The sequence below is a fragment of the Chryseobacterium sp. GP-SGM7 genome (genome assembly GCF_049166575.1).
In the GTDB taxonomy this organism is placed as follows: domain Bacteria; phylum Bacteroidota; class Bacteroidia; order Flavobacteriales; family Weeksellaceae; genus Chryseobacterium.
The window spans coordinates 1-115,343 of the sequence record NZ_JBMHFF010000001.1 but is presented as its reverse complement, the minus strand read 5'-3'; the positions used below and the strand labels follow the sequence as shown (position 1 = coordinate 115,343).

Below are 115,343 nucleotides of genomic sequence, written 5' to 3'. Positions count from 1 at the left end.
AACGTTGGGAAGACTCTAATAGAACAGGTTTTACATTCATCGGAAGAGATCAGAAGACGAAAAAAAATTGATCTGAAAGTCGTTGCTGTTGCTAATTCAAGAAAAATTGCTTTTAATAAAAAAGGTTTTGATAGTAATTGGAATGATGAAGTTTTGACAGCTGAAAGTCCTTCTGATGTTCAGGAATTAATTAATTTTTCAAAAGAAAATCAACTGGAAAATCTTATCGTTGTTGATAATACGGCAAGCAAAGATTTCGTTCATAATTATCATGCTTTGGCAGAAAACGGTTTCGACTTGGTTTCTTCAAACAAGATTTTCAACACACTTCCTATCGAAGAATATCGTAAACTAAGATATACGTTGAACAAAAATAACAGACGCTATCTGTACGAAACCAATGTTGGTGCAGGTTTGCCGTTAATTGATACCATAAAATTATTGCATCTTTCAGGAGAAAATATCACAAGAATTAAAGGAGTTTTTTCCGGAACTTTGAGTTATGTTTTCAATAATTTTTCTTTGAGAGACGATAAATTTTCCACAATCATCAACGAAGCTTTGGAAAAAGGATATACAGAACCTGATCCAAGAGAAGATTTATCAGGAAATGATGTAGCTAGAAAACTATTGATTTTAGCTAGAGAATTAGATTTAATTAATGAATTTAATGATATCAACATTCAAAATCTTGTTCCGGAAAATTTGTTGGATATTTCAAAACCAGAATTTCTTTCAAGGTTAAACGAATTGGATGATGAATATCAAAAAATCAAAGAAAATCAGGAAAAAGATCATGTGTTGAGATACGTTGGAGATCTTCACGGCGATTTGCAGAAAGATAAAGGTGAATTGGATGTGAAATTAATTTCTGTTCCTGCAAGTTCAGCTTTAGGGCAACTGAAAGGATCAGATTCAATCTTTGAAATTTACACTGAGAGTTATGGTGAAAATCCAATTGTCATCATGGGAGCCGGAGCCGGAGCTCAGGTTACAGCAAGAGGAGTTTTCGGAGATATTTTAAGACTCAGCGAAACAAAATAAAAAGAATCAAGAGACAATACTCAAGAGAAAAAAATATCAGAACCCGACAGGGTTCAACAACAATAGCCGTAGGTGGAAACCTATTGAAAAAATCGAAAAAACGTACAACGAATCCGTAAGATTCAATATAAATAACCATAGATGAACTATGGAAAAAAATAAAATGGAACACGAAAATTTTGAAACTCTTGCTATCAGAACTCAAACCGAAAGAACTCAGTTTGATGAGCATTCTACACCATTATATCTGACGTCGAGCTTCGTATTTGAAGATGCGGAAGATATGCGTGCGAGTTTTGCCGAAGAAAAAACAAAGAATTTATACAGTAGATTTTCAAACCCAAATGTAACGGAATTTACAGATAAAATTGCCAAAATGGAAGGTGCAGAAACGGGTTATGCTTTTGCAACAGGAATGGCTGCGATTTATTCAACATTTGCAACGCTGTTAAATGCAGGTGATCATATTGTAAGCTGCCAATCGGTTTTCGGTTCTACACATACCTTGTTCACAAAATATTTCCCGAAATGGAATATCGAAACAACGTATTTTAAAGCTGATGATTCTGAAAACGTTGAAAAATATATTCAGCCTAATACGAAAATTTTATATCTCGAAACACCAACTAATCCCGCAATTGAGGTTTTAGATTTAGAATTTTTCGGACAAATTGCAAGAAAACATAACCTGATTTTCATTGTGGATAATTGTTTTGCAACGCCATATTTGCAACAGCCGATAAAATACGGAGCGGACATTGTGGTGCATTCCGCAACAAAATTAATTGACGGTCAGGGTCGTGTTTTGGGTGGAGTAGCGGTCGGTAGAGAAGATTTGATTCGTGAGATTTATCTTTTCGCAAGAAATACAGGTCCTGCCATGTCGCCTTTCAACGCCTGGGTTTTGTCTAAAAGCTTGGAAACATTAGCGATTCGTGTTGAAAAACATTGTGAAAACGCTTTAAAAGTCGCAGAGTTTTTAGAAAATCATCCGAATGTGGAATTAACAAAATATCCATTCTTGCCATCTCATCCAAGTTACGAAGTGGCGAAAAAGCAGATGAAATTAGGTGGAAACATCGTAGCATTCGAGATCAAAGGCGGAATTGAAGGCGGAAGAAATTTTTTAGATAAAATTAAAATGTGTTCGCTGTCTGCAAATCTTGGTGATACAAGAACGATTGTGACACATCCGGCTTCTACAACACATTCAAAATTATCGGATGAAGAAAGAAATGAAGTAGGAATTACAGCAGGTTTGGTGCGTTGTTCGGTAGGTTTGGAAAATGTAAATGATATTATTGCAGATTTGAAGCAGGCATTGGATTAATTCAATAGCAACGGGCTTTAGTCCGTTTAAAAAATAACGAAATACTAAATGGGCTTTAGCCAAAATATATAATGAAAAATTCAGAACAACTATACAAAGCATTATCCGAAAGAATTTTAATTCTCGACGGAGCTATGGGAACGATGCTTCAGCGGTACAAATTCGAAGAGGAAGATTATCGTGGCGAACGTTTCAAAGATTGGGAACATCCGGTGAAAGGTAACAACGATTTACTTTCACTAACTCAGCCTAATGCAATCGAAGAAGTTCACAGAAAATATCTTGAAGCAGGAGCAGACATTCTTGAAACCAATACGTTTTCAGGAACAACAATTGCGATGGCAGATTATCACATGGAAGATCTAGTTTATGAATTAAACTACGAGTCTGCGAAAATTGCAAGAAAGGTTTGTGATGAATTTACAAATAAAAATCCAGACAAGCCAAGATTTGTTGCCGGTTCTATCGGTCCCACAAACAGAACGGCAAGTTTAAGCCCTGATGTAAATGATCCCGGTTACAGAGCCATTACTTTTGAAGAATTGAGAGTTGCTTACAAACAACAGTGCGAAGCTTTATTGGATGGAGGCTCCGATATTCTTTTGGTGGAAACTATTTTCGATACGTTAAATGCAAAAGCAGCCCTTTTCGCAATCGATGAAATTCAGGATGAAAGAGAAATTAAGATCCCGATTATGGTTTCCGGAACCATTACCGATGCTTCGGGGCGAACGTTGAGCGGACAAACTGCAGAAGCATTTTTAATTTCAGTTTCTCATTTGAATTTATTGAGTGTTGGTTTCAACTGTGCTTTGGGAGCAAACCAATTGACGCCTTATCTGGAAACATTGGCTCACAATTCAGAGTTCCATGTTTCGGCTTATCCGAATGCGGGGCTTCCGAATGCTTTCGGAAAATATGATGAGACGCCGGAAGATATGGCAGGACAGATTAAAGAATATGTAGAAAAGGGATTGATCAATATTATTGGTGGTTGTTGCGGAACGACTCCTGAACATATCAAAGCCATTGCAGATTTAGTAGAAAAATATGAACCAAGGAAAGTTGTTGCGAATATTTAATTTTTTGGGCAGCTTAATCCGCCTTCCGCTCCCAATCTTTTGTTCGTCGTTCCTCCTCGCAAAAGGATTTCCGCTCAAGTCGGGCTGCGAGAGTTCAACGTGAAAGCAAAAATGAAAGCCAAAAGGGTAATTAATAAGCTCATGATAAAGCTATAGGAAACGATGTTATCATCGAAAATTGTTACATAAAAAACATGAAATATTTAAGATTATCTGGTTTAGAACCGTTAATTATAACTCCAGAATCCAATTTCATCAACGTTGGAGAAAGAACCAATGTTGCAGGTTCTAAAAAGTTTTTACGATTAATAAAAGAAGAAAAGTTTTCAGAAGCTTTAGATATTGCGCGTCATCAGGTTGAGGGAGGTGCACAAATTCTTGATGTGAATTTTGATGATGGGTTGATCGATGGAAAAGCCTCAATGGTAAAATTCCTGAATTTAGTAGGCTCTGAACCAGATATTTCCCGAATTCCGATTATGATCGATTCTTCCAAATGGGAGATTTTAGAAGCAGGATTACAGGTTGTTCAAGGGAAATCAGTGGTAAATTCTATTAGCTTAAAAGGTGGTGAAGAAGAATTTATCAAACAGGCAAAAGCAATTAAAAGATACGGAGCTGCGGTTATTGTGATGGCTTTTGATGAGATCGGACAAGCCGATACGTACGATCGCAGACTTGAAATTACAGAACGTTCTTATAATATCTTGGTCAATAAAGTGAAATTTGCGGCTGAAGATATTATTTTCGACTTAAATATTTTTCCTGTAGCAACGGGAATGGATGAACATAGAAGAAATGCAATCGACTTCATTGAAGCTACAAGATGGGTCCGTCAGAATCTTCCGTATGTGTCGGTAAGTGGAGGCGTTTCAAATGTTTCGTTCTCGTTCCGTGGAAATGATACGGTAAGAGAAGCGATGCACTCCGTTTTCCTGTATCACGCAATTCAGGCGGGAATGAATATGGGAATCGTAAATCCTGCATTGTTGGAGGTTTATGATGAAATTAATAAAGAACTTCTTGAGCTTGTTGAAGATGTAATTCTCGATAAAAGAGAAGATGCCACGGAACGACTTTTAGATTATTCTGAAAAGCATAAATCTGTTAAAAAAGAGAAAGTTGAAGAATTAGAATGGCGTACAAAACCTTTACAGGAAAGAATTACGCATTCTTTGGTAAAAGGAATCGACCGTTTCATTGAAGAAGATGTGGAAGAAGCGAGGCAACAGGCGGAAAAGCCACTTCATGTTATTGAAATTAATTTAATGACAGGAATGGGAGTAGTTGGAGATCTTTTCGGAAGCGGGAAAATGTTCCTGCCACAGGTTGTAAAATCAGCAAGAGTAATGAAAAAAGCAGTGGCATATTTGCAGCCATTCATCGAAGCTGAAAAAGATCAGACTCAAAAAGCTAACGGTAAAATTTTAATGGCAACAGTGAAAGGTGATGTACACGATATAGGAAAAAATATTGTGAGCGTTGTTTTGGGTTGTAATAATTACGAAATTGTTGATTTGGGAGTGATGGTTCCTGCCGAAAAAATTATTCAGGCTGCAGTTGAACATCAGGTCGATGTAATTGGTTTAAGTGGATTAATTACACCAAGTTTGGATGAAATGGTTTACATCGCTTCAGAATTAGAAAGACAAAATCTAAATTTTCCTTTATTAATCGGTGGTGCAACGACTTCAAAAGCTCATACGGCTGTTAAGATTGATTTAAAATATAAAAATGCCGTTGTTCACGTAAATGATGCTTCAAGAGCCGTAAATGTGGTCAGTTCATTGTTGGGAGATCGAAATAAAGAATATGTTTCAGATTTAAAAAGTGACTATTCAGATTTCAGAGAAAAATTCCTGAACAGGCAGGTTGATAAAGATTATGTTTCAATTGAAGAAGCAAGAGAAAACCGTTTTAAAATAGATTGGGAAAAAGAAGAAATCTTTACACCGAATAATTTAGGTATTCAGATTTTTGAAAACCAGGATTTGAGAGAATTATTGCCTTTCATCGATTGGTCGCCTTTTTTCAGAAGTTGGGATTTACACGGAAAATACCCACAGATTTTAGAAGATGAGGTTGTCGGAGTTCAGGCTAAAGAATTATTCAAAGATGCACAGGTGATTTTAAAAAGAATTTTGGATGAAAAATTGCTTACTGCAAAAGCTATTTTCGGAATTTTTAAAGCCAATTCTAATGAAACGGATGATATTTTAATCTTTGACGAAACCGGCGAACAAAAAGTGAAATTCTTAACATTAAGACAACAGGCTCAACGTTCAAAAGGAAAAGATTATCTGGCATTAAGTGATTTTATTGCTCCTCAAAGTTCAGGAAAGACCGATTACATGGGAGCTTTCTGTGTAACGACAGGTTTCGGAACCGATGAATTGGCGGAACAATACGAAAAAGCAAACGACGATTACAATGCGATTATGGTGAAAGCTTTAGCAGACCGTTTTGCAGAAGCTTACGCTGAATTTTTACATAAAAAAGTCCGTACAGAATATTGGGGTTATGCCAATCAGGAAAATTTAAGCAATGAAGAATTAATTGCCGAAAAATACAAGGGAATTCGTCCTGCTCCAGGTTATCCGGCTTGTCCGGATCACTTGGAAAAACATGCAATTTGGGAGTTATTAAAAGTGGAAGAAAATATCGGAGTTTATCTTACCGAAAGCTTAGCCATGTTCCCGACTGCAGCAGTTTCAGGATATTATTTCGGAAGCCCGCACGCAAAATATTTTGGGTTGGGGAAAATTGCAGAAGATCAATTGAAAGATTATTCAAAAAGAAAAGGCATTTCCCTACAGGAAGCAAGAAAATGGTTAAATCCTAATTTGGCAGACGGAATTTAATTCAAACTAAACAGACTATAAAATTAAAAATGAAAATCACCGACCATATAAAAAACGCAAATGGAAAAACTTTATTTTCCCTCGAAGTAGTTCCGCCACAAAAAGGAATCGGAATTGAAGATTTATATATGAATATTGACCCATTGATGGAATTTAAGCCTCCATTTATTGATGTGACGACCTCAAGAGAAGAATATATTTACATAGACAAAGGAAACGGTTTAATGGAACGCCGAATTACAAGAATGCGTCCCGGAACGTTGGGAATTTGTGCGGCAATTCAACATAAATATAATGTAGATACTGTTCCGCACCTGCTTTGTGGAGGCTTTACCAAAGAAGAAACCGAATATCTTTTGGTTGACTGTATGTATCTCGGAATTGATAATATTATGGCGTTGAGAGGCGATGCAATGAAAGGGCATCAGTATTTTGAGCCAACTCAGGGAGGTCATGCAAGTGCGATGGATTTGGTACATCAAATCAATGATTTAGGAAGAGGGAAATATCTTCACAATCAGGATGAAATCTGCGATGAACACAACAAATTCTGCATTGGAGTTGCAGGTTATCCTGAAAAACACATGGAAGCACCTTCGATGAATTATGATTTAAAATGGTTAAAGCAAAAAGTAGATGCGGGTGCAGATTACATTGTAACGCAAATGTTCTTTGATAATAAAAAATTTATCGAATTCGTTCAGAAAGCCCGTGAAATGGGGATCGATGTTCCAATCATTCCGGGAATTAAGCCAATTGCAACAAAGAAGCATTTGAAAATTTTACCACAGATTTTCAAAATTGATCTACCGGAAGATTTAATTAATGAAGTGGAAAAAGCAAAGAATAATGAAGCCGTAAAACAGATTGGAATCGAATGGGCAATCAATCAATGCCGGGAGTTGCTCGATTTTGACGTTCCTGTTCTGCATTTTTACTCAATGGGTAAAAGTGATAATATCAAAAAAGTAGCTGGGGAGCTGTTTTAAAAAAATGGTGGATCTAATGTTCCACCATTTTTATACCGTAGGATGCCTCTCAAATTTTTTATTTCGGTCAAATAAATATCTGTAAGTTGCCAGTTTTCTTGTTATTTCAGTTTCCAGGTGTTTTGCAAGACCGAGCATTTTAGGGTTGAAATCCCCGATCCACTGCATTTCGAAATCTATAAATTCAGTTTGTACCTGAAAATGCTTTGCAGCTTCTACGATGAGGTAACCTTCAACGCCTTTATTCTGCCATTCTGGTACTACTCCGAAAATAAGACCTACAAATTTGGTATTTGTTTTTGTCGCTTTATAATATAAAAATTTAAGCTTATCTATAAAACTAAATTTTCCGTTTAGATATTTAAACCATTGATTCAAATCGGGAATGTTGATCCACATGGCAATTGGTTTATTGTTTTCGTACGCAAACCATGCAATATGCTCATTCATGACAGGTTTCATACTGTTGAACATTTTTTTTACTTCTGCAAGATTCATCTGCTTGCCACCACCATGGCTTTCCCAGGTTTTATTATAGAGTTCAAAAAAATCTTTTGCAAAATCGTTTATTTGCTTTTTTTTGACGGCTTTTGCAGTAATGTTTTCATTTTTAGAATGTTTGGCGTGCATAATATTGAAAATTCTGGAAGTTGGGGCATGGGCTTTTCTGCTGAAACACAGCATATCGTAATACACCTGAAATCCGTAGTTTTCGAAAAGATCTTTGTAATAAGGGAAATTATAATTCATACCATATAATGGTTCGGTAAAACCATCAATCAGGATTCCCCAAAATTTATCTCGTTCTCCAAAATTGATGCTCCCGTCCATTGCTTCCATTCCGATATTTGAGAGCCAGTTTTTACAGATATCAAAGATAAAATTGGCTGTTTCCTGATCATTGATGCAGTCGAAAAAACCAATTCCGCCAGTCGGTTGATCCTGAAGATATTGCTGATGATGAAAAACCGCAACTTTCCCGACGGTTTCATTTTTTTCGTTTAAAAATAAAAAACGCGTGCAAACTCCGTTCTCAAAAAACTTATTTTTCTGAGGATCAAAAATAAATTCAATATCTTTATCTAAAGGTCTTATATAAGATTTATCGTTTTTGTAAAGTCTTGCCGGGAATTCTAAAAATTCTTTTTTTTCGGCTTCACTATGCACTTCTTTTGCGGTAATATTCATTTTTAGACTAATAGGTGTGAAAGGTAATTCAAATTTGTGCCAAATTAAAATATGGAATTAATTTTATCCGTATTTTTGCTGCAAAATAAATAAAAATGGTTGATTTTACCGATAATGATGATGATATTTTCACAGGAAGAGAACATACGCCGATTCGTGAAGACGCTTTTGAAAAATCGCCACAGGAAAAAATAGAAAAAATTACGGTACTTTTCGCTGAAATTATGGAAACTTTAGGTTTAGATATGACCGATGATTCCTTAAAAGACTCTCCCAAAAGAGTTGCGAAAATGTATGTAAATGAAATTTTTGGAGGGCTTCTTCCCGAAAACAAACCAGGAATTTCTACTTTTTCAAATAAATATAAATACCGCCAAATGTTGGTAGAGAAAGATATCACGGTTTATTCATTCTGCGAGCATCATTTTTTACCGATTATTGGGAGAGCTCATGTAGCCTATATTTCAAGTGGTGAAGTTATTGGTCTCTCAAAAATCAATAGAATTGTTGATTATTATGCAAAAAGACCACAGGTTCAGGAAAGATTAACGATGCAAATTGTTGATGCATTGAAAGACGCGCTCGGAACACAAAATGTTGCCTGTATTATCGATGCAAAGCATCTTTGCGTAAATTGCAGAGGAATAAAAGATACGGCAAGTTCTACCATTACTGCTGAATTAAGCGGGATTTTCAGAACAAACCCGATTACAAGACAGGAATTCTTGCACTATGTAGGAAGTCATGCAAAACTGGATTATTAAAATTAAAATAATGATAAAATTTAAAAAAGTTTCCAATCAGATTTTTGTAGCAACCATCATTTGTTGTTGTATTTGCTGTAGTTAAAAGATATGCCCTTTAACTATAAAACTTTAGGCTAAATTTTAAAAATCATTAAATCTTTTAATTAAAAATAAATGCAACTAAAAATATACAATTCGCTTACCGCGGAAAAAGAAATATTCAACCCGATTTTAGACGGAAATGTAGGAATGTACGTTTGTGGACCTACAGTTTACAGCAATGTGCATTTAGGAAATGTACGAACTTTTCTTTCTTTCGATTTTATTTACAGAAGCTTAATGCACTTAGGCTATAAAGTAAGATACGTAAGGAATATTACTGACGCGGGACATTTAACAGACGATGGAGATGTAAACAACGACCGTTTTGTAAAGCAAACACGTCTTGAAAAATTAGAACCGATGGAAATTGTACAAAAATATACGGTTGATTTCCATAAAGTTTTAGATATGTTCAATTTATTGCCTCCGAATATTGAACCGACTGCAACGGGGCATATCGTTGAGCAAATCGAACTGACTCAAAAATTAATTGAGAAAGGGTTTGCCTACGAAAGCAATGGTTCTGTGTATTTTGATGTGTTGGAATACAATAAAAGAGGTTTGGATTATGGTGAGCTTTCAAAACGTAATATAGAAGAGCTTTTCGCCAATACACGAGATTTAGACGGACAGGGAGAAAAGAAAAACCCGCAGGATTTTGCATTGTGGAAAAAAGCATCTCCTGCTCATATTATGCGTTGGAATTCTCCTTGGGGAGAGGGTTTCCCGGGGTGGCATCTTGAATGTACTGCTATGAGCACGAAGTATTTAGGTGAAACTTTCGATATTCACGGAGGTGGAATGGATCTGAAATTTCCGCATCATGAATGTGAAATTGCACAAGGAAAAGCTTGCAATGATGTAAAACCTGTTAATTACTGGATGCACGCCAATATGCTGACAATGAATTCCCAGCGTATGAGCAAGTCAACCGGAAATTATATTTTGCCTAAACAGTTGGTTTCTGGTGAAAATGATTTTTTTGAAAAACCTTTCCATCCTGCAATTGTTCGTTTTTGCTTTTTGCAGGCGCATTACAGAAGTGTTTTAGATATTTCTAATGATGCAATGTTGGCAAGTGAAAAAGGTTTCAGCAGATTAATGGAGGCTTTAAAAATCTTAAATTCGATCAGTCCGAATGACCAAAAAGAATCTGGTTTTAATTTGGTAGAATGGAAAAATAAAGCATATGATGCTTTAACGGATGATTTTAATTCTCCGGTTTTGATTGCCCATATATTTGAAGCAGTGAAATATATTTTTGCTTTAAAAGATGAAAAAGAAACAATTTCTACAGAAAGTTTGGAAGATTTAAGATCTACATTAAATGCTTTTGTTTTTGATGTTTTAGGTCTGCAGAATATTGAAGAAAATAATAATGAAAAGTTAGATCAGACATTACAGGTTTTAATTGAGTTAAGAAATCAGGCTAGAAAATCTAAAAATTTTGAACTTTCAGATCAGATCAGAGACAAACTTTTAGCAGAAGGAATTGAACTGAAAGACGGTAGAGACGGAACTTCTTATGCTATAAACTAGAATAGATTTCTATTAAATTTATATCTCTCGCAGATTTACTGATTACGCAGAATTTTATAAAATGATCTGTTTAATCTGAAAATCTGTGAGAGTTTTTTATGTAATGAACTGTAAATAAATTTTAGAATAATTTTTGAAATCAATTTGAAAAAATGTTTAACTTAGTAAGAACAAAAACGTTACAAATAAAAATCTATTTATATGAAAAAACATTTATTCCCTATTATCTTATTATTACTTGGAAATACAATCAGCGCACAGCAAGATTTTTTTGCATTAGCAGGAAAAGATTCTCCAAGAATTGAGTTTAGTGACTTTCGTGCAATGAATGCAGACGGAACTTCTGGTCAAAGTATCTTCGGAGTCTCTTCGGAAGCAAAAGTAATTTCTCAGGAAAGAAAAACTGCAGTTTCAGAAGATAAAAATTCTTACAATCATGCCCAATCGATGACTTTGGCGGCTTTAGCATTAGATTCTTCGGGAAACAATTTGGTGTATATGCCGATGTTTTCGTCTAATATTTATGTTTTAAACCAAAAAACAAAAGAAATTACTTTAATTGAAAATTCGGTTGCGAAAATTACATCTTGTGATATCAACTCACATATTACGAGAATGGCGACCGGTTACGACGGAAATATTTATGCGATTAACAATGCTGGAACGCAATTCCTTCAAATCAGCAAAAAAAATAATCAATACATTGTCAACGATCTTGGAACGATTAAAGATGATCCTTCAAACGGTAAAAATTCATTCAACGAAATGTCAACTGGTTTTGGGGGTGATATGATTGCCGATGCAGATAATAATTTCTTCGTTTTTTCTACTTCTGGAAATGTATTTAAAATTTCAACAAGTAAACTAAATGCAAAATTTGTCGGAAAAATTACAGGTTTACCAGAAACATATTCTGTAAACGGAGCAGCTGTAAATTCGAAAGGAAAAGTAGTGGTTGCAACTGCGAAAGGAGGTGCTTTATATGAAGTAAATCTTGAAAATTTAGAAGCTAAAAAACTTCCGGGAGAACAAAATATTCATATCTACGATTTGGCAAGCAAGTATTTTGCAAACGAAAGAGTTGCGTCTGTAGTTACTTCAGCAAATATTGATATTTATCCTACAAAAGTTGACGAACAGACCATTACTGTAAACGTGAACGACAAAACAGTAAAAGGAAATATTAAAGTGAATATTTTTGATGCTTCCGGGAAATCTGTAATGACAACCAATTTATCGGTAAAAGAAGGAAATCTTAATCAGGTGATTCAGCTTAGAAATCTTGTGACAGGAGCTTATATCGTAAATGTTGCAGAAGAATCTGGTAAGATTTTACTTTCTAAGAAAATTTTGGTTGCCAAATAAATTTACATTTTTATAATATTTAAAGACCTTTTCTCAGTTTTGGGAAGAGGTTTTTTAATGAATATTTGATGTTGCAACCACTTGTTTTTAAATTTTTAAACGTATTTTTAAGAAAAATATACATAGATGAAATTATATTTTAATATAGAATATCATACGAAACCAGGCGAAAAACTAGAATTGATCATTGATGAAAAAGATTCTGCCTCTAGAAATCACATGATGTTTCATACCGAAAATGGACTATGGAAATGCGAAGTAGATTTTTTTTCAAAATCAATCGAATACAAATATCAGCTTAAAGATGAAAAAGGAAATGTTTTGCGTGACGAATTTGTTCAGCACCAATTAAGTTTCCCCCACAACTATAAAGAGTTTTTGATTTTTGATGAATGGAACAGTAAAAACTTTCCTGAAAATTATTTAAATAATAAAATTCTTAAAAATAAGCTTAATCAATTCAGTCCACAAAAAACTTCGGTTTTAAAAAAGCATACTCATTTATTCAGGATCGAAGCACCGGTTTACAATCCGGATTGGGAAATTATTTTAATTGGAAATGTTGCTTCTTTAGGGAACTGGAGCTATGAAAATTCAGTTCATTTATCTCAGACAGATTTCGGAATTTGGGAAGCTTCTGTTGAGATTCAGGAAATTCATTTGATTCAATACAAATATGCAGTTTTTGATAAAAAACACCAGAAAATAATTGATGTTGAAAGCGGTGAAAACAGGTCAGCTCATCCTAATCACCAAAAAGATGTTTTGCAGATTGTTGCAGATCATTATTTCAGATTTAAATCTTACCAGATGTATCATGATGCGGGAGTTGCAGTTCCTGTTTTCTCTTTACGAACCGAAAATGGTTTTGGCGTAGGTGAATTTTCTGATCTTAAAAAACTGGCAGATTGGGCCAATGAAACTTCTTTAGGAATTATTCAGATTTTGCCGATCAATGATACGACGGCTAATTATTCTTGGACAGATTCTTATCCTTATGCCGCCGTTTCTGTTTATGCTTTGCATCCGCAATATATTTCTATTGACAATCTTAATTTTAAATTACCGAAAGATTTAGTTCTAGAGTATGAAGCTGAGAAAAATGAATCAAATTCTTTGGAATTGGTTGATTATGAAAAAATGATTTCCGCAAAATGGAAATATCTGAAAGCTATTTTTACAACTGAAAAAGATAAAATTTATAAAGACCGAAGTTTCAAAAAATTCTTAAAAGACAATGAAGAATGGCTTTTGCCTTATTCTGCTTTCTGTGTTTTAAGAGATAAGTATAAAACTCCGAATTTCAACAATTGGAAAACCCACAAAAAATATATCGCAGGAAAAATTACTCCGTTTTTCTCGCCTAAAAGTAAAGATTATGATGCTTCAATGCTTCATGCTTGGGTACAATTTCAATTGGATAAACAACTGAAAGATGCGGTAGAATATATTCACAGCTTGGGAATTTCTTTAAAAGGAGATTTGCCAATTGGAATTTACCGATATTCTGTAGAAGCCTGGACAGAACCTGAATTATTCGGGATGGATTTTCAGGCCGGAGCACCACCGGATCAGTTTACAGAAATCGGGCAGAACTGGGAATTTCCTACCTACAATTGGGAAGCGATGAAAAATGACAATTACAGGTGGTGGAAAAACCGATTCAAAGCGTTAGAAAAATATTTTGATGCAATGAGAATTGATCATATTTTAGGTTTTTTCAGAATCTGGAGAATGCCAATTTCTGCAACTCAGGGAATTTTGGGATATTTTTATCCTGCAGTTCCGGTAGTTTTGGATGAATTTAGAGCGAGACATATTCCTTTTGATTTTAAAAGATATTGTACGCCTTTCATCAATGATGAGATTTTGTGGAAATATTTTGGTGAAGAAAATTTTAAAGCATTAGAATTTATTACTAAGAATTCAGACGGAAAATATCAGTTTAAAGAAGAATTTAATACGCAGAGAAAACTTTCAGATTATTTTAAAGACAAAAAAGAGAATGATTTAGCAGAAAAATTGATTTCGTTGTGCGCCAATGTTTTGTTTTTAACGGAAGAAAAAAATGGAGAAACTGTTTATCATCCTAGATTTAATATTTTTAAAACTGAATCTTACCAATATCTTTCTGATTGGGAGAAAAGGGCAATTTACGAGCTTTATCAGGATTATTTCTACAAAAGACAAGATTATTTATGGAAGGAAAAAGCAATGGAAAAACTTCCTGTGATTTTGAATGCCACAGATATGATGATTTGTGGTGAAGATTTAGGATTAGTTCCAGATTGTGTTCCTGAAGTGATTGATGAATTAGCGATTATTGCTTTAAAAGTTCAACGAATGCCTCCGGGAAATCTTCCTTTTTACAATCCTAAAAAAGCGGAATATTTGAATGTCGTTACAGCGTCTTCTCACGACAGTTCGACCCTTCGTCAATGGTGGAAAGAGAATCAGGCTTTAACACAGACTTATTTTAATCAGCAGTTAAATCAACATGGAAAAGCTCCGGAAGACTTGAGTCCGGATCTAGCTGAAATTATTATGAAGCAACATCTTTACAACGATGCTATGTTGGCGATTTTCCCGATTCAGGAATTCTTTGCTCTTGACGAAAATTTGCTTAATCCTGAAATAGATAATGAGCGAATTAATAATCCTGCAGTGTTTCCTCATTATTGGCGATACAGAATGCATTTAAACTTAGAAAATTTAATGGAAAATTCAGAATTCAACCAGAAAATTTCAACATGGATTAATGATAGCGGTCGTAAGTAATTAAAATTATTTAATTGAAAATCAATTATTTAAAAATATTTTAAAAAGAAGTTTTATCTGAGGATTTAACTTCTTTTTTTTATTCATATCAAAAAGACAAGAATGAAAATTCTTTTTTAACCAATTAATGATTAACGAAATGAAAAAAATATTTATAGGATTTGCACTTGGATTAGCAACATTAACTTTTGCTCAGCAATATCCAAATAATGGAGGTTATAATGATGGATATTACGGGAATAACGATGGATATTACAGTGATGAAGATGACAGGAATTATTTTCCGGATGATTATTACTACAATTATCCACAAGATTATTATCCGCAGGATTATTACCAGAGTTATTACAATGATTACAGGCAGAGTATCATCAATATCAACTGGAATGGCTTTTTTGCTCAAAACAGATTAAACCGTTGGCAAATTGATCAGATTTTATATCTGAATAATTTATACTCAAACTTTGCAAGTTGGAATAATTTCTACCGTTATAATCCAGACAGATGGTATTATGACAGATTTTATGCTATGGAAAGAATTTTAGGACCAAGAGTTTTCGTGGTTTTCCAGAATAATTATTATCACGGAGCAAGCCCGGTTGTTTATTTTCAAAATTACAGAAGAACGCATTATGTTCCGAGATTTAGGGTAACCCCGAGATATAGAAATGTAAATATTAATGTTTACAGAGTTGAAAGAAACGGTTTCCGTAGAAGTGACAACCCAACTTTAAATGTGGTGAGAAATTCAGGATTTAGAAATAACAATTCTGGCGCAGTAAGAAATGAAGGTGGAGTGAGGTCTGGTAATAATGGAGGATTCAGAAATCCTGAAAGCGGTACAAAAAATAATGGGGTGAGAGGTAATTCAGGAAACGGTGGTTTCAGATCTGAAAATCTGAGAGTTGAAAATAATTATCCGAGAAATAATGGTAATGGTGGGTTCAGATCTGAAACTCCAAGAACGGCTTCTCCAAGATCAGAAAGCAGCTCGCCTCGAAATAACGGGAACGGAGGCTTCAGATCTCAACAGAGAAACGAAAGTTCTGGTCCGAGACAAAGTTCTCCAAGACAAGAAAGAAGAAGTGATGAAGGAAGAAATTCCGGCTTCAGAGGAAATTTAGTTAGAAATTAGTTTTCATATATTATATTTGAGTGGTGTTGAGAGTAGATTTTTTATCTACTCTCTTTTTTATTTTTAAAATTCTTAAAGATTTAATATTAAAATTTAACAATATTTATGAATTTCGTTTTTAACTTCTTTAAAAATTTCGTATCAAAAAGATATAACAAACAATTAATTAATTTAAGCACATGAAAAAATTAGTATTAGCCGCAGCGTTTATCGTAACAGGAAGTTTCGCAATGGCACAGCAAGTGAATCCTCAGGATAAAAAAATCAACAGAGAGGAAATGCACAAAAAAATGGAGCAGAAGCATGAAGAAAAAATGGCCGAAATGCAGAAAGATCTGAATCTTAATGATTCTCAGGTTGCAAAAATAAAAGCTCTGCACGAAAAACGCAAATCTGAAATGAAAGCTGAGTTTGATAAAAACAAAGGTGAAAGACAGGCAAAAATGGAGAAGATGAAAGCCAAAAGACAGCAAATGGATGCCGATATGAAAAGCATTTTATCTCCGGAACAATATAATAAATGGCAGGCTTCAAGAAAAGCAAAAATGGAAGAGAGAAAAGCCATGATGAAAGAAAGAGGAATGAAAGGAGAGAGAAAAATGATGGCAAAGCCTCAGTCTGGAACTTCAATGTAAGCTGATGTAGAAGTTTATAATTTTGATTTTAATGTTAGAGGGCAGAAGCAATTCTGTCCTTTTTATATTCAATCTAAATCTAAATTTTTTTAAAACTTTCGAATTTGCCTTATAATCCGTAAATTTGAGTATAAATTTTTATTATGGTAAGTGAAAAAATTGCACAACTAATCAACGAACAAATCGCGCACGAGCAATATGCGGCTCAATATTATTTATCAATGTCTGCTTGGTTTTCAGCAAAAGATTTAGACGGAATTGCCAATTACTTCAGAGTTCAGAGCAAAGAAGAATTGATGCACGCAGATAAAATGTTTGATTATTTAAATGATGTTGGAGGCGAAATTATCCTTGGTGAAATTACAAAACCACCGCATCAGTTTGAAAACGCAACAGATATTTTCGAAAAAGCTTTGGAACACGAAAAGAAAGTTACCAGAAGTATTTTTAATATTGTAAAAAATGCCAATGACGAAGGTGATTTTGCAACAACTTCTTTCTTGCAGTGGTTTATCAATGAGCAGGTGGAAGAAGAAGCTAGTGCTTCTCAGTATGTAACGAAAATTAAAATGGTTTGCGATAATCCTTCTGCATTATATCTTTTTGATCAGGAATTGGCGAAAAGAGTATTTGTAGCAGATGCGACAGCATAAATTATTTTCTAATTTTATCATAAAATTTCGGCGGCATCAAAGATGCCGCCGAAACTTTTTCAGATCTTAAAGATTCTCAGGAATATAGATCAGCTGTGTTTTAATAACCTTCATTCCCAGATTTTCTAAAACCGATTTATACGTATCAATTTGTTTTTCGTTTTTTTCGGTTTCCATTCCGGTTTTGAAATCGACGATAATGTAGCCTTCATCACTTTTCAAAATTCTGTCAGGACGATAAATTTTACTGATGCCTCTTTCGGAAATCATAATATCTTTCTCGTTGATTACTTTCCATTTTTCATCAAAGAATTCAGAATGTTGATGAATGATTTTTCTCAAATCTTCTTTAATATTTTCTTTTTCATCAAGCGTGATCTGACCTTCCAAAACATAAGCTTCCAAAACTTTGTCAATATCTTTTTCGGTGTTGATTTTTGAAAGAAGTTCGTGTACAAAAAGCCCGATTCTTACTTTCTCATTTCTTACCTGATAGTTTTTTGATGGCGTTGCAATTTTTATTGAACTTGTATTTTCATGTTCGTTTCTGAGATTTTGGATGTTTTCGGTTTTAAATTCAGGCTTTTTATGAGTGATCTGCTTTTTCAGCATTTCAGGATGAGTTTCATACAAATCAAATTCATCTGAATCCTGTAAGTTTTTAGACTGAACAAATTCTAAGATTTCTAAGTTATTCGATGTTTTATTCTGCTTCTGAAGATAAAAAAACAACTGTTCTACAGGTCTGGTTGTCGCAACGTATTGAAGGCACAATCTATCTACTAAATTTTTATAAGAATTTTCATGGTTAAATTTTTCAATTCCCTCATCATACATTTCAAGATTTTTGTTGAACTGATTGATGTTGACCGATTTTAAAACTGATTTTTCATCATTTTCAAACCAGTTGGTAAACTCAGAATCACGGTTTTTATTCATCATCGGAATGAAAACAATCGGAAATTCAAGTCCTTTTGCCTTATGAATCGTCATTATCTGAATCGCATCAATATTTTCAGAAGCCTGAATTGTGTAGGTTGAGGCTTCTTCATCCCAGTATTTCAGAAATTCTTTTGTACTTGCTCCTGCATTTTGAGTAAAATTGAAAAGCATTTCTAAAAAGTTGAGAAGAAAGTCAGTTTCTTTGTTTTCAATCGAAAATTCGTTGATGTAATATTCAATAAAGTTGTAAAGATTAAATTTAGGGAAACGATCCTGTTTCAATTTAACCTTATATTTTTCTTCAATAAAATGAATGATTTCCTCATGTTGTTCAAAAGCCAGAATTTCTTTCATTCCTAAAGTAAAATCGGGCATATCAATTCTTCCCAATCTGTTGAGGTAAAACATCATCATAATCAGATGAGGTTTGTTTTTGGGATTGGTTTCCCATTTCAGAAACTCCACAACAGCCTGTAAAGTATTCGATAATTCTAAAGTTAAACCTTTATCGGAAATCGTTTTAATATTCGTTTCTTCCCCCAAATAATTAACTTTTAGATTCCCTAATTTCTGCGAATAAGAGAAAATATCAAAGTTTCCACGGCAGAGAATCGTGATGTCTGAAAACCTGAATCCATTATCTAAAGATTCCTGAATGTCTTTCTGCATTTTCTTCGAAACATCATTGTAAAAATCTTCATTGGTTAAATTTTCAATCAGATTGATTTTTACTCGGCCTTCAATACCTGCTTTTGGATTTTGTTCGCCATCAATCCCGAAAATATGTTGGTGTTCTTCTTCAAGGTTTAAAGAATGGAAATGATACAGGTCATTATTAAACTGAACAATATTTTTGGCACTTCTCCAATTGTCTTTTAAAACTAATAATTCTGCTTGCTTAGGCGAAAATTCTTTCTTATTGATAATATCCAGCATCAGTTTGCTTTCACCTCCACGAAAACGGTAAATACTTTGTTTCGGATCTCCAACCAAAGTAAAAGAAGTATTTTCTGACGAAATACTGTGATCTCTCAACGGAACAAAATTTTGCCACTGCAATTCTGAAGTATCCTGAAATTCATCAAAAAAGTAATGCTGAAACTGCGAACCTACTTTTTCATAGATAAATGCTGAAGGCTCATTTTTAAGATTTTCATTGATTAAGATATTGAATTTCGAGAGCAGAACCAAATCATTTTCTTCCTCAATTTTTCTCAGTTCATCCTGAATGTCTTTATTCACTTTTAAAGGCAGCAAAGCAGAATGTATTTTCTCTTTTTTCTGAGTTTCGATGAAGAGAAGAATCAGCTTCATTCTGTTTTCAAGAAGTTTTTCCAATATTTCTGAAATTTCAGATTCTTTATGCTTTGATTTTGCAGCGGCTCCTTTTCGGTATTTTTCAACGACAGATTCTTCGGTCGAACTTGGAAAAGGAAATCCCGGTCTTTTTTTCTGATAAAATTCCACAACTTTTGGGAAAAATCCACCGAGTCCGTTTTTTCCCTGTGCAAAATCTTCAATCTCAATATTTCTTGATTTGAACAATTCAATTGAGCTTAAAGCAAGTTCTAAAGATTGCTTTTTGTTGGCGGTAATTTCTTTTCTTAACGTATTTTTGATGTCTTCATAATTCGTATCATCAAATTCTTTATTGTCCTTCAGGTGTTCGTAATGAATGTCTTTTACAAATTCTTTCGCAGAATTGTATAGGTTTTTATTGAGATTAATTCTCTCGTTATTTTCAAGACTATAATCGACATAATCCATAAAAGAATTAGAAATATTTTCGTTTTCTCCAATTTGATCAAGCATTTTATCTACTGCTTCAATCAAAAATGGTTCTGCATCGATTTCAAGATTAAAATTTTTAGCCAGACCCAATTCATAGGAAAAGCTTCGCACCAATCGGGAATTAAAACGGTCGATTGTTCCGATATTTAAGGTTGAATAATTGTGAAGAATATAATCTAACAATTTTTTTGCCCGATGATGAAGCTCGTCAATTGTGATTTTTAAATCTTCCGTTTCAAAAGCTTTCTGAATATTTTTTAAATCATTATTTTCAAGATAATCTTTAGCAGTAAATTTATTAAGCCATGAAAGAATTCTTTCTTTCATTTCGTTGGCGGCTTTGTTGGTAAATGTCAACGCCAAAATATTTCTAATTGACGATTGTTGATTCGGATACCTCAAACAAATCATCAATAGTCTCTGTACAAGAGCGTAAGTTTTGCCCGAACCAGCCGATGCATTGATTACAGTATAAGAGTTTGACATTTTTTAGCAGAAGATTTTGTGCAATTTAGATAAAATTTAATTGAAAATTTAACAAATTCGAGCCTATATTTTAACAGTTTTGAACTTTAAATTCAAAAAAAATATTAAATCACGTTAAGTCTGGTTAAACTTATGACTGAATTAAAAAATAACTTTAGTTTTGTTGAATAAAACAATAATCTGTGAAATTCAAACTACTCTTTATCCTTTCATTCGTTTTCTTCATTCAAATCAATGCTCAAAGTTATATTTTCGGGAAGATTTCTTCTGAAGATCATACTGAAGTTCCGGGTGTGACGGTGATCAACATGCGAACCAACGAACAGGCTCTTACCAATAGAGACGGCCATTTTATGGTATCCGGGAGAGAGGGTGATATTCTTCGTTTTTTCAAAAGCGGATATGAGAGAATCGACAGAAAAGTTTTCAAGGAAAATGTAGAGTCGCCCATGAGTGTGCAGTTAACAATAGCTGCCCAATTGATTGCTGAAGTCGAAATAAAAAAAGGACTCAGCGGAGATTTAAAAATAGATTCCAAAACATTAAATCAACCTGCGAAAGTTCAAAAACTAAAAGCGGAGATCAATGCTTATCTCAAACAAAAATCTGATCCACGAATTTTAGCAGCGAAACCAGGGCAATTTGTCCAACCGAGAGGTGAAGGCTTTTCCGTAGGAAAAGTAAAAAACAAATGGGATGATCTTGATTTTGAAAATTATCTTGCTTACGCTTTAGGAGATCAATATTTTACAGATTTAAAGATCGAAAAGCCTTTCATCAATCATTTTATCAAATATGTTCTCGCAGGAGGATTTGAAAGACAGAAAATCCTGAAATACGGCTTCGTAAGTGATGGTGATTTAATGAGATTTCAAAATTCGGTTTTGATGAGGGTTTCTTCTTACCGGGCACCACAAACACAAAAATAAAACACTGATGATGAGAAAAATTCTTGCAGTATTTTTCTTTTGTATTACAACCCATCTTTTTTGTCAGCAGAAAGTTTCGGGGAAAACGATGAGTGAAAATGATATGATTCTGGCTTCGGTAATAGTTGTTAATATTTCTACTGATAAAAGAGTGTATAGCAATTCTTTAGGTGAATTTTCTATTGAGGCCTCTGAAAATGATGAGATAAGATTTGCAAAGAAAGGCTATGAGAGAGTTTCAAAAAAAGTTTACAGCGTAGATATTCCTATGAACATTGTTCTGGAGAGAATTCCTGAAGAGATTGAAGAAGTTGAAATTGTTTCTGCAACAGGAGATTTGTCTAAAGATGCTGAAAGACTTTCTAAAATTGACAAAAAAGATCAACTTCAGAAAGCGATTGGTCTTCCCAGACCTAAAACCGGTGAAAAACCTCGTGAAGTTCCTGCAGAAGTAAAAAATGTTTTATTGGCTGCTGCTTTGGGTAATTTAAATGTTCAGGGCACTTATGATTTGATTAGCGGTAAAGCGAGAAGACAGAAAAGACGGTACAGATATGAAGATCTGCAAAGTGATATTCTTTGGATACGCAAAAGAATTGCTGATGAAGATTTTGTGAAAGATGGGATTCCGCCTGAAAGAATTTCAGAGTTTATAGAATTTAGTTTTACTGTAAAACCAGATGTGAGAAAATATGTAAGGGCGAAAAATATTTCGGGAGTTATATTTAATTTGGAAGAAATACTTCCGGTTTTCGTTGATCGAATTAGAAAAAATACTAACTCTACAGACTGAGAAAATAAGAGGAATTTGTTAGAATAAAATTTTTTTTAAAAAACTTCAGATTTATATTTTAATGATAAACAATATCATAAATTTCATCTTTTACTTCCTGTAAATTTTCAGGAAAATAATTGGCAAGAAGCCAGAGCTGCAGACTCTGTTTGCCTTCTCCGTAACTTGGCTGTACATACATTTCATCAATCACGTTAAAACCATTTTTTTGGTAAAAAGAAAAACGTCGTTTAGAATCTTCATTCAGATGTTCCGGTTCGATTTCCAAAATTATTTTTGGATGATTTTTAAATAAATAATCTGTAATATTTGAACCTAATTTTTGATTTCTGAACTCAGAAAAGACTTCAAAATGCTCCACAAAAACATGGTTGCTTAATTCCCAAATGATGAGGTAGCCGATATTTTTATAATCATGCATAACAGAAATTACCTTTACTTTCGGATGTTCAAATAACCGGATGAATTTATACCAATCGCGTCTTTCATCCTCCGGAAAAGAAGTAGAGTAGGAATTATAAATCTTTTGCACACGATAATCATCGGGCGAAGTAATCTGTATAAATTCCATGATTAAAGATCAAAAACACTAGGTCTTCTGGTGATGAAAATATCTTTTATCCAAAGTGTAAAAGCCAAGCCGAGGTAGATTAAAAAGAAAAAACCTGCCGTTGCAAAAGTAGAATAGATAAAGAAAACTCTGAGTTTAGAAACCGGAATTCCCAGTTTAGCACCCATTCTTGTGAGTACACCAAACCATTCGCGTTCCATTTTGTGACGTAGATTACCAAACATTTTAAGATTCTTTTAAAATTTTAAATCCGATACCGCAATTTAAGCAATTTTTTGTTTCACAATAGTTTTTAAAATGATAAATAAGGCTTTGACTTTCGGTTGAGTTCTTAATTTTTAAACCCAAATTTTTCCATTGCTCAATAACTGAGTTTTTCTCTGCCCGAACTTCGTTGTAAAAAGCTAAAATCTCATCGCTGATATTTTCATTCTGATGCTTGTGATAGGTAAATTTAACGGGTAAAATTGTATTTAAAATAATTAGCTCAATAAAATCTTTCGTTAAAACTTTTGTTTGATTTACGGGAGATATTTTTCCAAAATTAAAATGATGATCCCAATATTCTGAAGCTTTTATATCTTTAAAAATTTCAAACAATTCACTTGTATTCTGTGCTGAAATAATCTTTGAAAACAAATTTTGATGCTGAAAATACAAATCTGCAAATTGCGAGAAACGAATTGTAGGAAAGTTTGGTGGTCTTAATCTCAAAAACTTTGGATAAATTTTAATGTCAGAAAGATTGTATTTAGCTGTAATAAAATCAAATTCTCTTTTCCATAATTTTATTTGTTCGTCTTGTGGATTATCCAACCAGCCGGAAATTCCGAAAAATAATGCTTCAAGCTGTGTTCTGTTCTGTTGAATTTTAATAATTGTATTGAAATTGATGCTTTCCGCAATTTGCTTGAAGATGAAAGCATTTACTTTCAAACCAAAAGAGTAAGCGAGGTGATGAAATAAAACGGCTTCATAATTATTTTTGTTTCGCTGTAAATCGGCTTCTATTTCTAAAGATTTTTCCTCTAGTTTTTTTAATAAATTTTCCTCGTGAAAGTTGATCGGAATTTTCTTGGTATTAAAAATTTTCTCACACGGAATAAACTGACTTTCTTTCAAAAGATTCTCATACTTTTCAAAAATATTTTTGTTGATATGATCTTTTAATTCCAGTGTTGGAATATTTTGCTCTTTAAATTCTTTGATGTCGATGTCATTCTGAAAGACGACATGAAGAATGATATTCTGATAGGCCGGGTCTTTTGAGTGTTGATGGAAAATCCAGTCGGAAGATTTTACATGAAGTTCGATATTTCCTGCAAGAATAATATTTTTAATTTTGACTTTTGCCATCAGAAAATCTGGTCCGGAATCGGTATTCCATTTTCCTGATTCTAAGATTTCCACAGGATTTCCATCGGTGTCTGTGAAATTGAAGTGAGTGAATACTTTGAAGTTCCAAAGATATTGAAGGAGTTTTTCTTTCATCAGTTGTGTATTTGTATTACAACTAATTTAATGAAAATATTTTTAAATTTTGAATTATTTTTTGATAGTATTGAAGGTGGCGCTCCTACGGAGCGCAATTGACAACCTCAAACTTTTTCTACAAAGGTTTTGCTCCTACGGAGCTTACATTGGAATTCTGATGGAATAATTATTACCGAAAAACTGCTGTATTTTGCAGGAAGCAATCTGACTCTCCGGAAACATTCCTGCAGACTGCAGCAAACTTTCCGGAAGCAGGGAAACCTTACTGCAGCTTGCAGGAGACTTTCCGGTAACCGGGAAAGCTTCTCGCACCCCTGCAACAAACTTTCGAGGAAATTTAGTTTTAACAAAAAATCAGAGCAAATGCCCTGATTTTTTGTGATGTATTTCTATGATTTAGGCTTTTGTAAGTTCGCCTTTAAAATTCTCAAGGGTCTCCTTATACATATCTTCATAAATAGGAAGGATATTCTTCAGATCAAATTTTATAGCCTGCTCTTTAGCATTGATCTTCATTTGGGCTAAAAGTTCGTCATTGCTTAATAATTTAATGCAATAATTACTCATCGCTTCTACGTTGCCAATTTCAGCCAAAAACCCTGTTTCTCCCTGAATATTCACCTCAGGAATTCCACCTGCATTTGAACTGATAACAGGAGTGTTTGCTGCCATCGCCTCTAGAGCTGCCAAACCAAAACTTTCCTGTTCGGAAGGAAGTAGAAAGACATCTGAAAGCTGAAGGATTCTATATAAATCATTCACTTTTCCTAAAAGCCGAATCTTTGAAATCAATTCCGGATTTTCTTCTAAGAAAGAATTTACTTTTTCCATATCGGGACCTTCGCCAATGATAACCAGTTTAGATTTAACCTTTTTTTCAACATTTTTAAAGATTTGAAGCACTTCGTCAACTCTTTTTACCGGACGTAAATTTGAAACGTGAATCAATATCTTTTCGTCAGGATTGGCAAACTGAGTTCTTTGACATTCGTTTAGCTCATCAAATTCAGAATTATCAATAAAATTGGTAATCACCTGAATCTCTTTTTTAATGTTGAAAAACTGCAGCGTATCTTTTTTCAGACTTTCAGAAACCGATGTAATCGCATCAGATTGATTAATCGAAAATTCTACCGCATGTTTATAGCTCGGATGTTGCCCTACCAAAGTAATATCTGTTCCGTGAAGTGTTGTCACCAAAGGAATATCGTTATTGTCTTCCTTTAGCATTTGCTTTGCTGTAAAAGCCGCATAAGCATAAGGAATGGCGTAATGAGCATGAAGTAAATCTAATTTATAAAGATTCACTACACGGTAAATCATCGAACTCAACGCAATATCATAAGGTTGATACTGGAAAAGCGGATACGTCTGAACATTAACTTTGTGGAAGAAAATATTAGGATTGGTAATATCTAATCTCGCGGGAAGTGCCGAACTTATGAAGTGTACTTCATAGCCTTTGTTTGCCAAAGACATTCCGAGTTCTGTTGCCACGATTCCGCTTCCGCCGTATGTTGGGTAACAAAGTATGCCTATTTTCATTTTTATTTTTTATTTGATGCAATTTATTTTGTGGGAAACTTTCAGGTCGATTCCCATTCCTGGTTTTAATGTATCGTTGATTAAAACGGGAAGTCTTCCCGAGATTTTAGTCTTTCCGTTGAACGCATCAGCTGTTGCCGTCATCGAGTCATCATTATTTTCATAAGAAACCAAAACTGTGGAAACTTTAGAAATATCAATATCTTTCAATGCATAAGCGCTCCCGAAAACATTCAGGATTATATTTTGGTTTTTAGCTAAATCGGCCAATACTTTTTTCGATTCTGCTGAAATTTTATAAGGTTTATAAGCCGTAGAATTATCTTTGTGAAAACCGACAATCACTGTGGAATTTGCCGGTATTGTATTGATTTCAGAAGCCTTTTTAACAATAACTTTCGAGCTTACATTTAATTGATTTGCAAAAGTCTGGTAAGGTGCTTCTTCCAGCGGAATGTAATAATACGTTGTGTTTGAGCTTAAAGGAAGGAGTTTTTTCTCGTCTTTCAATAAGGTCAACGCATTCGAGTAAAGATTTTGCACCAATTTTGTGTGCGACTTATTATTGATGTCAAAGTTTACATTTTCAGGATTTTTCGGGGTGTATTGATTTAAACCTAAATAATATTTAGTCAAAAGAATCTTTTTTACACTTTCTTCAACTCTGTCTTGTGAAATTTCGCCTTTATCAATTGCCTTCTGGATCAGTTTTTTACCTTCTGCAACACCTTGAGAGAAAAGCATGATGTCATTTCCTGCTTTGAAAGCTAAAGCATCCAATTCTCCCGGCTTATATTTGTTGGCAACTGCACCCATATTCAGAGCGTCGGTAATAATTAAACCTTTGTAGCCTAATTTATCTTTTAATAAATCGGTCACAATTTTCTTTGAAACTGATGCGGGAATTCCTTTCCCTGATTCCAAACTAGGGACGTATAAATGGGCAACCATAACTCCGCCAATTCCTTTATTCATTAAAGCTTTAAAAGGAGCGATTTCTATTTTATTTAATCTTTCGAGACTGTGAGAAACTACCGGAAGATCAAGGTGAGAATCTGTATTGGTATCACCATGTCCCGGAAAATGTTTGATAGCAGCAAGAATATTGTTATCCTGTAAACCATTTGCATAAGATAATGCAGATTTCGTTACATTAGAAACTTCCGAACCAAAACTCCGGTTTCCGATAATCGGGTTGCTTGGGTTGGTATTTACATCTACAACCGGTGCGAAATCCCAATTAACTCCCATTCTTTTGCAGTCTTCCGCAATTTTTGCTGCCATCTGATAAATCAATTCTTTATCCTGAATTGCTCCCAAAGTCATTGCCCAGGGAAACTTGTGAGCGGTATTGATTCTTTGGTAAATTCCCCATTCAGCATCCATCCCGATCATTAACGGAATTTTAGACTTCTGCTGGAATTCATTCACTAGATTGATTTCTCTTGAAGCATCGTCCTGCATCAGAATCAAGCCACCAATTTTGTCATTAGTGACAATATTTCTCACTTGGTTGATGTGGTTGTCATCCTTATTGGTGTATAATGCAACAATGAATAATTGTCCAAGTTTTTCATCCTGTGAAAGACTGTTATAAATTTGTTCAACCCATTGATTCGCTTTCTTAACATCTGCTCTTGAGATATCTTTAGGCTGATATTGCGCAGAAAGAGGGATGCCGGAAAAAGATATGATTAAGAGAAAATTAAAAACTAATTTCTTCATGATTTTTTGGATATGAACAAAAATACGATTAAAAAAAGGATGAATACGAAAGTTTTTTCAGTTTTTGGTATATGTTTTGATTCGGCATATTTAATAATAATATAAAATTTAAATAATGAGAAAATTTTTTCCAATTATAATGCTTGCTTTCGTGAGTTTCTTCACTTACAGCTGCGATAACAACAATGATGATGATGTACAATATGTCGATAATGATACTTATTCAGGCGTTGTAGAAATTACAAGAAGCTTTCAATATAATAGTTCAGCTCAACAGCATTTTATAAATCAGTCGCTTACCTCTTATGGAATGTTGGACTCTGATATGGTTTTGGTTTACAGATTAAAAGCTATAGTTGGAGGAAACGATGTTTGGGAGCAAATTCCCAAAACGATCAATGAAGTTTCTGGAAGGAGAATAGATTATGATTTTGATTTTACAAAAAATGATGTTCAAATTTACGTTTCAGGTAATTTTAATGTTGCAACTGCACCGGAATATTACAGCAATCAAACATTTAGAATTGTTTTAGTTCCTGCAGGATTCTTAAATAAAGGAGCAAGTGCACCTGTAGATTACAGCGATTACAATGCAGTAATTAAATATTATAATATTGATGACTCAAAGGTTACTAAATTGTAATCAAATTTAAAAAAAGAATCTTTTCAAATTTTTATAAATAAAAACTCCAAATCACACACGTATTTTGGAGTTTTTATTTTGGATAATATGTTAAAAATAGTTAGTATAATACTATAAAAACATAGAGATTATTAGTTTTATATATTTTATATCGCTTATTTACTTAGAATAATATAACTTACAAGTAAGTCATTAGATAAAATTAATTTTTAACGTTTTCGTTCTAAAAATGAATATTTACTGTCTCTGGATCAATCTTTTTTTTCATTATTATTTTTGCGATTAATTCTTCAACATTCGCAATTTTATCGTAAGATTCATTATTAAAATTACTTCTATAATTATAATTTTCAAATATAAAAGATTGTTTTCTTCCCGATTTATATATAATACTAAGCTTAGATAAGCGACTAATATTATATGATTTAACAAATTTTAGAGAATCATTTAGTTTATATAAATCTTCTTCTATAATTTTTCTCTTAATTGCAATAACTTCTTCTGCGGTTAATCCCAATTTATGCCTGCCTGAATCTTTAAACCGTTCATCGAGTACATAATAATTATTAGTAATATTATTTTCAATATTATTATTCTGATGAATTATGCCTACAATGTCATTAAGATAAATTTTGTTTTTTTCCTTACAGTTAATTAAAAGACAAACAAGGATACAATTAAGAATATACTTCATGGCTTAACAGTTTTGAAATTAACTATATTTTTAATAGCGTATGTCCAATTAAAAGGGCCAGGAAAATGTCCCCCGTAACTATAAAACTGACTTAAAAAACTACTAAAATCCTGACCATTAACTTTTAATAAGTTTATAGTAAAATGATAGGCAGATGACTCTGTGTAATTTGAATAGTTTTTTCCATAAAGTGCTCTTAAATTAATATACCGATGATAAGCATGAATAAACTCATGACCAAAAACCGCTTGTTTAATAAATGTACTTTTTAATCCAAGATTTGGAGCAATTAGGACTGTTGACTTTTCGCCCTTTGTCATAAACTCCCACCAGTTTTTATTTCTATTAGTAGTAATTCCCAATACATACCCAGATTCTCTCGGATCATTAGTCCAAATTTGATTTCCACTTGTTAAGCTGAATCCATCGGGGATGTTTTGAGCTGTTGCAAGTTTATATTCGGTATTTATATTCTCTACCGAGACTTGATAATCTCCTGTAGTTTCATTGAAATCATTTTGAACTTGTATGTCTGTTGTATAATAATCCTGATTATCTTGATTTGATGCATCATATCCTTGACTTTCTAATTCCGATGAAGTTATTTTATCAGGTGTTTTGGACTTGTAGTATGAAACAAAATTAGAAACCACATAACTTATTGCTCCCATAGCTGCTCCCATTAAACCGCCTTTATAAAATCCTGTAGCAAAGTTTTTGCCATTAAGTAAAGCATCAACACCTCCAACTACACCTCCATTAATACTTCCCATGACTACAGCACCTTGAAAGCCAGTGGCAGTATAAGTGGCAGAAAGACCTCCCGAAACGGCTCCTGTCGCAGCTCCTATCAAAATACTCTTCCCAAAACCACTCCATGTCCAGTTTTTAGTAATTAGGGACTTTATTGTATAAATACCTGCACCAATAACACCTCCAATGATTGCTCCATAGATTACAGGAACTATATAGGATAAAAAGAATCCTGCTGCCCATATTTCCCCACTCGGGTCATTATACATTAACGGATTATTTATAACATACCCATATTTATTATAGCTTTGAGTGTTTGTAGGATCCTGTATATTCTCGTCTGCATTTAAAAATCTTCTTAGTAAAGGATCATATAATCTACCGTTCATATGAATGAGCTCCACAGCATACAAATGTTCATGAGATGTATAGCCACGATCTATAATAAGAAACTGTGCTTTTTCAAGATATTCTTCAATTTCTTTTCCAATATAAATAGTATTTTCTTTAACTTTTAGGTGTGTGTAAATTCCCCAGGCATCATAATGTCTTCGTTCTTCTGCTTCACCATTTTCATCGCTAATTGCTAAGATACTGCCCAAATAATCTTTATGTAAAAACTTGTAGCCACTTCCATCTAACCCGATATTTTTTATGAAAATAATATTGGAGTTGTAAGGTGTTCCTCCTATATACAGAATGTGTCTTTCTTTTCCGCTTTTTCTATCAATAATTATTTCAGCATCTCCACTTTCACTGTAATATTTTTCGTAATGAGCTTCTTCAATATTTTGAAAATTCCCACCATAATACATGATCTGTCTGTTTTCAGATAATCCATAAGCAAAATCATAATCACCGCGTGTCCCGTCAATTTTTATAGGATCGTTATTTTCATTGTAAGTTATTTGCTGAAGAAGTCTACTCTGTCCATTCAAATCATAATTTTCTACTCCCTGAGCATTAAGTTTTATACTCGTAACACGATATTGACTTCCATTGGTACCAAATCCGACCTCTCCTAACTGATCATTAACTGTAATTCTTCCCTTATCATCATATTTATTAGACGATATTTGACCTGTTTTAGGATTTGTCCATTCCACTAATCTATTATTATCATCATAGTGAAAGTCTTCACTAATGTTGAAGTTATGGTGAACTCGATAGTTTAGTTCATTCTTTATAGCATCAAAGCTGTAACCTAATGTCATTAAGTCCGTATTAGCTGAGGCATGAGAAGTATGAACTAAAAATCCAAAGCTATTATATTGGTTGCTAATCTGAGTATTCCCTAATTTTCCTACTAATACTTGTCCTTTAGCATTAATATCCTGAAGTTGCCAAAGAATTTTTCCGCTGTTTGCATCACTGATAGATTCTAAATCTCCATTTATGATACTGTAATTGTTATTTATAGTAACTTCTGTAGTATTTCCCGAAGATTGCAATCCTTGTACATACTGTGAAATTCTACCCATTGCGTCATACAGAATATCTTTTTTATAGAATCTCCTTTTTTCAAAATCTTCTATATCACTTTTTAAACGACCATTATTATCATAGTTGAAATTATTTTGAAAGTATTTTCCATTAGCATATCCTGATTTTGAAATTACTTGCCCAAAAGTATTATACTTAAAATCATAATTTTTATTTGTAGAAATACCGTCGTTAGAAAATTCTTTTACATTAGAAAGCAAACCATTCGAAGAGTAATTATATTCTTTAAACCCTTTTGGACTTGTTTCTTTTTTAATAATTCCGAAACCTGTATATTCATACTCATACAATCCGTTAGATGGGTCGTGGAAAGATGATTTTCGCCCCCATTCATTATAAGTAGTAACAACAGTATTGTTCTCGTATTTTGCTTCAATTTGCTGCTGCGAAGCATTATATGAAAAACTGATGGAGCCACCTTTATCTGTAGTTTCTACTACATTACCTAAAGCATCAATTATTTTAGTATTGGTTCTTCCATAACCGGTTAATTCATTCACTGTAGTAACAGTCCCGGTTACAGATGTTTCTATTCTTTTTCCTGTAAATGATGTAGCAGTTACTTTGGCAGGGTATGTAGTATCATTATATTCAATAATGTTCCATTGAGAAGCATTTTGTCCTTCAAAAAAAGGTTCAGATTCTTTCCATTTTCTTCCTAATATGTCATATTGAGTTTCGTTGGAAACATACGTTCCTTGTGCAAAACCTTTGGAAGAGTTTTTATAATTCTGACCTAAAATATTTGTATAAGTAATTTTTACATCTCCGTCTTGTGTAAATTGAGAAGTTTTTTTACCACCATTGCTTACCAGTTTTTCATAAGTATAGAGAATTGTTCCGCCTATTGAACTAATGGATGATAGTAATTTTCCCCAATTGTCATAATTATTCGTTATAACAGTACCAAAAGGGTCAGTTTGTGTGATGGTTTGTCCTTGATTATTGTAGCTAAATAATGTTTCAAGGCCTAAATTATTAGTGCTTTTTTCTACAAATCGTCCTTTAGATTCATACATAGATTTCTCTGTAATGACTTGGTTATCTTCAGAATTGGTACTTAATTTTTGAATAATGTTTCCAAATCCATCATATGAATAGGTATTAAGTAAATAATTTGTATTAATATTATTCCATGTTTTTGAAGTTTTTAGAAGGTTATTTTCATATGCATATTCTTCTTTAGAAGATTTAGTATCGCCATAAGCCTGTACAGTTTCTACTTTAGATTTTGGACGACCTACAAAATAATTATTTGCTATTCCACTAGGATTATGTAAATATTCATAAGTAGTAGTTTTTACTGCGTAATTATTATTAACTGTTGATACTGTGTTTATAGGAAGATAATGATCTTCATAGGTGATGTTACCTGTAGTTACTGTGCTTGTTAAAAAATCCTTTGTAAGAGTACTTTTTGGGATAATTGCTGTTACGATTTTTGGTCTGTCTGCATCAGATACAATACTTACAATCTGTCCATTCAGCAACTTATCATTCTGATAAACTGTTTTTTTGTATGAGAGTAGTTGTGCGTTATTTTCAGAAATGTCAAGTGGGAAAATTTTTGTTTCATCATTTGTTCTTATTGTCCATTCTTTTATTGGAACTCCATCATTTTGTGGATCTATTTCTACACCGCTCCAAATCTTCGTATTTTCATATCCATCTGCATACCATGTTGAATGAGCAGACTGAAGAAATCCCAATATTCCTTTTCCCTGAAAATGCCCTGTCATTCCTCTGTATCGGAAGTCTTGTTTTCTTCCTGCCTGTTTTAACTGTAAAACAGCAAAGGACTGATCTGCCCTCTGCAGTGAAAAATAGGGATAGTACTCTTTTTTAACTTTCTTATAATAATTGCTATTTACATCAGGATTTAACTCGAAGTAATCTACAGTTGTAGTTACCCCACCCTGACTGATTGATTTTATTCTAGCCAGTTCAGCAACTGAAGTTGGCGCTTTTATTTTTAGTAAATTATCCTTTCTAAAGAGAAATACATTATAATAATTGTTATTAGATCGTATTGTATTAGTAATTGGCTGATACAATGAGAGATCATTGTATGGCTGAATTAAGGTAAAAGTTCCTGATGAAGGAAACGAATAAATATTTTCGAAGGTAAAATCGATAATACCGTTAACTGTACCATTGGATATACCATTACCATTAGATGTAACAGAATTAACAGTAACCCCAATTGATCTGTAACTGCTTCCTGATAAGTTTGAGTAGGAGTAAACTTGAACAATATCAGATTTTCCATCAGCGTTAATATCTGATATCGAATAAAATGTCTTACTAAATTGAAGCCAATATCCGTTATTTGTAGTAGAGATATTTTTATAGACTAAAAAATTATCTTTCCTGAAATTATAAAAACCATTTCCCATACCTATATAAAAACGCCAATCATCTTTACCTGTTTTTCCTTCAGTAAGAGGTAGTGTAAAATCTAGCTTCCCATCACCATTAAAATCTCCAAAAAGTACAGGAAAGCCAGAGCCTTTTGTTTCAGATAGATTCCCTGTAAATTTTATTTTTTTTGTATAGTGGGTAGGCGTTGTTTTTACAAACTCAAATACAGTATAGGATGTGTCAGAAATATTAATAATATCAACTTTCCCATCTGCATCTACATCTATATATTTTTGATCAATATATGAACTTTCACTAAAACTTCCGTCACCTGAATATGTAAAAACAGGATTATTTGGATTTTTGAGATCTATAACAAACCTATCTTGAAATCCTCCGTTGGTAAAAGTCAGAAATAGATCAGATATTCCATCTCCGTTTATATCTCCTTCATTAAAAGCAATAGTACAAGTTGAGCAAGCTGTAGGAATAACTGTTTTTTCAAAAACCTTTACAAAATTATTATTCCTAAAAATATAGCCTTCTACTCTATCATACATATATTGTACAATGCCATTTCCATTATATACTTGTCCTTCTTCGTCTAACAGCGCAGGGACTACAACGGCATTGAGATTAAAAGTTGTATTTGAGGTAACAGTAGTGAAATTTTCATTAAAAGCACCTAATTTGACGGTACCATTAGACATTAAAAAATCAATATATGAATCGCCGTTAAAATCGCCTTTATGTCTAACATTATTTAAAGATTCACTCCCAAAATTAGCGCCAGAGACTATTGTTCCCGTTCTGTTAGGATAGGAGAAAATGACAGGGTTAGCAGGCTCATTATTACTGTTGTACTCTGTTATTTTGTCAACGAACTGATAATTTGTTCCGTTTTTCAAATATTCAATGGTATATTTCTTAAATTGAGTTCCATGTGATCTGACAATAATTTCTGACAATATTCTATTTTGGGTAAAACCTAATCCTTGAATATAAGATTGTTCTTTTAAATCTCTATCTACATAATTAAATAAGATTTCATTAAAATGAGGTTTGTTAAGTGTTTCATTACCACCCCAGTGAATCGAGGATATCCTTACAGTTCCAGGTGATCTTATTGCCGAAAGGCTAGTAGATTCATAGCCATATGATATATAATTCCCTTGCGCATCTTTCCATTTTACAATATTATATTCTGATGGCGTTGTCACATGAATATTTCTAGAACCCACTGTATATGCACCATACCAAGCCTGGGCTCCATCCTCGAATGTTACTTCAAACTCTGCAGGCCCGCCTACAACCGGGTAAACTCCTAAAGATTTTATTTTCACATTAGAAAATTTTTCGGTTACGTAGGTTGCACCATCTTGCCCATATGCAGCGGGGCTGTCAGGGGAAAGAATAAGCCTTTGTCCATTAAAACTGTAGTAATCAGAATAATCAAGCTGTATTGCTTTTAGTTCTCCATCTTTTTCTATGGTTTTGCTTGTTCTTGTGATAGCTGTAAGCCCGGAAATATTCCACCCATATCCTGCAATTCCATTATTAGAATTACTCATATACATAAGACTAATATTGGGCGAAACACTTTTAACCCCTGGTGGAACATCAATAGGTAAAGTGTATTGTAACTGACCACCAGCTGTTACCTCTATTTTTCCTTGGGTATCATGGTAATTGTTTTGACCATGTAGGGTGCATGCCGTTATTATACTTATAAAAAACGTAAATAATTTATTCATGATTTATGAGTGTTTTTTAGTTTTTAGTAATGGTTTTAGTATAAATACTTCCGTCTGATAAATAGAATTTGAGATAGTATACTCCATAAGAATAGCTTTCCATATTAAAAATACAGGAGTTGTTACTCGTATTTTTAATATTAAAAAAACTTAAAATTCTGACATCATTATATGCCAAAAGTTCTATTCGGTTAATATAATCTTTTACTTTTGAATCCCAAAATATGGTAAGATTTGTTTTTACAGGTACAGGAGCTACCTTTATATTATTAGTTACCTCTTCTAAGATTGTTAGCGGTTTGGATTCCAAGGGAATAGAAGTTTTATTGCTTGATTTGCAGCCAATACATAACCCTCTCAGTACTTGGTTTCCGGCTTCGTCATACTCGAAAATTACAGTTTGTGCAAAAGAATAGCTGCATACTAGAAGAAATACAGTTGTTGAAATAGTTTTTTTCATAATTTTTGTATTTTGTTTTGGAATTCAAATATAATAAATTATTAATTCAGTAACTTTTTTTTTTGAAAAATTCTCCAAGTAAGTATTAATAATATTTGTGTGATTAGTTTATATAGATTTAAATTTATTTTGGGTAAAAGTGAAGAAAGATCAAATATTAACTATAGTATGTTTTTTCAAATTAATATGCCAACGCTAAAATGCTTAAAAAATAATTTAAGAAATCTTTTCAAATTTTTATAATAAAGAAAGCTCCGAAAAATTAATTTTTCGGAGCTTTTGATTTGTTATTATATCTGTGAAACTTATTTCTGATCGTCTAAGAAATGACCAAAAAAGTCTTTTTTAGTCTGCAAATAACCTTTACTATTTTCATTTGCCGGAATTTGCAGTGGAATTCTTGAATTTAAATTGACATTGCTTTCCTGTACAAATCTTACCTTATCAGGATTGTTGGTCAAAAGATTGATATCTTTAATTTTAAGTTGGTTCAAAATCTCAATAGCCACACCAAAATTTCTGTCATCTGCAGGTAAGCCGAGTTCTAAATTTGCCTGAACCGTATCCAAACCTTTTTCCTGCAAAGAGTAAGCTTTAAGTTTATTGATGATTCCTATATTTCTGCCTTCCTGACGCAGGTAAATAATCAATCCACCATTTTCGTGCATATATTTCATTGCTGCATCAAGCTGTTGTCCGCATTCACATTTTTTAGAATGAAAAACTTCTCCGGTAATACATTCAGAATGAAAACGTACATTGACGGGTTGTGACAAATCTGTATTTTCAGCAACTACTGCCATGTGCGGCATCCAGTCATTTTCATCTTCCGAAAAAGCGATCATTCGGAATTTGCCATGCTCTGTAGGAACATTAGCTTCCGCCTGAATTTTAATCATTGAATTTTTATTTATTTTTTTTCGTTTACAGAATCTTCTATTACGGTAACGTTAGTTTTTAATCTTACCAAATATCTGTTCAGAACTTCATCTTCATCTTTTTTGAGAAATTTTCTTAATTTCTGAATATTTTTATAAGATTTTTCTAGATTTCGGAAAGTTTTGTTTTTTCCTGATTTGTTTCCGGATTCTATTGCGTAAAGATAATTTTGAAGCGTGTATTTAAGATTAGTCACTTCTTCATTTACAGCAGTGTTCGAAAATTTAGGAAAAGTAGAAATTAAATTCGTAATCTCCGATGCATTTACATTTTCTGAAATTTTAATACTAATATTCTTGTCAGACTCTGCTTTTGCATCATTTGATAAACTGTTTGACAACGGTGACATATTCAGTTTTTCGGTAGCACAGGAAGAGGTGATTATTAGCAGTATTCCAAGAAAAAATAGTCGTTTCATTTTTGCTCCTTTTGATAAAGGATTGGGTTAAGACTTTCATCATTGTACATTTTCATTTGTTTGTACACTTTCATCTTAACATCACCGTTTTCAATATCTGTAAGCAATTGAATAATCGAAGTAGACAAATCTTGTTTCTGGGTAAGCAGTACATTTAATTTTGACTGGCAATTTAAACGATGCTCTTCAGAGGCAGATTCTCTGTTTGCTTCTAATGACATGTGATAAACCTTTAACGCCAAAATAGATAATCTGTCAACAGCCCAAGCCGGGGTTTCAGTATTTATTTTAGCATTAGGTTTTGGAGTAATATTTTTGTATTTATCTAAAAACCAACTATCTATAAATTCTACCAAATCGGTTCTTTTCTGATTCGAAGAATCTATTGTTCTTTTTAGCTGAAGAGCCTCAACAGGATCTATATTTTCATCTCTAATTATATCTTCCAAATGCCATTGAACGGTATCAATCCAGTTTTTAGCATACAAAATCCGTTCCAAAGTATCGCTTTCAAACGGATTTTTTACAGGAGTTTCTACATTGTCTAATACATGATAATCTTCAATTGATTGATTGAAGATTTTCCAGGCAGTATCAGTAAAATTCATTGAAATTGAGAATTATAAGTTGCTGTTTGTGTTGTTTGAAGAGTTGTTTTCAGTTTTTGAACCCGGTTTGTCTTCTTCTTTGATAGCGTCTTTAAATTCTTTAATTCCAGAACCCATACCTCTCATCAATTCAGGGATTTTTTTACCTCCGAAAAGTAATAAAAGGATGATAGCAACAATAAGAATGTGCTGCCACGATAATGATAATATTGTTAATGTATTCATTTTCTAAATATTTTTTGTAAAGTTAATCTTTTTTTAATAGGAAACCCAACTAAGAGGATCAACAGCCTGACTTCCGTTCCAAATCTGAAAATCAAGAGTATAGCTTCCGTCAAAATCCTGTGCAACTGCTCCTACCACTGTTCCTGCAGAAACCTGTTGATTTTTTGAAACAGTATTGCTGCTGAGATTGGAATAAATGGTAAAATAGTCACCATGTTTTATCATTACAGTTTTAGTTCCGTCTGCTGAAGGAATTACCTGAGAAACTATTCCCGGGAAAACTGCTCTTGCAGAAGTTCCTTTAGCGACAGATATTTTTATTCCGTTATTTTCCTCCCAAATATTTTTAAAAACAGGGTGCTGCTGTTTACCAAATCTGTGGGTAATTGTACCTTGTACCGGCATAGAAATCCTTCCACGATTGGATGCAAAATTACTTCCTGCTGCCGGAGCTGAAACCCCATAGTTGGTCATTGCTTTAGATTCTGCTGCTTTCTTGTCTTCTTCTTTTTTCTTTGCTAAAGCAGCTTCTGCTTCTCTGGCATCTTTTAATTTTTCTGAGGCTTCTTTAGCTCTTGCAGTCGCGTCTTCGGAGGCTTTTTTAGCGGCTATTTTTCTTGCTTCATCTTTTGCACTCGCTTCACTTTTTGCGGCGTCATCATTTCTTTTTCTTTCTTCTTCAGCTCTTTTTGCCGCTAATTCATTTGCTTTTTTTACTTCTGCTTCAGCCAGTTTTCTTTCTCTTTCCAAAGCTTCTGCACGCGCTTTTGCTTCAGCATCAATTCTTGCTTTTTCTCTTTCTGCAGCTATTTTAGCCAAACGAATTTTTTCAGCTTCAGCCTTTCTTCGGTTTTCTTCTTCAGCTTTGGCAATTCTTATTTCTTCTGCAATAATTGCTCTGATTTGTCCTTCTAAAGCTTTAGATTGAGACTGTTTCTGCTTTAAATCTGCAGTAAGCTTAGATTCATTCTTTTTAAATTCTATAACCAACTGTTCTTTCTGTTCACGCTCGACATTAATTGTCGTTAAATCTTTTTGCTGATTAACAAGTAGATTCTCCTTTTCTGAGGCTGATCTTTTCTTCTGTTCAACAGATTTTTTAAGCTGAACTGCTGCAGTAGTTATTTCTGCTGCTTTTTTATCCTGATAATCTGAATATTGCTTTAAATACTGTATTCTTCGTAATGCTTCACCTAAACTTTTTGATGAAAGAATGAAAGTCACTTTATTTTGTACACCTTTATTTTTATACGCATTGACTAAAACCTGTGCGTAGTTTTTTCTTAAAACAGCAAGCTCCCGGTTTTGCTTATTGATTTCCAGTTGACGAAGATAAATTTCGTCTTCTATAAATCTTTTTTCTTTCTGAGTATTATTAAAAACTTTTTCTCTGAGCGCTAATTTCTTATTAACATTATTTAGGTATGATAAAGATAATTTTGATTCGTTTCTGGTTTTAGCCAAATCTGAATTTATCTGAGATATTTGTTTTTTTAGATCAGCATTTTGCTTTTGCAACTGTTCTTTATTTTGTTGACCATATTGTAATCCGAACAGCAAAATGCCTATTAAAAAGCTAATTTTTTTAATCATTTAATATCAATTTTCTTATAATTGGCTGGAACTGAATAAGGTGTTTCCATCCTCGAAAAGTCAAATTTCGTGTTTTCCAGTAAAATCTGACTCGATTTTGAGCCTTTTATAATTATTTTAACATTTTTCGGAAGCTTTACTTCGTTCGGGAAGGTCTCCCAGTTTTCATATACGATTTCAATGGCATCATTGGATTTTACATCCTGTAATTTTACCCAGTTCAAATTAAAATCATTGGTGTATTGCATTTCAACTTTGTACTCTCGTACGATATCGTCTGTTACAATCTTTTGATTGGTAATGGAAGTCAGTTGATATCCTTCTGTATTTTTAACAATGCTTGAATTGCTGTTGGTAATGGGCATAAAGGTACGTCCCATCAGTAATTTTTCCAATGTTTTGTAATCGATAAAGTTGACGTTTAGAAAGTTATTCAGATAATCAAAATCAGAATCGATGTAGTTTTTATTGTATTTATCAATAGCTTTTATACCTTCCGGAGTAATTATCGCTCTTGCAGCTGGGATGATCAAAAAAGATATATTTGCCCATATTTTTTTATCATTTTCGATATAAATTGTTGCATCCAGCGGACTTACACGTATGTTATCTGCTGTAATTTTGCTGTTGATTTTTACATGATCAAATTTAGGATGAAGAAGGATTTTTTCGTAAAAAGTCAATCTGTCCTGAATATTTTTAGCATCCTTTGGGTCGTTCTTATCGGCTGAGTTTTCCACTAGAATACTGTCATTTACAGAAGTGTTTTGTGTAAGAGCTTTTTTGCTTTTACATGAAAGTATAGTAAGTGTGAGTATTAGTAAGACAGCCCAATTTTTCATATTCAAATTTAAATAATCTTTTACAATATTAACGCCAAACCACACAAAATGATATTGTGTGGTTTGCTAACGTTATTTTATTTTAATTTATTTCGATAAAAAGTCTAAAACAGAAAAATCTCCTAAAGAAATTTCTCTAGCCACTCCGAAATATTGAGCTGAACTCCCAATCATTGAATTAGAAAGGTTTCCGTGGTCAATAATTGTTTTCTCCTGGATCAAAGAGTTGTCAATATTAGAGTTGATTACCTTTGTGCCTTTCCCTAAAGAAACATAAGGTCCAATTTTAGAGTTTGAGATCTCTACACCTTCACCTATATAACAAGGCTGAATAATCAAAGAATTCTGAATATTTGCTGACTGGGGGAATCCTGCGAACTCGTCTTTCTCATATTCTAAAATTTTCCCGTTTGTTTCAACAGTAGCATTTTTATTTCCGCAATCCATCCAGTCATCTACTTTTCCTAAAGAGAATTTTGCACCTTTCTGACGAAGATTTTCGAGAGCCGTTGTTAATTGATATTCTCCACCAACTTTGATATCATTATCCATAATATGGTTAATTTCAGACATCAGTTTTTCTCCGGAATTGAAGTAATAAATTCCAATAATCGCAAGATCTGAAATAAAAGTTTGAGGTTTTTCGATAAAATCAGTAATAAAACCGTAATCATCCAGTTTTACAACTCCAAAAGCTGAAGGATCTTCTACTTTTTTCACCCATATCACACCGTCAGAATTGGTGTCTAAAGTGAAATCTGCCCTAAACAAAGTGTCAGCAAAAGCCACCACCACATTTCCTGTCATAGAAGCTTCAGCACATTTTATAGCGTGTGCTGTTCCTAATGCAACATCCTGAGTGTAAATGCTTGCTTTTGCCCCTAGGTTTTCTGCAATTTTTATTAAAGAAGCTTCTACTTCAGCGCCGAAATCACCAATAATGAAAGCTACTTCATCAATAGTCTCTCCGGCAACTTTTGCAATGTCTTCTACTAATCTTTGTACAATAGGTTTTCCTGCAATAGGAATCAATGGTTTTGGAACGGTTAGTGTGTGTGGTCTCAATCTTGAGCCTTTTCCTGCCATTGGAACAATAATTTTCATAAATGAATGCTGTTTTTAAAATTATTAGTTATTAGTTTTTCTGAGTATTTTGTTAATCATTGTTCTTTCATTATAAGCTAAAAATGCAATAAAGAATAAAAATAATCCGTTTCCTATGAAATAATTATGTCTGAAATAATAAAACGAAATCATAGAAATTGCAATAGATAAAGAAAGATATACAAGTATTTTTTGTGTATTATAATGGATAGGATACTGTACTTTTCCCCAAATGTAAGAAATTACCATCATGCTGGTGTAAGTAATTAATGCAGCAAATGCACTTGCCCAATATCCGTAAGTCGGGATAAATGTAAAGTTGATAAAGATTGTAATTGCAGCTCCAATTAAGGAAATATAAAGCCCGACTCTCGTTTGATCTGAAAGTTTATACCAAATTGACAGATTTAGATAAATTCCTAAAAATAATGCACCTAACATCACAAACGGAATAATTTCAATTCCTTCATAATACAGCGGGTTTTTCAAATATTTTTCTGAAATCCACTGAAGATTTACCATTAATCCGATATAAATTAAACAATTGCAAATAACGAAGACATCCATGAGAACTGCATAGGTTTTATGATTGTTTTTATCTTTAAAACTGGAGAAGAAATAAGGCTCAATACCCAATTGATAAGCCTGTCTGAAAACTGTAATGAAAGTTGCAATTTTATAAACAGCCCCATAAACTCCAATCTGATGTTTTGCTTCTTCTTTAGGAAGTAAATATTTTAAAAACTGTCTGTCTAAAGTCTGATTAATGATTCCTGCCAATCCTGCAATCATAACGGGCCATGAATAATTCATGATTCTTTTCCAAAGTTTAAAATCAAACTTTTTAAAACTGAAATTCACAAATTCCTTTCCTACAATCGTTAAAGTGATGATACTTTGTACTAAATTGGCAATGAAAACGTACCCTACACCAATTTCAGGATCATATTTGATTCCTAGAATTCCGTTGGGATAATGTGGAAGCCATTTTATGAAAAATACAACTAAAAAATAATAAGCTAAAGAACCAATTACTTTTGAAAGCATATATTGAGTGGGTTTTCCTTCAAGTCTTAGAACTGCAGAAGGAATCGTAGAAAAAGCATCAAAAGATAAAATGAAAAGAAAAATGATCAGATAATTAACCTGGTCTGGAGTTTCAAAAGCATTTGCTAAATCCTGCCTGAAAACATACCCTAAAATAAGATAAATAAATCCCGTTCCTAGAACACTTAAAGCACAAGTTGAAACCAGAGTTTTCTTATCAATATCGCCTTCCTGCGCAAAACGGAAAAAAGATGTTTCCATTCCGTGCGTTAAAAAAACCGTGATAACTCCGGCGATAGAATACCAGTCGACAAAAGGTGATGAAGCGGAAGGTCCGAAAGCTTTCGTTACGATTGGCGCAATAAGAAACGGGAAAATTCTTACTAAAACCGAACTCAGCCCGTAAACCGCAGTTTGTCCAAATAATTTTTTATACAATTTCAGGTTTTTAAAATGCAAATGTAAATATTAGAATTCACAATTTTCTGATTGATGTTTAAAAATCACTTTGGAAAATATTAAATTTGTGCAATATGAACTTAAATTCTAAAAATAAAAAATGAAAATCCTGATAAAAAATGCTCAAATCGTCAACGAAGGAAAGATTATCCAAAGCGATATTCTCATCGAAAACGATTTGATTTCTAAAATAGAATCTCAAATTTCAGAAGATGCTGACCAAATTATCGACGCTTCTGGAAAATATTTACTGCCCGGAATTATCGATGACCAGGTTCATTTCCGTGAGCCGGGCTTGACATGGAAAGGTGATATCGAAACTGAATCCCGTTCTGCAATTGCAGGTGGAACCACAAGTTTTATCGAACAGCCGAATACGGTTCCAAATGCCGTAACTCAGGAATTATTGGCTGATAAATATGAAATCGCTTCTCAGAAATCTTTTGCCAATTACGGCTTTATGATGGGCGGAACGAATGATAACATGGAGGAAGTTTTAAAAACAAATCCGAGGAATGTTCCAGGAATAAAATTGTTTTTAGGCTCATCAACAGGAAATATGTTGGTTGACAATCCTGAAACGTTGGAAAATATTTTCAGCAATACCAAAATGCTGATTGCGGTTCATTGCGAAGACGAAGCGACCATCAGAGAAAATACTCAGAAATATCTGGATGAATATGGCGAAGATATTCCAGTAAAATTTCATCATTTAATCAGAAGTGAAGAAGCTTGTTATAAATCGTCTTCAAAAGCAGTTGAATTAGCGAAAAAAACAGGAGCAAGACTTCATGTCTTCCATTTATCGACGGCAAAAGAAATGGAACTTTTCAGAAATGATATTCCTTTAAAGGACAAAAAAATCACGGCGGAAGTTTGCGTTCATCACTTGACATTTACCAACGAAGATTACGATACAAAAGGCGGTTTAATCAAATGGAATCCTGCGGTAAAAACGCAAAAAGACAAAGATGCACTTTGGGAAGCATTGCTTGATGACAGAATCGATGTGATTGCAACCGATCACGCGCCACACACCTGGGAAGAAAAACAGAATGCTTATATTAAATGTCCTTCCGGAGCACCTTTGGTTCAGCATTCTTTGGTGGTAATGCTTGAGAATTACAAAAACGGAAAGATTTCTCTGGAAAGAATTGTTGAAAAAATGGCGCACAATCCCGCAATTTTATTTAGAATCGAAAAGAGAGGTTTCATTAAAGAAGGTTACAAAGCAGATTTGGTTTTGGTCGATTTAAATGAAAACTGGACGGTTGAAAAAGAAAATATCCTGTACAAATGTGGTTGGAGCCCGTTGGAAGGAATGAATTTTAGTTCTAAAGTAACCCACACTTTCGTCAACGGAAATCTGGTTTACGAAAACGGAAAAATCAATGAAGAAAAATTCGGAGAACGTTTGCTTTTTGAAGTTGAGGAATAAATTAGAAAGGACTGCAAATTTTGCAGTCTTTATTTTTTTATGCTCTCGCAGATTTGGAAAATTTATCAGATAAAAAAATCTGTATAATCCGCTAAATCTGCGAGAGCATAAAACCTAATTAAACGACTGCCGAAATTCCAACGGCGATACATTCGTTTTCTTTTTAAACAACGTAGAAAAAGACTGCGAATGCTCAAATCCCAGTTCATAAGCAATCTCACTTATCGATAATTCAGTCGTAGAAAGTTTCTCTTTCGCTTTACTAATCAACTTTTCGTGAATGTGTTGCTGCGTATTTTGTCCGGTATGAACACGCAAAAGATCACTTAAATAATTAGGAGAAAGATTCATCGCTTCTGCAATTTGATGAACTGTTAACAATCCTTTTTCAGAAGAATTTTTATCAAAATAATCATTCAGAAACGTTTCAAATTTTGTTAAAAGCTTATGATTTCCGCTTTTTCGGGTTATGAATTGTCTTTCATAGAACCGCTTCGAATAATTCAGCAACAGCTCAATCTGCGACAAAATAATTTCCTGCGTATGCTGGTCGATATGTTCACATTCTTTATTAATTTTATTCAGAATTTCAAGCAGATCATTTTCTTCATCTTCAGAAAGGTGCAAAGCTTCATTCACCGCATACGAGAAAAATCCATAAGACGAAATCGTATTTGCCAAAGAATGTTTCAACAGAAAATCTTCGTGAAAAATCAAAAGATAACCTGTATTTTCACAATCCATCGTCTTCAAATCCAGATATTGCACCTGATTCGGTGCCGTAAAACTCAAAACCCCTTTATCATAATCGTAATGTTGCTGTCCGTATTTTATTTTTCCGGTTGCATTCCGTTTCAGCGCAACGCAGTAATAACGGCTCACAAAACCTTTCCAGACATCATCTTCAATGAAAACACTTTCCGAAAGATTCACAACACTTACCATCGGATGCTTCGGTTCCGGAAGTGATAACAGTCTGTGAAAAGCTGAAATAGATTTTATCGTGTTCATAATTTGAGATTCTAAATAGTAAAATTAATAATTTGGGCAGCTATTTCCGCCTTCCGCTCCCAATCTTTTGTTCGTCGTACCTCCTCGCAAAAGGATTTTCGCTCAAGTCGGGCTGCAATCGTGTTGCGTCTTAAACAAATCTTCAAGGTTTCAAAAAACCTTGAAGGTTTAAATATTTCTGAACTTCTAATTTGTGCATTCGTGGCAAAAATCAGTAATCCAAAAGTCCCATTCCAAACTCATCATAAGTCGCACCGGTATCTGTTCCCAAAGGTACAATACTTTCCAACTTTTGTAAATCAGATTCTTTCAGAATGATTTTACTTGCTTCAATATTCTGCTCAAGATATTTTCTGCGTTTCGTTCCCGGAATCGGAACAATTCCTTTGCTGATAATCCACGCCAATGCCAGTTGAGAAGACATAATTTCTTTTTCTTTCGCCATATTTTCAATCGCTTCCACCAACTCAATGTTTTTATGGAAATGCGCTTCCTGAAAACGAGGAATTCCTCTTCGGAAATCATTTTCAGGCAAATCATTAATTGTTTTGATATTCCCGGATAAAAATCCTCTTCCCAATGGAGAATAGGCCACAAAACCAATTCCCAAATCAGTCAAAGTTTTTATCACGCCTTTTTCTTCAACCGTTCTTTCAAACAGAGAATATTCACTTTGAACTGCAGAAATCGGATGAACTTCGTGCGCTCTTCTAACCGTTTCAGAAGAAACTTCAGATAAACCGATGTACCCGACTTTTCCTTCCTTCACCAAATCGCTCATTGCTCCAACTGTTTCCTCAACAGGAACATTTTTATCGAGACGGTGCATATAATAAAGATCGATGTAATCGGTTTTCAGATTTTTCAGAGAACGTTCAACCGATTTTTTCACATAATCTTTCTGTCCATTGATTTTCCAGGTGATTTGTTCATTATCGTCAATTTCCCAACCGAATTTTGTAGCTAAAATATATTCATCACGATTTCCTTCAATCGCTCTTGCAATCAATTGCTCGTTTTTAAACGGGCCGTACAAATCGGCAGTATCGAGAAAATTCCCACCCAATTCCAAAGAACGGTGAATGGTTGCAATAGCTTCTTTTTCATCTGATTTTCCATACATATCGGCATCGCCAAAACCGGTCATTCCCATACATCCCAAACCAATATTCGGAATCATTAATCCCTGACTTCCTAATTTTACTTTTTTCATTTTATCTTAATTTTTAATAAGACAAAGTTGATGAGAAATCAGAAATCGGATGTATGCAAAATGATGATTGTTGTATGTGAATTACGGATAAAATTTAGTTTCTATTTCTCAGAAAAACGAAAACCAATTCCGTGAAGATTTTCGATGCAGATATTTTCTTCATCAGCAAATACTTTACGCAATCTTGAAATAAAGACATCAAGACTTCGGCCCATAAAATAATCATCATCTCCCCAGATTGCTTTTAAAATATCCTGTCTTTTAAGAACTGAATTTTTATTACGAATGAAATAATAAAGCAGATCAGATTCTCTTTGAGTAAGTGTAATTGTATTTTGTAAATCGGTTAAAGTATAATTTTTAGGATCAAAATTGTACTTTCCGACCGAGTGTCTTTGCGGAGTATTTTCTGTTTTTTTTGAGCGTTTCAGGAAGACTTCAATTTTTAAAATGAGCTCTTCAATGCTGAATGGTTTTACTAAATAATCATCGGCACCGATTTTTAAACCTTTAATTCTGTCTTCTTTCAGAGCTTTTGCTGATGTGAAAATAATGGGGATTTCTGAGTTTTTATCCCGGATTTTTTCAGCCAGATCAAAACCATTCATTTCAGGCATCATAATGTCGAGAAGACAGATGTCAAAATCTGCTTTGTTGAATGCTTCAAATGCGGATTTTCCATCTGAAAAATGTTCAATTTCATAATGATTTTCCAGACCGTCCTGAATCAGGAACGCTATGGTTGCATCATCTTCGGCATATAGAATTTTTGATTTAGCCATTATTATAATTTAATTTAAAACGGAAACAACAAAGTAATGGTAATTCCTTTGTCGGGATTATTTTCAGCCGAAATTTTCCAGTGATGTTGCTGAACGATTTTTTTTACATAAAATAATCCTAAACCAAAGCCGTTTATTTCATCACTTTTGTTGGTATTTACTCTGTAAAATTTATCAAAAATATGATTAATGCTTTTTACAGGGATGCCTATTCCGTTGTCTTTGAACTTTAAATATAAGTTTTTTGAATCTTTTTCTGAAGTAACAAGTATTTCAGGGTCTGTTTCGCAGTATTTAATGGAGTTGTCTAAAAGATTGTAAACAATATTGGTAAAATGAAATTCATCAGCAAAAATTGAAGCTTTTTCATCAATATTTATTTTTATGGAAACGTTTTCATTTTTCTGTTTGATATTTTCTGCAATTTCCTGAATGAGAGGAAGTAAAATTATCTTTTGAGGTTTTAATGATAATCCGGAAGCATCATTTTTTGCAAGATTTAATATTTTTTCGATGTGATTATTCAGTTTATGACTTTGATTAATGATGATTGAAGTATAAGTCTGGAGTTTAGAGTTTTCCTGTACAATTTGCTGCTTATTGAGAGATTCTGAAGCCAAAAGTATGGATGATAATGGAGTTTTAAACTCATGGGTCATATTATTTATAAAATCCCTCTGCAATTCTGAGAATTTTTTCTGCTGAATAATGGTGTAAATTGAATAAACATACACCAAGAGAATAATAATTAAAGCAAAAGTAAGCAAATACCAAAATCGAAGCGAGCTAATTAAGTAAGTTGTTTTATCAGGAAATCGTATCGAAAAATAATAAACCAGATCTTTATGTTTTGGAAACCGAATAACCTTTTCACTGGGTTCTTCCTGATGTTGAGTCATGTATTTTCCATAAACCATTTGATCGCTGTGGCAATTGTATAAAGCGTAAACATAATCTGTATTAATTTGAAATCTCGTAAATTCTGTTTTTAAATAATGTTCTAAAACAGCAGGATGAAATTCATTATTAATATTGACTACATAATAATCATTGGCAATAATCTGCACAGGATTTTCTGTGAAAGAGGTTTTGCCTTCCGTCATTTTTTCGACGACCTCCATCAAAGCAATATTTACTTTTTGGTTAAATTTTCTGTCTTCAAGATTATATGCCTGTTTTGTCCATAATAACTGAGCTATCAAAATGCCGATGATAGCCACCAATCCAAGACTTATAATAATGTTAAGTTTCTTAATTTCCATTTTCAGAAACAATATTATCCAAAAATATCTATAATTTTTTTATCATTAACAACTCGTTAACAAATGTTTGATACCGCTTAACAACTTTTACTCATTTTCTATTCTACATTTGTTTCATTAAAAATTAATTATTGATTTAAAATTTACACTATGAAAAATTTAAAAATTACAGCAATTTTTGCGGTTTTAGCATTTTCTCCATTTTATGCAAATGTATTTCCGGTAACTCCGGTTGTCATTGTAAAAACAGATAAAGCAGGAATTACATGGAAGTCAGAATCTATTGATGTAGGAAATATTCCTCAGGGAAAACCGAAATTGATCAGATTTGAGTTTACAAATACCAGTTCAAAACCAATTGTCATTGAAAATGTAGCCCCATCTTGTGGATGTACAACTGCAGATTATACAAAAACTCCTATTCTGCCCGGTAAAAAAGGATTTGTAGAAGCAAGTTATAATGCAGCAGCATCTGGTGCATTTATGAAAACTGTGAATGTTACCACAAGTGACAGCAAAACACCTAAAACTCTTTCTTTCAAAGGAACGGTTGTATCTTAATTAATTTTTTTCTTATATAGCAAAACAGTCTGATGATATTTGTCAGACTGTTTTTTTGTTTTTATTTGGAGCTGTTTGACTGGGTCGATTGCTTTTAAGAGCAATTCCCGCTTTCCGCACTAGCTATTTTTGTTCAAAAAATGAGGTCAGACAATGGCTGCAATCGAGGCTGTGGTTTCAGTCATTATTTTCAGGATTTGGAAGAAGCACATTTTCAATTTTACACACAAAACCTCAAAGGTTTCAAAAACCTGTGAGGTTTGAATCTACACATTTTATCATCTTGTTTTTTTTTGACGATTCTACAATAAAAAATAAAACAACTATTTACAGCATTATTTCTTGAATCATTTTAAAGCATACCACTTTAATATTTATTATTTTTAAGAAAAAATAAAATATGAATCTTTACACACAGCCGATGTTGCGAGAAGACGCTCTGAAAGATAAAGTTGCAATAGTTACAGGCGGCGGAAGCGGACTTGGAAAAGCAATGACCAAATACTTCCTTGAATTAGGCGCAAAAGTCGTTATTACATCCAGAAATTTGGAAAAACTTCAGGTTACTGCGAAAGAACTTGAGGACGAAACCGGCGGAAAAGTTCTCTGCGTGGCTTGTGACGTAAGAAATTGGGATGAAGTTGAGGCGATGAAAGAAACAACTTTAAAAGAATTCGGAAAAATTGATATTCTTCTGAATAATGCAGCAGGAAATTTCATTTCACCAACAGAAAGATTAACGCATTCAGCCTTCGATTCCATTTTAGATATTGTTTTAAAAGGAACGAAAAACTGTACACTTTCCATCGGAAAACACTGGATCGATTCTAAAAATCCCGGAACCGTTTTAAATATTGTCACCACTTATGCATGGACAGGCTCTGCATACGTCGTTCCGTCAGCTTGTGCAAAAGCTGGTGTTTTGGCAATGACAAGATCTTTAGCCGTTGAATGGGCAAAATATGGAATTCGTTTTAACGCCATCGCTCCGGGACCTTTTCCTACAAAAGGAGCTTGGGACAGGTTGCTTCCGGGAGATTTGCAAGAAAAATTTGACATGAGAAAAAGAGTTCCGTTGAGAAGAGTAGGAGAACATCAGGAATTGGCAAATCTTGCAGCATATTTGGTTTCAGATTATTCGGCTTATATGAATGGAGAAGTTGTTACCATTGATGGCGGAGAATGGCTTCAGGGAGCAGGAGAATTTAATATGCTTGAAGATATTCCTCAGGAAATGTGGGATGCTTTGGAATCTATGATTAAAGCTAAAAAGTCGAATTAGATTCAAAATTATCAATCAAATAATAATTTAACAATATAATCATCCCAATAAAGCTTCTCTCTGAAAGAGAAGTTTTATTTTTGTTTATAATTAAAATAAAACTGTAATGAATTTCAGATTTTCTGCCTTATTAATGCTGGTTTTTGCCATGAGCTTTTCTCAAAATTTAAAAGTAATGTCTTTCAACATCAGACTCAATGTAGATTCTGATAAAGAAAACTCGTGGACAAACAGAAAACAGGATGCGCTTGATTTGCTAACGTATTATCATCCTGATTATTTCGGAGTTCAGGAAGCACTTCCGGAGCAAATGAAAGATATAAAAACGGGACTTAAAAATTATGATTATGTAGGAGTTGGTCGTGAAGACGGAAAAGAAAAAGGCGAATTTTCCGCTATATTTTATGATACTGAAAAACTGCAAATCGTAAAATCAGGAACTTTCTGGTTGTCTGAAACTCCCGAAAAACCATCAAAAGGTTGGGATGCTACTTTGAACAGGATTTGTTCGTGGGCAATTTTTATAGATAAAAAATCGAAGAAAGAATTTTTAGCAATGAATATTCATTTCGACCATATCGGAAATATAGCAAGAGTGAATTCATCAGATTTAATTCTGAAAAAAGCCAAAGAACTGAATCCGAAAAATTTACCGATGACTTTAACAGGCGATTTTAATTTAACTGAAGATACAGAACCTGTTCAGATTCTTTCAAGAAATCTGGATGATACTTTTTATAAGTCAGAAACTAAACATTACGGTCCGGTTGGAACTTTCACAGGCTTTAACGTTAATGAAGTACCCAAAGACAGAATCGATTATATTTTCGTAAAAGGTTTCAAAATAAAATCTCACAGACACATCAACGACAGAAGAGAAAATCTGCTGTATCCATCGGATCATTTTCCGGTTTTGGCAGAGTTGCAGTTTAAAAATTAATTCTCCGGAAAATCAATTTCGAGTCTATTTGAAAGTCAGAAATTAATTCAGGAACTCCTTAATTTGACCAAGATTATGCATTATAATTTGGAATAAAACGGGTTATGTAGATTAGTATTCGGATTGTTTTTAGTGATTTTCAAAAAACTTCTTATTGACCCAAGAAGTTTCTTCAATTAATGATAGATTTGCAGCGGCAAATTAATTAGTTATAAATAATAAGATTATCAAATGAAAAAACAGACTATTGCATTGTTTTGCATGGCAATATTTAGCGTTTCATGCGCTCAGAAAAATGAAGGAAAAAGTGACAGCAAATATACAGATGATCAAAAAGCTTCATACTACATCGGTCTGAGTATTGCCCAAAACATGAAACAGGAAGGTTTCAAAGTAGATGCAGATCTTTTGGCTCAGGCTATAAAAGAAGAAATGAATGGAACTAAGAAACTGATGCCCGCTGAAGAAATGAATGCTTTCATGCAGGATTTTATGCAGAAGCAACACGAAAAGAAGCAATCTGTAGCTTTGGCACAAGCGGGAGAAAATAAGAAAAAAGGTCAGGATTTTCTTGCGAAAAATAAAACCAATCCAAAGGTAAAAACTACAGCATCAGGTTTACAGTATGAAGTTTTGCAGGAAGGCGATGGTAAAACAAAACCAAAGGCGAGTGACGTTGTACAGGTAAAATATACCGGAAAACTTTTGGATGGAACTGTTTTCGATTCTACGGATAAGAACGGAGGAAATCCTATGGATATTAATCTTGGTGGTGTAATCAAAGGTTGGACAGAAGGTATTCAGCTGATGAGCAAAGGCTCTAAATACAGATTTTATATTCCTTCAGATTTAGCATATGGAGATCAGGGTGCGGGTGCTGCAATTCCGGCAGGATCTACTATTATTTTTGATGTAGAATTGGTAAGTATTAAATAAGACCCATATTTTAGTTTAAAATAAATTAAAAAACCAAAACAGAAATATTTCTGCTTTGGTTTTTCTTTTTATAAAAGATGCTTACCTATGATTCTGCAAAACCGTTTTTTAAGGCAAAAACGGCTAATCCGACTCTGGTTTTCAGATCAAATTTTTCACAAAGCTGGTCACGGTAACTTTCTACGGTTCTGGGGCTGCAACACATTTTTTCTGCAATTTCTTTATAGCTGAGTTCGGTAACTGTGTACGTTAAAAATTCTTTTTCTCTATCAGAAATTCTTACAGCTTTTTCATTTCCTTTTTCGCCGTTGATGTTGGAGAAAATGATTTTTGATGCCCAGTCGGGATAGAAAAAACCGTCACTGCTGAGTTTGGAAAGAGCCGTTTCTAAATCTTTTGGATGCGTATTTTTAAGCAAATAGCCTTTTGCTCCGTTTTTAATCATTTTAATCACACTGTTGTCATCGCCTTGCATACTCAGAGCCATTACTTTGATATTGGGATGATTTACTTTTAGCCAAAAAGCAGTTTCAAAACCGTCCATTAACGGCATACTGATATCAAGAAGGATAATGTCAGGAATTTTTTCTCCGTTTTCTAATTTCTCAATCAGATCTTTGCCATTTTCAGCCACATAAATTACCTCGAAGTCACCGAAATTTCCGATAATTCCTTCCAGTGCTTTTGCTATCAATAAATGGTCATCAACAATTACAATGGTATTTTTCATGGCTGTTTTTTTAATTTAATTTCAATGGAAGTTCCTTTGTTTTCATGGCTTTCAAGATTAAAAGCAGCTCCGATAATTTCGGCTCTGTTTTTCATGTTGGTAAGGCCGATTCCGCTGGAAAGAATTTTGTCAATGCCAAAACCAATTCCGTCATCAATAATTTTAAATTCCCAAAGATTTTCTTCGTTGGTATTTAAGGTAATCATAATATTTTCACATTGAGAATGCTTAAAACTGTTCTGAATAAACTCCTGAGTAATTCTCAGTAAAACATTTTTGTGAACGAAATCTAAGTCGAGATACTCGAAATTATGCTCAAAACTGATATTGCATTTCTTTAAAATATTGGCATTGTCTACTTCTTCCTGAATTAAAGTTACAATTTCTTTTTGGTTGATGTTGTCATCCGTCAAAGTTTTCGAAAGGCTTCTCAAATCATGCAGAGACTGATTAATAATCTGGGAAACCTGGTCGATTTTTTCAATTTCTCCCGCAATTTTATTTTCGTACAACAATTGTTGGGTATAAAGACTTGCTAAAGTTAATTTTTGACCAATATTATCATGCAGTTCGCGACCGATTTGCTGCATTGTGGCTTGCTGAATTTCCAGTTGGGTTGTTAATAATTCTCTTTGATGAATTTCATTTTTAAGCTGAATTTCGCTTAGATATTCTATTTTTCTCTGCTTATATTTTCGGATATAAATCATCACTGCGACAATAAACATCACAAAAAATAAGTTGAAAGTAATGATCGTTAAGAATAATTCTGTTTCCCCCATATAAATGAACTTGCAAATAAGAGATACATGATAATTCCTGATATCCAGAAATAATTTCGGTAAATTTCATAGATTTCCATATGTTCAAGGAGAGGAAAATAAAACGCCCAAAAAGGAAGTGTACCTATATAAAACAAAGTTACTCCAAGATTAATATAAAACATTCTGTTTTTGGAAAAATTAAGAATATTATCTGAATTAATCTGCTTATAATATTCCATAATTACCAAAAACATCAATAGAAAACTTCCAAATGTATAGTTAAATGAATAAATAACTTTGTTTTTTGTAAAATATAATTCATTAGGGATGAATGAAAGGAGATATAATGCTGTAAAAATGAAAAATAAATTTCTTTTATCTAATGATTTCCAGGCATAAAGCCAATAGAGTGTAATAAATTCTATTGGGATTACAAAATTATTGTAATAAGAAATTTTAGGAAATGGCAAGTAACCAAAACGGCTCAGCATTTCACTTATAAAAATAAAAATAAGATAATACGAAAAAAACTGATATTGTGTATTTTTTGTTTTTTTATATAAAAAAATGGAAGTCAGTGCTGCAATGCCTTCAGCAAAAACCATACTGTCAATTAGAAATTCCTGGAATGTCATTTAATTTAACTACAATTAATAAGATTCTACCTGTGATGCATTCGGCGGAACCAAACATCCGTGATTTTGAGCCATTGCCATTACCGGTTTTATTGCGGTTACTCCCAAAGCTCTTCCTTCTTCCTCAAAAGGATTAAAATCATAATTAAGACCAGCCTCTATTTTTGTCGGAATCATGACTAAAGTATGTCTTTTTCCATAATCGGAAGGTATTGGGTCTTGAGGCACTTCGGGATAAGCAGCGTAATAAAACCGAACTCCAAGATCTGCATCGGGAATATTTGGATCAATTAATTGTGCCTGTTCTTCAATGTTCTGAATAAAACTTTTCAGAGTGGGAAGATCAAACCAAATAGAGTGAGCATCATCAATTCCTAAATTTTCATTAATAAAACTCAGTTGATTGTCTCTGTAATTATCAACTAAACTTTGCACAAGTGTTGTGGGAAGTGTGCTTGGTACAGAGGAATGAGGTTTTCCTTTATTTTCGGTAGATTCACTTTTCATGTTAATAGGTTTTCAGTTAGTGTAACAAAGTTCTGAAAAAAATACTAAATCACGCTATCGTGTTTTTACCGTGAAAAAAACCGTGTATTTACGGATTGTGAAAAAGAAAAGGTGCTGCAGAAAATTCTGCGGCACCTCAACATAAAAATAATGTATATGAAAAAAACTACTTATTGTTCTGCAGGTCTGAAAACCAAACCTGTTTCCTCGAAATAATCAAGGGTAATTCTGTCGCCGTCATTCACGGTTCCAGCGAGGATTTCTCTAGATAATTTATTAAGAACTTCCTGCTGAATGACTCTTTTCAAAGGTCGTGCTCCGAAAACCGGGTCGTATCCTTTGTTGGTCAAATAATTCAAAGCATCTTGTGTTGCAGTCATAATGATATTTCGTTTTGCCAGCATATCATTGAAACCTCTCAACTGATACTGAACGATTTTCCCGATTTCTTTTTTTCTTAAAGGCTGGAACAAAACCGTTTCATCAATCCTATTCAGGAATTCCGGACGTAAAGTCTGTTTCAATAAATCAAAGACCTGAATTTTGGTTTTATCAACAATTTCATCCTGATTTTCCTCTGTAATATTCTCAAAATTCTCCTGAATAATATGCGAACCTAAATTCGAAGTCATAATGATAATCGAATTTTTGAAATTCACCACACGACCTTTATTATCCGTCAATCTTCCGTCGTCCAAAACCTGAAGCAATGTATTGAAAACATCAGGATGGGCTTTTTCAATTTCGTCTAAAAGCACCACTGAATAAGGTCTTCTTCGAACTGCCTCCGTTAATTGTCCACCTTCATCATACCCAACATATCCAGGAGGCGCACCAACCAATCTCGAAACCGAATGACGTTCCTGATACTCACTCATATCGATTCTGGTCATATTGTTTTCGTCATCAAATAAAAACTCTGCTAAAGCTTTTGCCAACTCGGTTTTTCCGACTCCGGTTGTTCCTAAAAACAGGAAACTTCCAATTGGTTTTTTATCATCGCTTAATCCCGCTCTGTTTCTTCTGATGGCGTTGGCAACTGCTTCGATGGCTTCTTCCTGACCAACTACTCTGTGATGAAGTTCAGTTTCAAGATGCAATAATTTTTCTCTTTCGGATTGTAAAAGTTTTGTCACAGGAATTCCTGTCCATTTTGCAATCACTTCAGAAATGTTTTCGGAAGTTACTTCTTCTTTAATCAATTCATTCTGATGGTTTTGCATTTCCAGTTCTAGTTTCTGCAAAGCATCTTCTTTCTCTTTTATTTTCCCGTACTGGATCTCAGCAACTTTTGCGTAATCTCCGGCTCTGGAAGCTCTTTCTGCTTCGAGTTTTAGAGATTCAATATCTTTTTTAATCTGGGTTAAATCTTCAGATTTTTGTTTTTCTTTCAGCCATTTTGCGTTGATTTCGTTTCTTTCTTCAGAAATTTTCGAAATATCTTCTTTTAAATGATCAATTTTGGTTTGATTTCCTTCTCTCGAAATTGCTGCCAATTCAATTTCCATCTGCATTAGTTTTCTGTCTAAGACATCCAGTTCTTCAGGTTTCGAATTGATTTCCATTCTTAGTTTTGCCGAAGCTTCATCAATCAAATCAATTGCTTTGTCCGGTAAAAACCGGTCTGAAATATATCGTTGAGACATTTCCACCGCCGCAATAATCGCTTCATCTTTAATTCTTACTTTATGATGCGCTTCATATTTATCTTTAATTCCTCGAAGGATTGAGATTGCCGATTCTGTATCCGGTTCTTCCACCATTACTTTCTGGAAACGTCTTTCTAATGCTTTATCTTTTTCAAAATATTTTTGATATTCATTTAAAGTTGTCGCACCAATCGCTCTTAATTCTCCTCTTGCCAAAGCAGGTTTCAAAATATTCGCAGCATCCATTGCGCCTTCGCCTCCTCCAGCTCCGACCAAAGTGTGGATTTCATCGATGAAAAGAATAATCTGTCCGTCAGATTTAATGACTTCATTCACAACTGATTTCAAACGCTCTTCAAACTCGCCTTTGTATTTTGCACCGGCAATCAAAGCGCCCATGTCTAAGGAATACAACGTTTTATCCTGCAAATTCTCAGGAACGTCACCATTAATAATTCTATGGGCAATTCCTTCAGCGATTGCTGTTTTACCAACTCCGGGTTCACCAATCAGAATCGGATTGTTTTTTGTTCTTCTTGAAAGAATCTGCAAAACTCTTCTGATTTCTTCATCACGACCGATTACAGGGTCGAGTTTCCCTTCTGCAGCCAGTTCGTTGAAGTTTTTAGCATATTTATTTAAAGACTGATAGGTTTCTTCTGAACTTGCAGAAGTTGCTTTCGAGCCTTTTCTTAATTCTTTAATTCCGCCTTCCAGAAGACTTTTAGTAACGCCCATATCTTTCAGCATTTTCGAAACCTCTGAACTGGTTTCTAATAATGAAAGCCATAAATGTTCAATCGTTACGAATTCATCGCCCATTTTTTTGGCAATGTTCGGAGCGTCTAGCAGAACTTTATTGGCTGAGTTTGAAAGGTAAATGTTTCCTCCCTGAACTTTTGGAAGTCTTTCTAGATTTTCACGGTTGCGCTCTCTCACCAAAGCGGCATCTGCTTCAGACTTCTTTAATAAAAAAGGCGAGATATTTTCATCAATCTGGAAAATTCCTTCCAAAAGGTGTTGAGGTTCTATTTGCTGGTTGCCAAATTCCATTGCGACTTGTTGCGCTGCTTGAATGGCTTCCTGTGATTTTACGGTATATTGATTTAGATTCATAATATTTATAGTTATTGGTTGATTGTATTTGGTTGATAGGTTTTAAAAAACATCAAGAAAGTGATTTTTTCGATTCAATCTGACTTCGCCAAAGCTTCGCTTTCTTAATGCTTTATCAATCATTTAATTCTGAAACCATTACCGCAAAAAGTATTCTATTGTGAAAAATTTTAAAATTCGAGACATTTTTTCCGAATTATTGAATTTTTCCGAATTTTGAAAAGACAAAATTTCCGGATTTAATAATTTCAAGTGAATTTTATGGGATAACAGTCAGTTCAGTAAAATTTAGAATTGAAAATCTAATGTAATCTTACGACTTCTTAAACAATATTTTAAATCATGCTATGAAAATCAATTTATTAAAATCAAAATAATTACTTTTGCCTTTTAACAGATGGAGCTAAAAGAAAAACAGATCAAAATACTCGAAGTTGCTGTAGAACTTTTCAAAGAGAAAGGTTATATGGGCAGTTCTGTGAGAGATTTGGCAACAAAACTTAATATTAAGGCGGCATCTTTGTATGCTCATATTCGTTCTAAGGAAGAAATTTTAGAATGGATTTGTTTTGGGGTTGCCAATGAGTTTTTTGAAGAGCTTCAGGAGGTGAAAAACACGAATGTTCCGGCTCAGGAAAAGCTCAATTTATTTATTGAAAAGCATCTTTCGGTTGTTCTGAAAAACCGTGATGTAACACATATTTACTCCAATGAATGGAAACATTTGGAAGTAAAATTGCCCGAGTTTGTAGAATTGAGAAAAAATTATCAACAGGAAGTTGAGCAATTGATTTCTGAAATTTATAATGCTGAAAACTGGGAACTGAAATCTCCCGCTTTTACAACCAGATTCATCCTTCATACACTTAATAATTCTTATTTCTGGTTTAAAAGAAATACAGAATCTACTTCTGAAATTACCGATGAAATCAGAGATAAAATCCTTTTTGGGCTTTTAGGAAATCCAAAATAATCTTAGGAACTTTTCAAACTGATTTCAAACTCTTAAAACATTAGTCACATAAGAGTTTTATTATCTAGATGCTTTCAAAGAACACATTAGTTTTGAAAATCTTTGATTTTCTCTTATATATTCTGAAATATTTTCAAAGATTTAAAAGAAACTGATATGACTAATGTTTCAAAATCTTTGTTGTTTCAAGAATCATCCGTTCTTACCAAACATCAACGTTTTTGAATTTTCATTAGTCTAATTTTGTCTCATAAATATCAAAAATATGGAATTAGGAATAGGAATGTTTGGCGACTTGGATTTCGACCAAAACACCGGAAAATATAAAGATGCAGGAATAAAAATCCGTGAAATTATTGATCAGGTAAAACTGATGGATGAAGTTGGAATCGATGTTTTTGCAATGGGCGAACATCACCGTCCGGATTATGCAGTTTCATCACCCGAGATGGTTTTGGCAGCAGCGGCAAGTGTTACGAAAAACATCAAATTAGCGAGTGGAGTTACGGTTTTAAGTTCTTCAGAACCCGTAAAAGTATATGAAGATTTTTCAACATTGGATTTGATTTCCGATGGTCGGGCAGAAATTTTTGTCGGGCGTGGAAGTTTTATAGAATCTTTTCCTTTGTATGGGTATTCGCTGAATGATTATGAACAGCTTTTTGACGAAAAATTGGAATTATTACTAAAAATAAATTCTGAGGAAAACGTTTCCTGGACTGGAGAGTTGCGTGCTCCCATGCAAAATCAAACCGTTTATCCAAGAGCGAAAAATAATGGAAAAATACCAATTTGGAGAGCAGTAGGCGGAACTCCCCAATCTGTTTTAAGTGCTGCAAAATTGGGAATGCCTCTTGTGGTTGCAATTATCGGTGGAATGCCGATTCAGTTCAAAAATTTAATTGAGTTTTACAAGCAGGAATATCTGAATGCAGGTCATACAGAATCTGAAATGCAGATTGCAATTCACTCGCATACTTTTGTAAGTGACAACCAAAATGTTGTAAACGGATATTTTAATAATTATAAATCTCAGATGGACAGAATCGGGAAATCCAGAGGTTGGGCACCTTATACAAAATCGCAGTATGAAGGAGGACGAAGCGAAGACGGAGCATTATTTATTGGTGATGTGAATGAGGTTTCCGATAAAATAAATTACATGAAAGAAATTTTCGGAATCACGAGATTTATTGGTCATATGGATGTCGGAGCGCCGGAAAATGATGTGATGATGAAGTCTATTGAGTTGTTTGGTGAAAAAGTTGCACCACAAGTAAGATAAAAACCAAATTCCGCTGAAAAATATTTTTCAGCGGAATTTTTTTCAAAAACTATTTATGAATTATTAACTGGTCCGTAATAAGCAATGGAAACTTGCTGATGAAAAGCAAACATGAAAGTTTCAAAACCTTCTTTGCCATCCGTGTTTTTACTTAAAAGATATTTGTTGTCGATAATGTCGATTAAAAGCAATTCGGGAGTATAAAATGTAAGTCCGATTTTATGTTTTGAAGAATCTTCAATATTTGAACTGATTACATCAAGCTTAAAGTTTGCGACTGGAAAAAAGGTATTTCCCAACACATCCGGAAGACTTTTGATTTCTCCTTTTAATTGTGAAACGTAATTTACAACTGCTGAACTCAGCAGAAAAGGGATTTTTTCTGCATGGGGATTTTTCGCCAAAAGCTCCCAGTAATTTTTTACAGGATTTTCTTTATCATCAAAAACCTGATGCTGAATTTTATATTCAAAATAAGTATCTTCAAAAATATATTTATCCCAAATCATTTCAGAATTCCGGTCTATTACGATTCGGAAGGCGAGTTTTATTTTTGCTTTCATTATTTCTAAATTTAAAAAAAGACAGGGCAGTATTCTAATTCTGCCCTGATCCTAAACAAAATTAATATGAAAATATCCCATACTTCAAAAAAGTATTAAGTGTATTTAGTTCACTAAAACTTTCAGGTCTTCATTAAATGTTCCCTGTGAGTTTTCAATAGTAATTTTTGCAATATACATTCCTGATTTTAGTTGATTTCTGCTCATTTTTATTTCCTGTTTTCCTGAAGAAAGTTTTTGCTTGTTAATCACTGTTGCCAGTTTTCTTCCGCTGATGTCAAACAATTCAATGTTAACCGTTGATTTTTCATTTAAAATAATCGGAAAAACAGTTTCTTCTCTGAATGGATTGGGATAATTTTGATCCACTTTAAAATTTTTGTGATTTGAAGTTTCTTGTGTTCCAAGACTTGAGATTCCTGCAACAAAAATAGTATGTGTTAAAATATAACCAGCCGATAAAGAACCGGTCACAGTACTCATTTCATTACTAGTTCCGTCTGAAAACACATTATCCGTAGCGTTATATGTGTAACCCGTCATTCCTTTGGTGTAACCGTAAGAGGCTCCGTTGACATTCACATTGTAAACCGCACTTGTAGTTCCTTCCGGAAATGCAATCTGAGTCACCAAAAGTGAAGTTCCGTCTGGTTTATAAATATGCACATGAATATGCGTTGCCCGACTTTGATACCAACCCGGAAAAATACTCGTAAAACTGACCAGTCCGTTTGCATCAGTTGTTTGTCTTCCACGAAGAAAATGATTATTGGTATAATTGGCTTGCTGCATAGATGTTCCGCCGTATTCGGAATAATTTCCGTCTTTGTCACAATGCCAAACATCGACTAAAACACCTTGATAAGCTTCACAATTTCCGTTGGTATTTTTGATGTAAATATTCATCGTAAAAGCAACGCCGGTTCTGTCACCCACAATATTGGTCTGAACCAAGCTTGATGGAGTGTGTGTAGGAAATGGCCCTTCCGTTTCTGAATTGGTGACACTACAAGACAAAACATTTTTTGATGAAGTTTTGATGCTTTTTTCGTCTGGAATTATTTCTGAACGAAGCAAACCTGGAGCAGCAACAACAATTCCTGCTAAACCCAAAGAATTTTTTAAAAAGTTTTTTCTATCCATATTTTCTAATTTTTAAAGTTTAAATCTCAAAGAAAATGATAAGCGCATTTTCGCTCAATGCCTCAAATTCTAAAGTTTGAATATCTTTCAATACTATAGAATCTCTGGTTTCAAGAAGTCTGTTCTGAAATTCAAAAGCTCCGTTGATGACCATTCCGAAAATTGCTTTTTCAGGATGATAAATAGGATGAATTTCTTCTTTTCTACCTTCGTAAAGTCCGATAAAGTTTGGTAATTCCAATTTTTTTGAAATCGGAAAAAGTGTATTTTGTTTTTCGATAGTAAGTTCTTCAATGAAAAATGCATTTTCTGGCTGCGAAGATTTCATTTCAATAATTAAAATGTCGGTTTTCTCGTCATTCAGATAATTTTTGATTTTAACTGTTGAACTTTCTTTTGATTTTAAAGTAAAAACTTCTTCTGAAGAAATTACTTTTCTGAAACGATTCAGCTGAATTTCTCCGTAAAGCGTTAAAATAATTACAGTTGAATTTTCTTTTGATTGAAATTCAAAACTGCCGTTTTCATCTAAAACAATTTCGGTTACCGATTGTAAATTACCTGTATTGTTTTCGCCAGTAATAATTTCATTAATCGCAGATCTGCCTTCTTTTTTCCAGAATGCAAAATCAGATTTAAATATTTGAGAAGGAGTTTGTACCAACATAATCTGAAGAATTAAAATTAAAAAGGCGGTAAATGATTACTTCTGCACCATCAATTTCATTATCATTTACCGCTAAAAAACTAATAACCATTTTTTAAGCCGAAACTTTTATGGTGTGAGACAATGCGAAACCTCCGCTTACGCTTCCTGAAATACTGGACATTTCGTTGGAAGTTCCGTCACTGAAAACATTATCATTCGAATTGTAGGTATAACCGCTCATTCCTTTGTAACCTGTACTTGCTGCAACCAGGTTTACTGCGCTGTCGCTTCCTTCAGGAAAAGCAATCTGAGTTACCAATAATGACTGTCCCGCAGAATTATAAATATGAACGTGAATGTGAGTGGCTCTTCCGCTGTACCAACCCGGGAAAATTGATGTGAAATTTACTTTTCCATTAGAATCTGTTGTCTGTCTTCCTCTTAAAAAATGTACGGAAGTGTAATTGGCCGACTGCATTCCTGTTCCGCCATATTCTGAGTAATTTCCGTCTTTGTCGCAATGCCAAATATCTACAATTGCACCTTGTAAACTGGCACAACCTGCGTTTACATTCTGAACGGTAATCGCAATCGTAAAAGGAACTCCGGTTCTGTCGCTTACAATATTGGTCTGAACCAAACTTGACGGCGTTTTTGTGGGAAACGGACCTTCAGTTTCAGAGTTTGTTACTGCACAAGCTGTAGAAATAGAATTATCAATAACTCCCGTTGTAGAATCGTCGTCGTCATCTTTTCTGCAATGCGTCAAAATAGGTGCTGCCAAAGCGGTTACGCCTGCTAAACCTAAGCTTTTTAAAAAATCTTTTCTGTTAATTGTCTTCATCCTTTCTCATTTTTCTTACATCAAATGTATTGTCAAAAAAAAAGATTGAGAAATTTATGAGGTAAACAGAAAAAATGTGTCGGTGAAAATGAATTTTGTGGAAAAAGACAACTTTCATAGCCCAGATTGAACGGCGTGTCTGAGCTCTTTTTGTGGTTGCTGAGCTTGTCGAAGCAACTACAAAAAAGCGAGTAGTGAAAGCTGGAAAAAGCTCCTGGAAAACTACTTATTCAAAATCTTCATCACTTCATCTTTATATGTTTCCCCAATCGGGATAATAAATTCAGCGATATGAATATTCTTATTAACAATAATTTTAATATCACGCACAGGAACAATAAAAGAGCGATGAACACGGATAAAATCTTTATCAGACAGTTTTTCCATAATACTTTTCATGGAAGAGCGTGCCGTAATTTTTGCAGAATCTTTCAAATGAATCTGAATATAATCATCCAAACCTTCAATCAGCAGAATGTCATTGAAATTAATTTTATGAAGCTTGTAATCTGCACGAATCGAAAGATGTTTGGCTTCGGTATTTTCAGAACTGTTTTTTACTTTTTCTATCGCAGTTTTAAATCTTTCAAATGAAAAAGGTTTCAGGAGATAATCAATGGCATTGACGCTAAAAGCATCAACCGCATATTCCGAATAAGCAGTTGTGAAAATAACTTTGGTATTTTGTGAAATGTTTTTGTAGAAATCTAAACCATTTTTTGCGGGCATTTCGATGTCGAGAAAAATTAGGTCAACGGGAAACTTGTTGAGATATTTCTGAGCATCACTTTGCTTATTGAAAACTTTTTCTAAAGTTAAATTTTCAATTTTTTCAGCATAATTTTCAATAATTCTGAGTGCAAGAATTTCGTCGTCCAAAGCAATAGCCCTAATCATATTTTGCTGATTTTAGATTAAATTTATTTTTAAATCCACCTCATATTCTTGGTCATTTTCACTGATCGTGATCGAATGTTTTTCAGGATAAACCTGATTCAGATGCTCAAAAGTGTTTTTTAAACCAACTTTAAGACTATTTTCTTCATTCACATTCGGATTGACAATTTTATTGTAGACCACAAAATTTAAAACATCTTCCTGCACAATAATTTTTACGGATATTTTCGAATTTTCTTCGGCATTAAAACCATATTTAAAAGCATTTTCAATAAAATTAATTAAAATGAATGGTGCAATTTTCAGGTTTTTCAAATCTCCGATTTCGGTATAGTTAAAATCAAGACTGCTGTCTGTTCGAACCAATTGTAGCGCAATATAATCTTTAATGTACTCGATTTCCTTACTTAAATCTACAAAATCTTTACTGCTTTCCTGAACCACATATCGCATTACATTGGAAAGTTTTAAAATTCCATTCGGTGCATCGTCAGATTTTAACAATGCCAAAGAATAGATAGAATTCAGGATATTAAAAAGAAAATGGGGTTGTAGCTGATATTTTAAATTTAATAGTTCTGCTTTTGCTTTGGATCGTTCAAGTTCCTTTTTTTCGTTGTTTCTGAAAATAAACAGCGATGAAAGAAAGGAAAATAAAAACGGCAAAACGGAAGAAAATATCATTAAACTGTATGAACTCTCATTTTGCGGACCAAATTTTGGGAATGGTTGCTTTCCATCCGTCGTTGGAGGAAGTCTATTTCCTGAAGGCATCGGATTTCCCATTTCCATTGGTGGCGGATTTTTTGAGAAAGAATTACCGGAAGTCAGAAGATAAGGAAGTGCAACCATCAATCCGAAACTTATAATGCTGCAAATTGTAAAGAGTAAAAATCTTTTTTTGCTGTAAAATTTTGGAAGAAAAAGATTCAGATTAAGATAAAAGAAAATAATTACCAGAACAAACCGTATAAATTCTCTCTGAAACGGTGAAACCCTGAAAACCGATAAGGTTCTGTCAAAATCCGGCGATGAAACGATCGGAATCGATAGCAACAAAGGAATCAGAATGATATGTGGAATGATTTTTTTCATGGAATTTATGGCGTTGAGAACTTATTTTTATACTCATTCAAAAGCTCTGCAAGTTTTTGTGCAGACATTCCGTAAGTATCAGGAAAAGCACCTGTTTTTGATTTCATTTTGGAATTTTCCAGAAGTTTTGGATCGATATCGAAAACCACCATTTTATTAATGAAAATATATTTCGTTCTGAAACGATTTACAGCTTGCCAAGGAATAAATGTAATTCTGAAAAGATTTTTCATCTCGATTCCTCTTTCATCGATTTTGAGATAAGAGGCATTTGGAAGCTGGTTAATAATGAAAATAATCAGTCCGATTCCAAAGAAAACAATGTTTAGCATGGCAATCAGCATATTTTTTTCTAATAACAGAATTCCTAAAACAATAAAAGCGATGCTTATCAGAATAAGAATTAGGCTCTTTATTTTCGAAGGTTTTAAAAGCAGGGGTGAATTTTGCATGATGGTTTTATGATTCAAAAATAAAAAAATAGAATGGAATTCTAAATAACAAACCTTCAAGGTTTCAAAAACCTTGAAGGTTTCCTTTACACAATCTCAATCAAACTTCCTCTTTCCTCATCCTTCGTAATGTTCAGTGATACCGGAATTTTCTCTTTCAATTCTTCAACGTGAGAAATAATTCCAACAATTCTGTTCTCTTTCTGAAGATTCATCAGCGTTTCGAATACTACATTTACAGATTCTAAATCCTGAGTTCCGAAACCTTCATCGATGAAAAAGAAATTTTTATCCGACTGTGCATTTGTCTGTACACTTTCTGCCAAAGCCAGCGCAAGACTCAGAGAAACCTGAAAAGCCTGTCCTCCGGAAAGGGTTTTTACACTTCGGCTTCGGCCTTCATTCAGATAGTCAATGATTTCAAAATCGTTGTTTTCGTTCAGCTGTAAACTCAGTTGATTTCTCGTCATTTTGTGGAAACGTACATTCGCATGATCACACAACTGTCGCAAATAGATGGACGAAATATAACGTACAAAACCCGCTCCGTTAAAAAGATTTTGCATAATCGCAAGATTCTCACGGCGCTTCTGAACTTTCGCCAAATCAAGCAGAAGATTTTCTTTTTTCTTAAATTCTTTTTCCAGTCTTCCAATTTCTGAACTGATTTTTACAACAGAATCATTGGCTAATTTTAAATCATTTTCAAATATTTTGAACTTATTTTCAATGGCTGAAAACTCTTCTTCGTTAAATGAAAACTCTTTCAGTTTATTTTCCAGTTCAAAAATGCTGTTTTTCAATGTTTCAAACTGAATTCTGAATTGTTGAATCTGATTTCTTATCTCCTGAACATTGATTTCCTGAACAAGAATTTGCCGGATTTCTTCTAAAGCATTGAATTTCTGTTCTCTTAAAGCATTTTCTAAAGAAGTTTTATTTTCTGAAATCTCTTTTTCAAGTTCGGAAATTCGTTTTTCTAACTGAATAACAATCGTTTTTTGTTCGGCCAGTTTTGGTGAAAGTTCTTTCTCTTCTTTGATTAACTTATTATAATTTTCTTCCGTTTCAAGATTTGATTTTGAAAGTTTGGTGTAAATTTCATCAACTTCAACAGCCATTTTTTCTTTGTAATCAATCCAACTTAAAACTTTTAAATTGGCTTCGTTGGTTTTGATTTGCTCCTCTTTTTTCGCTTCATCCAGCCTGAATTTTTCTAAAGCTTTGTTGTAGCTGTCGAGATTTACTCTTTCCTTTTCAAGATTTTTTTGTTCCAGAGAAATTTGTTGATTTAGTTCATCAATCTGTTTTTCGATGGAGAAAGATTGCTGTCGTTTTTCCTCGAAATCAGTTTGGTTTTCTGCGTTAAATTCAGTCCAGATAAAGTTTTTTAAATGTTCGGCAATTTGAGTTTGAATCTGTTTTAAAATTTCCTCTTCAGATATCAGCTGTTCCTCAAAAATTTTTTTCCGGTCAAGAATTTTTTCGATCTCCAAAGATTGTTTTTGAGTATTTTCTTTTTGAATTTCAAGTTGCTCAATCTGTTTCTGAATATCATTTAATTCTGAATTTACATCATCAAATTCCACAATATTCGGATGTTCCAAAGCGCCACAAAGCGGACAGGATTCGCCGTCGTGCAATTCGTTTGCGAAATGCACCAGTTTCTGCTGAACTTCAAGCTGATTTCGTTTATCCGAAAGTGTTTTCTTTTGTTTTTCTAAAGTTTCAATCTGAATTTTAAAATCATTTTTAAATGTTTCTGAACTAATTTTAAAAGGCTTTAAATCCTCTGAAATTCTTATAATTTCATTCTTTTTTACATCTGTTTTTTCAGTTTGATTCTGTAAGCTTTCCTGTAATTTTTTCTTATCTGAAAACCAATTTCCAATATTTAACAATAAGCTGGAATCTAATTTTTTGGGTTTCAAATGTTCTGCATTTTTCGAAAGCTCGTCAATCTTCTGTTGAATTAGTTTCTGATTGGCTTCCACTTCTTTTACTTTCTCCGAACCTTTTTTGGTTCTCTCTTTCAAAGTTTCTATTTCCTCAGAAAATTTCAGCATTTGCAAAATAAAATTCAAATCATTCTCCTGAATTTTAGATTGACTTAAAGCTTCATGTCTTGGCTGAATTGCTAATAATTTCTTCCTGTTATTATCAAACTGAACTTCGGTTTCCTGTAAGATTTTAAACTGATGTTCTTTATTTTTTTGTTGATTATCATGTTCTTTTCCAAGTTTGTTTTTCTCCGAAATTAAAGGCGTAAAAACCCTGAAAACACGGTCGAAAATTTCAGTTTTTGTTTCTAATACATCAAAATCCGCTTTTTGTTGTGTCAGTTTTTCAAAATCTGATTTTTTCTGACTTAAAAGCTCAAAATCATCTTTCAGAGTTTTCAGTTTAACATATTTTTCTTCTGTTTCTCTGAAAATTTTCTGTACATCTTCAAACTTTTTCTGCTCTGTTTTTAGATATTCTTTCTGAACTGAAATCTGCTCTTCGTTTACTTCTTCAAAACCTTTCAGCTGGCCTTCCAACTGATCGAGTTCGCTTTTGTTTTTCGAATTTAACACCGAAACATTTTGCTGCAAATCAAAACGCTGAAGATTGAAAATCTCCTTCATCATATTCGTCCGTTCCGTCGCTCCGAGTTCCAGAAACTCTTTAAACTGACCTTGCGGAATAATGATCGTCCTCTTAAAATTGGCATAACTTAAACCAATGATTTTTTCTGCATTTGAATGTTCCAAAGGAATCCAATTGTCATTTTTCCACTCATAAAAAGTGACATTTGGTGTTTTTACATCTTCAAAATTTTTAGAATTCCGTTTAAATTCTCTTACCGCACGGAACTTTTTATTTTCATAATTAATAAAATCAAATTCGATCAGTGATTTGTTTGATTTTAAATTCATCATATTATAAGTTCTTTTATCCCGTGCATTCAGCCTTTCAGTTTCGCCGTACAGCGCAAAAGAAATTGCTTCCAGAATAGAAGATTTTCCCGAACCGACCGATCCGAAAATCCCGAATAGTCCCGCTTCTGTAAGATTTTCAAAATCGATTTTCTGGCGTTCCTGATAAGAATACAGACCTTCTAAAGTTAATTGAATTGGAATCATAAGTATTTGTTTTTAATTTCAAATGTGTAATTAAAATTATAAATGTCCGCAAATTATAATAAGTTAGCTTTCAACAGTTTGTTTGTCATTCCGTAGGAATCTCAACACACTGAAAATAAAGTAGTTTAGGTTCCTGCGGAATGACAAAGTGACTGGCTGATTCTAGCTTTACAATTAAAACGCATATTCACTTTAAAATTAACTGTTTGATAATATTTTAATTAAACTATTTTTCGGAAACGATTTCATTAAAAAGATTAATCAAATCTTCATTTGCTTCCTGACCGCCGTTTTTAGATTTAAAATAATCTTTAAACAAAGCCTGAATATCCTGATTGAGATTAATTTCACTCAGATTATTTTCGCTCATTTCCTGATTTTTTATCTTCGGAATCAGGTGTACAATTCCGTTATGCGATTGATATAAACGTTTTCTTTCGTCAGCGGTTAAAAAGGTTTCACTTTCTAAAGTCAGTTCAACCAATGTATTGGGATTTTCATTAAGCCATTCTATCGTATTTTCGATGGAATCAAATATTTTTCTGACTAATTTTTTACCGTTTTGTAAAGCAATTTTATCAAACGAAACTTTTTGATTGGGTTTAATATCAATAACCGAAACATATTTTGTCTGTCCGGCTTCACTAAAGCTGTAACAAAGCGGAGAAGACGAATAAATTACAGGTTTTTCATGCGTTCCGATATTCTGAAAGCTGTGTAAATGTCCCAAAGCTGTGTACTGAATTTGCGTCGGAATAATCTCGGAAAAAACCAAATCTGCATTCCCAATTTTGATTGGTTTTTCGCCGTCGGGTTCTTCCAGAAGCTGCTCACCTTTTTTGTTCATATACAAATGCGTCATCAAAAGATTGACTCCGTTTTCATCACAGAATTCATCGGCAGATTTCTTCCAGCTTTCGGCTAAAACTTTATTCAGTTCAGATTCTTTATTTTCTCCCAAATATTCTTTGAGACGAACTTCATTAGCATACGGCGTGTGAAGAATTCTGATGGGAAACGGATAATTTTTAATTTCCAGCTCAATAAAACCTTCTGCAGATTTTGAAATTTTAAAATGTTCCAGTTCAAAAGGATGAACGGTAGCTTTCGGATGACCGATTAAAATAATTCCGCATTCGCGGGCTAAAGGATCGGGTGCATCAATGAAATTTGGTGAATCATGATTTCCCGAGATGGCAATAACGGGGCGTTTTCCGTTTAAAGATAAACGTTTTAAAGTTTTATAAAAAAGTTCCACTGCTTCCACACCCGGATTGAATGTATCAAAAAGATCTCCGGCAATCAAAACCAAATCAACATTCTGTTCGTCAGCAATTTCAACAATTTCGCTCATTACCAAAACCTGCTCTTCTAACCGTGAAAATCGGTCGAGACGTTTCCCTAAATGCCAATCAGCTGTGTGTAGGATTTTCATGATTTTTGATCTTCGTTTTCTTTTTCTGCGGCTAATTTAGCTTTCGTGTTTTCACGCATTTCCTTCAGACGATTCTTCCTTTTCAGCTCAGCTTCCTGAATTTTACGCTTCTTATTGGCTATTATTTTATTGTATGTTTTTTTATTGGTATCTGTATTTCTACTCATCGCTACTTTATTTTTGGCCAGGTTTGTATTGCAATTGGTTTAGCTAAATTAATCTATTCCTGAGAGAAAACTTTGTTTCAGATAAATTTTAAATATTTCATTCTACAGTTAAATTAAAAATTGGCGAACTGGATTTAGAGTAAAAAAAGAATTGCATTTTGTTTAAAACAATCCTGTTTGTAACAAAATGCTGTTGTAGTTGGTTTGTTTCAAAGTTGTTTGTAACCGAATGCAAAATACTTTTGTTTAAAACAACCTTGTTTGTGACAAAATGCAGTCGCAGTTTGTTTGTTTCAAGGTTGTTTGTAACCAAATGCAAAATACTTTTATTTAAAACAACCTTGTTTGTGACAAAATGCAATTTTATGATGTCAAACCTCATAGGTTTATAAAACCTATGAGGTTTAGGTTTTACAGAAAATGAATTCTTACCTTTACAAAATCATGGAACAACAATCAAAAGATCCTTTGCACGGAAAACGTCTGGATGCCATTCTTGAAGAGCTGGTAGAATATTATCAGGGTTTTGGCGAATTGGGAAAACAGATTAATATCAAATGTTTTACGGATAATCCGAGTATCAGTTCGTCTCTTAAGTTTTTGCGGAAAACAGATTGGGCAAGAGCGAAAGTTGAGAGTCTGTATCTGTATGTTTTGAGACAGAAGAAAAAAGAAGCAAGAAACCGGAAAGAGTAGGATCGGGGTTACTTTAGCTTGATATTGATGATATATTAATAATGGGTTGAAGATGATTAAGACCTTTTGAATCATTTCAAAAACCTTATCTTTGTGCTGTTTAACCGTGATAAAAAATCACGCAAAAAAAGAAATATGACAATCGAAAACAATCACGTTGTAGCAGTAAAATACATTCTACATACTATTGAAGAAGATGGGAACAAAATCCTTGTAGAAGAAACTACAGAAGAAAATCCGCTTACATTTTTGTACGGAATGGGAATGATGATTCCTAAATTTGAGCAAAATATCCATGGTTTGCAAGCTGGAGATACTGCTGCTTTCGTTATTAAGCCTGAGGAAGCTTATGGTGAAAAACAGGAGGATGCGGTTGCTCAGTTGCCAATCGATATGTTTGCAGAAGCAGGAATTCCGCCGGTTGGGGCGATCTTGCCTTTATCAGACAACGAGGGAAATAATTTCCAGGCTTTTGTAGTGGAAGTTACTCCTGAAGTTGTTGTCGCAGATTTGAATCACCCAATGGCTGGAAAAACTTTAGATTTCCAGGTTGAGATTTTGAATACACGTCCTGCAACTGAAGAAGAACTTTCTCACGGTCATGCTCACGGAATCGACGGAAACGAGGCTCACTAAGAGTTTTTCAAATAAATTAGGAATGTCCGGCAGAAACGCCGGACATTTTTTTTGACTGCAAATTTTAACCACAAAAGGCACAAAAGTTTTTTTGTTTAAAGTTTAATTGATTGAGAATAGGAAACTCACAAAGATGTATGTTTAATATTATAATGAAATTCAAATATAAAAAATAGAAGTTTAGAGTGTATAAGCTTATTTGATCTTTATACATTCTGCTAATCAGCTTTACTAAAAATTTAGCTTTTGTGACTTTTGTGGTTAAATCATCAATCTAAAAATTCTCCTGAGACATAATACCAGCGATTTTGAAGAATTTTAAAAAGCGATAATTCATGATGAATTTGTTTTTGTCCGGCTTTATCAGTGTAATGAGCTTTGAATTCTACTTTATTCATCGATGGCTTATCTACGATTTCCAGTTTTGTCCATTCATTGATTTCTCCCCATTCCTGCAAATCTTTTGTATTGTGGAATTGCCTTTTTCCGGGCGACGTAGTTTCCATTAAATATTTCCCATTCGGAATGGCAAACGCTGAAAATCTTGAACGCATTAAAGCTTCCGCAGTAGGAGTAAGTTTTTCTCCGGTGTGGAAAGGTTTGCAACATTCTTCATAGGTTTTACCGGAGCAGCAAGGACAATTCATTTCTTTTTATTTAAACACAAATGTACACGAATAATTTTTCACAAATAACACGAATCTCATATCAATAGAAACGGGTTTCAACCCGTTTAAAAAGGTGACTCCTGAAATTGCCTTTAGCCAAAACTTATCTCAAATAAAGAAGATCAAAAAAAATCTGTGTTAATCCGTGAAATCTGTGGGACAAATTTGTGCAATTCGCATTTATAATCTCCTACGGATCGCACAGATTTTCACAGATGTTTGCGTTATTTGAATTCAACTTAATTTCCAAAATCTGCAAGAGAATATTTGTGCAAAATATTTGCGGCATTTGTGTTTAAGATAAAAAAAGCATCCAAACGAATGAATGCTTCTTACAATTTATTTAATAAAACCTCTGTTTCTCAACAACGGCTTAATATCCGGATCATGTCCTGTAAAATCTCTGAATGCCTGGTTCAGATCCACAGAATTCCCGACAGACAGAATGTATTTTCTGAAACGGTCACCGTTTTCCCTTGTCAGTCCACCATTTTTTTCAATCCATTCCCATGCGTCATTATCTAAAGTTTCAGACCATAGATAAGCATAATATCCTGCCGAATATCCGCCACCCCAAATATGGGCGAAATAGGGAGTGTGATATCTTGGCGGAACCGTTGCTAAAGTAAATCCATGGTTTTGCAATGAATTTTTTTCAAAATCTAAAACAGGAAGAAGTTGACTTTCATTGGTAACAGAATGCCAATCCATATCCAAAGCTGCAGCAGAAACCAATTCGGTCGTCATATAACCCTGATTGAATGTTCCTGCTTTTTTAATTTTATCAACCAAAGCTTGTGGAATCGGCTGTTTCGTTTCGTAATGAAGAGCATAATTTTTTAAAACTACCGGATCTAAAGCCCAATGTTCATTAATCTGAGAAGGAAATTCTACAAAATCTCTCGGTACATTGGTTCCTGAAAGTGAAGGGTATTTCTGGCTCGCAAACATTCCGTGAATAGAGTGGCCAAACTCATGGAAGATCGTAGAAACATCATCAAAACTAATCAATGAAGGTTTTCCTGCGGCTGGTTTCTGATAATTGTAACAGTTGACAATTACAGGTTTTGTTCCCAATAAATAAGATTGCTCTACATAATTACTCATCCACGCTCCACCGCTTTTAGAATCTCTTGTGTAGAAATCCAGATAATAAATGGCAATAGATTTTCCATCGTGATCGAAAACTTCATAGGTCACAACATCAGGATGATAAACAGGAAGGTCAGTTCTCTTTTTGAAAGTTAATCCATAGAATTTTTCAGCAGAGAAGAAAACTCCTTTCTCCAAAACGGTTGTAATTTCAAAATACGGTTTGATTTGGTTTTCATCTAAATCAAATTTCGCTTTTCTCACCTGTTCAGCATAGAAATTCCAATCCCAAGGTTCCACTTTAAAACCTCCTTTCTGCTGATCAATCAGATCTTGGATGTCTTTAGCCTCGCGTCTTGCCGTTTCTACAGCCGGAGTTGCAATCTGGTTCATTAATTTTACGGCAGCTTCAGGATTTTTTGCCATCTGATCCTGCAATTTCCATTCTGCGAAACTTTTTTTACCTAAAATCTGAGCTTTTTTAAGTCTCAGTTTTGCTAATTTTTCAATAGTTTCTCTGGTGTCGTTTCCATCACCCTTTTCAGCTCTCGTCCAGGAAGCTTTGAATAATTTTTCTCTTGTTGCTCTGTTTTTCAGGTTCTGCAAGAGGGGTTGTTGCGTTGTATTTTGTAATGCCAAAAGATATTTTCCCGGTTGTCCTGCTGTTTTTGCATCACTTGCAGCTGCGGCAATTTCGTCCTGTGTAAGTCCGTCAAGCTCTTTAGCATCAGAAAAGTAAACACCACCCTGCTTTCTCGCTTCGAGTAATTTGTTGGAATATTGAGTAGAAAGGGATGCTAATTCCTGATTGACCTGTTTCAGTTTTTCTTTGTCTGCCGAAGAAAGATTCGCTCCCGCAATTTCGAAATTCTGCTTGTAAAACTGTACCAGTCTTTTGCTTTCAGAATCCAAACCGCTTTCAGAAATAGATTTTATTCTTTTATATAGATTTTCATTCAGATACATTTTATCGGAATGCGCTGCGAAAATCGGAGCATATTCTTCATCTAAAGCCTGTAAAGTAGGATTTGTATTTGCACTTGTAAGATTTGAAAAGGTTATTAAAGCTCTTTTCAATACTTCACCACTTTTTTCCAATGCAACAATTGTATTCTCAAAGGTTGCAGCTTCGGAATTGTTGGCGATCTTTAAAATTTCTGCATCGTGTTGTTTTAAACCAAAATCAAATGCAGGTTTGAAATGCTCATCTTTAATTTTATCAAATTCAGGAGCTTCGTACTGAAGTTTGCTTTTCTTCATAAAAGGATTAGAAGAAAGTGAAGAATCGGGAACAGGAATTTCCTGTTTTACATCGTTTGTTTTCATTGTAGTACAAGAGTAATTAAATGCTAAAGCAGAAACTAACAATACTGATGAAATATTTTTCATAGGTATAATTTATTGTTTTAAAAGGTAGGATTGAATCTTTTTTTTGATTTTAAAAATAGTTTTTCTTGTCAGTTGTAAGAGATTCCCTAATTTAGTTGTTATTAAAGTATAAAGATATTAAAAACTAAACTTTTAAACATGAAATACACAGCAGTTTTACTTTTTTCAGGATTAATATTCGTTTCTTCTTGCAAAGAAAATGAACGAAAAGACGGGAAATCTACCTGGCTTCCAGATGTTACCAATAAAGACCACGGACCTTTAAAACAAAAAGAATATAAAGGAGATTTTGACGAAATTGAAGTTTCACAAGCGATCGAAGCTGAAATTATTAAGTCTGATGTTGAAAGGGTAGTGATTTCTGCTCCGGCAAATATTATCGATGAGGTTTTGGTGGATAACAGCGGTGGCGAATTGCATATTCACTATAAAACCGGTTTCCGGGTGATGAATACAAATAATGTGAAAGCCAAAATTTATGCTAAAGATTTCAAAAAACTGGAAGCCAATTCTGCAGGAATTATCGTGGTTCGAGATCAATTTACACAAGATAAAACCGATGTGGAAGTTTCAAGTTCAGGTCATATTTCAGGGAAACTGGAAGCCAATGAGATGGATATTGATGCAGGAAGCAGCGGAACTTTTAAGGGGAAAATCTGGGCGGTTGATCTTAGTGTAGAATCCTCATCGTCTAGTGAAGTTAGTATCTCAGGTAAAACCAAAAATGCCAATTTGAGTGCTTCGTCTTCAGGGACAATTTCGGCAAGGGAACTTACTGCAGAAAATGTAAAAGCAGAGTCTTCGAGCAGTGCAGATATAGAAATTGGGGTTTCGTCTTCATTTGAAGGCAGTGCGTCTTCCAGCGGTTCTATAAAAGGAATTAAAAGAGGAAATGTAACCACTGTTTCGAAGGAAGAAAACAGTGGCGGAAGTGTAACGGTGGAATAAATTATTTATCACCTTCCTCTTCATCGTCTGTTGATGAGGTTTCCCAGTCTTTATTTTCAAAATTTAAATTGTCATAAGCCAGTAAATCCTCCTCTCTTTGGAGGATTTCTCTTGTTGTAAAAAGTAGGATATCTTCATCATCTTTAGATTTTGCCAGCTTTCTGATAGATGCTTTATCGATGGCCATAAATCTTTGCCCCAGACGTCGTGCAGCATATTTTCGCATGCCCGTTTCGTGAAGAACATCAACTGCCATATCAACTGCTGTTCCTAAAGTTTCACGGTAAATATTGTCAATTCCGTTATCTAGATAGGTATAAGCATCGATTCTGTTTTTAGCACGGACAAATATTTTCACATCAGGATATTGTTCACGAACCAGTTCTGCAATAAATTTATTGTCATCGGGATCGTCAAGACATAAAACCAATATTTCGGCATCTTCAATTCCTGCAGCTCTCAAAACAGGAATTCTCGTGGCATCGCCGTAATAGACTTTAAAACCATAACTTCTTAATAGTTTTACACGCTCAGAATCTCTGTCTAGAACGGTGGCTGTAATTTTATTGGCTTTTAAAAGTCTTCCAACCGTACTTCCAAAGTGACCAAAACCGACAATGATTATTTTTTTCTGAGAAATATTATTATCTAAAATATTAAACGGAGATTCTGTTTCCGGAACTTCTTTAATGAATTTCGGGGTGATAATTTTTTCGTTAATTATTAAGAGAATCGGAGTGATACACATGGTAATCGCAGTAATGGCCATCATCTGAGCATTTATTTCTGCATTGAATAGTGACAGATCTGAGGCGTAATTAATCAAAACAAAAGCAAATTCTCCTACCTGAGATAAGGCGAAAGCATAAAATAAACTTTGTGGTGTATCAATTTTAAAAAATTTGCCAATCGCATAAAGAACAAAGAATTTTACGACTAAAACAACAAAAACAGTACTGAAAATAAATACAGGATCTGCAGCAATGACATTAAAATTCATCGTAGAACCTACGCTGACAAAGAACACGGCAAGAAGCAATCCTTTGAACGGATCGATGTGCGCTTCAAGTTCATGACGGAATTCACTGTTTGCCAGCATTACACCTGCCAAAAACGCTCCCAAAGCGGGTGACAATCCGATGGCAACCATTAATTCTGAAACGCCAATCACCAAAAACAGGGAAGTGGCGGTCAGTAATTCGGTCATTCCCGCTTTTGAAACATATCTTAAAAAGGGTACAAAAACATATCTTCCTAATAAAATCAAGGCTACAACTCCAAAAATTACGGTTGCTGCCTGAAGCCATTCCGGAAGTTGCTGGATGAGCATGTGAACTTCATTATCGTTCTGTTTTGCTTTTGAATGTGCCAAAACAGGCAATAATGCCAAAATCGGAATTACCGCAATATCCTGAAACAAAAGGGTAGAAAATGATGCTTCACCTGCTGATGTTTTTAAGTTATTTTTTTCCTGTAAGGTCTGAAGTACAATCGCCGTTGAAGAAAGAGCAAAACACATCGCAATGGCAATTGCTTTATCGATTTTCCAACCTGCCCATACAAAAATGACGAATAAAATGGAAATTGTGACGACCATTTGTGTCAAACCGAGTCCGACGATTTTCTTCCGCATTTCCCAGAATTTTCTGGGTTCAAGTTCCAGTCCGACTAAAAAAAGAAGCATGATGACACCGAATTCACTTGCGTGCATAATGTCGTTGACGTCATTTCCTGTCAGTTTTAAAACATAAGGCCCGATGATAATTCCCCCTAAAATGTAGCCGATGACTGAGCTTAGACCAAATTTTCTTGCCAGCGGAACCATAATAATGGCAACGCCCAAAAAAATCAGGGTGTTCATTGCTATTGTTGATTCCATATTATTGATTCAGGATTTCTACAAATTTCTTTTTTTGAAGAATGATTTCTTTTTTAGACAGTTTATTGGCTTCATAAACGATGGTAATGTCTTTAATGTTGGCATCAAAAACTTTAAGAGAAACAATCAAACCGCTGATGATTTCATCAATCGTGTATTTATAAGTGCCATCTTTTGAAAAAGACCTTTCCTTTCCACCGGTTGTCACAACGATGTAAACTTCTTTGTTTTTAAGAGGGTTATATTCGCCTTCTTTCACCCAGTTTCGGTCGAAAACTTCGTCGATCCACAATTTTAGTAAAGGAGGAATTCCGAACCAGATAATAGGAAACTGAAAAATAAAACGGTCGTATTGCTGCAGTCTTTTTCGTTCTCTGAAAGCGGCAATGTGGAAATCGGGATATTCTTCGTACAAATCACGAAGAGTAAAATGCTGATGACGAACGTAGAAATTGATGAGTTCTACATTTGAATTGGAATGCTCAAGATAAGGATGGGCAAAAACCACCAGCGTTTTTTTCATTGAAACCCGTTTTCAGTAAATATAATGAAAAATGAGGGAATTTTGAAAAAATTGTGGAGTGATTTAAGGAAATTTTAATTGAAGGAAAAGGAATTTATTTAAAAAAATTAGTGAACTCCCGTTTTTAATCATAACTCTAAAATCTGCAGTCATTTTGTTATTTTGGAGGAATCTAAACTGCTTTATTTCAGAGTGTTTAGCGAGGATAAGAGATTAAATAAATTTCTACCAACCACCCGAAGCTCCGCCACCGCCAAAACTTCCGCCGCCGCCGAAACCTCCAAAGCCACCACCACCTCGTGAACTTCCACCACCAAATCCGCCTCCTCCAAAACTACCTGGGAAAGGGAATGGGAAAAATCCTCCGGGATAATTTCTTCTTCCTCTTCTGCTTAAGGTGATATCGCCGTCATCGTCTCCGCCACCTCTGTTTTTGAATAGAATGATCAGAATGATAAAGATAACAAAACCGATAATGATTAGTTTTGAAATGTTGATGTCTCCTTTTTTTTGATTGTTTAAAGGTTTGAATTTTCCCTGAACAGAATCCATAATGGCATTGGTTCCACCGTTGATGCCTTCGAACCATTTTCCTTGTTTGAAATTGGGCGTCACAATATAATCTAAGATTTGTCCTGCAACTGAAGCTGTTAAATATTGTTCAACCGCTCTTCCTTGTTGGATTGACATCGTTCTGTCATCTTTTGCGATGAGAAAAACCACGCCATTGTCAACATCTTTTTGTCCGATGCCCCATTTTTCGCCAAACATCGTTGCCAGATAATTTACATCTTCACCTTTTGTGGAAGGGATAATGATGATTTCAATTTCTGTAGAAGTAGAATCTGCAAATTTGATGAGTTTGTTGTTCAGTTCATCTTTTTCCTGTTGAGTGAGAAGATTGGCTTCATCATAAACAGGATACAAAACTGCAGGTTTTTCGGGAATAGTGTACTGCGCTGATAAAAAAGTGTTACAGCAAACTAATAGAAAAGCAAAAAATATTTTAAGAGAATGTAATCTCATTGGGTAGTTCGTTGTGATTTTCTCCTTTTACGGGGAAATGTTTTTTTAGTTCTAAACCGGTTTCAAGAATTCCGCTTTTCAAAGCCTGATAAAAATGACCTTTTGCAAATTCTGAAGTGATGTAATCATGCAGATGATCCCAATACGATTGGTGAACTTTCGCATGAATTCCTGTATCGCCGATGATGGTAAGGTATTTATTTTCAAAATTGACGTGAAATAAAACCGCATTTTTTTCTGCGGTTTTATCTTTACATAATTCTTTAAATACGTTAAAAGCAGCTTCTGCAATGTTAGAATCTGTGGAAGAATCTATATGTACACGAATTTCTCCGGTAGAATGCTGCTCTGCCGACTGAATAGCTTTCACCAAAGAATCTATCTGCTGATTTGTGAGAAAACGGCTCATTATTCTGTAAATACGCTTGGTGCATTTTCAGCTCCCGCTTGTGCTTTAAATAAAGGTTTTTCTTTAAAATTGGTAAAGTTTGCCAAGATATTGTTCGGGAACTGCTTGATAGAAACATTGTAACTTCTCGCAGCATCATTATAATATACTGTTTCTGTTCTGATACTGTTTTCAATGGCAATATATTCTCTCTGGAAATTAATATACTGCTGATCAGCTTTCAAATTTGGATAAGATTCTACAACCGCCATTAATCTGCTTAGAGATCCCGATAGTTCGTTTTGTGCAGCCTGAAATTTAGCCATATCTTCTTCTGTTAAATTAGAAGGATTGATGTTGATGGAAGTTGCTTTTGAACGTGCCTCAACAACTTTTGTCAAAGTTTCCTGCTCGAATTTTGAGTATGATTTCACTGTTCTTTCCAGATTCGGAATTAAGTTGGCTCTTTTCTGATAAACCGTTTGTACGTTAGACCATTTTGCATCTACTGTTTGTTCCTGGTCTACAAATTTATTGTACCCGTTTTTCCCCCAGAAAAATAATACTCCTACGATAATAATAAGAGCAATACCGATTGTTCCGGCGCTCATGCAACCTCTGTTTTTCATATGTGAATTTTTATTGTTTGAATAGTTATATGTGATCGCCAATCTTTAATTATTATTTTTTCTTACAATTTTTTAGATGGTGATTTTCATCATTTAATTTTTTTTAATGCTTTTTGTGCTACTCAAATATACAAATTAAGTGCTAATTTTACAGAAAATTTATTGAATGACAACAATTGTGGTGGCAATGGGAGAAAAAAATGAAATTGGTGCAGATAACCAGCTTCTGTGGCATCTTCCGAAAGATCTAAAACATTTTAAAGACCTTACTTCGGGACACCCGATTATTATGGGAAGAAAAACCTACGAAAGTATTGGGAAGGCGCTTCCAAACCGTACCAATATTGTTGTCTCAAGAAAGAAAAATTGGTTTCAGGAAGGAATTTTAATTGTAGGAAGCATTAAAGAAGCTGTGAAATTCGCTAAAAAAATCAACGAGAATATTTTCATCATCGGTGGTGGAAATATCTACGAACAAACCATGGAAATTGCTGACAAATTAGAAATAACTTTAGTAAAAGCCAATCTTGAAGCCGATACTTATTTCCCTAAAATCAATCCTAAATTTTGGAAACTGACCTCAGAAGAGTGTCATGAAAAAGACGAAAAAAATCAATATGATTTCTGTTTTCGGACTTACGAGAAAGTTGTTGGTTGATGGTTTTAGTTGATGGTTTTTTGAATAAAATAAATATTCTGATAATGTTAACCATCAACCATAAGCTATCAACTATCAACCAAATTTATTACCTTTGCACTTCTAAAATTTAATAATGAACAAATACATAAAAATCATCGTTGCAGCTCTTCTGATTCTTGGAGGTCTTTATATGATGTTTTTCACAAGAAATTTAGGTTGGGGAATCGTGGTTTTTCTTTTAGCTGCATTGCCAATTTTCTTATTTATTAAGAACGAAAACATTCTTTTAGCTTTTTGGCAGTTGAGAAAACAAGATATGGTGAAAGCTTCAAAATTTCTGAATAATATTAAAGATTACAAAACAGAACTTCACAAAAATCAGTACGGATATTACCATTATCTGCAAGGTTTGGTTTTAGCTCAGGATCACCCTACGAAAGTGGAACCTTTGATGAAAAAAGCCCTGGATTATGGTTTGAATATGAAACACGACCGTGCAATGGCAACTTTAAATCTTGCTGCAGGTGCTATTTCTAAAGGAAAAAGACAGGAAGGACAAAAACTTCTGGAGGAAGCAAAAAGATTAGATTCTGCAGGAATGATGGCAGATCAAATTAAAATGTTGAAAGATCAGTTGAAAATGCCGACCATGCAAAAGCATATGCACAATCCTAATATGAGAAATAGAGGGAAGTTTTAGGAATAATATTTTAAGATAAAAAATGGCGGGAAAATTATTTTCCGCCATTTTTTTATATTAATATTTACATTTCAGAATTATTCTCGTAACCATAAAATTTAGGTATCTGCCAATGATATTTTACTGCAAAAGTTCTAATAGAAACAATTAATAAAATCGTAAAAATCTGAATAATTGTGTAAGAAAGATTGGTAAATGTTGTCAATAATAAAAATGTAGAACCGCCAATTATACAGGCACTTGCGTAAATCTCTTTCCTGAAAATTAAAGGAATTCTATTGAGTAAAATATCACGGATAATCCCGCCAAAACAACCGGTAATTGTTCCTAAAGCAATACAAATTAACGGATGAATGTCTGCATGTAAACCTTTCTGAACTCCAATGATCGTAAACAATCCCAATCCGAAACTGTCAAAAATAAATAAGGTTACTTTAAAGTTCTTTTCAATAGATTTAAAAACCATTGAAAAAATACTTGTTGCTAAAATCAATCCGCACATCAAAAGATCATGCATCCAAAAAACAGGAATTCCCAAGAGTAAATCCCGAACCGTTCCGCCTCCGACTGATGTTACAAAAGCAATAATTAAAACGCCAAAAGGATCTAATCTTTTCTGCATTGCCGCAAAACTTCCCGACATCGAAAATGATATCGTACCGAGAACTTCTATTGCAAAATTGATTTGTTCGTGCATTTATTATAGGTAATAAATAATTGGTAATAAGTAATTATTTTAAGTGTTGAGATATTTTGAACTTATATGTTATCATTACTTTTACCAACTCTTCACATTCTGATTTTAATGATTCCAACTTATTTTGCTCTACATATTGAAGTTCTTCTATTATTTCTAGCCAAAGCTGAGTTTCGTCTATCTCTTCAACTACAATGCAAATCTTTCTTTATCTGATCTTGCTCTTGCAACAGCTCTATAATTTGCGGCTACTGAAGTTGCGGATCTTATAATTTGTTTTCTGATAATTGAAAGAGCATAAGAATAAGGTAGTTGAAAAAGTGATTTTATAATTGATATTGAGAAATTTTTGGTTCTATCTCTAAAGATTTGATTGAAATCCATAAATATCTAAATTTAAAAATTACTTATTACCAATTACCAATTACTCATTACTTATTTTTCCACTCTTACCGATTCCGGAACCAAAAGTTCATATTCTCCGCCATGATTGATGATTTCTCTTACAATGCTGCTGCTGATGAAAGATTTTCCTGATGAAGTCAAAAGGAAAACGGTTTCCAGTTTTTTGTGAGCTAAAGTTCGGTTGGTATGGGCAATTGCTTTTTCAAACTCAAAATCGGCAGGATTTCTTAAACCTCGAAGAATGAACTGAGCATTTTTTTCAAAACAATAGTCGACTGTAAGACCTTCAAAATGATCTACTTCCACATTGGGGAACTCAGCGACTGAATTTTGAATGAACTCCATTCTTTTTTCAAGCGGAAACATGTATTTTTTTTGAGAATTTTGCCCGATGGCAATGATCACTTTGTCGAAAAGTGCGGCGGCTCTCTCAATAATATCGTAATGTCCTAATGTAATCGGATCAAAAGATCCCGGAAAAACAGCAATTTTCATGCGCAAGAGTTTTGGGTTTAGGTTTTTATGTTTAAGGTTCAAAGTTCTTAAATTACCCGCTAAAACTAAAATTTATAATTTATTTGAAGATAGATTTATGAAACTGATTGAAACATCCATCACCCAGCTTCCAACATCTATCTTCCTTACTTTATCAAAGCTTTTTCGACTTCATTTCCGCAAAGGTCTTTGATGGAAATTCCGTAGATTTTTGCCTGTTGAGGAAGAATACTTGCCGGAGAAAATCCAGGGTTGGTGTTCATTTCCAGCATGTAAGGAATTCCGTTCATCAAGATAAATTCGCTTCGTGAAAAACCGCTCATTCCAAGAGAATTGTAGGCTCTTTTTGCCATTTCCTCCACGCGGATTCTTGTTTCATCGTCGATTCTTGCAGGAGTAATTTCTTCTGAGGCTCCTTCGTATTTGGCTTCATAATCGAAAAATTCGTTTTGTGGAACAATTTCTGTAATTCCCAAAACAATCGTTTCACCTTTAAAATCAATAACTCCTACAGAAACTTCCATTCCGTCGAGAAAACTTTCGATTAAAATTTCGTCATCTTCTTTAAAAGCAATTTCGGTTGCTGCAATCAGTTCAGATTTTTCTTTAACTTTTGAAATTCCCAGTGAAGAACCGGATTGATTGGGTTTTACGAAAACCGGAAGACTTAAATTATCGATAATTTCATCGACATTAATCTCTTCTCCTTTTCTTAGATAAACACTTTTTGCAGAAGGAATCCCATATTTTGAAAGTACCGCTAAAGTATCTTTTTTATTGAATGTTAATGCGCTTTGATAGAAATCGCAACCGGTATACTTTTGCCCGATAGCGTCCCAATAAGCCTGAAGTATTCCGTTTTCACCCGGAGTTCCGTGAATAATGTTGAAACAAGCATCGAATTTCAGTACTTCATTATTGCCTAAAGTAACAGAAAAATCACCTCTGTTAATAGGTTTTTTGTTTTCATTTTCATCCAAAAAGTACCATTCTTCTTTCAAAATCACTACTTTATAGACATGATAAAGATCTCTGTCTAAGGAATCATATATTAACTGACCGCTTTTCAGAGAAACTTTGTATTCGTCAGAATATCCGCCCATAACTACGGCAACGTGTTTTTTGCTCATATCGATATTATCAAGTAAGGCAAATTTAAACAAATTATAGGTTGGAATAAATGAATTTCATGTTTTTTGAATGCAAAATTGAAATCTGCTAAATAAAAACTTCAATATAAAATTATTAATTATCTTTGTCGTTATTATTAAAGGATTTTAAAGTATGTTTAAATCGCTTTTGAATTGGAAAGTTTTAGTCAATTTGTTAGTAGCCATCGGTATTTTTATAGGATTGGTGTGGCTTACTTTCCGATGGTTGGAGTATCATACCAATCATGGTCAGGAAATTCCTGTTCCGAATGTTATTAATAAATCAGTTCATGATGCTGTGAAAATATTGGAAGATGCAGGACTCGACTATGAAGTTGACAGTGCAGCTTATAATCCTAAATACAGACCGCTTCAGGTTTTGAAGGTGTATCCTTCTCCCGGTTCTCGTGTAAAAGACGGCAGAGCAATTCAGCTTATGGTGAATCCTAAAAGCTGGGCTCCGGTTGCAGTTCCGGATGTTATCAATAAATATTCAGGTTTGGCTTTCCAGAGATTGGAGCAGGTAGGCTTGAAGGTTAACGATACTATTTATGAACCAAGTATTCAGAAAGATGCAGTTTTAAGGATTTTGTTTAAAGGAAATTCAATAAAACCGGGAACTAAAATTCCGAGATTCTCAGTGATTGATGTAGTTGTAGGATCTGGTCCTATGAGAAATATTTCTATTCCTAATGTTGTCGGATTAACTGTAAAAGATGCAAAAGCTTTAATAACAAGAAATCTTTTTGAAGTTGGTTTAGTAGATTTTGAAGACGGAGGAAGCGATGATTCTGATATTGTCTATTATCAGGACCCGGCTGCAGGAGATTCACGGGATCAAGGAATGCAGATCGATCTTTGGGCGAGTAAAAAAACACCTGCAGAATTGCGTGGTAAAATAGAAATTCTGAATTCTACTTACCGGATGAAAATTGATACTACTTTACCTCCGATAAGATATGAGGAAGTTCCGAATTTTCAGGATGCACCAGTGATTGAGGCAACTCCGCCTCCGGTAAGTTCACCTAAAAAAGAAGTTCCAAAAACAGATCCGGTAAAATCAAATGTAAGTTCAGGTTCATCGAAACCAACAACTTCAACAGATAAACCAAAACCAGCCGCATCGGCAACTCCAACATCAGATAAGCCTAAAGCTAAAAAGATGATTATAAATTAATTTTTAATTAAATATAAAAAATAAGGCTTCAACTTTAATTATGTTGAAGCCTTTTATATAAAAGAAAAACAATGACAGAAGATAACGACGATTTTTTAGATGAAGAATTTTTAGACAGCAATACGAATGTTGATATTGATGATGAAAATAAAGGACTTTATGAACATCTGAACATTACTGTTGATCCTAAACAAGAGCCTTTAAGAATAGATAAGTTTTTATTCAATTTCAGACAGAATTCTTCAAGAAATAAAATTTCACAGACTTGTAGAGCAGGAAATGTTATTGTAAACGGTGTTCCTGTAAAGCAGAACTATCGGGTTAAACCTTTTGATCAGATTTCGGTTTTGTTAACGCGTCCTCCTCGTGAGAATGTTATCATTCCACAGGATATTCCTATTAATATTGTTTATGAAGACGATGATTTGGTTGTCGTAGATAAAAATCCTGGAATGGTCGTTCACCCTGGATTTGGAAACTGGGACGGAACTTTGGTGAATGCTTTGGCTTTTCATTTTCAGAAAAACGGATCAAAATCAGATTTAGACAGAGTAGGATTGGTTCACAGGATTGATAAAGACACTTCCGGGCTTTTGGTGATTGCTAAAAATGAATATGCGCTAAGCTTTCTTGCAAAACAGTTTTTCGAAAGAAAAACCAAACGTCTGTATTGGGCTTTTGTTTGGGGGAATGTAAAAGACGACGAGGGAACTATTACGGGGCATATCGGAAGACATCCGAAAAACAGAATGCAGATGTATACGTATGTTGACGGAAGTCAGGGTAAACATGCGGTGACACATTATAAAGTTTTAGAACGATTTAAATATATGACTTGGGTAGAATGTAAGCTTGAAACAGGAAGAACGCATCAAATCCGGGCACACTTCAAACATATCGGTCATACTTTGTTTAATGATGAAAGATATGAAGGCAGTGTCGCACTTCGGGGAGTTAATCTGCCTAAGTATAAGCAGTTTATAAAAAATGTGTTCGAAATTTTACCAAGACATGCACTTCATGCCCATACTTTAGGATTTATACACCCAACTACGAAAAAGGAATTGTATTTTGAAAGCCCAATGCCTTCAGATATGGCGGATGCTGTAAAAAAATGGAGAAATTATTTAGAAAACTAAAAATATATTGAGATTTTTTTTATATTTGTTGAATTGAAATCAAGATTTGTTATGAGAAAACTATATGCTATCGTATGTTTAGCTCTTTTGTCGAATGCATACAAAGCACAAGAATCACTACCATACTATCAACAATATCTTTTGGATGGTGAGTTCCTGTTCAACCCTGCTCAATACGGTAAAACGGACTACGTACAACTTAACTTAAACTATCAACAACAATTTTCAAAATTCAGCGAATCTCCAAACGTACAGTCTGTGGGGATCAACGCGAATATTTTTGACAGAGTTGGAGCGGGTATTTCCGTTTTCAGAGATAGCAACGGCCCTATTTCAGCAGGAGGTATTACAGCAGGAGCATCTTATTTTATCCCGCTAAGCAGTGAGGGTGAAAGAAAAGATCAGTTTTCTTTTGGTACAAGTGTGAACTTCTACAATATGAATTTTGATTATTCTAAAATTAATACTGAAGACGGTTATGATCCTTTGTTACAAGGCAACGAAAGCAACATCTTTATGGCGTATGCAAACTTCGGTTTAGCTGCAACATACAGAGGTTTATTCGGGGGAGTTTCTGTGAATGATATTGCATTAAGCAATGACGAATCTATCGTAAATAATTACGAGCCTTCTCCAATCAAATTCTTCTTAAATTTAGGTTACGACTGGAAAATTGCAGACAACATTGCCATCACACCTTCAGCTTTAATCAACCTGAATACCAACTCAACGAGAATGATGGACTTAAACCTTATGGCGACGTTCTCAAACGACATCAACGCATTCTCTTTCGGAGTAAGCTACAGAGGAGTTCAAAACAGATTTGATAATCAGCAGTTGAGCATCTCTCCAATTGTAAAAGTAAGATTCAACAAATTTATGATTGGTGCTACTTATAACCTTGGAATGTCTGATATTCAGACTTACGGAGGAAACAGCTTTATGCTTGGTTTAGGTTATAACTTTGATAACTTTATTAATCATAGAGGATTTAGATATTAATCAATTTAATTTAAATAAATTTGAGCTCTGAAATTTTTCAGAGCTTTTTTTATGGTTTACCTTCACATTCCTTTCTGCAAACAGAAATGCAGCTACTGCAATTTTCATTTTTCAACTTCTTTAAACTTTAAAGATGAAATGTTGGCTGCCATGAAAAAGGAAATTTACCTTCGAAAAGACGAGCTGCAGAACAAAAATATCCAATCACTTTATTTTGGAGGAGGAACACCTTCTGTGCTTTCTGCTGATGAAATTAAATCTTTGATCGATGAAATTTTAAAGTACTTTAGTTTTAAAAATGATATTGAAATTACCTTAGAAGCCAATCCTGATGATTTGAATAAGAATTTTTTGAAAGAGCTTTCAAATTCGCCGGTAAATCGTCTTTCGATTGGAACCCAAAGTTTTTTTGATGAAGATTTAAAGCTGATGAACCGTGCTCACAATGCTTCGGAAGCAGAAAGTTCAATCAAAAGAGCACAGGATTTTGGCTTTGAAAATTTAAGTATTGACTTAATTTACGGTTCACCAACTTCCAATCTGGAAATCTGGAAAGAAAATTTAAATAAAACAATTCCCCTTGAAATTCCTCATATTTCTTCTTATGCATTAACAGTTGAGCCGAAAACCGCGTTAGAAAACTGGATTGCAAAAGGAAAAGTTACCAATCCGAAAGAGGAAGAACAGAATCGTGAGTTTTATTACATGATTGATTTTCTGAAAGATCATGGTTTTGATCATTATGAAGTTTCCAATTTTGCAAAACCGGGATTTCATTCAAGACATAATTCTGCTTATTGGAAATATCAGGAATACTTGGGAATCGGTCCTTCTGCGCATTCATACAACGGCACGGACATTAGAAGTTGGAACATTGCCAATAATCAGCAATATATTAAGAAATTAAATTCTAATATTTTAGCCAAAGAAACCGAAATTCTTTCACAAAAGGATCAGTTCAATGAAATGATAATGATTGGTTTAAGAACAATTTGGGGTGTAGATTTAGAAAGTTTAAAACAAAAGTTTTCTGATACTATTTTAGATCATTTTAATAAAGAAATTAAAAATAAACTAGAAGATGAAACTCTGAAAATTGAAAACAATCACTTAAAAATTCCTGAAAAACATTGGTTTATGGCAGATGGAATTGCTTCTGATTTGTTTATTGTATAGGTTGGAAGTCAGATGCAGGAAGCTGGAAGATTTGTTTGCGAAAAACTTCTGACATCCAACATCCATCATCCAACATTTTCCTTATTTTTGTATCAAATTTCAATCCTTTTGAAAACTAAGAAAATAGATTATTCGCATCTTTCAGCAAAACAGCCTATCGGAATTTTTGATAGTGGTGTTGGAGGTTTAACGGTTGCTAAAGAGATAAAAAGACTTCTTCCGAATGAAGATCTTATTTATTTTGGAGATACAAAACACCTTCCTTACGGTGAAAAATCGAAAGAAGCGATTATAGGCTATTCTACAAAAATTGCTAATTTCCTTTTAGAACAAAACTGTAAAGCGATTGTGATTGCCTGTAATACAGCTACAGCAAATGCTTTGAATGAAGTGATGGAATCTGTGGCAGGAAAAGTTCCTGTAATTGACGTTATTAATCCGGTTGCTGAAAAAGTTTCGTATGAAATTCACAATAATGTGGGAGTGATTGCGACGAAAGCAACGGTAAATTCAGGACTTTACAAGAAAAGTATCCGTAAACATAATAAATTTATCAAAGTAGATGAACTGGCGACACCGCTTTTAGTTCCTGCAATTGAGGAAGGTTTCAAAAATCATCCGATTACGCATTCTATCATTTACAATTATCTGAGCAATGCCAAATTGAAAAATATCGAAACGCTGATTCTCGGCTGTACTCATTATCCGCTTCTGATTGATGAGATTAAGCAATATTATGGAAACCGTGTTCGTGTTATCGATTCACCGAATATTGTAGCCAATCATTTAACGATTATCTTAGATAAATATCATCTTTTGAATGATAATAATCCGAAACCAACTTATAAATTTTACCTTTCGGATATTACGAAGAATTTCGAAAAAATATCAAAGAAATTCTTTGGAAAAACGATAGATTTAGAACATAAGGTTTTATAGAAACGAAAAAAGACTCAATTTGAGTCTTTTTTTATTCTGTAATGTTGTTGTTTTCTGTCTCAGTATCAAGTTCTTCTTCCTGATTAGGTTCATAAAAACTGAAACTCACATTCCCGTATTTTCTGGTGAATTTATAATTCGGATGATCCAGTTTTAATCTGCTTTGATGTTCTACAATCAAAACTCCGTTAGGTTTCAGATATTTATTTTTTAAAACTAAAGAAAGCAATTCGTGATATTTTTTTTCTTCAGTTTCAAATGGAGCGTCTGCAAAAACGATTTCATAAGATTTTTTATTTCTGAATTTTTTCAGCCAGTCAAAAACATCTCCGCGTTGCGTACTTACCTGCAAACTCATATCCAGTTCTGAAGCTACTGAATTGATGAAAGAAGTGTGTTTCGGGTTCATTTCAACCGATGTAACGTCTTTACAACCTCTCGAAGCAAATTCAAAAGTGATGGAACCAATTCCTGCAAAAAGATCAAGAACTGAAATCGACTGCATATCATACGTATTTTCCAAAATGCTGAAAAGTGCTTCTTTTGCAAAATCCGTCGTTGGTCTTACATCAAAATTTTTTGGGGCGGCTATTTTTTTTGCTTTCCATTTACCGGAAATTATTCTGTACATAAATGTTGGGTGTTAGAGGTTAGAGTAAAAATTAATGAATGTAAGTTTTTAATTATAACTCTGAAAATCAGCAGTTATTTTATCATTCCGCAGGAATCTGAACTGCTTTATATTCCAGAATGCTTAGATTCCTCTAGGTAATGACAAACAATTCTTAAAAACTAAGTTATACTATTCACAAAAATTAAACATTAAGTATTTAAAATTTTAATCATTTTTAAATTTGATAAGAAACAAAACAAGTTTATTTTTATTAAATCAATAAGGTCTTATTATACCAGTATGTTTTTTTTTAAATGAAATGGCTTCGTGAAGCTTAAAAATATCATTGATACAAGAAAATTCCTGAACTTTTTGTTCATTTTCGTTTTTACCTAATGAAAAATGAAATTCTTATTCGGAACATTATCAAAAACCACCTTCAGATTTTTCACAAATTTCTGAAGTTCTGAGATAAATGTTTCATTTTCTGTAGTTTCACCGTACACGTAAAAATTGGTTTCATTAATTCCAAAACCGATTTTGCTCAACGTAAACATTACGAAATAAAGGAAATCTACTTCCGAATTCACATCCAGATTATTATATAGGATGATTTTTTTATTCGAGATCGCAAAAAACTCACATTGATTATGATAAAGATTAATGTGAATTTCTTTGTTATTCTTATTGTTGATGGAGTTTAAAAATTTCTCTCCCGAAAAATTAAATCTCACAGGAATCGAAAGATCTTTTATTTTCTGATAAAATGCTTTCGGAAAAGTATAGTAAAACTGAACTTTAAACTTTTTGTTCACAGAAAGCATCAGTTCTTCATTTTCTTTATCAACAGGAGCATTGAAGGCAATCAATTCATATCCGGAATCATGGTCTTCAAAACCTTCAGGCATTAAAGTGAAATGATTCAAAGCAGAAATTACAGAAATTTCATCATATCTCTGTTTCAGAAGAACATCTTCAAGTTTTTCCGAAATGAAATTCTTTGGTGATTCTTCATCCACGAAATACGATTTTTCTTCCAAAACACTTTTGTTTTTCGTGATTTGATAGATGAGTCCGTCTTGGGTAAAAAGTAAATTTAGTATGTTCATATTACAATTGTTGCAAATTTAGTGAAATTCTACCATTACCGCACCCGATTGATGATGAAGTATTTCCTTATTGTAAAAATCTAAACCGGTCTGACTTTCCAAAACATCTAAAACCATTCTCTGCAAAGTTCCGTCACCGATTCCATGAACAACTTCAAGTCTCTTCAAATGATTTTTCCTGCAGAAATTTATCGTCTGGATTAATTTTTCCTTTTGTATGAATAATCTTTCGAAACTGTCATAATCATTTGGATTTTTAACTAAATTATCAAAATGGAGATCGAGGATAAAAGGACTTTTATCGTGTTTTTTTGAAATGATTTTTTTTGTTTCTGCTTTCTTTACAATTGGAATGTTGTCGTAGATTGCAGCATTTTTGGGAACCAGTTTTTCCTTTGGATATTGATAGGTGAAACCATATTCATCTTTAAAAACCACAATATTTTCTTTAGTGGAAGTAATTACTCCACTTAAATCTTCATCTACTACCGAAACTTTATCGCCAATTTTCATTTTTTACCACTAATTACACAAAATTTTTAGCACAAACATTCACGAAATCATTAGTGTTATTCGTGAAAGCATTTGTGATATTTGTGTTTTTAAAATTAAACTTTCGATCCCAATTCAATGATTGCCAAATCTTTTATTTTCTCACCGTCAATTACAAACTGCATCATTGTTCTCATTTTATGCCATCCCTGTTTTCCACAAGCTCCGGGATTGAGATGAAGCAACTTATTTTTATCATCATACATCGCTTTCAGAATATGAGAATGCCCTGAAATAAATAATTTCGGAGCCTTTTCTGAAATTTCTTTCTTTGCTAAAGGGGTATATTTTTCCGGATAACCACCGATGTGAATCATTAAAACTTCCACTTTTTCACAAAAAAATCTTGACACTTCAGGAAATTCAGAACGGATTTTTGCGCCGTCAATATTTCCGTAAACTCCTTTTACGGGTTTTATTTTTTCAAGCTGCTCAATGATTTCAAAACTTCCAAAATCTCCGCAATGCCAAATTTCATCAGCCTGTTTTGCATAATCTAAAATTCTGTCATCCATATAAGAATGAGAATCGGAGAGGAGAAGGATTTTAGTCATTGTTAATTTTTTTACCGCAAAAGAGACAAAAGAAATAATTGGATGGAATTTCAAAAGTTTACAAAATTATTGACATTACTTTTTGTGAGCTTTTGAAAATGTTATAACAAACTAAAATCTTTTGTTTCTTTTACGGTTTAAATAAGTCGCAAATTTACTTAATAATACTGAATTGATTAAATTTGGAGAAATTTTAAAAATAATGAAGCGTAACTTCTCTTTATTCTTTCTTCTTATTTCTTTCATCTCTTTCGGGCAGGTTGAAGAAAAAAAATTAGACGAATTAATTCAAAATACTTTAAAAACTTTCGATGTTCCGGGAATGTCGGTTGGAATTATTAAAGACGGAAAAATTATTTACTCAAAAGGTTTTGGTGTACGCTCTTTAACGACGAAACAACCAATGGATGATACCACTTTAGTTGGAATTGCATCGAATTCAAAAGGTTTTACCTGTACAGCTTTGGCGATTTTAGAAGATGAAGGAAAACTGAATTGGGACGATAAAGTTTCAAAATATATTCCTGAATTTCAAATGTACGATCCTTATGTTTCGCAAAATGTGACCATCAAAGATTTGGTGACTCACAGAGCGGGATTAGGACTCGGACAGGGAGATCTGATGTTTTTTCCGGAAGGTGGAAATTTATCCGTAAATGATATTGTGCATAATGTAAGATATTTAAAACCTGAAAATCCGTTCAGAACAACTTTAGATTACAATAATATTATGTTTATCGTTGCTGGAGAAGTGATTACGCGGATTTCAGGATTAAGCTGGGCCGAATTTATTGAGCAGAGAATTATGAAACCTGTAGGAATGACTTCGAGTTTCGGAAGTTACAACAGAGCAAAAACTGTTGCCAACAAAATTGACGCTCATGCTCCTGTTGACGGAAAAGCAATTGCTGTTCCTCACGATTGGAACGAAACAGGAAACGCAGCAGGCGGAATTATGAGCAACATCAAAGATATGACGATCTGGGCAGAATTTCTTTTGAATAATTTTACGACAAAAGATGGGAAAAAATTAGTATCCGATAAAAATGTTCAGCAGCTTTGGAATCTGCAGATTCCAGGTGGAGTGGCGATGAAAAATCCTTATGATACAAGTTTTTATGGATACGGATTGGGTTGGTTTTTAAGTGATGTAAAAGGTCATAAACAAATTCAGCATACAGGTGGGTTAATTGGCACGGTCACTCAGTTTACTTTAATTCCTGATATGAAACTTGGGATTGTAGTTTTAACCAATCAACAGTCTGGTGCAGCTTTCAATACAATTACCAATACAGTTAAGGATTCGTATTTAGGAATTGCCGACAGAAACTGGCTAAAAACATACGGCGACAGAATGCAGAAAGTGGAAGCAGAATATAACAAGCAGAAAAAAGAAGCATTTGCAAAATCTGAAGCATTCAAAAAAGAAAAAAATCTACAGCCAAAAGCTGAGCAATTTGTTGGGAAATACAACGATCAGTGGTTTGGAGATGTAGAAATTGTTCAACAGGGAAATACGTACAGAATTTCTTGTAAAAACTCACCAAGATTAAAAGGCGAATTGCTGCCTTTTTCAAACAATACCTTTATCATCAAATGGGATGACAGAAGTTATGATGCCGATGCTTATCTGATTTTTAATTATGATGAAAACGGAAAGGCAGAATCTGCAAAGATGAAAGCGATTTCTGATGTGACAGATTTCAGCTTTGATTTTGATGATCTGGATTTGAGAAGAAAATAAAATTTCAAAAATATTAAATGATAATTTTTATCAATAGAGACGGGCTTTAGCCCGTCTTTTCTTTTGTATTGCGAATTGGCTTTAGCCAAAACTTAAATGAAATTTTATATTTGGAAATCTGCTTTTATTTAAATTTTACCCGGCTCATAAAAGAAAAGCAATTTTTTATTTGCTCCATCAAACTGCGACCAGGAATCACACTCAATCTGAAAACCGGCAACACCGCAAGTTGGGAAGTGAAAAATATCCTCGGAAATAGAATTGGCAAAATTAGAAATTCCGTTGTTGTGTGAAAAGAACGCAACAGAATTCAGGTTATCATTCAAATCATAAATCACAGACTGGAAATTATTTTCAGAAGGATTGTATAATTTATCGTTGGTTCCAAAGCTTAAATGATAGGTCTGATTAAAAATTTTGCAGGTATTCAAAGCTCTTACTGCAGGACTCGAAACCAGATAATCAATTCCAATACTGTTGTTTTTTAAGAATTTAGACATTTTCAGCGCATCTTGTAAACCTTTATCTGCCAAAGGTCTGTCGAAATCATTTGTTTCTTCTGGCCAGTCGCTTTTTGCATGTCTTACGAGTATCAGTTGCTTCATAGTTTTGAGTTTGGAATATATAAAATTATAAAAAAAATAATGTAAAAAACTATGATTTATAAAAAAAACTGTGTTAGGAATAAAATGAGTAAAATTTCTTAAATTTGCAGACTTATGGGACAGATTATTGCAATTGACTATGGAAAGGCACGCTGTGGTATTGCAGCAACCGATGATATGCAGATTATTGCAAGCGGACTGGATACTGTGGAAACTCGTTTTCTGATGGATTTTTTTAAGAAATATTTTAGCTTAAATAAAGTTGATGCTGCAGTTGTAGGTCTTCCCGTTGATTTGAAAGGTAATATTTCGGAAGTGGAGACAGATATTTTAGGTTTTATTGAAAACTTTAAAAAAGAATTTCCGCATATTGAAGTTCATCGTCTTGATGAAAGATTTACCTCCAAAATGGCTTCGTTTTTTATTTCTCAAAGTGGAAAAAGCAAGAAACAGAGACAACAGAAAGGATTAGTAGATAAAGTAAGTGCAACCATCATATTGCAGAATTTTTTAGAACAAAAAACAAGATGATTTTACCAATAAGAGCTTTTGGAGATCCTGTTTTAAGAAAAACGGGAAAAGAGATAGACAAAAATTATCCGGATCTGCAGGAACTGATCGATAATATGTTTGAAACCATGTACAGCGCAAACGGTATTGGCTTGGCTGCACCACAGATTGGTTTAGATATCAGATTGTTTATCGTAGACGTAACGCCTTTGGCAGAAGATGACGACTATGAAGATATTGCTGAAGAGCTGAAAGATTTTAGAAAAGTTTTCATCAACGCAAAAATTCTTGAAGAATCGGGAGAAGAATGGAAATTTAATGAAGGCTGTCTTTCGATTCCTGATGTGAGAGAAGATGTGAAAAGAAAAAGCACAATTTTAATCGAATATTACGACGAAAATTTTGTGAAGCATACAGAAACTTTTTCCGATATTAGAGCTCGCGTAATTCAGCACGAATATGATCATATTGAAGGGACACTTTTTACCGATCATTTAAGTTCGCTGAAGAAAAAGCTGGTAAAGGGAAAACTGACGAAAATCACGCAGGGTGAGGTTTCGATAAGCTATAAAATGAGATTCCCAAAATAATTTAAACTAAGAAATATATTAATATAAAAAGCGTTATAGCTTTTACTGAAATTAAAAAAATAAAATTATGCTGTTAGAAAAAATAATTTCAATTTCCGGAAAACCAGGTTTGTATAAGTTGGTATCGCAGTTGAAAAACGGATTCATCATTGAAGAAGTTACTACAAGAAAGAAGGTAAGTATTGGTAATTCAAGTCAGGTGAGCTTGTTGGATAATATTGCTATGTTTACTTTTGATAAAGAAGTTCCTTTGTTTGAAGTTTTCGAAAATATCGCTAAAAACAACGACTACAAAGAAACTATTTCTCACAAATCTACTGAAGATGAGTTGAGAGAATTTATGACTGCGTCTCTTCCAAACTACGATACAGACAGAGTTTATTTTTCGGATATTAAAAAATTGGCTCAGTGGTATAACATTCTTCACAAAGCGGGATATATCACTCCTGAAAGCTTCGTAAAAGCAGAAGCAGAAACTGTAGAAGGTGAAGCTGGCGAAGAAGTAAGCATTGAAAAAGACGCTCCAAAAAAAGCAGCTCCTAAAGCAGACAAACCTGCAACTCCAAAAGTGAAAGCAAGTACCGGAGCTAAAGCGGCTACAAAAAGTACACACAGAAAAATGGGATAACATTTCCTCTTTCTAAATACTAAACCTTATCAGAAATGATGAGGTTTTTTTGTTTTCAAGGCAAAAATTACAATAAAGAAGATTTACCTTAAATTTGTATTTCCTTTTAACTTAAACCTTAATCTCAACCTCAATTAAATGAATACCAGACAAGAGAAACTCGAAGCTTTCGGAAGATTATTAGATATTATGGACGATTTGCGTGAAAAATGTCCGTGGGATCAAAAGCAGACATTGCAAACGCTTCGTCATTTAACATTGGAAGAAACTTATGAGCTTTCTGATGCATTGTTACAGGAAGATTTATTGGAGATAAAAAAGGAATTGGGCGACGTGTTGCTTCATTTGGTTTTCTATGCAAAAATTGGTTCTGAAAAAGAAAGTTTTGATATTGCTGATGTTATTAATTCGTTAAATGAAAAACTCATTTTCCGCCATCCTCATATTTATGGCGATATTCAGGTGAAAGATGAAGAAGAAGTAAAACAGAACTGGGAAAAACTGAAGTTGAAAGAAGGTAACAAGTCTATTTTGGGCGGTGTTCCGAAAGGTTTGCCAAGTTTGGTAAAAGCTTACAGAATTCAGGATAAAGTAAAAGGAATCGGTTTTGAGTTTCATGATGCCGAAGATGCGTGGAAAAAAGTGGATGAAGAGATTCAGGAATTCCATGCGGAAACTGATTTAGATAAGAAAGAACAGGAATTGGGCGATGTATTTTTCTCTTTAATCAATTATGCGCGGATTTCAGGTTTAAACCCGGATTCAGCACTAGAGCGAACTAATATTAAATTTATTTCGAGATTTCAGAAAATGGAACAGCTTGCAGCTGAGGCAGATTTAAAACTAGCCGATATGACTTTAGATGAAATGGATGTGCTGTGGGAAAAAGCAAAGCTTCAAGACAAAAACTAACTTTTAAGATTTAGAAAATATCTTTGAACCATTAAGAATAATTTATAGGTTAAATAAATAGTTTAAGGAGATATCTGAGATATTTATTAAGTGCATTCAACTAAATTCAGATTGACCTGAAACTTAAAAAATCTTATCAACTTAAATACCTTAATGTTTAAATTTGAGTCACAAATTTTTTAATTAAAAAAATAAATCATGAAATTGAACTATATATTCGTTTTGTTTTTATTAAGCTGTAATCCGAAAGCGCAGGATTCTGCAACAAATAATAATGCTTTAAAAACAGAATTTTCTCTTCCTAAAAAGCTCAAAGAAGTTTCCGGAATTGCACTATCTCAAGACCAGAAAACAATTTGGGCGATTGAAGATGCCGGAAATAAAAATGTAGTGTATGGTTTAGATTTAAAAGGAAATCTTATTGCCGATGTTTTGGTTGAAAATACTGAAAACAACGATTGGGAAGACATTACAAAAGATAAAACAGGAAACTTCTACATCGGAGATTTCGGAAATAACGAAAATGACAGAAAGAATCTTTCCATCATAAAATTAGATTTAAAAGAAAATTCTCAAAAATCAACTCAGGTTTTACAGACAACCAGGTTTCATTACGAAGGACAAACTGAATTCCCTCCTAAAAAATCAAATTTATTGTATGATTGTGAAGCTTTTATAGAAAAAGGCGGTAGTTTTTATCTTTTTACCAAAAATCGGAGCAAAGGTTTTGACGGGACTTTTCTGGTTTTCCGAATTCCGAATAAAGAAGGCGATTTTGAAGCAAAATTAATTGGTAAATTAAAATTGGAAGGAGGTTATAACGATGCTGCCATAACTTCAGCTGCGATAAATTCTAAAGACCAGATTGTTTTATTAACGCATAAAAACATTCATGTGCTTTCAGGATTTACAGCGGATGATTTTAATTCTGCTGGAATTCAAAAAATACCTTTGCAACACAATTCACAAAAAGAAGCCATCGTTTTCATTGATGACAAAACTTTGCTGATTGCCGATGAAAAGGATAAAAAAGAAGGTGGAAATGTTTATCGTTTTGAATTAAAATAAGTTAGAGAAAAAGAAACCTTCAAGGTTTTTAAAACCTTGAAGGTTTGAATATGTAAGAATAAAATATCAAGTTTTTAGAAATTCATTCCCACACCACCGGAAATTCTTCCGCCATCTTCTCCTGTAAAATACTGAATTTTAGCTGAGAAAGATTCCAGAATATCCAGCCAAAAACCTGCACCGACACCTTGATGCCATTTGTCTGACTGTTCTTTGTCAATCCAGACTCTTCCTAAATCATAGCCAACTAAAATACCCATATTGGTAGGGACAATGTTATTTCTCACTCTTCCAAAATCCCAACGAACTTCTGCGTTGTTCACCAGATAAGATTTTCCGGCAAATCTTTCATTTCGGTAAGCCCGCATTCCGTTGTTTCCACCGATGGCTGCAGCCTGATAAAATTCAAAATTATTACTGTTAATAATCATGGCATTCGTCGAATTGGCGAAAACAAATTTTCCTTTTTTATCAATTTTTCTGAAAAGATTCATCGTTGCCTGAAAGCTTGCGAAATTTCTGTTAAATTCCTGAAGATTGGCTTTCCAACCGGCATTTAAAATTAATTCCAAACCTAAAGTTGGAAAAGCATTGTTATCAAAATTTTTGAAGCTAAACGTATAATTCGCTCCACCAAATTGCTGATCGTTGAAATTTTCAGGTCTCACATCCGGAGAAACAGATACAAATCGATCTTCATTTCTCTGAACTTTAGAATTTTCAAATGTTAACTGAAACTGATGTTTTAAATTCAGCCAGCTTGTTTTTGAAATGGAAGGTGCCAATTTAATCTGTGATATTCTTACGCGGTTATAATCACGGTTATCTTCATCAGCATCATTTACACTTTCATTTCCTAAACCAAAAAATGTTCTTGCGAAATGTGGAGTAGTATACGTTGCATCAATTCCGGCATCCCAACCAAAAACGGCTTTTTTGAAAATTCCTTTGTAGCCAAGATTAAATCCGCCTGTTGCAGTATATAGATTAGCGCTTACACTGTGTTTCTGTGTAAAACGGTCGCGAATGAAATTATTGGTCGTGTAATTAGCAACAATTCCTAAAATAACGCCGTCATCCGGATTGAAATTAGCATTCGGATAACCTGCAAAGAAATTGTATTTAGGATGCTTCCAGTTATAAGTGTTTACGTCATAATCATCGGAAATGTGTTTCGCAGCACCTTTGGTTTCATACGTGTTTTTCTGAGATTTAAAATCATAAATTTTAACGTTTCTGCCATTAGAAACATTGTAAAGATCATGGTTATATCCTCCAATCAAACGAATATTGGTCTTAGATTTTCCATCTCCGGAAACTTCGTAAATATCGTCATCATCCAGACCGTAAATCCAAAGTTCTTTTGTTTTTTTACCATCATAAGTTTTTTCAAAAACTAATTCTTCAGGTTTATTTTTATGGAGTTTATATTGTTTTACTTCAACTGAATTTCCATTTTTAACAATCACAAATTTGTCTTTATCTAAAGTTCCCACCAACGGAACTTTTTCCTGAAGAATATTGTAATATTCAATGGCATTTGCTTCAATTTTTTCTTTTCTCAGCTTTAATTTTCTCTGAATATCAGCAATTGTTTCATCCTGAACTTCTTTCGGAAGATTTTTAAATGCATTTTCAATATCGGCATCGGTAAGGTTTTGCTGAATAAATTTAGCCTGATCACTCCAGTTTTGCGCTGTAGAACCTTTCAGTAAAATTAAATCTAATGGATAAGGCTCCATGTTTACCCATCGCACATTTTTTATTTCATCTTTAAAAGATTTCATGTGACGGATCATCGGAATATTCATAATGAAATAGAAAGCAGCACCGTCATAATTGCTGAAAGCCTGATCTCTGTCTCTCGGAATGGGTTTGTAAACAATCTTATTTCCAACTTTATATTCTGCCCATTTCCATTGATCTTCATGACGATCCCAATCTCCAATCAGCATATCAAAAATTCTTGCTCTGATGTACAAATCCTGATCGACAGAATATTTGCTGTCTTTCCGCATATTTTTCAGGACATCGGAAGTTGAAAGAATATCTACAGCATTATCTAGCGACTGCAAAGTTTTGGGATCAGAAGAAAAACGTTCCTCGATCATGTATAATTCATTCCCGTAATTCTGATTGTACCGTCCTAAAGATTTTTGTTTTGGAATATAAAATAATTCAGGGTTGCTGTGGAAAATTCCAAGTTTATCAATCATATTATTAACGGCAAAGCCTGTAAAAGGATGATTGGTTGTATAAAAATCAAGAAGAAATCTTTCAGGGAAAGTATTGTTTATTTCGTTGCCAAAACTGTTTTTCTTAAAAGCCTGTGCATTTAAGAAACGGGTTGCACTTTTTTTGATTCCGCGCATTACAAATTCCTGTCCGTCATTGGTTTTCAGACGAAGACTGTTCGACTGATTTCCGCCACCTTCTCTGAAAGGTGAATAACCGGGGTTGAGATCTGAAAGGTCTTTGGTTTTTGCATTGATCGGGAGTGCATAATATTTTCTGTAATGATTTCCCCAAAGCCAGCGGTAAATTTTTCCTTTTTGAGTAGATTTTTTTGCATACACTGTTGAAGTATAACTTGCAGGAATTGAACTAGGAAAATTATTTTCAAATACATTCGGTTTAGAAATAACGGAAATCTGGGTCAGCTTTTCCAGTTTATTATTCTTTGTTGAAAAATATTCAACGTCTGAGCTTTGATCTTCTCTTAAATTTAAAACCGCAAATCCACTTCCGCCGTAAGAAAAATCAGTTTTCTCAACAATGGTTGAAGGATCAGTTTTTGATCCTGCTCCGCTTATAATTTGTCTGATATTCCTGTCTTCGTGATACTGTAGATTGTGATCGTGTCCTGAAACGAAAATCACATTTTCTTTATCCTGAACAATACTTTTTAATCTGTTGGCAAAATCTGCGTAATGTTTGTTGCTGATGTCTTCCATACTGGCTCCGGAAGAACTTCTCAGCGTATTGATTACAGTCGCAACTCCGGGAACAGGAACTTTTCCTTTAAAAGCTGCAAGATGAGATTTAGCAGAATTAAATCCGGCATGAACTCCCGAGCTGATTACCGGATGATGAAGCGCAACAATGATTCTTTTGTCCTGGTTTTTTGTAATTAAATCCTTAAATTCTGTATAAAAATCTTCTCTGGTTTTGATGTCGCAGCCTTTATTGATTCCCGGCTGTTTATCCCAATTAATCAATGCCCATTCAGAATCTACAACGATGAGTTTAATATCTTTCGTTAAATTAATATCATCAATCGGACAGGAATTTTTAGGTAAGAAAGACTTTTTATCATTGAGATAGGTTTTCACAAATTCTTCCTGAGCTTTTAATCCATCTAAACCATGATACCAATCATGATTTCCGGGAATAACCAATGTTTTGCCTTTGAAATTTTTGGTAATAGAAAGTTGATTTTCCATTTTTTGTTTTGCCAAAGGATAATCTTTATCGCTTTCTTTCGGCATTCCGAGAGGGTAGATGTTGTCGCCCAAAAATATCAGCATCGAATTGCTGTTTGCAGAATCTATTTTATTTTTAAGAAAATCTAAAGTTTGCTGAGCTTGCACTTCTTCAGCATTTCCTGCATCTCCGACTAAGAAAATCTGGAAATCATTGTCTGTTTTTTGTGCAGATTTTTGTATTTCATGTAAGTTTTTGCCCTTTTTTACGTTGTAGGTAGCACAAGATAAAAGAAGTACTGAAAGGAGAAGTGTTTTTCCTGCCGGTGATATTTTTTTTAAATAAGATTTAAAGGATAAATTCATACATTTACATTAAGAAAAATTTGGTGATGAACATCTTAGACAAAGCTAAAAATTATGTTGAAAACTTATTCAAAGATAAACTATCTTCTGTTTACTTTTATCATAATTTTATCCATACTACATACGCTGTTCAGAAAGCAGATGAGATTATAAAACACACCGATATATCTGAAGTTGAAAGAGAAAAAGTATTATTAGCACTGTGGTTTCATGATGTTGGTTTTACCGATTGTAATGCGGAAGGTCACGAAAAACGGAGTGCAGTCATCATGAAAGAATTTCTGAAAAAAGATAATTTTTCTGATGAATATATTGACGAAGTTTCTACGCTGATTCTGGCAACGGAAAAATATCATCAACCTCAAGGACTTTTGGAAGAGATCATGAAAGATGCAGATTTCAGTCATTTTGCAAGTCCGTTTTACAATGATTCTGCTGAAGCTTTACGCAAAGAGTGGGAATTGACAGGCGGAATGTGCTTTTCAAATGATGAATGGAATGAGATGAATGTTGATTTTCTAAAAAATAAGCATCAATATTTCACAGATTATGCCAAAGAAAATTGGGAACCTTTGAAAATGAAGAACGTAAAAAAGCTGGAGAAAAAGATTGACAAAGAAGAGAAGCCCAAGAAAGAGGATAAAAAAGAAAAAGACCAAAAATCTGACAGAAGTGTTGATACTTTGTTCAGAGTGACATTAAATAATCATACAAGATTAAGTGATATTGCAGACAGTAAAGCCAATATTTTGCTTTCTGTAAACGCAATTATTATTTCGGTCTGTCTTTCTGTTTTGGTTCCTAAATTGGATGCTCCAAAAAATACACATTTGATTATTCCTACTTTTTTCCTTTTGATATCAAGCGTTTTAACGATTATTTTTGCAATTCTTTCAACCAAACCGAATGTAACGAAAACCAATTTCACAAAACAGGATGTTGCAGACCGAAAAGTAAATCTTCTGTTCTTCGGGAATTTTCATCAGATGAATTTTGATGATTATCTGGGTTCGATGCATGATTTGATTAAAGACCGCGATTATATTTATGATTCTATGACGAAAGATTTGTACTTTTTGGGTAAGGTTTTAGACAGAAAATATAAGCTTCTTTCAGTGACGTATCAGATTTTTATGGCGGGAATTATAATTTCAGTGCTTTCTTTTGCATATGCTTTTTTGACGCTGTAATTTTACAGATCTTTAAAAAAGTCACTTAATGATATTTCTAAAGCATCGGCTATTCTCATTAGATTGAGGATTGAAGTGTTTATGATACCTCTTTCTATTCTTGTAATCTGAGAGATTTCTACATCAACTAAAAAAGCCAGTTCTTTTTGGGTGAGATTTTTTTGCAGACGCAATTCTTGGAGTCTTCTTCCAATATTTTGCAATCTTATAAAATCCAAATCCCTCACAGAGTAAAATTTGGATTTTGTAATTGATTAAGAGTAAACAAATTTGCCTACTTTTATTTTGACTTTTATTCTTACGTTTGTGGAAATTATTTATATTTACACAACTAAAAAAACATCAAATGATATGAAGAAAAATTTATTTCTCAGGCTCTGCCTGATTATTATGACAACACTGTCACTGCACTCCTGTATTCACGATGAAATCATTTCATCATCTGATTCTACTTCTACAGAATACACCAACAAAAGTCTCTGGAAGCAGGATGAGAAATACATTAAAAATGTAATGAAAGTCTATGCCGAAAACGAAGCAGACATCAAAAAAGTAAACGGCATCCCTTACTGGAACTTTGCCACCACAGTAGACAGCTTCGATGAAAGCTTTGTAGCTGTACCTGTAGTAAACAACGGAAAAGTAGTTTCTGTACTGAAAGTACCCAGACACGGAAAAAATATCTACTTTTACTACACCCAAGAAGAAAGTGATCTTAATTTTTTTCAAGGTCTTGTTTTTGCAAAGCACAAAAAAGTGGGAATGGCAGACGGAAATATTGCCCAGACTGATATGATAACCTGTACCCGACAATGGATGTCTATCTGGCTTCCTTATGATGAGAGTAATCCTGATCCTAATTCGGGTTTAGGGGAATGGCATAGCGTATCTGTGATTAAATGTAAACAATTGACAGATGAATGTGTAGGAGTGATCAATGAATTTGGGCAATGTGAAGGTGGTGGTCCCGGTGATGACGGTGGCTACCCATATCCCGGAATGGGAGGTGGTGAAGCACCACAAGAAGAAGAGGAGGAAACACCTTGTGAGAAAATACAGGAAATAGGAAAGCACACGAAAACTAAATCTTTATTTGAAAATTTAAAGACAAAAACTAACTCTACAAAAGAATTCGGAGAAATCCTTGTAGAATCTAATGGGCAGATCAGTAATATTTCTAAAGAAGGAGAAACAGGAGCAGGAGGTATTGATATTTCTTATTCAGGAGGACAGATTGATGGCTTTATCCATTCGCACTATGCAGGATTATTATCTATTTTCTCACCGGCAGATATTGCATCATTCTCCGCAATATATGCAAGCGGCAGCATCAGAGATATAAATACTTTTGTGATGGGTGTTGTAACAGCATCTAATACCCAGTATATGATGGTAATAGATGATCCTGCAAGTTTTGCTGCTTTTTCACAACAGTTTCTATTACCTAATGGGGAGATTGATCAACAATATACTGACAATTATGGAAAATTACATTATAATCTTTATAACATTAAAAATAATGGATTAGCAGCTGCTAATGAAGTAGGTTTTTTAAAACTTCTATCAGAACAAAATTCAGGATTAAAAGTTTTGAAAGGTTCCAATAATTCAAATGATTGGTCTGAATTAGAATTAAAAAATGGACAAGTTGATCCCAAACCATGTAACTAAAATTAAAAAAATGAAAATAAAAATTTTATTATTAAGTGTAATATTTATATTTAGCTGTTTACAAAATTGTAATGCTCAAAATGTTACTTATCATCACGATCCAGATGCTGATAAATTTGTGGGAACTTGGAAATGGGGAGATACAGCAAATGGTCTTACATTAATTATGAAAAAAGAGAATGGCGTATCACTTCTTAAAAGTGGTAATTATATTGATGATACTATAATCGGTTTTCATAAAATATATAAAAATGGACAGATAACAGAAGATAAAACTATTTACAGTACTACAAATTTTATAGATGGGAAAAAATCTTTTGTAGCTGGCACAGAAAATAATGATCCAAATCTATTGGTGGTATTTATGAGTCATAAAAATAAAAATATAATCATGAAAATATTATATATTGATCCGACTCACATTAAAATAGTAGAAGTTAAAAATCAAGAAGGCGCAAGATTTATTAAACCAGGACAAACACCTACAGATTGGTCTATTGATATACCAAATAATATTGTATTGACGAAACAGTAATACCAGAACCTCCTAAATGGAGGTTTTTATCATTATCTGGTACACCCACGAAGAAAGTGATCTTCTGTTTTTTCAAGGTCTTGTTTTTGCAAAATATAAAAAAGCAGAAATACCCGACGGAAACATCGCCCAAACCGATATGATAGCCTGTACCCGACAATGGATGTCTATCTGGCTTCCTTATGATGAGAGCAATCCTGATCCTTCTTCGGGTTTAGGGGAATGGCATAGCGTATCTGTGATTAAATGCAAACAATTGGCAGATGAATGTGTAGGAGTGATCAATGAATTTGGGCAGTGTGAAGGTGGTGGTCTCGGTGATGATGGCGGCTACCCATATCCCGGAATGGGAGGCGGCGAAGCGCCACAAGAAGAGGAGGAAACACCTTGTGAGAAGCTTACTAAAATAGGTAAATCTGCACAGACAAAATCCTACATGAATACGCTAAAAGGTAAAACTAATGATAACAAAGAGCATGGTTATATTTTAGCTGAAGCAGCAGGAACTGTTTATGAATTTCCTGTCGAGGGATTACCTGGAAAAGCAGGAATTGGTTTTAGTATAGGTGAAAATGATAAAATTGATGGATATATTCACAGTCATTACACCGGATTATTATCCATATTTTCTCCTGATGATATGTTTTCTATTGCAGTATTTTTAAAAAATAACTCTATTAAAAAATTGAATACATTTGTAATCGGTGTAGTAACAGCTTCCGGAACACAATATATGATGATCATAGATGATCCTGCTAAATTCCAGACGTTTGCAGATAATTTATTTACGGGTAATACTTTTGATGAATTAACTTTATATAATTATTCTAAGATGTATAATGATACATTTAAAATTACAGAAACAAACTCAGCAACCGAAAATGAGAGAAGTTTTTTACATTATATAGAAAGCAGTATGAGCGGATTGAAAGTATTAAAAGGATCACCAGATATGCAAAACTGGCAATCTCTACAATTAGATCAAAATAACAATATTATACCAACTAACTGTAATTAAAAACAATAAAATGAAAAATATAATATTCTTAATCTTTGCATTATTTATGATTGATATCAATGCACAAAACACTTTACCACAATCTGGAGATAATATTTTAGATCCTAATGCAGACAAGTTCATGGGAACTTGGCTTTGGCAGAATGGAAATAATAGTTTAAAGCTTACTTTTAAAAAAGAAAATATTTTATTACCATTTCCAGATAATGTACATTCTGATTGGGTGATTGGATTTCATAAATTTGTAAGTAATGGATCTACTATTGAGGACTCTAGTATGTTTGCCAATACAAATTATGTTGATAAAAAAAATACCGTAGTTGCAGGATCTAAGAATGGCTTTCCAAATATTTTACATGGCGGTATTTATCATAAATCGAAAAACAAATTTGTTGAGTTTGAAATTGAATATATAGATTCTACTCATATAAAACTGTTAAGCTTAAAAAACAAGCCTGGAACAAAAGTAACAATTCAGGGGCAATCACCTTTTGATTGGTCTATATCTTTGCCACAAAATATTATTTTGACTAAACAATAAGCAAAAAAATTAATAAAGTAAAATTCTCAAAGAAATTGTGAGAATTTTACTTCATATCATAGAAACTCTAATCGCCAATAATCCCGAAATTCCCTGTAAATCTTCCACTTTAAGGAATTCAACATCATTTTTTAGAAGACCTTTTTTCTGAAGCGTATTGATGTACTGAAGATATTCTTTCTGATTTTCTAGACCGAAATAAACAATCACGATTTTTCCGGGACAGGTAATTCTTTCCTGAGAGTTTTTGATGTGTGCTTTGTCGATGCGTTTTTTGATGATTTCATAATAAGAATTATGAGCGCCATCGATGTCGAAGCGTTTTTCGTCCATTCGGAAGCGAATGTCTAGTTTTTCGTTATAAACAAAAATCAACGAAGCAATATCTAAAGAAACCGGTAAATTTTGTTTGAATTTCTGAAACTCAATTTCCATATTACAGACCGTCTCCAATTGCCAAAATCTCAATTGATGAACATCTTTCTGTGAGTAATCTGCGTCTGGAGAAATGTTTTGTCCGATATAAAGATTGTGTTCAACGCCATCAGATTTAAACCTTTCATAATAATGCGGAAAAATTTCCTGAGCTTCCACCTGACTTTTATCTAAAACATCCGCCAGTTTTCTGTTCACCAAAGTAATCGATTCGTCTAAACTTCGTCGTTGATTGTAGAAAAGCTGATTCTGTAAAGTTATTTGCGAAGTATAGGTTTTGATCTTGTTTTTTACTTCTTCCGTTGCATTGGTTTCCAATTTCCCTTGAAGATAAGGATGAATTTCTTCACGCAGCAATCGCTGAAATCTTTGTTCGGTATCGGCTTTTATTTCATTATTTAATTCATTTTCAAAAATTTCTAATGCTAAAAGATATTTTTCTGAATCTGAATTAATTAAAGTGAAAATGGTATGAAGACATTCCAACTGCTGATTTAGATCAACTTTCATCAGATTAAAACGCTTTTCCGAAGAAGCTCTGATGTCTGAAAAGCCAAAAAGCGGCGTAAGATTTTTGAACGAGATCTGCTTTAAAGTATAAATTTTCTTAGATAAAAAAGCATTGAAATATTTTTCAGCTTCATTTCTGAATTTCCAGACTACAGAATCGTGAATGGAGGTGTATTCACGCTGAATAATCGCTTCAATCTGATTATTTCTTTCAAAACTGAAACGATTGAGTGAAAATAGAATCATGTCGCTGAAAGATTCCATTTTTTTTAATTTTAAACCGTTTAAGCTGTTTGCTATCGGAGAAGTAAACTCCATTATTGCTAATAATTCGCCATCTTTCATGATCGGAATAACCATAAAGCTGCGAATTCCTGTACTTTTTAAAATATCAAAAGAAGGCATTTTTTTTACTTCTTCATCCAGTTTATCAATATCGGAAATAACAATCGGTTTTGAATTGTAGTTGATGTTTTCAAAAGCAGTTTTTCGTACTTCTTCATCGAAGGTATTCAGCCAAAAATCGAGAATATGACTGGTGAAAACGTTCTCGTAAATCGGGAGCGTTTCTAGTTTTTTATCTTTTTGATTGAAAAGCATTAAGCCAAAATTCAAATCAGAAACATCGAAATAAGATTTAAAAATTTCCTTTAAATTTTCGTCCGGAGCAGGATTTTCAAGATCAACTTTTATCAGTGTTGATTTCAGATCAGACAATGCTACTTCAGAAGTACAGTCGATTAGTGAAATAATGGCAAATCCGCTTAAAATCCATGACTGAGGCGGAAAATGTTTCTTCCAAAGTCTGATGTCGTCGATATTTTCCAATAACATTGTAACAGTATCCTGATCCGGAATCTTAGTATCTTTATCAGGATAAACATCTGTAAAATCTGAGTTGACCGTGATTTTATAATGTTTAATAATTCCTTCTTTATTCGGAATATCGTAGTAGAGTGGAAGTGTAGCCCGCAAATCTGCACTAAAATGTACCTGCAGAATGAGACAACAGCAGAAAATATAAAACTCATCTTCATCAACTTCTCTGAACCTGATTTCAAAGTCGGTTCCGGCATCTGCTAAAATATTTTTAAATCTTTCCGTGTAATTGAAGGTAATATTTGCCAACGGAATACTTGCCGCCTTAATCTCATTTTTCGTTAAGCCCGTCGGAAAAAGATCAGCCAATAAAAGTCTGATGAGGTCTTCGTGTTTTTCGAGCAGAGAAAGATCCTGAAAACCATCTCTTAGTTCCTGAAAATTTTTTGTTTTTTCGATGAGAGATTCGGCGTAATTTACCCGGTATTCTAAACGGTCGTTATATCTGATATGCTCCAACACATCCAAATATTTTTTGAACGAAATAAACACCTGAAACGGACTATCTTCTTTGTAAAGCTGCGACAAAACCTAAAAAAATTGTAAAAGTAAAGGTATGAAAAAAGGATTTTAAAGGAGAACAAGAAGCAATGAATATTTTGAAATATTTTTGTTTAAAAGAAAAACCGTTACTTAATAATAACGGTTTTGTTGTATCTGTTTTGCTAAAGAATTTGCACTTATTTCTTAGGTTTCAAAGACAAATTGTCTACGTAAACAGCCTGATGAATTCCGTTTAGCATAACTTTTAAGCCTAAACTCGCATCTTTTTTCAAAGAAATATTGATTGTTTTTTTATCGCCTGTTATTTTTGAAGCTTTTACAATAGAAGCATACGATTTTGTATCGGCAGGATTGTTAACTGACAATATTTCAACGGTGGTTTCTCCTCCGTTGTCTGAAATATCAAAAGACAATGTATAGTTTCCTGCTTTGATTTTTGGGGTTACCAAAACCATATTTTCACGAGGGCTCATCATTGAATAAAAAGTTATTTTTTTATCTTTTGCATAAAGCATGGCTTTTCCTGATTGTGCAGTCCAGCATTTGTCGATGTCTTTCCAGGCATCAAAATTTTCTGTAATTGTGGAAACTGTTTTACACTGTGCATTTGCTGTAAGAAGTCCTGCAAATGTCATGATTCCGGCAAGTACTATTTTTTTCATAAGTTATTGATAAATTATCAGGTAAAAATAGTTAAAAAAAGGTGTTGTTGGAAAGTTTAAGTTTAATTATTTTGAATGATTCTAAATGCTTTTTATCTGAAGAAAATATACCTTTTGTAGATCTGCTGAATTAGTCTGCACTTTTTTATAACCTAAATTAATTGTTTTTGTAAATAATTTTATGGTTGTAAATTGTCCAGTTTTTGGGGAGACTTACAGCTGCTTTATAAAACAAAAACCCACCGCAATTGCGATGGGTTTTGTTATTATCTGCCACACGATACAATCGTGCGGGAGCGAGGGTTTATATTTTTTTCTCTCAAATAATAAACTTATTACTTGGAACACTGTTTATACAAATACCAATTATCCTTATACTTTTCAAAATATGTTTTGTTTAAATCTTTCAGATTTCTTTTAGTTGATAAATGTAAAAATGTATATGAACACTTATCTAAGAAGAAAGCAAATTGAACATTTTCAAAATTATCTACAGATAAATTCGCAACATCTAAGTTGTCAAATTTATTCAACATTTTTTCTAAAGATTTAATATCGAAATCAGACTTAGTAACAATATTATTATTGATATCTTTTATATACTTAACCTTTCCCGTCATTCCTCTTTTAACGAAAACTCTTTTATCGTCTTTCTCTATATTAGCATTACTTATTAAGTATGATCCATTTCTATATGTTATCGAGTATCCCGTAAAATCAGAAAAATTTTTCTTTTCAAGATTAGAAAATTTTTCTTTATAGTCGGTTTTACTACAACTAATCAAACTTATAAAACACATTATTAAAAAAATATTTCTCATTTTCTTTTTGCTCTATAATTACGTTGGGCTGCGTGAAAAGCTCCTAATACAATTGATCTTTGATCGTCTTTAGAATCCCATTGAGATTCATATCCATTTCTTCGTGAATTAAATTTACTATTTGCGTGTGCTCCCATTTGAAGCCCCGAATAGTCAAAACCGACTGTATATCCAGTAGCTCCCCACAGATAATTTCCAAAATTCATTTGATTATGTGCTGTTTTATCTCCCTCTGGTAGAAAAAGAGCATTAGAATAGCTGTTTAAAGGATCTGAACTTGCCTCAGTATATTTATTTGGAAGAACAGAATATGAATAATCAAAATCTCCTCCTCCTTGACTTTCCCAGGCAAAATTAAATTTTCCGGATTCAAAAGCACCCTGTCCTTTAAGCATTCCCTCAATATCCGCTTCACTAACAAATAATAATTTATTTATAATACCTCTATCTATTTGTTTAGGATCTTCATTAGGATCCGCAAAACTGTAATTAGTTCTGTCTTTAGTTTTTGAATTTTCTACAACTAACCTATGTGGCTGATTATTTTTTTCTGTCCTAACATAATTTCCTTTTTCATCAAAAATATAATCATTGGGTGGCTTCTGAGATCCCATAGAACTCTGTAAGAACCTAAATGCAGCTTGAGCATCTGCTCCAGTATATGTAGTTCCACTTGTTGTTTCTCTAATATCTCTACCGTCAGGGTCTATGAACCGTATCGGATTGTTCACAGCATAATTATGAGAATGTCTTCTGTGTTTTTCTGCCAACGGATCTACAACGCCCCACCTTCCAATATCCGGCATATAAAATCTCGCTCCATAATCATACATGCCGTAGTCTACACTACTTTTCAAGATTTCTCTACTCAAGTTTTTCTTGCGCGAGGCTTTTCACTGTGAACTTCTTCGCTTGCTCGCTTTTCTCAAAAGTACAGTTTTTTCTTTTCAATTGAAAAAAAAATTATGGGTTTCGATTGCTAAAATTTCAATTGAAAAAGAAAAGTTGTTTCGTTGTCGGTGTTGTTGTAAAATGTTAAAATGTGGGTAAAATAGTGGTGGGATTCAGCGCCGGCTTTATCCACATTTTAATATTTTTCGTTGTATTAGAGACGAAAAAGTCGGCGAAGGGAGATTCGTGGGTTTCGGTAGTTTGATGGACTAAAATTTCTGTCGGAGAACTTTCAGAGCGTTGGCTGCGCAGTGCTCTGCACGAAGCAAAGGAAAGCATTTTACATAATCCCAAATTATAGGCAAAAATGCGGTTGGCTTGCCTGTAACGTAGCTTCAGCGGAGTGGAAGGCAACGTTTGGCGATGGCAATTTGCGTATAATTTTGATTATGTAATTTGCTGTGGCGTTTCAGGACAGATATTTCTCGATTTCCTGTTTCAGATTTTCGAGCTCGGTTTGGTTAAAATATTCCAGGCTTCTTAAATATCTAAATCCTGATTTGTACTGAACTTCTCTTAAATTATATTGTTTCAGCCAGAGATTTATTCTGCTGTTTCTGATGAGTTGTAAATTTTCGATATTAATCTGTTTCCGGATTTGTTTAGTGATGCTGCTAAATTTTGTTTTCTCACTGACAATAAATAACTTATCTGTTTCTTTTACCGTTTTTGAGATTTGTAATAATTCGGTTCTTACTTCATTCATGTATTTGTAAAGCTCTAATATTTGTGATGCTTTCAATGGCAAGATTCTTTCTTTTAACCGGCTTTCTGTGGCTTGTGGAACTTTTATAATTCCTTTTTGTAAATCAATATCTTTTACTTTCAGTTCTCTTAAACATCCCGAACTTAATCCCTGATAAATTAATAATCCTACAATAACTCTGTTGCGTTTTCCAAATAATTCAAACTGTCCTTTTTTATATTTTCTTTCTCTAAATTCTTTTTCAATATTCTGTAATTCTTCTTCTGTTAAAAATCCTGTAATGAGTGGTTTCTTCGCTGTTTTTATTCTAAAATTTTTTAGCGGATGATCTTTTCTTTTTCCTGTAAACTGTAAATATTCAAAGTATTGTTCTATGGTTTTGAGCTGATTATTAATCGTAATTAATGTATATTTTTTCTGCTGTAATTCTATAATCTTTAATAGTTCCTGAGTGTTTATTTTATCAAAATCCTGTTTCCCGGAACATAGATTTTTCCATAGTAAAACCTGCTTTTCCTTTTCTGTAATTGTGTTTTCGGTATAATGATAATTGTCTTTTAAATACTGTAAAAATTCATTCATAAATGGGTGTATCTCTGTGTACTTTCTAAACTTCTGTGTCCTAAAAATCTACTTACTTTTTCGAGTTCCATTCCGTTTTTCAGTAAATGGGTTGCAATACTGTGACGTAATAAATGTGGATATATTTTCTTTGTAATACTGCTTTTCTCTGTGATTTTCTCTACAATAAACTCTATTCCGGAAGTCGTTAAATTTCCCTTTAATCCCTGTAAAAAACATTCTCCTTTACCTTCTCTTATCTGTACATAATCTGTAAATATTTCTAAAGCTTTGTGATAGATCGGGACTTCTCTCTGATAACCTGTTTTAGATTTTCTTATGAGTACTTTTGCATTTTCTAAATCTACATCTGCGAGTAATAATTCTGCCGCTTCTCCTGCTCTTAATCCTAAATAATATAAGCAGCATAAAGCTGCTTTATCTCTCGTGTTGGTCGTGCTTTCAAGCAGGATTTGTATTTCCTCCGGACTTAATATTTCTATCGGTTTAATCTCCTTCTGAAACGTTTTACAGATGATAAGATCGGTTTCTTTCTGTTCTATGTTTTTCAGGTAATCTTTATAGATTTTTAATGCAAATAAATGGTTGTTGATGGTGTTGATACTCAAGTTTTTCCCGGTATATGTTTTATGCTTTCTCTGTTTTAAATAACCAATATATTCAGACGGTAAATTTCCTTTTTCTATATATCTTAAATGTTCTTTAACCATTGATAAAATCCCATAGACATTCTTTTTCTGATAGTTTCTAAGCTCTAAATATCTTCTAAATTCTTCCATGATTTACTAAGTATGATGGTTTTGCTTTTGCATTTTCTGTGGAAAATGGAAACAAGCGTTTTTAATGGTTAATTAATTGATTTTCAATAACTCTTGTTTCCGTTTTGCTTCCGCTTGCGTCCGATTTTAGTTTTTCAATAATTTTATAAAAATGTTCTTTCAATTCTTGTCTAACTTTTTGTATATCATCACTATATCCAATTTTATAGGTAAATCCTTTGTTTACAAAACCTTTCTGTTTCAAGTATTCTAATCGTACTAATTCATTCAAATAAACTTGTAATTGACTTTTCTTAAAACCGGTATATTCCATTGCTTCAAAACGGTTAAAATCTCTTTGCTCAAAACGTTTCTTCAACTTTTCTAAAAACTGTCTTAAACTTCCGTCCAACTCGTCAATCTTTAAAATAATACTCTCGAATAAAATCTCAATTCCTTGTTCTAAATCTTCGATTTCTGTAATTAATTTTCCTTCATTATTTTGCTTTCTCTGATACTGATTTAAAATCGTAATCTGCTTAATAATACTTTGCACCATTTCGTTCAAACGCCTTTTATTCTTCACTTTATCGGGCAATTGCAGTTCCATTGCATACGGATTTATGACTTCATATTGCTTTAGGTTTCTGACTACTTTTTGGATAAAATTTATCGCTTTTTGTTCGTCTTCTTTATTGATGTGTCCAGCGACACGCTGGTTTTGATAATCAATAATTTTTTTGGTTTGCTCTTCGCTTTCATTGATGGCTACAATAAAACTTCTATTCATATTGTCCTCATAAAGTTCTCCTTTCGTGGTTGCTGATAAAGAACTGAACTGACCTTTCACGATTTTATGAGAAGATTTATTATTTCCCTTTTTATCTTTGATAGTAACCGAACTTCTTAATACCTGGTTTGATATAAATTCT

104 protein-coding genes and 2 pseudogenes (1 of these 106 running past the window's edge) are annotated in these 115,343 nt (G+C 33.7%); 43 read left to right on the top strand and 63 right to left on the bottom strand.

Annotation, left to right across the window (positions count from 1 at the left end):
• The 5 genes from ACOOWA_RS00530 to metF form a co-directional block, all read left to right on the top strand.
• Positions 1-1,044, top strand: the 3' portion of a protein-coding gene (locus ACOOWA_RS00530) for an ACT domain-containing protein (RefSeq protein WP_421372456.1). It extends 498 nt beyond the left edge of the window; the window shows 1,044 of its 1,542 coding nt (coding positions 499-1,542); its start codon lies beyond the left edge, outside the window; its stop codon occupies positions 1,042-1,044.
• A 148-nt stretch (positions 1,045-1,192) separates the two neighbouring features.
• Positions 1,193-2,374: an O-succinylhomoserine sulfhydrylase gene (locus ACOOWA_RS00525; protein WP_421372454.1), complete on the top strand. Its 1,182-nt coding sequence runs from the start codon at positions 1,193-1,195 to the stop codon at positions 2,372-2,374.
• 71 nt (positions 2,375-2,445) lie between these two features.
• Complete coding sequence (locus tag ACOOWA_RS00520; protein WP_421372452.1) at positions 2,446-3,456, top strand: homocysteine S-methyltransferase family protein; 1,011 nt, start codon at positions 2,446-2,448, stop codon at positions 3,454-3,456.
• A gap of 194 nt (positions 3,457-3,650) precedes the next feature.
• Positions 3,651-6,317, top strand: coding sequence for a methionine synthase (gene metH, locus ACOOWA_RS00515; RefSeq protein WP_421372451.1), 2,667 nt, complete (start codon positions 3,651-3,653; stop codon positions 6,315-6,317).
• A 29-nt stretch (positions 6,318-6,346) separates the two neighbouring features.
• Positions 6,347-7,306, top strand: a complete 960-nt coding sequence (gene metF, locus ACOOWA_RS00510; protein ID WP_421372449.1) for a methylenetetrahydrofolate reductase [NAD(P)H] — start codon at positions 6,347-6,349, stop codon at positions 7,304-7,306.
• A 30-nt stretch (positions 7,307-7,336) separates the two neighbouring features.
• Here metF and ACOOWA_RS00505 read toward each other — a convergent pair whose 3' ends face one another.
• The gene (locus ACOOWA_RS00505) at positions 7,337-8,494 is read right to left on the bottom strand and encodes a hypothetical protein (protein WP_421372447.1); all 1,158 of its coding nucleotides are present in this window, start codon (positions 8,492-8,494) and stop codon (positions 7,337-7,339) included.
• Positions 8,495-8,589: 95 nt separating this feature from the next.
• Here ACOOWA_RS00505 and folE point away from each other — a divergent pair, with 95 nt between their 5' ends.
• From folE to ACOOWA_RS00470, 7 genes are all read left to right on the top strand, one after another.
• Positions 8,590-9,258, top strand: coding sequence for a GTP cyclohydrolase I FolE (folE, locus tag ACOOWA_RS00500; protein ID WP_421372445.1), 669 nt, complete (start codon positions 8,590-8,592; stop codon positions 9,256-9,258).
• A gap of 156 nt (positions 9,259-9,414) precedes the next feature.
• A complete protein-coding gene (gene cysS, locus ACOOWA_RS00495; RefSeq protein ID WP_421372442.1) occupies positions 9,415-10,881 on the top strand; it encodes a cysteine--tRNA ligase in 1,467 nt (488 codons plus the stop codon).
• A gap of 201 nt (positions 10,882-11,082) precedes the next feature.
• Entirely contained in the window at positions 11,083-12,246 is a 1,164-nt protein-coding gene (locus ACOOWA_RS00490; RefSeq protein WP_421372439.1) for a T9SS type A sorting domain-containing protein, read from the top strand.
• Between the two features lie 126 nt (positions 12,247-12,372).
• A complete protein-coding gene (locus ACOOWA_RS00485) occupies positions 12,373-15,024 on the top strand; it encodes a 4-alpha-glucanotransferase (RefSeq protein WP_421372436.1) in 2,652 nt (883 codons plus the stop codon).
• A gap of 139 nt (positions 15,025-15,163) precedes the next feature.
• Positions 15,164-16,159: a hypothetical protein gene (locus tag ACOOWA_RS00480; protein ID WP_421372434.1), complete on the top strand. Its 996-nt coding sequence runs from the start codon at positions 15,164-15,166 to the stop codon at positions 16,157-16,159.
• A gap of 179 nt (positions 16,160-16,338) precedes the next feature.
• Positions 16,339-16,794, top strand: coding sequence for a hypothetical protein (locus ACOOWA_RS00475; protein ID WP_421372432.1), 456 nt, complete (start codon positions 16,339-16,341; stop codon positions 16,792-16,794).
• Positions 16,795-16,937: 143 nt separating this feature from the next.
• Entirely contained in the window at positions 16,938-17,447 is a 510-nt protein-coding gene (locus ACOOWA_RS00470; protein ID WP_421372430.1) for a ferritin, read from the top strand.
• 66 nt (positions 17,448-17,513) lie between these two features.
• Here ACOOWA_RS00470 and ACOOWA_RS00465 read toward each other — a convergent pair whose 3' ends face one another.
• On the bottom strand, positions 17,514-20,666 hold the full coding sequence (locus ACOOWA_RS00465; RefSeq protein ID WP_421372428.1) for a UvrD-helicase domain-containing protein: 3,153 nt from the start codon (positions 20,664-20,666) through the stop codon (positions 17,514-17,516).
• Between the two features lie 182 nt (positions 20,667-20,848).
• Between ACOOWA_RS00465 and ACOOWA_RS00460 the strand changes: the two genes are divergently transcribed.
• Both ACOOWA_RS00460 and ACOOWA_RS00455 read left to right on the top strand, forming a co-directional pair.
• Positions 20,849-21,595, top strand: a complete 747-nt coding sequence (locus ACOOWA_RS00460) for a hypothetical protein (RefSeq protein WP_421372426.1) — start codon at positions 20,849-20,851, stop codon at positions 21,593-21,595.
• A 7-nt stretch (positions 21,596-21,602) separates the two neighbouring features.
• Entirely contained in the window at positions 21,603-22,388 is a 786-nt protein-coding gene (locus ACOOWA_RS00455; RefSeq protein WP_421372424.1) for a carboxypeptidase regulatory-like domain-containing protein, read from the top strand.
• Positions 22,389-22,446: 58 nt separating this feature from the next.
• On the opposite strand, the gene ACOOWA_RS00450 is transcribed toward ACOOWA_RS00455, so the two are convergent.
• The 6 genes from ACOOWA_RS00450 to ACOOWA_RS00425 all read right to left on the bottom strand — a co-directional run bounded on the left by ACOOWA_RS00450 (position 22,447) and on the right by ACOOWA_RS00425 (position 27,723).
• Positions 22,447-22,959 (bottom strand): GNAT family N-acetyltransferase, encoded by a 513-nt coding sequence (locus ACOOWA_RS00450; RefSeq protein ID WP_421372422.1) that lies wholly within the window; start codon positions 22,957-22,959, stop codon positions 22,447-22,449.
• A 2-nt stretch (positions 22,960-22,961) separates the two neighbouring features.
• Positions 22,962-23,183 carry a PspC family transcriptional regulator gene (locus ACOOWA_RS00445; RefSeq protein ID WP_267280640.1) on the bottom strand — a complete coding sequence of 74 codons (222 nt, stop codon included), beginning with the start codon at positions 23,181-23,183 and terminating at the stop codon, positions 22,962-22,964.
• Between the two features lies 1 nt (position 23,184).
• Positions 23,185-24,450 (bottom strand): DUF2851 family protein, encoded by a 1,266-nt coding sequence (locus tag ACOOWA_RS00440; protein WP_421372419.1) that lies wholly within the window; start codon positions 24,448-24,450, stop codon positions 23,185-23,187.
• 144 nt (positions 24,451-24,594) lie between these two features.
• Positions 24,595-24,765, bottom strand: coding sequence for a hypothetical protein (locus ACOOWA_RS00435; RefSeq protein WP_421372416.1), 171 nt, complete (start codon positions 24,763-24,765; stop codon positions 24,595-24,597).
• Positions 24,766-24,849: 84 nt separating this feature from the next.
• A complete protein-coding gene (gene bshA, locus ACOOWA_RS00430) occupies positions 24,850-25,998 on the bottom strand; it encodes an N-acetyl-alpha-D-glucosaminyl L-malate synthase BshA (protein ID WP_421372413.1) in 1,149 nt (382 codons plus the stop codon).
• 9 nt (positions 25,999-26,007) lie between these two features.
• Entirely contained in the window at positions 26,008-27,723 is a 1,716-nt protein-coding gene (locus ACOOWA_RS00425) for a glycoside hydrolase family 3 protein (RefSeq protein WP_421372410.1), read from the bottom strand.
• 115 nt (positions 27,724-27,838) lie between these two features.
• On the opposite strand from ACOOWA_RS00425, the gene ACOOWA_RS00420 reads away from it, so the two are divergent.
• Positions 27,839-28,366 (top strand): hypothetical protein, encoded by a 528-nt coding sequence (locus ACOOWA_RS00420; RefSeq protein WP_421372407.1) that lies wholly within the window; start codon positions 27,839-27,841, stop codon positions 28,364-28,366.
• Positions 28,367-28,589: 223 nt separating this feature from the next.
• Here the strand turns inward: ACOOWA_RS00420 and ACOOWA_RS00415 are convergent, their stop codons facing one another.
• From ACOOWA_RS00415 to ACOOWA_RS00365, 11 genes are all read right to left on the bottom strand, one after another.
• The gene (locus tag ACOOWA_RS00415) at positions 28,590-29,060 is read right to left on the bottom strand and encodes a hypothetical protein (RefSeq protein WP_421372405.1); all 471 of its coding nucleotides are present in this window, start codon (positions 29,058-29,060) and stop codon (positions 28,590-28,592) included.
• A complete protein-coding gene (locus ACOOWA_RS00410; RefSeq protein ID WP_421372403.1) occupies positions 29,057-35,431 on the bottom strand; it encodes an FG-GAP-like repeat-containing protein in 6,375 nt (2,124 codons plus the stop codon). Before ACOOWA_RS00410 ends, ACOOWA_RS00415 begins: the two co-directional genes overlap by 4 nt.
• A 16-nt stretch (positions 35,432-35,447) precedes the next feature.
• Complete coding sequence (locus tag ACOOWA_RS00405; protein ID WP_421372400.1) at positions 35,448-35,891, bottom strand: hypothetical protein; 444 nt, start codon at positions 35,889-35,891, stop codon at positions 35,448-35,450.
• A 305-nt stretch (positions 35,892-36,196) separates the two neighbouring features.
• Positions 36,197-36,790, bottom strand: coding sequence for a GTP cyclohydrolase II (gene ribA / locus ACOOWA_RS00400; protein WP_421372398.1), 594 nt, complete (start codon positions 36,788-36,790; stop codon positions 36,197-36,199).
• A gap of 11 nt (positions 36,791-36,801) precedes the next feature.
• On the bottom strand, positions 36,802-37,248 hold the full coding sequence (locus ACOOWA_RS00395) for a hypothetical protein (RefSeq protein WP_421372396.1): 447 nt from the start codon (positions 37,246-37,248) through the stop codon (positions 36,802-36,804).
• Positions 37,245-37,856 (bottom strand): DUF4254 domain-containing protein, encoded by a 612-nt coding sequence (locus ACOOWA_RS00390; RefSeq protein WP_421372393.1) that lies wholly within the window; start codon positions 37,854-37,856, stop codon positions 37,245-37,247. The genes ACOOWA_RS00395 and ACOOWA_RS00390 overlap by 4 nt, the downstream gene beginning before the upstream one ends.
• Positions 37,857-37,868: 12 nt before the next feature.
• The gene (locus ACOOWA_RS00385) at positions 37,869-38,081 is read right to left on the bottom strand and encodes a twin-arginine translocase TatA/TatE family subunit (protein ID WP_267266391.1); all 213 of its coding nucleotides are present in this window, start codon (positions 38,079-38,081) and stop codon (positions 37,869-37,871) included.
• A 33-nt stretch (positions 38,082-38,114) separates the two neighbouring features.
• Positions 38,115-39,674, bottom strand: coding sequence for a peptidoglycan DD-metalloendopeptidase family protein (locus tag ACOOWA_RS00380; protein WP_421372391.1), 1,560 nt, complete (start codon positions 39,672-39,674; stop codon positions 38,115-38,117).
• Positions 39,671-40,516, bottom strand: a complete 846-nt coding sequence (locus tag ACOOWA_RS00375; RefSeq protein ID WP_421372389.1) for a DUF4292 domain-containing protein — start codon at positions 40,514-40,516, stop codon at positions 39,671-39,673. Before ACOOWA_RS00375 ends, ACOOWA_RS00380 begins: the two co-directional genes overlap by 4 nt.
• Positions 40,517-40,603: 87 nt before the next feature.
• Entirely contained in the window at positions 40,604-41,620 is a 1,017-nt protein-coding gene (locus ACOOWA_RS00370; protein ID WP_421372387.1) for a sugar phosphate nucleotidyltransferase, read from the bottom strand.
• A gap of 24 nt (positions 41,621-41,644) precedes the next feature.
• Positions 41,645-43,105: a lipopolysaccharide biosynthesis protein gene (locus tag ACOOWA_RS00365; RefSeq protein WP_421372385.1), complete on the bottom strand. Its 1,461-nt coding sequence runs from the start codon at positions 43,103-43,105 to the stop codon at positions 41,645-41,647.
• A 121-nt stretch (positions 43,106-43,226) separates the two neighbouring features.
• On the opposite strand from ACOOWA_RS00365, the gene ACOOWA_RS00360 reads away from it, so the two are divergent.
• Positions 43,227-44,564, top strand: a complete 1,338-nt coding sequence (locus ACOOWA_RS00360; RefSeq protein WP_421372383.1) for a dihydroorotase — start codon at positions 43,227-43,229, stop codon at positions 44,562-44,564.
• A gap of 114 nt (positions 44,565-44,678) precedes the next feature.
• Here ACOOWA_RS00360 and ACOOWA_RS00355 read toward each other — a convergent pair whose 3' ends face one another.
• From ACOOWA_RS00355 to ACOOWA_RS00340, 4 genes are all read right to left on the bottom strand, one after another.
• Positions 44,679-45,575, bottom strand: coding sequence for a helix-turn-helix domain-containing protein (locus tag ACOOWA_RS00355; protein ID WP_421372381.1), 897 nt, complete (start codon positions 45,573-45,575; stop codon positions 44,679-44,681).
• Positions 45,576-45,786: 211 nt separating this feature from the next.
• Entirely contained in the window at positions 45,787-46,788 is a 1,002-nt protein-coding gene (locus tag ACOOWA_RS00350) for an aldo/keto reductase (protein ID WP_421372379.1), read from the bottom strand.
• A gap of 101 nt (positions 46,789-46,889) precedes the next feature.
• Positions 46,890-47,570 (bottom strand): response regulator transcription factor, encoded by a 681-nt coding sequence (locus ACOOWA_RS00345; protein ID WP_421372377.1) that lies wholly within the window; start codon positions 47,568-47,570, stop codon positions 46,890-46,892.
• A 14-nt stretch (positions 47,571-47,584) separates the two neighbouring features.
• Positions 47,585-48,832: a sensor histidine kinase gene (locus ACOOWA_RS00340; RefSeq protein WP_421372375.1), complete on the bottom strand. Its 1,248-nt coding sequence runs from the start codon at positions 48,830-48,832 to the stop codon at positions 47,585-47,587.
• A gap of 150 nt (positions 48,833-48,982) precedes the next feature.
• Here ACOOWA_RS00340 and ACOOWA_RS00335 point away from each other — a divergent pair, with 150 nt between their 5' ends.
• The 4 genes from ACOOWA_RS00335 to ACOOWA_RS00320 all read left to right on the top strand — a co-directional run bounded on the left by ACOOWA_RS00335 (position 48,983) and on the right by ACOOWA_RS00320 (position 52,551).
• On the top strand, positions 48,983-49,393 hold the full coding sequence (locus ACOOWA_RS00335) for a DUF1573 domain-containing protein (RefSeq protein WP_421372373.1): 411 nt from the start codon (positions 48,983-48,985) through the stop codon (positions 49,391-49,393).
• 400 nt (positions 49,394-49,793) lie between these two features.
• On the top strand, positions 49,794-50,675 hold the full coding sequence (locus tag ACOOWA_RS00330; protein ID WP_421372371.1) for an SDR family oxidoreductase: 882 nt from the start codon (positions 49,794-49,796) through the stop codon (positions 50,673-50,675).
• A 106-nt stretch (positions 50,676-50,781) separates the two neighbouring features.
• A complete protein-coding gene (locus tag ACOOWA_RS00325; RefSeq protein ID WP_421372369.1) occupies positions 50,782-51,615 on the top strand; it encodes an endonuclease/exonuclease/phosphatase family protein in 834 nt (277 codons plus the stop codon).
• Between the two features lie 231 nt (positions 51,616-51,846).
• Complete coding sequence (locus tag ACOOWA_RS00320) at positions 51,847-52,551, top strand: FKBP-type peptidyl-prolyl cis-trans isomerase (protein ID WP_421372367.1); 705 nt, start codon at positions 51,847-51,849, stop codon at positions 52,549-52,551.
• 85 nt (positions 52,552-52,636) lie between these two features.
• On the opposite strand, the gene ACOOWA_RS00315 is transcribed toward ACOOWA_RS00320, so the two are convergent.
• The 5 genes from ACOOWA_RS00315 to clpB form a co-directional block, all read right to left on the bottom strand.
• On the bottom strand, positions 52,637-53,281 hold the full coding sequence (locus ACOOWA_RS00315) for a response regulator (protein WP_421372365.1): 645 nt from the start codon (positions 53,279-53,281) through the stop codon (positions 52,637-52,639).
• Positions 53,278-54,063, bottom strand: coding sequence for a sensor histidine kinase (locus tag ACOOWA_RS00310; RefSeq protein ID WP_421372363.1), 786 nt, complete (start codon positions 54,061-54,063; stop codon positions 53,278-53,280). The genes ACOOWA_RS00315 and ACOOWA_RS00310 overlap by 4 nt, the downstream gene beginning before the upstream one ends.
• The gene (locus ACOOWA_RS00305) at positions 54,039-54,680 is read right to left on the bottom strand and encodes a hypothetical protein (RefSeq protein ID WP_421372360.1); all 642 of its coding nucleotides are present in this window, start codon (positions 54,678-54,680) and stop codon (positions 54,039-54,041) included. The genes ACOOWA_RS00310 and ACOOWA_RS00305 overlap by 25 nt, the downstream gene beginning before the upstream one ends.
• 15 nt (positions 54,681-54,695) lie before the next feature.
• Positions 54,696-55,187, bottom strand: a complete 492-nt coding sequence (locus ACOOWA_RS00300; protein WP_421372358.1) for a hypothetical protein — start codon at positions 55,185-55,187, stop codon at positions 54,696-54,698.
• 170 nt (positions 55,188-55,357) lie between these two features.
• Positions 55,358-57,952, bottom strand: coding sequence for an ATP-dependent chaperone ClpB (gene clpB / locus ACOOWA_RS00295; RefSeq protein ID WP_421372356.1), 2,595 nt, complete (start codon positions 57,950-57,952; stop codon positions 55,358-55,360).
• Positions 57,953-58,349: 397 nt separating this feature from the next.
• Here clpB and ACOOWA_RS00290 point away from each other — a divergent pair, with 397 nt between their 5' ends.
• Together ACOOWA_RS00290 and ACOOWA_RS00285 are read left to right on the top strand one after the other, a co-directional pair.
• Positions 58,350-58,925, top strand: a complete 576-nt coding sequence (locus tag ACOOWA_RS00290; protein WP_421372354.1) for a TetR/AcrR family transcriptional regulator — start codon at positions 58,350-58,352, stop codon at positions 58,923-58,925.
• Between the two features lie 265 nt (positions 58,926-59,190).
• On the top strand, positions 59,191-60,210 hold the full coding sequence (locus ACOOWA_RS00285) for an LLM class flavin-dependent oxidoreductase (RefSeq protein WP_421372352.1): 1,020 nt from the start codon (positions 59,191-59,193) through the stop codon (positions 60,208-60,210).
• A 53-nt stretch (positions 60,211-60,263) separates the two neighbouring features.
• Here ACOOWA_RS00285 and ACOOWA_RS00280 read toward each other — a convergent pair whose 3' ends face one another.
• The 10 genes from ACOOWA_RS00280 to ACOOWA_RS00235 form a co-directional block, all read right to left on the bottom strand.
• Positions 60,264-60,773, bottom strand: coding sequence for a hypothetical protein (locus tag ACOOWA_RS00280; RefSeq protein ID WP_421372350.1), 510 nt, complete (start codon positions 60,771-60,773; stop codon positions 60,264-60,266).
• Between the two features lie 105 nt (positions 60,774-60,878).
• Complete coding sequence (locus ACOOWA_RS00275) at positions 60,879-61,916, bottom strand: T9SS type A sorting domain-containing protein (RefSeq protein ID WP_421372347.1); 1,038 nt, start codon at positions 61,914-61,916, stop codon at positions 60,879-60,881.
• A 19-nt stretch (positions 61,917-61,935) separates the two neighbouring features.
• The gene (locus ACOOWA_RS00270) at positions 61,936-62,583 is read right to left on the bottom strand and encodes a hypothetical protein (RefSeq protein WP_421372346.1); all 648 of its coding nucleotides are present in this window, start codon (positions 62,581-62,583) and stop codon (positions 61,936-61,938) included.
• 94 nt (positions 62,584-62,677) lie between these two features.
• Positions 62,678-63,409 (bottom strand): intradiol ring-cleavage dioxygenase, encoded by a 732-nt coding sequence (locus ACOOWA_RS00265; protein WP_421372344.1) that lies wholly within the window; start codon positions 63,407-63,409, stop codon positions 62,678-62,680.
• A gap of 222 nt (positions 63,410-63,631) precedes the next feature.
• Positions 63,632-64,306: a LytR/AlgR family response regulator transcription factor gene (locus ACOOWA_RS00260; protein ID WP_421372341.1), complete on the bottom strand. Its 675-nt coding sequence runs from the start codon at positions 64,304-64,306 to the stop codon at positions 63,632-63,634.
• 12 nt (positions 64,307-64,318) lie between these two features.
• Complete coding sequence (locus ACOOWA_RS00255; protein WP_421372338.1) at positions 64,319-65,401, bottom strand: sensor histidine kinase; 1,083 nt, start codon at positions 65,399-65,401, stop codon at positions 64,319-64,321.
• Between the two features lie 5 nt (positions 65,402-65,406).
• Entirely contained in the window at positions 65,407-65,853 is a 447-nt protein-coding gene (locus tag ACOOWA_RS00250; protein ID WP_421372336.1) for an STM3941 family protein, read from the bottom strand.
• 86 nt (positions 65,854-65,939) lie between these two features.
• Complete coding sequence (locus tag ACOOWA_RS00245) at positions 65,940-68,978, bottom strand: AAA family ATPase (RefSeq protein WP_421372333.1); 3,039 nt, start codon at positions 68,976-68,978, stop codon at positions 65,940-65,942.
• A 226-nt stretch (positions 68,979-69,204) separates the two neighbouring features.
• Positions 69,205-70,413: a metallophosphoesterase family protein gene (locus tag ACOOWA_RS00240; RefSeq protein WP_421372331.1), complete on the bottom strand. Its 1,209-nt coding sequence runs from the start codon at positions 70,411-70,413 to the stop codon at positions 69,205-69,207.
• The gene (locus tag ACOOWA_RS00235; RefSeq protein WP_421372329.1) at positions 70,410-70,580 is read right to left on the bottom strand and encodes a hypothetical protein; all 171 of its coding nucleotides are present in this window, start codon (positions 70,578-70,580) and stop codon (positions 70,410-70,412) included. The genes ACOOWA_RS00240 and ACOOWA_RS00235 overlap by 4 nt, the downstream gene beginning before the upstream one ends.
• A gap of 444 nt (positions 70,581-71,024) precedes the next feature.
• Here ACOOWA_RS00235 and ACOOWA_RS00230 point away from each other — a divergent pair, with 444 nt between their 5' ends.
• Both ACOOWA_RS00230 and ACOOWA_RS00225 read left to right on the top strand, forming a co-directional pair.
• On the top strand, positions 71,025-71,276 hold the full coding sequence (locus ACOOWA_RS00230; RefSeq protein ID WP_421372327.1) for a VF530 family DNA-binding protein: 252 nt from the start codon (positions 71,025-71,027) through the stop codon (positions 71,274-71,276).
• Positions 71,277-71,411: 135 nt separating this feature from the next.
• A complete protein-coding gene (locus tag ACOOWA_RS00225) occupies positions 71,412-71,912 on the top strand; it encodes an FKBP-type peptidyl-prolyl cis-trans isomerase (protein WP_421372325.1) in 501 nt (166 codons plus the stop codon).
• A gap of 269 nt (positions 71,913-72,181) precedes the next feature.
• Here the strand turns inward: ACOOWA_RS00225 and ACOOWA_RS00220 are convergent, their stop codons facing one another.
• Together ACOOWA_RS00220 and ACOOWA_RS00215 are read right to left on the bottom strand one after the other, a co-directional pair.
• A complete protein-coding gene (locus ACOOWA_RS00220; RefSeq protein ID WP_421372323.1) occupies positions 72,182-72,559 on the bottom strand; it encodes a YchJ family protein in 378 nt (125 codons plus the stop codon).
• A 360-nt stretch (positions 72,560-72,919) separates the two neighbouring features.
• Positions 72,920-75,061 carry a M3 family metallopeptidase gene (locus ACOOWA_RS00215; RefSeq protein ID WP_421372321.1) on the bottom strand — a complete coding sequence of 714 codons (2,142 nt, stop codon included), beginning with the start codon at positions 75,059-75,061 and terminating at the stop codon, positions 72,920-72,922.
• 138 nt (positions 75,062-75,199) lie between these two features.
• Here ACOOWA_RS00215 and ACOOWA_RS00210 point away from each other — a divergent pair, with 138 nt between their 5' ends.
• Entirely contained in the window at positions 75,200-76,009 is an 810-nt protein-coding gene (locus ACOOWA_RS00210; RefSeq protein WP_421372319.1) for a head GIN domain-containing protein, read from the top strand.
• A 1-nt stretch (position 76,010) separates the two neighbouring features.
• Here ACOOWA_RS00210 and ACOOWA_RS00205 read toward each other — a convergent pair whose 3' ends face one another.
• From ACOOWA_RS00205 to ACOOWA_RS00185, 5 genes are all read right to left on the bottom strand, one after another.
• Positions 76,011-77,888 (bottom strand): monovalent cation:proton antiporter-2 (CPA2) family protein, encoded by a 1,878-nt coding sequence (locus tag ACOOWA_RS00205; protein ID WP_421372317.1) that lies wholly within the window; start codon positions 77,886-77,888, stop codon positions 76,011-76,013.
• A 1-nt stretch (position 77,889) separates the two neighbouring features.
• Positions 77,890-78,411 (bottom strand): NAD(P)H-dependent oxidoreductase, encoded by a 522-nt coding sequence (locus ACOOWA_RS00200; RefSeq protein ID WP_421372315.1) that lies wholly within the window; start codon positions 78,409-78,411, stop codon positions 77,890-77,892.
• 225 nt (positions 78,412-78,636) lie between these two features.
• A complete protein-coding gene (locus ACOOWA_RS00195; protein ID WP_421372313.1) occupies positions 78,637-79,437 on the bottom strand; it encodes a TPM domain-containing protein in 801 nt (266 codons plus the stop codon).
• Positions 79,418-79,846: a TPM domain-containing protein gene (locus ACOOWA_RS00190; RefSeq protein ID WP_421372311.1), complete on the bottom strand. Its 429-nt coding sequence runs from the start codon at positions 79,844-79,846 to the stop codon at positions 79,418-79,420. Before ACOOWA_RS00190 ends, ACOOWA_RS00195 begins: the two co-directional genes overlap by 20 nt.
• A complete protein-coding gene (locus ACOOWA_RS00185; RefSeq protein ID WP_421372308.1) occupies positions 79,846-80,454 on the bottom strand; it encodes a LemA family protein in 609 nt (202 codons plus the stop codon). Before ACOOWA_RS00185 ends, ACOOWA_RS00190 begins: the two co-directional genes overlap by 1 nt.
• A gap of 166 nt (positions 80,455-80,620) precedes the next feature.
• On the opposite strand from ACOOWA_RS00185, the gene ACOOWA_RS00180 reads away from it, so the two are divergent.
• On the top strand, positions 80,621-81,112 hold the full coding sequence (locus ACOOWA_RS00180) for a dihydrofolate reductase (protein WP_421372306.1): 492 nt from the start codon (positions 80,621-80,623) through the stop codon (positions 81,110-81,112).
• Positions 81,113-81,227: 115 nt separating this feature from the next.
• On the top strand, positions 81,228-81,794 hold the full coding sequence (locus tag ACOOWA_RS00175; protein WP_421372304.1) for a DUF2892 domain-containing protein: 567 nt from the start codon (positions 81,228-81,230) through the stop codon (positions 81,792-81,794).
• A gap of 64 nt (positions 81,795-81,858) precedes the next feature.
• Here the strand turns inward: ACOOWA_RS00175 and ACOOWA_RS00170 are convergent, their stop codons facing one another.
• The 4 genes and pseudogenes from ACOOWA_RS00170 to ACOOWA_RS00155 form a co-directional block, all read right to left on the bottom strand.
• On the bottom strand, positions 81,859-82,491 hold the full coding sequence (locus ACOOWA_RS00170; protein ID WP_421372301.1) for a trimeric intracellular cation channel family protein: 633 nt from the start codon (positions 82,489-82,491) through the stop codon (positions 81,859-81,861).
• A 34-nt stretch (positions 82,492-82,525) separates the two neighbouring features.
• Positions 82,526-82,875 (bottom strand): annotated as a pseudogene (locus ACOOWA_RS00165) (four helix bundle protein).
• Between the two features lie 51 nt (positions 82,876-82,926).
• Entirely contained in the window at positions 82,927-83,391 is a 465-nt protein-coding gene (coaD, locus tag ACOOWA_RS00160; RefSeq protein WP_421372299.1) for a pantetheine-phosphate adenylyltransferase, read from the bottom strand.
• A gap of 146 nt (positions 83,392-83,537) precedes the next feature.
• Positions 83,538-84,521, bottom strand: coding sequence for a D-alanine--D-alanine ligase (locus ACOOWA_RS00155; protein ID WP_421372297.1), 984 nt, complete (start codon positions 84,519-84,521; stop codon positions 83,538-83,540).
• A gap of 154 nt (positions 84,522-84,675) precedes the next feature.
• On the opposite strand from ACOOWA_RS00155, the gene ACOOWA_RS00150 reads away from it, so the two are divergent.
• The 5 genes from ACOOWA_RS00150 (at position 84,676) to murI (ending at position 89,975) form a co-directional block, all read left to right on the top strand.
• Complete coding sequence (locus tag ACOOWA_RS00150; protein WP_421372295.1) at positions 84,676-85,719, top strand: PASTA domain-containing protein; 1,044 nt, start codon at positions 84,676-84,678, stop codon at positions 85,717-85,719.
• A gap of 71 nt (positions 85,720-85,790) precedes the next feature.
• Complete coding sequence (locus tag ACOOWA_RS00145; RefSeq protein WP_421372293.1) at positions 85,791-86,858, top strand: RluA family pseudouridine synthase; 1,068 nt, start codon at positions 85,791-85,793, stop codon at positions 86,856-86,858.
• Between the two features lie 51 nt (positions 86,859-86,909).
• Positions 86,910-87,860, top strand: coding sequence for a PorP/SprF family type IX secretion system membrane protein (locus ACOOWA_RS00140; protein WP_421372291.1), 951 nt, complete (start codon positions 86,910-86,912; stop codon positions 87,858-87,860).
• Between the two features lie 51 nt (positions 87,861-87,911).
• Positions 87,912-89,036, top strand: a complete 1,125-nt coding sequence (gene hemW / locus ACOOWA_RS00135) for a radical SAM family heme chaperone HemW (RefSeq protein WP_421372289.1) — start codon at positions 87,912-87,914, stop codon at positions 89,034-89,036.
• A 108-nt stretch (positions 89,037-89,144) separates the two neighbouring features.
• Positions 89,145-89,975 carry a glutamate racemase gene (murI, locus tag ACOOWA_RS00130; protein ID WP_421372287.1) on the top strand — a complete coding sequence of 277 codons (831 nt, stop codon included), beginning with the start codon at positions 89,145-89,147 and terminating at the stop codon, positions 89,973-89,975.
• A 31-nt stretch (positions 89,976-90,006) separates the two neighbouring features.
• On the opposite strand, the gene ACOOWA_RS00125 is transcribed toward murI, so the two are convergent.
• The 4 genes from ACOOWA_RS00125 to ACOOWA_RS00110 all read right to left on the bottom strand — a co-directional run bounded on the left by ACOOWA_RS00125 (position 90,007) and on the right by ACOOWA_RS00110 (position 92,803).
• Positions 90,007-90,606, bottom strand: a complete 600-nt coding sequence (locus ACOOWA_RS00125; protein ID WP_421372284.1) for an RsmD family RNA methyltransferase — start codon at positions 90,604-90,606, stop codon at positions 90,007-90,009.
• A gap of 374 nt (positions 90,607-90,980) precedes the next feature.
• Positions 90,981-91,697: a DUF3822 family protein gene (locus tag ACOOWA_RS00120; protein WP_421372282.1), complete on the bottom strand. Its 717-nt coding sequence runs from the start codon at positions 91,695-91,697 to the stop codon at positions 90,981-90,983.
• 18 nt (positions 91,698-91,715) lie between these two features.
• Positions 91,716-92,210 carry a Smr/MutS family protein gene (locus tag ACOOWA_RS00115; RefSeq protein WP_421372279.1) on the bottom strand — a complete coding sequence of 165 codons (495 nt, stop codon included), beginning with the start codon at positions 92,208-92,210 and terminating at the stop codon, positions 91,716-91,718.
• A gap of 95 nt (positions 92,211-92,305) precedes the next feature.
• The gene (locus tag ACOOWA_RS00110; RefSeq protein WP_421372277.1) at positions 92,306-92,803 is read right to left on the bottom strand and encodes a metallophosphoesterase family protein; all 498 of its coding nucleotides are present in this window, start codon (positions 92,801-92,803) and stop codon (positions 92,306-92,308) included.
• A gap of 202 nt (positions 92,804-93,005) precedes the next feature.
• Between ACOOWA_RS00110 and ACOOWA_RS00105 the strand changes: the two genes are divergently transcribed.
• The gene (locus tag ACOOWA_RS00105) at positions 93,006-94,547 is read left to right on the top strand and encodes a serine hydrolase (RefSeq protein ID WP_421372275.1); all 1,542 of its coding nucleotides are present in this window, start codon (positions 93,006-93,008) and stop codon (positions 94,545-94,547) included.
• 128 nt (positions 94,548-94,675) lie between these two features.
• Here the strand turns inward: ACOOWA_RS00105 and ACOOWA_RS00100 are convergent, their stop codons facing one another.
• Positions 94,676-95,152 carry a SixA phosphatase family protein gene (locus ACOOWA_RS00100; RefSeq protein ID WP_421372273.1) on the bottom strand — a complete coding sequence of 159 codons (477 nt, stop codon included), beginning with the start codon at positions 95,150-95,152 and terminating at the stop codon, positions 94,676-94,678.
• A 114-nt stretch (positions 95,153-95,266) separates the two neighbouring features.
• Here ACOOWA_RS00100 and ruvX point away from each other — a divergent pair, with 114 nt between their 5' ends.
• From ruvX to ACOOWA_RS00075, 5 genes are all read left to right on the top strand, one after another.
• On the top strand, positions 95,267-95,683 hold the full coding sequence (gene ruvX, locus ACOOWA_RS00095) for a Holliday junction resolvase RuvX (protein WP_421372270.1): 417 nt from the start codon (positions 95,267-95,269) through the stop codon (positions 95,681-95,683).
• A complete protein-coding gene (gene def / locus ACOOWA_RS00090) occupies positions 95,680-96,252 on the top strand; it encodes a peptide deformylase (protein ID WP_421372268.1) in 573 nt (190 codons plus the stop codon). The genes ruvX and def overlap by 4 nt, the downstream gene beginning before the upstream one ends.
• 67 nt (positions 96,253-96,319) lie before the next feature.
• Positions 96,320-96,880: a DUF5606 domain-containing protein gene (locus ACOOWA_RS00085; protein ID WP_421372266.1), complete on the top strand. Its 561-nt coding sequence runs from the start codon at positions 96,320-96,322 to the stop codon at positions 96,878-96,880.
• Positions 96,881-97,018: 138 nt separating this feature from the next.
• Positions 97,019-97,792 carry a nucleoside triphosphate pyrophosphohydrolase gene (gene mazG / locus ACOOWA_RS00080; protein WP_421372264.1) on the top strand — a complete coding sequence of 258 codons (774 nt, stop codon included), beginning with the start codon at positions 97,019-97,021 and terminating at the stop codon, positions 97,790-97,792.
• Between the two features lie 198 nt (positions 97,793-97,990).
• A complete protein-coding gene (locus tag ACOOWA_RS00075; protein ID WP_421372262.1) occupies positions 97,991-98,860 on the top strand; it encodes a hypothetical protein in 870 nt (289 codons plus the stop codon).
• Positions 98,861-98,934: 74 nt separating this feature from the next.
• Here ACOOWA_RS00075 and ACOOWA_RS00070 read toward each other — a convergent pair whose 3' ends face one another.
• Entirely contained in the window at positions 98,935-102,648 is a 3,714-nt protein-coding gene (locus tag ACOOWA_RS00070) for a metallophosphoesterase (RefSeq protein ID WP_421372260.1), read from the bottom strand.
• Positions 102,649-102,674: 26 nt separating this feature from the next.
• Between ACOOWA_RS00070 and ACOOWA_RS00065 the strand changes: the two genes are divergently transcribed.
• Entirely contained in the window at positions 102,675-103,838 is a 1,164-nt protein-coding gene (locus tag ACOOWA_RS00065) for a Pycsar system effector family protein (RefSeq protein ID WP_421372258.1), read from the top strand.
• Between the two features lie 2 nt (positions 103,839-103,840).
• On the opposite strand, the gene ACOOWA_RS00060 is transcribed toward ACOOWA_RS00065, so the two are convergent.
• Positions 103,841-104,065: a helix-turn-helix domain-containing protein gene (locus ACOOWA_RS00060; protein ID WP_421372257.1), complete on the bottom strand. Its 225-nt coding sequence runs from the start codon at positions 104,063-104,065 to the stop codon at positions 103,841-103,843.
• Positions 104,066-104,189: 124 nt separating this feature from the next.
• Here ACOOWA_RS00060 and ACOOWA_RS00055 point away from each other — a divergent pair, with 124 nt between their 5' ends.
• From ACOOWA_RS00055 to ACOOWA_RS00040, 4 genes are read left to right on the top strand one after another with little or no spacing between them, the layout of a single operon-like run.
• Positions 104,190-105,509 (top strand): hypothetical protein, encoded by a 1,320-nt coding sequence (locus tag ACOOWA_RS00055; protein WP_421372255.1) that lies wholly within the window; start codon positions 104,190-104,192, stop codon positions 105,507-105,509.
• A 10-nt stretch (positions 105,510-105,519) separates the two neighbouring features.
• The gene (locus tag ACOOWA_RS00050; RefSeq protein WP_421372253.1) at positions 105,520-106,044 is read left to right on the top strand and encodes a DUF6705 family protein; all 525 of its coding nucleotides are present in this window, start codon (positions 105,520-105,522) and stop codon (positions 106,042-106,044) included.
• Between the two features lie 16 nt (positions 106,045-106,060).
• Positions 106,061-107,062, top strand: a complete 1,002-nt coding sequence (locus ACOOWA_RS00045; protein ID WP_421372250.1) for a hypothetical protein — start codon at positions 106,061-106,063, stop codon at positions 107,060-107,062.
• Between the two features lie 10 nt (positions 107,063-107,072).
• Entirely contained in the window at positions 107,073-107,603 is a 531-nt protein-coding gene (locus ACOOWA_RS00040) for a DUF6705 family protein (RefSeq protein WP_421372248.1), read from the top strand.
• 51 nt (positions 107,604-107,654) lie between these two features.
• Here ACOOWA_RS00040 and ACOOWA_RS00035 read toward each other — a convergent pair whose 3' ends face one another.
• The 7 genes and pseudogenes from ACOOWA_RS00035 to ACOOWA_RS00005 all read right to left on the bottom strand — a co-directional run.
• Positions 107,655-109,955, bottom strand: coding sequence for a GAF domain-containing protein (locus ACOOWA_RS00035; RefSeq protein WP_421372245.1), 2,301 nt, complete (start codon positions 109,953-109,955; stop codon positions 107,655-107,657).
• A 152-nt stretch (positions 109,956-110,107) separates the two neighbouring features.
• On the bottom strand, positions 110,108-110,593 hold the full coding sequence (locus ACOOWA_RS00030; RefSeq protein ID WP_421372243.1) for a hypothetical protein: 486 nt from the start codon (positions 110,591-110,593) through the stop codon (positions 110,108-110,110).
• Between the two features lie 335 nt (positions 110,594-110,928).
• On the bottom strand, positions 110,929-111,414 hold the full coding sequence (locus tag ACOOWA_RS00025; RefSeq protein WP_421372242.1) for a hypothetical protein: 486 nt from the start codon (positions 111,412-111,414) through the stop codon (positions 110,929-110,931).
• On the bottom strand, positions 111,411-112,286 hold the full coding sequence (locus tag ACOOWA_RS00020; RefSeq protein WP_421372240.1) for an RHS repeat-associated core domain-containing protein: 876 nt from the start codon (positions 112,284-112,286) through the stop codon (positions 111,411-111,413). Before ACOOWA_RS00020 ends, ACOOWA_RS00025 begins: the two co-directional genes overlap by 4 nt.
• A gap of 488 nt (positions 112,287-112,774) precedes the next feature.
• Positions 112,775-113,653 (bottom strand): tyrosine-type recombinase/integrase, encoded by an 879-nt coding sequence (locus ACOOWA_RS00015; RefSeq protein ID WP_421372237.1) that lies wholly within the window; start codon positions 113,651-113,653, stop codon positions 112,775-112,777.
• Positions 113,650-114,432, bottom strand: a complete 783-nt coding sequence (locus ACOOWA_RS00010) for a tyrosine-type recombinase/integrase (protein WP_421372235.1) — start codon at positions 114,430-114,432, stop codon at positions 113,650-113,652. Before ACOOWA_RS00010 ends, ACOOWA_RS00015 begins: the two co-directional genes overlap by 4 nt.
• Positions 114,433-114,493: 61 nt before the next feature.
• Positions 114,494-115,343, bottom strand: a pseudogene (locus ACOOWA_RS00005) (hypothetical protein); the annotation flags it as partial.

Bases quoted from the DNA above. Each gene is read 5' to 3' on its own strand.
- ACOOWA_RS00525 (WP_421372454.1), top strand. From the start codon at position 1,193: ATGGAAAAAAATAAAATGGAACACGAAAATTTTGAAACTCTTGCTATC.
- ACOOWA_RS00520 (WP_421372452.1), top strand. From the start codon at position 2,446: ATGAAAAATTCAGAACAACTATACAAAGCATTATCCGAAAGAATTTTA.
- metH (WP_421372451.1), top strand. From the start codon at position 3,651: ATGAAATATTTAAGATTATCTGGTTTAGAACCGTTAATTATAACTCCA.
- metF (WP_421372449.1), top strand. From the start codon at position 6,347: ATGAAAATCACCGACCATATAAAAAACGCAAATGGAAAAACTTTATTT.
- ACOOWA_RS00505 (WP_421372447.1), bottom strand. From the start codon at position 8,494: ATGAATATTACCGCAAAAGAAGTGCATAGTGAAGCCGAAAAAAAAGAA.
- folE (WP_421372445.1), top strand. From the start codon at position 8,590: ATGGTTGATTTTACCGATAATGATGATGATATTTTCACAGGAAGAGAA.
- cysS (WP_421372442.1), top strand. From the start codon at position 9,415: ATGCAACTAAAAATATACAATTCGCTTACCGCGGAAAAAGAAATATTC.
- ACOOWA_RS00490 (WP_421372439.1), top strand. From the start codon at position 11,083: ATGAAAAAACATTTATTCCCTATTATCTTATTATTACTTGGAAATACA.
- ACOOWA_RS00485 (WP_421372436.1), top strand. From the start codon at position 12,373: ATGAAATTATATTTTAATATAGAATATCATACGAAACCAGGCGAAAAA.
- ACOOWA_RS00480 (WP_421372434.1), top strand. From the start codon at position 15,164: ATGAAAAAAATATTTATAGGATTTGCACTTGGATTAGCAACATTAACT.
- ACOOWA_RS00475 (WP_421372432.1), top strand. From the start codon at position 16,339: ATGAAAAAATTAGTATTAGCCGCAGCGTTTATCGTAACAGGAAGTTTC.
- ACOOWA_RS00470 (WP_421372430.1), top strand. From the start codon at position 16,938: ATGGTAAGTGAAAAAATTGCACAACTAATCAACGAACAAATCGCGCAC.
- ACOOWA_RS00465 (WP_421372428.1), bottom strand. From the start codon at position 20,666: ATGTCAAACTCTTATACTGTAATCAATGCATCGGCTGGTTCGGGCAAA.
- ACOOWA_RS00455 (WP_421372424.1), top strand. From the start codon at position 21,603: ATGATGAGAAAAATTCTTGCAGTATTTTTCTTTTGTATTACAACCCAT.
- ACOOWA_RS00450 (WP_421372422.1), bottom strand. From the start codon at position 22,959: ATGGAATTTATACAGATTACTTCGCCCGATGATTATCGTGTGCAAAAG.
- ACOOWA_RS00445 (WP_267280640.1), bottom strand. From the start codon at position 23,183: ATGTTTGGTAATCTACGTCACAAAATGGAACGCGAATGGTTTGGTGTA.
- ACOOWA_RS00440 (WP_421372419.1), bottom strand. From the start codon at position 24,450: ATGAAAGAAAAACTCCTTCAATATCTTTGGAACTTCAAAGTATTCACT.
- bshA (WP_421372413.1), bottom strand. From the start codon at position 25,998: ATGAAAATAGGCATACTTTGTTACCCAACATACGGCGGAAGCGGAATC.
- ACOOWA_RS00425 (WP_421372410.1), bottom strand. From the start codon at position 27,723: ATGAAGAAATTAGTTTTTAATTTTCTCTTAATCATATCTTTTTCCGGC.
- ACOOWA_RS00420 (WP_421372407.1), top strand. From the start codon at position 27,839: ATGAGAAAATTTTTTCCAATTATAATGCTTGCTTTCGTGAGTTTCTTC.
- ACOOWA_RS00415 (WP_421372405.1), bottom strand. From the start codon at position 29,060: ATGAAGTATATTCTTAATTGTATCCTTGTTTGTCTTTTAATTAACTGT.
- ACOOWA_RS00410 (WP_421372403.1), bottom strand. From the start codon at position 35,431: ATGAATAAATTATTTACGTTTTTTATAAGTATAATAACGGCATGCACC.
- ACOOWA_RS00405 (WP_421372400.1), bottom strand. From the start codon at position 35,891: ATGAAAAAAACTATTTCAACAACTGTATTTCTTCTAGTATGCAGCTAT.
- ribA (WP_421372398.1), bottom strand. From the start codon at position 36,790: ATGATTAAAATTCAGGCGGAAGCTAATGTTCCTACAGAGCATGGCAAA.
- ACOOWA_RS00395 (WP_421372396.1), bottom strand. From the start codon at position 37,248: ATGAAACGACTATTTTTTCTTGGAATACTGCTAATAATCACCTCTTCC.
- ACOOWA_RS00390 (WP_421372393.1), bottom strand. From the start codon at position 37,856: ATGAATTTTACTGATACTGCCTGGAAAATCTTCAATCAATCAATTGAA.
- ACOOWA_RS00385 (WP_267266391.1), bottom strand. From the start codon at position 38,081: ATGAATACATTAACAATATTATCATTATCGTGGCAGCACATTCTTATT.
- ACOOWA_RS00380 (WP_421372391.1), bottom strand. From the start codon at position 39,674: ATGATTAAAAAAATTAGCTTTTTAATAGGCATTTTGCTGTTCGGATTA.
- ACOOWA_RS00375 (WP_421372389.1), bottom strand. From the start codon at position 40,516: ATGAAAAATTGGGCTGTCTTACTAATACTCACACTTACTATACTTTCA.
- ACOOWA_RS00370 (WP_421372387.1), bottom strand. From the start codon at position 41,620: ATGAAAATTATTGTTCCAATGGCAGGAAAAGGCTCAAGATTGAGACCA.
- ACOOWA_RS00360 (WP_421372383.1), top strand. From the start codon at position 43,227: ATGAAAATCCTGATAAAAAATGCTCAAATCGTCAACGAAGGAAAGATT.
- ACOOWA_RS00355 (WP_421372381.1), bottom strand. From the start codon at position 45,575: ATGAACACGATAAAATCTATTTCAGCTTTTCACAGACTGTTATCACTT.
- ACOOWA_RS00350 (WP_421372379.1), bottom strand. From the start codon at position 46,788: ATGAAAAAAGTAAAATTAGGAAGTCAGGGATTAATGATTCCGAATATT.
- ACOOWA_RS00345 (WP_421372377.1), bottom strand. From the start codon at position 47,570: ATGGCTAAATCAAAAATTCTATATGCCGAAGATGATGCAACCATAGCG.
- ACOOWA_RS00340 (WP_421372375.1), bottom strand. From the start codon at position 48,832: ATGGAAATTAAGAAACTTAACATTATTATAAGTCTTGGATTGGTGGCT.
- ACOOWA_RS00335 (WP_421372373.1), top strand. From the start codon at position 48,983: ATGAAAAATTTAAAAATTACAGCAATTTTTGCGGTTTTAGCATTTTCT.
- ACOOWA_RS00330 (WP_421372371.1), top strand. From the start codon at position 49,794: ATGAATCTTTACACACAGCCGATGTTGCGAGAAGACGCTCTGAAAGAT.
- ACOOWA_RS00325 (WP_421372369.1), top strand. From the start codon at position 50,782: ATGAATTTCAGATTTTCTGCCTTATTAATGCTGGTTTTTGCCATGAGC.
- ACOOWA_RS00320 (WP_421372367.1), top strand. From the start codon at position 51,847: ATGAAAAAACAGACTATTGCATTGTTTTGCATGGCAATATTTAGCGTT.
- ACOOWA_RS00315 (WP_421372365.1), bottom strand. From the start codon at position 53,281: ATGAAAAATACCATTGTAATTGTTGATGACCATTTATTGATAGCAAAA.
- ACOOWA_RS00310 (WP_421372363.1), bottom strand. From the start codon at position 54,063: ATGGGGGAAACAGAATTATTCTTAACGATCATTACTTTCAACTTATTT.
- ACOOWA_RS00305 (WP_421372360.1), bottom strand. From the start codon at position 54,680: ATGACATTCCAGGAATTTCTAATTGACAGTATGGTTTTTGCTGAAGGC.
- ACOOWA_RS00300 (WP_421372358.1), bottom strand. From the start codon at position 55,187: ATGAAAAGTGAATCTACCGAAAATAAAGGAAAACCTCATTCCTCTGTA.
- clpB (WP_421372356.1), bottom strand. From the start codon at position 57,952: ATGAATCTAAATCAATATACCGTAAAATCACAGGAAGCCATTCAAGCA.
- ACOOWA_RS00290 (WP_421372354.1), top strand. From the start codon at position 58,350: ATGGAGCTAAAAGAAAAACAGATCAAAATACTCGAAGTTGCTGTAGAA.
- ACOOWA_RS00285 (WP_421372352.1), top strand. From the start codon at position 59,191: ATGGAATTAGGAATAGGAATGTTTGGCGACTTGGATTTCGACCAAAAC.
- ACOOWA_RS00280 (WP_421372350.1), bottom strand. From the start codon at position 60,773: ATGAAAGCAAAAATAAAACTCGCCTTCCGAATCGTAATAGACCGGAAT.
- ACOOWA_RS00275 (WP_421372347.1), bottom strand. From the start codon at position 61,916: ATGGATAGAAAAAACTTTTTAAAAAATTCTTTGGGTTTAGCAGGAATT.
- ACOOWA_RS00270 (WP_421372346.1), bottom strand. From the start codon at position 62,583: ATGTTGGTACAAACTCCTTCTCAAATATTTAAATCTGATTTTGCATTC.
- ACOOWA_RS00265 (WP_421372344.1), bottom strand. From the start codon at position 63,409: ATGAAGACAATTAACAGAAAAGATTTTTTAAAAAGCTTAGGTTTAGCA.
- ACOOWA_RS00260 (WP_421372341.1), bottom strand. From the start codon at position 64,306: ATGATTAGGGCTATTGCTTTGGACGACGAAATTCTTGCACTCAGAATT.
- ACOOWA_RS00255 (WP_421372338.1), bottom strand. From the start codon at position 65,401: ATGAAAAAAATCATTCCACATATCATTCTGATTCCTTTGTTGCTATCG.
- ACOOWA_RS00250 (WP_421372336.1), bottom strand. From the start codon at position 65,853: ATGCAAAATTCACCCCTGCTTTTAAAACCTTCGAAAATAAAGAGCCTA.
- ACOOWA_RS00245 (WP_421372333.1), bottom strand. From the start codon at position 68,978: ATGATTCCAATTCAATTAACTTTAGAAGGTCTGTATTCTTATCAGGAA.
- ACOOWA_RS00240 (WP_421372331.1), bottom strand. From the start codon at position 70,413: ATGAAAATCCTACACACAGCTGATTGGCATTTAGGGAAACGTCTCGAC.
- ACOOWA_RS00235 (WP_421372329.1), bottom strand. From the start codon at position 70,580: ATGAGTAGAAATACAGATACCAATAAAAAAACATACAATAAAATAATA.
- ACOOWA_RS00230 (WP_421372327.1), top strand. From the start codon at position 71,025: ATGGAACAACAATCAAAAGATCCTTTGCACGGAAAACGTCTGGATGCC.
- ACOOWA_RS00225 (WP_421372325.1), top strand. From the start codon at position 71,412: ATGACAATCGAAAACAATCACGTTGTAGCAGTAAAATACATTCTACAT.
- ACOOWA_RS00220 (WP_421372323.1), bottom strand. From the start codon at position 72,559: ATGAATTGTCCTTGCTGCTCCGGTAAAACCTATGAAGAATGTTGCAAA.
- ACOOWA_RS00215 (WP_421372321.1), bottom strand. From the start codon at position 75,061: ATGAAAAATATTTCATCAGTATTGTTAGTTTCTGCTTTAGCATTTAAT.
- ACOOWA_RS00210 (WP_421372319.1), top strand. From the start codon at position 75,200: ATGAAATACACAGCAGTTTTACTTTTTTCAGGATTAATATTCGTTTCT.
- ACOOWA_RS00205 (WP_421372317.1), bottom strand. From the start codon at position 77,888: ATGGAATCAACAATAGCAATGAACACCCTGATTTTTTTGGGCGTTGCC.
- ACOOWA_RS00200 (WP_421372315.1), bottom strand. From the start codon at position 78,411: ATGAAAAAAACGCTGGTGGTTTTTGCCCATCCTTATCTTGAGCATTCC.
- ACOOWA_RS00195 (WP_421372313.1), bottom strand. From the start codon at position 79,437: ATGAGATTACATTCTCTTAAAATATTTTTTGCTTTTCTATTAGTTTGC.
- ACOOWA_RS00190 (WP_421372311.1), bottom strand. From the start codon at position 79,846: ATGAGCCGTTTTCTCACAAATCAGCAGATAGATTCTTTGGTGAAAGCT.
- ACOOWA_RS00185 (WP_421372308.1), bottom strand. From the start codon at position 80,454: ATGAAAAACAGAGGTTGCATGAGCGCCGGAACAATCGGTATTGCTCTT.
- ACOOWA_RS00180 (WP_421372306.1), top strand. From the start codon at position 80,621: ATGACAACAATTGTGGTGGCAATGGGAGAAAAAAATGAAATTGGTGCA.
- ACOOWA_RS00175 (WP_421372304.1), top strand. From the start codon at position 81,228: ATGAACAAATACATAAAAATCATCGTTGCAGCTCTTCTGATTCTTGGA.
- ACOOWA_RS00170 (WP_421372301.1), bottom strand. From the start codon at position 82,491: ATGCACGAACAAATCAATTTTGCAATAGAAGTTCTCGGTACGATATCA.
- coaD (WP_421372299.1), bottom strand. From the start codon at position 83,391: ATGAAAATTGCTGTTTTTCCGGGATCTTTTGATCCGATTACATTAGGA.
- ACOOWA_RS00155 (WP_421372297.1), bottom strand. From the start codon at position 84,521: ATGAGCAAAAAACACGTTGCCGTAGTTATGGGCGGATATTCTGACGAA.
- ACOOWA_RS00150 (WP_421372295.1), top strand. From the start codon at position 84,676: ATGTTTAAATCGCTTTTGAATTGGAAAGTTTTAGTCAATTTGTTAGTA.
- ACOOWA_RS00145 (WP_421372293.1), top strand. From the start codon at position 85,791: ATGACAGAAGATAACGACGATTTTTTAGATGAAGAATTTTTAGACAGC.
- ACOOWA_RS00140 (WP_421372291.1), top strand. From the start codon at position 86,910: ATGAGAAAACTATATGCTATCGTATGTTTAGCTCTTTTGTCGAATGCA.
- hemW (WP_421372289.1), top strand. From the start codon at position 87,912: ATGGTTTACCTTCACATTCCTTTCTGCAAACAGAAATGCAGCTACTGC.
- ACOOWA_RS00125 (WP_421372284.1), bottom strand. From the start codon at position 90,606: ATGTACAGAATAATTTCCGGTAAATGGAAAGCAAAAAAAATAGCCGCC.
- ACOOWA_RS00120 (WP_421372282.1), bottom strand. From the start codon at position 91,697: ATGAACATACTAAATTTACTTTTTACCCAAGACGGACTCATCTATCAA.
- ACOOWA_RS00115 (WP_421372279.1), bottom strand. From the start codon at position 92,210: ATGAAAATTGGCGATAAAGTTTCGGTAGTAGATGAAGATTTAAGTGGA.
- ACOOWA_RS00110 (WP_421372277.1), bottom strand. From the start codon at position 92,803: ATGACTAAAATCCTTCTCCTCTCCGATTCTCATTCTTATATGGATGAC.
- ACOOWA_RS00105 (WP_421372275.1), top strand. From the start codon at position 93,006: ATGAAGCGTAACTTCTCTTTATTCTTTCTTCTTATTTCTTTCATCTCT.
- ACOOWA_RS00100 (WP_421372273.1), bottom strand. From the start codon at position 95,152: ATGAAGCAACTGATACTCGTAAGACATGCAAAAAGCGACTGGCCAGAA.
- ruvX (WP_421372270.1), top strand. From the start codon at position 95,267: ATGGGACAGATTATTGCAATTGACTATGGAAAGGCACGCTGTGGTATT.
- def (WP_421372268.1), top strand. From the start codon at position 95,680: ATGATTTTACCAATAAGAGCTTTTGGAGATCCTGTTTTAAGAAAAACG.
- ACOOWA_RS00085 (WP_421372266.1), top strand. From the start codon at position 96,320: ATGCTGTTAGAAAAAATAATTTCAATTTCCGGAAAACCAGGTTTGTAT.
- mazG (WP_421372264.1), top strand. From the start codon at position 97,019: ATGAATACCAGACAAGAGAAACTCGAAGCTTTCGGAAGATTATTAGAT.
- ACOOWA_RS00075 (WP_421372262.1), top strand. From the start codon at position 97,991: ATGAAATTGAACTATATATTCGTTTTGTTTTTATTAAGCTGTAATCCG.
- ACOOWA_RS00070 (WP_421372260.1), bottom strand. From the start codon at position 102,648: ATGAATTTATCCTTTAAATCTTATTTAAAAAAAATATCACCGGCAGGA.
- ACOOWA_RS00065 (WP_421372258.1), top strand. From the start codon at position 102,675: ATGAACATCTTAGACAAAGCTAAAAATTATGTTGAAAACTTATTCAAA.
- ACOOWA_RS00055 (WP_421372255.1), top strand. From the start codon at position 104,190: ATGAAGAAAAATTTATTTCTCAGGCTCTGCCTGATTATTATGACAACA.
- ACOOWA_RS00050 (WP_421372253.1), top strand. From the start codon at position 105,520: ATGAAAATAAAAATTTTATTATTAAGTGTAATATTTATATTTAGCTGT.
- ACOOWA_RS00045 (WP_421372250.1), top strand. From the start codon at position 106,061: ATGGAGGTTTTTATCATTATCTGGTACACCCACGAAGAAAGTGATCTT.
- ACOOWA_RS00040 (WP_421372248.1), top strand. From the start codon at position 107,073: ATGAAAAATATAATATTCTTAATCTTTGCATTATTTATGATTGATATC.
- ACOOWA_RS00030 (WP_421372243.1), bottom strand. From the start codon at position 110,593: ATGAAAAAAATAGTACTTGCCGGAATCATGACATTTGCAGGACTTCTT.
- ACOOWA_RS00025 (WP_421372242.1), bottom strand. From the start codon at position 111,414: ATGAGAAATATTTTTTTAATAATGTGTTTTATAAGTTTGATTAGTTGT.
- ACOOWA_RS00015 (WP_421372237.1), bottom strand. From the start codon at position 113,653: ATGAATGAATTTTTACAGTATTTAAAAGACAATTATCATTATACCGAA.
- ACOOWA_RS00010 (WP_421372235.1), bottom strand. From the start codon at position 114,432: ATGGAAGAATTTAGAAGATATTTAGAGCTTAGAAACTATCAGAAAAAG.